The organism is Psychrobacter sp. PG1 (assembly GCF_014897815.1).
Taxonomy (GTDB): Bacteria; Pseudomonadota; Gammaproteobacteria; order Pseudomonadales; family Moraxellaceae; genus Psychrobacter.
The window spans coordinates 315,487-417,171 of sequence record NZ_JABUZG010000084.1; the positions used below are offsets into that span (position 1 = coordinate 315,487).

Annotated in this window: 73 protein-coding genes and 1 tRNA gene (1 of these 74 only partly in view); 18 read left to right on the forward strand and 56 right to left on the reverse strand. The window is 43.4% G+C overall.

What is annotated here, in order from left to right; all coding sequences use genetic code 11:
• From mfd to INT03_RS14485, 3 genes are all read right to left on the reverse strand, one after another.
• A protein-coding gene (gene mfd, locus INT03_RS14475; RefSeq protein ID WP_193009475.1) for a transcription-repair coupling factor crosses the window boundary here: on the reverse strand, positions 1–193 show its start. It extends 3,563 nt beyond the left edge of the window; 193 of the gene's 3,756 nt are visible here — the first part of the coding sequence; its start codon is at positions 191–193; its stop codon lies off the left edge, out of view.
• Between the two features lie 220 nt (positions 194–413).
• Entirely contained in the window at positions 414–947 is a 534-nt protein-coding gene (rraA, locus tag INT03_RS14480) for a ribonuclease E activity regulator RraA (protein ID WP_193009534.1), read from the reverse strand.
• A gap of 103 nt (positions 948–1,050) precedes the next feature.
• Positions 1,051–1,752: an NAD-dependent epimerase/dehydratase family protein gene (locus INT03_RS14485; RefSeq protein WP_193009476.1), complete on the reverse strand. Its 702-nt coding sequence runs from the start codon at positions 1,750–1,752 to the stop codon at positions 1,051–1,053.
• A gap of 740 nt (positions 1,753–2,492) precedes the next feature.
• On the opposite strand from INT03_RS14485, the gene rpsT reads away from it, so the two are divergent.
• The gene (gene rpsT / locus INT03_RS14490) at positions 2,493–2,759 is read left to right on the forward strand and encodes a 30S ribosomal protein S20 (RefSeq protein ID WP_010200097.1); all 267 of its coding nucleotides are present in this window, start codon (positions 2,493–2,495) and stop codon (positions 2,757–2,759) included.
• Positions 2,760–2,888: 129 nt separating this feature from the next.
• Here rpsT and INT03_RS14495 read toward each other — a convergent pair whose 3' ends face one another.
• From INT03_RS14495 to INT03_RS14585, 19 genes are all read right to left on the reverse strand, one after another.
• Positions 2,889–3,725 (reverse strand): histidine phosphatase family protein, encoded by an 837-nt coding sequence (locus INT03_RS14495; RefSeq protein WP_193009477.1) that lies wholly within the window; start codon positions 3,723–3,725, stop codon positions 2,889–2,891.
• Positions 3,726–3,908: 183 nt separating this feature from the next.
• Positions 3,909–4,706, reverse strand: a complete 798-nt coding sequence (locus INT03_RS14500) for a metallophosphoesterase (RefSeq protein WP_226950208.1) — start codon at positions 4,704–4,706, stop codon at positions 3,909–3,911.
• Positions 4,707–4,861: 155 nt separating this feature from the next.
• Positions 4,862–5,560 (reverse strand): orotidine-5'-phosphate decarboxylase, encoded by a 699-nt coding sequence (gene pyrF, locus INT03_RS14505; protein WP_060490714.1) that lies wholly within the window; start codon positions 5,558–5,560, stop codon positions 4,862–4,864.
• Between the two features lie 74 nt (positions 5,561–5,634).
• Complete coding sequence (locus INT03_RS14510; RefSeq protein WP_045451852.1) at positions 5,635–6,048, reverse strand: lipopolysaccharide assembly protein LapA domain-containing protein; 414 nt, start codon at positions 6,046–6,048, stop codon at positions 5,635–5,637.
• Between the two features lie 172 nt (positions 6,049–6,220).
• Positions 6,221–6,526 (reverse strand): integration host factor subunit beta, encoded by a 306-nt coding sequence (locus tag INT03_RS14515; protein ID WP_045445047.1) that lies wholly within the window; start codon positions 6,524–6,526, stop codon positions 6,221–6,223.
• 327 nt (positions 6,527–6,853) lie between these two features.
• Complete coding sequence (gene rpsA / locus INT03_RS14520; protein WP_055124414.1) at positions 6,854–8,545, reverse strand: 30S ribosomal protein S1; 1,692 nt, start codon at positions 8,543–8,545, stop codon at positions 6,854–6,856.
• 310 nt (positions 8,546–8,855) lie between these two features.
• On the reverse strand, positions 8,856–9,638 hold the full coding sequence (gene cmk, locus INT03_RS14525) for a (d)CMP kinase (protein WP_193009478.1): 783 nt from the start codon (positions 9,636–9,638) through the stop codon (positions 8,856–8,858).
• Between the two features lie 179 nt (positions 9,639–9,817).
• A complete protein-coding gene (gene tadA / locus INT03_RS14530; RefSeq protein WP_193009479.1) occupies positions 9,818–10,387 on the reverse strand; it encodes a tRNA adenosine(34) deaminase TadA in 570 nt (189 codons plus the stop codon).
• A 12-nt stretch (positions 10,388–10,399) separates the two neighbouring features.
• Positions 10,400–11,137 carry a uracil-DNA glycosylase gene (locus tag INT03_RS14535; protein ID WP_193009480.1) on the reverse strand — a complete coding sequence of 246 codons (738 nt, stop codon included), beginning with the start codon at positions 11,135–11,137 and terminating at the stop codon, positions 10,400–10,402.
• A gap of 180 nt (positions 11,138–11,317) precedes the next feature.
• Entirely contained in the window at positions 11,318–13,891 is a 2,574-nt protein-coding gene (locus tag INT03_RS14540; protein WP_193009481.1) for an AAA family ATPase, read from the reverse strand.
• A gap of 722 nt (positions 13,892–14,613) precedes the next feature.
• Positions 14,614–15,021 (reverse strand): ATP-dependent Clp protease adaptor ClpS, encoded by a 408-nt coding sequence (locus INT03_RS14545; RefSeq protein ID WP_087814601.1) that lies wholly within the window; start codon positions 15,019–15,021, stop codon positions 14,614–14,616.
• A gap of 102 nt (positions 15,022–15,123) precedes the next feature.
• Complete coding sequence (locus tag INT03_RS14550) at positions 15,124–15,990, reverse strand: hypothetical protein (protein ID WP_045445038.1); 867 nt, start codon at positions 15,988–15,990, stop codon at positions 15,124–15,126.
• Positions 15,991–16,091: 101 nt separating this feature from the next.
• A complete protein-coding gene (gene argC, locus INT03_RS14555; protein WP_055124420.1) occupies positions 16,092–17,159 on the reverse strand; it encodes an N-acetyl-gamma-glutamyl-phosphate reductase in 1,068 nt (355 codons plus the stop codon).
• 110 nt (positions 17,160–17,269) lie between these two features.
• A complete protein-coding gene (hemE, locus tag INT03_RS14560) occupies positions 17,270–18,406 on the reverse strand; it encodes a uroporphyrinogen decarboxylase (protein ID WP_193009482.1) in 1,137 nt (378 codons plus the stop codon).
• A 293-nt stretch (positions 18,407–18,699) separates the two neighbouring features.
• A complete protein-coding gene (gene proB, locus INT03_RS14565; protein ID WP_045445028.1) occupies positions 18,700–19,872 on the reverse strand; it encodes a glutamate 5-kinase in 1,173 nt (390 codons plus the stop codon).
• Between the two features lie 79 nt (positions 19,873–19,951).
• Positions 19,952–21,169 carry an Obg family GTPase CgtA gene (gene cgtA, locus INT03_RS14570; protein WP_193009483.1) on the reverse strand — a complete coding sequence of 406 codons (1,218 nt, stop codon included), beginning with the start codon at positions 21,167–21,169 and terminating at the stop codon, positions 19,952–19,954.
• A gap of 293 nt (positions 21,170–21,462) precedes the next feature.
• Positions 21,463–22,908, reverse strand: a complete 1,446-nt coding sequence (locus tag INT03_RS14575; RefSeq protein WP_193009484.1) for a glyceraldehyde-3-phosphate dehydrogenase — start codon at positions 22,906–22,908, stop codon at positions 21,463–21,465.
• 339 nt (positions 22,909–23,247) lie between these two features.
• Complete coding sequence (locus INT03_RS14580) at positions 23,248–24,492, reverse strand: lipocalin family protein (RefSeq protein WP_193009485.1); 1,245 nt, start codon at positions 24,490–24,492, stop codon at positions 23,248–23,250.
• Positions 24,493–24,930: 438 nt separating this feature from the next.
• Positions 24,931–26,034 carry an NUDIX domain-containing protein gene (locus INT03_RS14585; RefSeq protein ID WP_193009486.1) on the reverse strand — a complete coding sequence of 368 codons (1,104 nt, stop codon included), beginning with the start codon at positions 26,032–26,034 and terminating at the stop codon, positions 24,931–24,933.
• Positions 26,035–26,330: 296 nt separating this feature from the next.
• Here INT03_RS14585 and hemP point away from each other — a divergent pair, with 296 nt between their 5' ends.
• Positions 26,331–26,489: a hemin uptake protein HemP gene (gene hemP, locus INT03_RS14590; RefSeq protein ID WP_227672156.1), complete on the forward strand. Its 159-nt coding sequence runs from the start codon at positions 26,331–26,333 to the stop codon at positions 26,487–26,489.
• Positions 26,490–26,748: 259 nt separating this feature from the next.
• Here the strand turns inward: hemP and INT03_RS14595 are convergent, their stop codons facing one another.
• Both INT03_RS14595 and INT03_RS14600 read right to left on the reverse strand, forming a co-directional pair.
• Positions 26,749–31,743 carry a translocation/assembly module TamB domain-containing protein gene (locus tag INT03_RS14595; RefSeq protein WP_193009487.1) on the reverse strand — a complete coding sequence of 1,665 codons (4,995 nt, stop codon included), beginning with the start codon at positions 31,741–31,743 and terminating at the stop codon, positions 26,749–26,751.
• Between the two features lie 165 nt (positions 31,744–31,908).
• On the reverse strand, positions 31,909–35,445 hold the full coding sequence (locus INT03_RS14600) for an autotransporter assembly complex protein TamA (RefSeq protein WP_193009488.1): 3,537 nt from the start codon (positions 35,443–35,445) through the stop codon (positions 31,909–31,911).
• Positions 35,446–35,909: 464 nt separating this feature from the next.
• Here INT03_RS14600 and INT03_RS14605 point away from each other — a divergent pair, with 464 nt between their 5' ends.
• The 7 genes from INT03_RS14605 (at position 35,910) to INT03_RS15150 (ending at position 45,567) form a co-directional block, all read left to right on the forward strand.
• The gene (locus tag INT03_RS14605; protein WP_193009489.1) at positions 35,910–37,241 is read left to right on the forward strand and encodes an MFS transporter; all 1,332 of its coding nucleotides are present in this window, start codon (positions 35,910–35,912) and stop codon (positions 37,239–37,241) included.
• 219 nt (positions 37,242–37,460) lie between these two features.
• The gene (coq7, locus tag INT03_RS14610; RefSeq protein ID WP_226950213.1) at positions 37,461–38,099 is read left to right on the forward strand and encodes a 2-polyprenyl-3-methyl-6-methoxy-1,4-benzoquinone monooxygenase; all 639 of its coding nucleotides are present in this window, start codon (positions 37,461–37,463) and stop codon (positions 38,097–38,099) included.
• 279 nt (positions 38,100–38,378) lie between these two features.
• The gene (locus INT03_RS14615; RefSeq protein ID WP_193009491.1) at positions 38,379–39,548 is read left to right on the forward strand and encodes a tetratricopeptide repeat protein; all 1,170 of its coding nucleotides are present in this window, start codon (positions 38,379–38,381) and stop codon (positions 39,546–39,548) included.
• A 320-nt stretch (positions 39,549–39,868) separates the two neighbouring features.
• Positions 39,869–42,340: an esterase/lipase family protein gene (locus INT03_RS14620; protein ID WP_193009492.1), complete on the forward strand. Its 2,472-nt coding sequence runs from the start codon at positions 39,869–39,871 to the stop codon at positions 42,338–42,340.
• Between the two features lie 504 nt (positions 42,341–42,844).
• Entirely contained in the window at positions 42,845–44,341 is a 1,497-nt protein-coding gene (locus INT03_RS14625) for a cytochrome ubiquinol oxidase subunit I (protein WP_193009493.1), read from the forward strand.
• Positions 44,341–45,357: a cytochrome d ubiquinol oxidase subunit II gene (cydB, locus tag INT03_RS14630; RefSeq protein ID WP_193009494.1), complete on the forward strand. Its 1,017-nt coding sequence runs from the start codon at positions 44,341–44,343 to the stop codon at positions 45,355–45,357. Before INT03_RS14625 ends, cydB begins: the two co-directional genes overlap by 1 nt.
• A gap of 93 nt (positions 45,358–45,450) precedes the next feature.
• The gene (locus INT03_RS15150) at positions 45,451–45,567 is read left to right on the forward strand and encodes a DUF2474 domain-containing protein (protein WP_373299586.1); all 117 of its coding nucleotides are present in this window, start codon (positions 45,451–45,453) and stop codon (positions 45,565–45,567) included.
• Between the two features lie 120 nt (positions 45,568–45,687).
• Here INT03_RS15150 and murU read toward each other — a convergent pair whose 3' ends face one another.
• Together murU and INT03_RS14640 are read right to left on the reverse strand one after the other, a co-directional pair.
• Positions 45,688–46,431, reverse strand: coding sequence for an N-acetylmuramate alpha-1-phosphate uridylyltransferase MurU (murU, locus tag INT03_RS14635; RefSeq protein WP_226950296.1), 744 nt, complete (start codon positions 46,429–46,431; stop codon positions 45,688–45,690).
• Positions 46,432–46,546: 115 nt separating this feature from the next.
• The gene (locus INT03_RS14640) at positions 46,547–47,659 is read right to left on the reverse strand and encodes an aminoglycoside phosphotransferase family protein (protein ID WP_226951698.1); all 1,113 of its coding nucleotides are present in this window, start codon (positions 47,657–47,659) and stop codon (positions 46,547–46,549) included.
• Between the two features lie 387 nt (positions 47,660–48,046).
• Here INT03_RS14640 and lptD point away from each other — a divergent pair, with 387 nt between their 5' ends.
• Both lptD and INT03_RS14650 read left to right on the forward strand, forming a co-directional pair.
• Positions 48,047–51,196, forward strand: coding sequence for an LPS assembly protein LptD (gene lptD / locus INT03_RS14645; RefSeq protein WP_193009496.1), 3,150 nt, complete (start codon positions 48,047–48,049; stop codon positions 51,194–51,196).
• 150 nt (positions 51,197–51,346) lie between these two features.
• Positions 51,347–52,750: a peptidylprolyl isomerase gene (locus INT03_RS14650; RefSeq protein ID WP_193009497.1), complete on the forward strand. Its 1,404-nt coding sequence runs from the start codon at positions 51,347–51,349 to the stop codon at positions 52,748–52,750.
• 495 nt (positions 52,751–53,245) lie between these two features.
• On the opposite strand, the gene INT03_RS14655 is transcribed toward INT03_RS14650, so the two are convergent.
• Positions 53,246–54,370 (reverse strand): endonuclease/exonuclease/phosphatase family protein, encoded by a 1,125-nt coding sequence (locus tag INT03_RS14655; RefSeq protein WP_193009498.1) that lies wholly within the window; start codon positions 54,368–54,370, stop codon positions 53,246–53,248.
• 383 nt (positions 54,371–54,753) lie between these two features.
• Here INT03_RS14655 and asd point away from each other — a divergent pair, with 383 nt between their 5' ends.
• Positions 54,754–55,887, forward strand: a complete 1,134-nt coding sequence (asd, locus tag INT03_RS14660) for an aspartate-semialdehyde dehydrogenase (protein WP_109590430.1) — start codon at positions 54,754–54,756, stop codon at positions 55,885–55,887.
• Between the two features lie 164 nt (positions 55,888–56,051).
• Here the strand turns inward: asd and INT03_RS14665 are convergent, their stop codons facing one another.
• Complete coding sequence (locus INT03_RS14665; RefSeq protein WP_193009499.1) at positions 56,052–56,702, reverse strand: SOUL family heme-binding protein; 651 nt, start codon at positions 56,700–56,702, stop codon at positions 56,052–56,054.
• Positions 56,703–56,937: 235 nt separating this feature from the next.
• On the opposite strand from INT03_RS14665, the gene tgt reads away from it, so the two are divergent.
• Positions 56,938–58,089, forward strand: a complete 1,152-nt coding sequence (gene tgt / locus INT03_RS14670; RefSeq protein ID WP_193009500.1) for a tRNA guanosine(34) transglycosylase Tgt — start codon at positions 56,938–56,940, stop codon at positions 58,087–58,089.
• Positions 58,090–58,185: 96 nt separating this feature from the next.
• On the opposite strand, the gene INT03_RS14675 is transcribed toward tgt, so the two are convergent.
• The 12 genes from INT03_RS14675 to rimO form a co-directional block, all read right to left on the reverse strand.
• Entirely contained in the window at positions 58,186–59,538 is a 1,353-nt protein-coding gene (locus INT03_RS14675) for a sodium-dependent transporter (protein ID WP_087814621.1), read from the reverse strand.
• Positions 59,539–59,848: 310 nt separating this feature from the next.
• A complete protein-coding gene (gene lpxA / locus INT03_RS14680; RefSeq protein WP_060490688.1) occupies positions 59,849–60,628 on the reverse strand; it encodes an acyl-ACP--UDP-N-acetylglucosamine O-acyltransferase in 780 nt (259 codons plus the stop codon).
• Positions 60,629–60,830: 202 nt separating this feature from the next.
• Positions 60,831–61,340: a 3-hydroxyacyl-ACP dehydratase FabZ gene (gene fabZ, locus INT03_RS14685; protein ID WP_045444990.1), complete on the reverse strand. Its 510-nt coding sequence runs from the start codon at positions 61,338–61,340 to the stop codon at positions 60,831–60,833.
• Positions 61,341–61,412: 72 nt separating this feature from the next.
• Complete coding sequence (gene lpxD, locus INT03_RS14690; protein ID WP_193009501.1) at positions 61,413–62,429, reverse strand: UDP-3-O-(3-hydroxymyristoyl)glucosamine N-acyltransferase; 1,017 nt, start codon at positions 62,427–62,429, stop codon at positions 61,413–61,415.
• Between the two features lie 146 nt (positions 62,430–62,575).
• Entirely contained in the window at positions 62,576–64,999 is a 2,424-nt protein-coding gene (gene bamA, locus INT03_RS14695) for an outer membrane protein assembly factor BamA (protein ID WP_193009502.1), read from the reverse strand.
• A gap of 262 nt (positions 65,000–65,261) precedes the next feature.
• A complete protein-coding gene (gene rseP, locus INT03_RS14700; protein ID WP_193009503.1) occupies positions 65,262–66,638 on the reverse strand; it encodes an RIP metalloprotease RseP in 1,377 nt (458 codons plus the stop codon).
• A 72-nt stretch (positions 66,639–66,710) separates the two neighbouring features.
• Positions 66,711–67,919 carry a 1-deoxy-D-xylulose-5-phosphate reductoisomerase gene (gene ispC, locus INT03_RS14705; protein ID WP_193009504.1) on the reverse strand — a complete coding sequence of 403 codons (1,209 nt, stop codon included), beginning with the start codon at positions 67,917–67,919 and terminating at the stop codon, positions 66,711–66,713.
• Positions 67,920–68,072: 153 nt separating this feature from the next.
• On the reverse strand, positions 68,073–68,882 hold the full coding sequence (locus INT03_RS14710; RefSeq protein WP_193009505.1) for a phosphatidate cytidylyltransferase: 810 nt from the start codon (positions 68,880–68,882) through the stop codon (positions 68,073–68,075).
• 201 nt (positions 68,883–69,083) lie between these two features.
• Positions 69,084–69,842, reverse strand: a complete 759-nt coding sequence (uppS, locus tag INT03_RS14715) for a polyprenyl diphosphate synthase (RefSeq protein WP_087814627.1) — start codon at positions 69,840–69,842, stop codon at positions 69,084–69,086.
• A gap of 288 nt (positions 69,843–70,130) precedes the next feature.
• Positions 70,131–70,685: a ribosome recycling factor gene (gene frr, locus INT03_RS14720; RefSeq protein WP_045444983.1), complete on the reverse strand. Its 555-nt coding sequence runs from the start codon at positions 70,683–70,685 to the stop codon at positions 70,131–70,133.
• Between the two features lie 171 nt (positions 70,686–70,856).
• Positions 70,857–71,582: a UMP kinase gene (pyrH, locus tag INT03_RS14725; RefSeq protein ID WP_045444979.1), complete on the reverse strand. Its 726-nt coding sequence runs from the start codon at positions 71,580–71,582 to the stop codon at positions 70,857–70,859.
• A gap of 228 nt (positions 71,583–71,810) precedes the next feature.
• Positions 71,811–73,415 (reverse strand): 30S ribosomal protein S12 methylthiotransferase RimO, encoded by a 1,605-nt coding sequence (rimO, locus tag INT03_RS14730; protein WP_193009506.1) that lies wholly within the window; start codon positions 73,413–73,415, stop codon positions 71,811–71,813.
• 135 nt (positions 73,416–73,550) lie between these two features.
• Here rimO and INT03_RS14735 point away from each other — a divergent pair, with 135 nt between their 5' ends.
• The 3 genes from INT03_RS14735 (at position 73,551) to INT03_RS14745 (ending at position 77,182) form a co-directional block, all read left to right on the forward strand.
• Positions 73,551–74,966 carry a two-component system sensor histidine kinase NtrB gene (locus INT03_RS14735; RefSeq protein ID WP_193009507.1) on the forward strand — a complete coding sequence of 472 codons (1,416 nt, stop codon included), beginning with the start codon at positions 73,551–73,553 and terminating at the stop codon, positions 74,964–74,966.
• Between the two features lie 83 nt (positions 74,967–75,049).
• Positions 75,050–76,882 (forward strand): sigma 54-interacting transcriptional regulator, encoded by a 1,833-nt coding sequence (locus INT03_RS14740; protein ID WP_193009508.1) that lies wholly within the window; start codon positions 75,050–75,052, stop codon positions 76,880–76,882.
• A gap of 215 nt (positions 76,883–77,097) precedes the next feature.
• Positions 77,098–77,182: transfer RNA gene (locus INT03_RS14745), tRNA-Leu, on the forward strand.
• Positions 77,183–77,306: 124 nt separating this feature from the next.
• Here the strand turns inward: INT03_RS14745 and INT03_RS14750 are convergent.
• Positions 77,307–78,320 (reverse strand): serine/threonine-protein kinase, encoded by a 1,014-nt coding sequence (locus INT03_RS14750; RefSeq protein ID WP_193009509.1) that lies wholly within the window; start codon positions 78,318–78,320, stop codon positions 77,307–77,309.
• 69 nt (positions 78,321–78,389) lie between these two features.
• On the opposite strand from INT03_RS14750, the gene INT03_RS14755 reads away from it, so the two are divergent.
• Positions 78,390–79,352: an ATP-binding protein gene (locus INT03_RS14755; protein ID WP_193009510.1), complete on the forward strand. Its 963-nt coding sequence runs from the start codon at positions 78,390–78,392 to the stop codon at positions 79,350–79,352.
• Between the two features lie 38 nt (positions 79,353–79,390).
• On the opposite strand, the gene INT03_RS14760 is transcribed toward INT03_RS14755, so the two are convergent.
• The 8 genes from INT03_RS14760 to INT03_RS14795 form a co-directional block, all read right to left on the reverse strand.
• Entirely contained in the window at positions 79,391–80,518 is a 1,128-nt protein-coding gene (locus INT03_RS14760; protein ID WP_193009511.1) for a ribonuclease Z, read from the reverse strand.
• 32 nt (positions 80,519–80,550) lie between these two features.
• Complete coding sequence (locus INT03_RS14765; RefSeq protein ID WP_060490674.1) at positions 80,551–80,820, reverse strand: hypothetical protein; 270 nt, start codon at positions 80,818–80,820, stop codon at positions 80,551–80,553.
• Positions 80,821–80,913: 93 nt separating this feature from the next.
• Positions 80,914–81,582, reverse strand: a complete 669-nt coding sequence (locus INT03_RS14770) for a glutathione S-transferase (protein ID WP_193009512.1) — start codon at positions 81,580–81,582, stop codon at positions 80,914–80,916.
• 215 nt (positions 81,583–81,797) lie between these two features.
• Complete coding sequence (rarD, locus tag INT03_RS14775; protein WP_193009513.1) at positions 81,798–82,868, reverse strand: EamA family transporter RarD; 1,071 nt, start codon at positions 82,866–82,868, stop codon at positions 81,798–81,800.
• A 241-nt stretch (positions 82,869–83,109) separates the two neighbouring features.
• Positions 83,110–84,180 (reverse strand): EamA family transporter RarD, encoded by a 1,071-nt coding sequence (rarD, locus tag INT03_RS14780; RefSeq protein WP_193009514.1) that lies wholly within the window; start codon positions 84,178–84,180, stop codon positions 83,110–83,112.
• 187 nt (positions 84,181–84,367) lie between these two features.
• A complete protein-coding gene (gyrA, locus tag INT03_RS14785; protein WP_193009515.1) occupies positions 84,368–87,187 on the reverse strand; it encodes a DNA gyrase subunit A in 2,820 nt (939 codons plus the stop codon).
• Between the two features lie 305 nt (positions 87,188–87,492).
• The gene (locus INT03_RS14790; RefSeq protein ID WP_193009516.1) at positions 87,493–87,672 is read right to left on the reverse strand and encodes a hypothetical protein; all 180 of its coding nucleotides are present in this window, start codon (positions 87,670–87,672) and stop codon (positions 87,493–87,495) included.
• Between the two features lie 105 nt (positions 87,673–87,777).
• Positions 87,778–89,469, reverse strand: a complete 1,692-nt coding sequence (locus tag INT03_RS14795; protein ID WP_193009517.1) for an alpha/beta hydrolase family protein — start codon at positions 89,467–89,469, stop codon at positions 87,778–87,780.
• A gap of 322 nt (positions 89,470–89,791) precedes the next feature.
• Here INT03_RS14795 and INT03_RS14800 point away from each other — a divergent pair, with 322 nt between their 5' ends.
• Positions 89,792–90,664: a methyltransferase domain-containing protein gene (locus INT03_RS14800; RefSeq protein ID WP_193009518.1), complete on the forward strand. Its 873-nt coding sequence runs from the start codon at positions 89,792–89,794 to the stop codon at positions 90,662–90,664.
• Positions 90,665–90,830: 166 nt separating this feature from the next.
• On the opposite strand, the gene INT03_RS14805 is transcribed toward INT03_RS14800, so the two are convergent.
• The 7 genes from INT03_RS14805 to INT03_RS14835 all read right to left on the reverse strand — a co-directional run bounded on the left by INT03_RS14805 (position 90,831) and on the right by INT03_RS14835 (position 101,352).
• On the reverse strand, positions 90,831–92,183 hold the full coding sequence (locus tag INT03_RS14805) for an ABC transporter ATP-binding protein (RefSeq protein WP_193009519.1): 1,353 nt from the start codon (positions 92,181–92,183) through the stop codon (positions 90,831–90,833).
• A 106-nt stretch (positions 92,184–92,289) separates the two neighbouring features.
• Positions 92,290–93,996, reverse strand: a complete 1,707-nt coding sequence (locus INT03_RS14810) for an ABC transporter permease (RefSeq protein WP_193009520.1) — start codon at positions 93,994–93,996, stop codon at positions 92,290–92,292.
• Between the two features lie 173 nt (positions 93,997–94,169).
• Positions 94,170–95,294, reverse strand: coding sequence for an extracellular solute-binding protein (locus INT03_RS14815; RefSeq protein ID WP_055124594.1), 1,125 nt, complete (start codon positions 95,292–95,294; stop codon positions 94,170–94,172).
• 291 nt (positions 95,295–95,585) lie between these two features.
• Positions 95,586–96,311, reverse strand: coding sequence for a 16S rRNA (uracil(1498)-N(3))-methyltransferase (locus tag INT03_RS14820; protein ID WP_193009521.1), 726 nt, complete (start codon positions 96,309–96,311; stop codon positions 95,586–95,588).
• Positions 96,308–97,930, reverse strand: coding sequence for a 3-deoxy-D-manno-octulosonic acid transferase (locus tag INT03_RS14825; protein ID WP_193009522.1), 1,623 nt, complete (start codon positions 97,928–97,930; stop codon positions 96,308–96,310). Before INT03_RS14825 ends, INT03_RS14820 begins: the two co-directional genes overlap by 4 nt.
• A 222-nt stretch (positions 97,931–98,152) precedes the next feature.
• Positions 98,153–99,610: a tetratricopeptide repeat protein gene (locus tag INT03_RS14830; protein ID WP_193009523.1), complete on the reverse strand. Its 1,458-nt coding sequence runs from the start codon at positions 99,608–99,610 to the stop codon at positions 98,153–98,155.
• Positions 99,611–99,714: 104 nt separating this feature from the next.
• A complete protein-coding gene (locus tag INT03_RS14835) occupies positions 99,715–101,352 on the reverse strand; it encodes a cardiolipin synthase (RefSeq protein WP_193009524.1) in 1,638 nt (545 codons plus the stop codon).
• Positions 101,353–101,685 lie beyond the last annotated feature (333 nt).

Here is a 101,685-nt window from a genome sequence, read left to right on the forward strand (position 1 = left end):
GGTTTTGGTCACGCGTCACCACAACTTTTAATCGGTCGGCAACATTCCATAGCGGTGTTTGCACCAGACTTGCTAGCCACAAACTGCTGACAGCACCATGCACAGGTGCCAGCCATCGCCGCTCGGCATTCTGGATAGGAAACAACTGCTGGTTAATTGGTTCAAACGCGTCAGTCAAAGCAGTGATAGGCATAAAAAGTAGGATCAACGTTAAGAGTCAGAGAGCTATTATACGAATATTTCAGCAATTACCAAAATTTATGCCGTAACGGTTTGTCACTTAGTATTTTTATTAAAAAATCAATAGCCAAATAGTTGATAAAACTTATATTCGTATATAAAGACAGGATGAGTAAATGTAAAAACCTCAACGGTTAAGCTGAGGTTTTTGAGTTATATGCATTAAGCTGTTTTTAGATTAATGGCTTATCGCTAGCGATAATGCCGTTATTGTCTGCATAAACAAACATACCAGAATTTAGTGTTAAATCACCAAAGCTGATTTCAAGATCGATTTGACCTTCATCGCGGCGATTTGATTTACGCGGGATACAGCCGAGTGCCATAACACCGATGTCCATTGCTGCCATATCATCAACATCACGCACGCAGCCATAAACCACAACCCCCGCCCAGCCATTATCAATCGCTGATTGCGCAATCATATCGCCGAGCAACGCGCAACGCATCGAACCACCGCCGTCAACGACCAATACTTTGCCATTACCGTCTTTATCTTTGCCATCGCTGTTTAATAACGATTTTACGCGGCTATTGTCTTCAAAGCATTTCACCGTCACGATTTCACCGCAGAATTTCTTTTTGCCGCCAAAACTATGAAAAGACTTACCTTCGATATTAGGCAAACACACCTGCGACTCAGGATTGGCATCCAATAAATCACAGGTCACAAAGCTCTCTTTATCCATCGTTATTGATTCTGGCATGTCTGACATAGTGACGCTCCTTGTTATGTATGATTGGTTATTTATGACTGATTATTTATGATTGGGGCTTAATGTTAATTGTTCCTTTAACTTAATACTTAGGCTATTTTTTAACTTTAGTCATCGCTAGCATTTGCTTATTTTCGATGATATCAGTGGTTTGGATAGCTGGTTCATTACGGTATTTATTACGCTGATAAACATCATGCGCACTCATCGCCATGGCAATGGCAACGCGTTTGGCGGAAATGGGATGCAGTGACAATGATTCTGAAACTAAGGGCGATATCAGCTGAAAGGCTTTTTGACCAATACTTTCAAGCGGACGACCTTTATGCTTGCCAAGTAACAAGGACGGACGGAAAATAACTAGCTGCGTAAAACCTAGCGCCATAATAGATTGCTCAGTTTCCGCTTTTACGCGATTGTATAAAAACCGACTATGAATATCAGCATTCATGGATGATAACAAAAAGAAATTTTCAACACCTTTGTCTTGGCACAGTTTGGCAAAATTGACATTATAATCATGATCAACCTTTCGAAAGGCCTCATCGCTACCAGCCTGCTTCTTAGTCGTACCAAGACAGCTAAAAGCGTCCGTCTTTCTATCAACACCAACGCTGGCAAATATTTCAGCCAAATTATCAAAATCATTAACCTGATAAAAACGCATGCTGGTATTGATATAGCGTGGCGGACGCCTTGCGATCACAATTAACGTGTCATAAAGCTCACTAAGCTGTTTGACAAGATGCTGTCCGACCAATCCTGTCGCGCCAATTACAATTGCTTTTCGCTGCATAGCCTATCCATTTATAGTGTGTTGGAAAATAGATGATAATGAAAAATCTGATTTTAAAGCCTATCACCAAAGCTTTTCATCTTAGGGCGTATCTTCATTTTAGAAATGGTGATAAAAATGAGATAAATCATAGTCAAATGAGTACAATAGCGCAGATACTATCGGAATAGTAAACAGTATCGGGATATTAACCAGCTATTTGACATTTTTTTTAACATTGTTTGGCAAGATTTAGCCATTTTTAGCCCATTTAGATGTCCATCGATTGAATTGAGGACATGCCCTAGTATCATACCTAAATTAACGCATAACTGAGGGTATTCTATAGAATTTATTGTAAGAGATTTTATCGGCTAAGCGATTTATTCACTCATAAGCGGTTTTTAGTGCAACAATATTGATAAATATTTCAAAAAACAGCTGAGCAGAGACACAAAAACTGTCATATATATGATCACACAACTTCTTTAAGCATTAATCATCAAATATATTGTTCTAAGGGCGATAATTTGCTAAGATAACCGGCTTTACACGTTAACGCTGTTTAATTATTCCAAACAGTTTTGGCGCTTGCGATGCTCTATTGCTAATTTAGGTGCCTTTAATAACAGATAGGTACTTTAATATTAGACATCGACATCATGTTTGGCGAGACGGCTGCTCGTTACCGATGATGGTTAAACCCTTTTTTATTGTAATCCACATTCATATTTTTATCTGTCTTTATCAAGGAGATTCGCGTGGCTAATACTGCACAAGCTCGTAAACGCGCCCGTCAAAACACCAAACGTCGTCAGAACTCTGCGTCACAACGCTCTATGGTTCGTACTTACTTAAAACGTGTTGATGCGGCTATCGCAGCTAAAGATTATGACGCGGCTACCGAAGCTTACAAAAAAGCGGTACCAGTTCTTGATCGTATGGCTGACAAAGGTATTATTCATAAGAATAAAGCTGCTCGTCGTAAGAGCCGCCTGAACAAAACCATCAAAGGCCTACAAGCTTAAGATTGGTAACGTTTAGACCACATCTCGCCTTTATAGCGTGATGACTAAAACCTTGTTACTGGTTCTAATACTGGGGCAAGGTTTTTTTATGTCTGCTTGAAAAGTGAGTAGTAATCTTTTAAATAGTATTTAGATCCATTTCACCTCTGGTGGTAAGAGCAATGTATTAGGATGAAAGCCGGCAGCACGGTAGTCTTCTAATAAAGTATGAATCGGGCGCACATATACTTCACCCCGCCAAACGAAGTGTGCACTGGCTTGTTCAAACGGCTTATCATCAAACCACAAAAACACGCCTTCCATCATCTTTGGCCAATCATTCCAATCAATCTCGACCACATCAAACATCACTGCTAAAAAAGCAGACAATAAAGTATCATGACTAACAGCAAGCATGAGATGCCCTTGCTGCGGCTGATGTTGATAAAACAGCGATAAAATATCGAGACCGCCTTGGTAAGCGTTTTTGGTACCTTCAAGATTGCCTTGCAAAAATCGATTAATAAAGTTGAGCACGCCAATTTCTTTAAATACTGGATTTGCTATTTCAGGCTCAGTCACTAGGCTACCAGGCTCTACCAACAATGACTGATGCGTAATATCACGTTGTAGTCCCGCCCCTGCTTGCATCAGCTGCGCCGTGTCAATACAGCGTCCAATCGGACTTGAGATACTGTCTACATCAAGCGAGTACGGTAAATGCCCTGCCAACCAACGCCCCCAAGACTTCGCTAGTACTCGACCTTTAGGTGTTAGGGGTAATTGATAACTGGCAAAACCATTGCCATCAGAGCGCTCACGTAAGGAATGTCTGGTAAATAAAATCAGCCGTTTATCTTCAGGCAATAAGCTGACTGAGGAAATCATACTATCAGGCAAGTGCGAAGGCGCCGGAGCACTTGGAGTATGACTCGCAAGCTTTTCAGCAGACAGTTTTGAGGGATTGTTATTGAGATATTTGCTCATGGTAGCAAGCGTAGCAGATTTTTTGATATGAATGAACAAAATATCAGTTCAATTGTAATATTGCTTACGAGTCTAGGCGGTTAGACTTTAAAATAAGCGTTATTTTATATTCGCTATTTTAAAAAGACAGATCAAAGTGACAAATAACTAAAAAGATATTTACTTTTGAATGATTAAAATTACTTAGCCGATATCAATGACTTTGTCCCACGCGAACGCTAATGCAGTGCTGCTGACCTCATTTGGATACGCACGTGGATTGACAATGACTCGTGTATTACCAATACGGTAATCAAATGCTTCGTGTGTATGTCCATGTACCCATAGTATTGGCGCCCAATCTTCATGCATCCAGCCAGATAGATCACTGACAAAAGCTGCGTTACTTGGTAGATTCGCATACTTCTCAGACACCGATAATGGACTGATACTATGATGACTCATCACAACAGTTTTTTTGCCAAGTGTTTTGGCGGTGATCAATGCTTGCTTTAACCATTGACGCTGCTTAGCATGGATTTGCATCGATACTTCAGGTGAAAAAAGCTCGCCTCCAGCATAGATTTGTTTATAGTCACGCATAAAGCGCATAGCAGCAGCTATAGTATCTTCATTGGCCTGATATTGGTAATCTGTCCATAAAGTACAACCTAGGATACGTATGTCACCAATATCAATATGTTGACACTGTAGAAAACGGACGCCTTGCTGCGACTGGGCATTATAATTATCCCAAGTCGCCAGCTTTTTATCAAAATGTAGCACATCTTCATTAAAGTATTCATGATTGCCAGCTATCGTAATTACAGGCACTTGCAAACGTGCTGCCTGCTCTTGTAGCCATGGCATACCACTATCGCTGTTGGCAGTATCGCCCGCGACTAATACCACGTCTGCATCAGTTTTGGGAATATGCCCTAGCGGATGTGACTGACGCGCATAACTGTCAATATGTAAGTCACTTAAAATCTGTAATTTCATAAGCTCTAAGATCATTAAATAAACGTAAATAGTTTAGCACTTTTTGATATACCCGCAAAAATTAAAAAAAGACAGCGGATTAGGCTGTCTTTTTTATCATGCTGACACTATAAAATGCTAAACGCTTTTTAAATATCTAAATATTTTATAAGTATCTAAATACCTTGGAGTATCTTTTGTAATTTAGCCGCAGGATCTGCTGCCTGAGTAATTGAACGACCAATCACCAAATAATCAGAACCATCGTCTAACGCCTGTTTTGGCGTACAAATACGTTTTTGATCATCTGCATTGTCGTCTAGCAAGCGAATACCAGGGGTAATCAATTTAAAATCCTGACCACATAGTGTCTTAAGCGTTTTAGCTTCTTGCGCTGAACAGACCACACCATCAAGACCCGCTTGCTTGGTTAACTGTGCCAATCGACTCACTTGCGCATCTAGACCATCGGTAATACCTGTTTGCATCAATGCTTGATTATCCATAGAGGTCAGCACGGTGACGGCTATCAGCAAGGTATCAAAATTACCGTCTAACAAGCGCTGTTTAGCCAATGACATCGCCTCTAAGCCCGCGCTGGCATGCACATTCACCATCCATACGCCAAGCTCAGCTGCCGCTAGTACCGCTTGAGCGGTAGTATTAGGAATATCATGGAATTTCAAGTCTAGAAATACGTCAAAATTACGCTGATGTAGCACCTTAATTATCTCAGGACCACAGCGAGTAAATAGCTCTTTACCCACTTTTAAGCGGCATGATGTTGGATCTAACTGATCAGCTAATGCTATCGATGCCTCCATCGTCATATTATCTAAGGCAACGATGACTGGGGAGTTCATTGTATTATTCATGGTTTTACCATATCTATATCAGAATTATCAAAACACTATATATGGACTGCTCATAGATCAGTACAAAATATAATTTATTCTCGCTTTTGTTTGGTAAGTGTCGCGCCTTCATCTACAGTAAGTACTTCTGCGTCTTGCACTTGCACATTGGTTGCTGTCGAACCATAAACAGCTTCTTCCACCGTTGGCGCACTTGCTTGGCGATCAATGACAGCATTGGCTTGTGTCAGTTGCGCTTGCAAGTTCACATTCGCTTTTTGCAAACGCGAGATTTCCCACTTATTCTGTAAGACACGGAAGATAAGCAGTGCCAACAAGATGCCAATAACAATACCAAGCATAAGGCATAAAATCAGCAGCAATCCTAGATTCATCGTCGGTGCTTGAGAAAATAATAAATTTACGCCAACTTCGGTATTGTTTGCCAACACCAAACCAAGTGCATAAGCAAAGCTCAAAAACAGCAATACAAATAGTAAAAAGCGCATGAGACGTCTACCTCGATTTGGAATGTCGTTAGTGTTTTAAAAATAGCACTCTAAAACCTTCATCAACCCACACATTTATATGCTTATAAACTCACTAGTGATAAGTTCTAGCAAAAATGGCTGGCAAGCACTCTTGTTGGCAATTTTACCCAATAAATACTTTATAACACACTTAGCTATTTGCTACTGTATCATTGACTGCTTCACGTAATGCTTTACCTGGTTTAAAGTGCGGTATCGCTTTGGCAGGTACAGGTACGCTTTCTCCTGTTTTAGGATTTCGACCCATACGGGCACGACGATGGTGCAGACAAAAACTGCCAAAACCACGAACTTCTACGCGTCCATCATTGGCTAACGTATCGGTCATCAAGTTTAATATTTCACGTACTGCATCATCGACTACAGTATCAGTCATATTGTCACAGTTCGCACTTAAATTACTAATAAATTCGGACTTGTTAATCGCTTGCTGCATTATTACGCTTGCCTTGTTGATTAATGGATAAGATGACTGTGAATTGGACCATCATTTTCGATAGCTGGTTACTTTTAAGACAAGCCATACATCAAGATCATAAGGATAAATAGCCATTCACTAAAATAATCTCAGTGTCTTAAATAAGTAATAATTCACATCTCGTTACTCAATGTTGCAAATGATAGCGGATATTACGGTAAATGGAAATAAGAGTTTGCCTGTTTGAGCAAAAACCTCATTGATTAATAGTACACTTAAAATTTAAGCAAAAAAAAAAGCGACCATAGTCGCTTCTTTTATAATCTTATATCAATAACGTGCAGCTTACTGCATTTGCTCTTTGATCAAGTCACCAATTGTTTTTGGCTGTGCATCAGAACTGGCAGTAGTACTAGTCGTGCTAGTGCTGCTTAGCTCTTTAATCGCTTGACGCTCTTCAGCTTCGTCTTTCGCTTTGATAGACAAGTTGATGTTGCGAGTTTTACGATCAACACTGATGATTTTAGCTTCAACGTCATCACCAACGCTCAAATGCTTAGTCGCATCTTCAACGCGATCACGTTGAATTTCAGAGGCACGTAGATACGCTTCAACTTCGTCAGCAAGCTCGATAGTAGCGCCTTTAGCATCTACTTCTTTTACTTTACCATTAACGATAGCACCGCGGTCATTGTTGACTAGGTATTCGTTGAATGGATCAGAGCTTAACTGCTTCACGCCTAGGCTGATACGGTTTGCTTCTGCATCTACTGACAATACCATTGCTTCAACGGTGTCGCCTTTATTGTAGTTACGGATAGCGTCTTCGCCAGTTTCGTTCCAAGAGATATCAGATAGATGAACAAGACCATCAATACCACCGTCTAGACCGATAAAGATACCGAAGTCAGTGATTGATTTGATCGTACCAGTGATTTTATCACCGCGCTCATGTTTCTTATCAAACTCATCCCATGGGTTAGCAAGAGTTTGTTTGATACCTAAGCTGATACGACGACGTTCTTCATCGATATCAAGAATCATTACTTCAACTTCATCGCCCACTTGAACAACTTTTGATGGGTGGATGTTTTTGTTGGTATGATCCATTTCTGACACGTGTACTAGACCTTCAATACCTTCAGAAATCTCAGCGAAACAACCATAATCAGTTAAGTTGGTGACGCGTGCTTTAACCACACTACCTACTGGGTAAGTGCCGCCAACGTTATCCCAAGGATCAGTACCAAGTTGTTTTAGACCTAGGCTAACGCGATTGCGCTCACGGTCAAACTTCAATACTTTAACTTTTAGGTCTTGACCAACTTCAACAACTTCAGATGGATGCTTGATACGGCGCCATGCCATGTCAGTGATGTGCAATAGACCATCGATACCACCTAGATCAACGAATGCGCCGTAATCAGTAAGGTTCTTAACGATACCTTCGATCTCGATGCCTTCTTCAAGCTTGTTCAATAGCTCTTCGCGCTCAGCTGAATTTTCAGCTTCCATAACTGCACGACGGCTAACAACAACGTTGTTGCGTTTTTGATCAAGTTTGATAACTTTGAATTCTAGCTCTTTGCCTTCAAGATGCGTGGTGTCACGGATAGGACGAACATCTACCAATGAACCTGGTAGGAACGCACGTACTGAACCGATATCTACAGTGAAACCGCCTTTAACTTTGCTTGAAATGATACCTTTTACGATTTCATCATTATCAGCGATTTTTTCAAGGAAGTTCCAAGTTTCAACACGTTTGGCTTTTTCACGTGAAAGCAAGGTTTGACCCATGCCGTTATCAACCGCTTCAACCACGACATCAACGCTATCGCCAACTTCAACTTCAAGTTCGCCTTCTTCGCTTAAAAACTCTTCACGAGCGACGATACCTTCAGACTTCAGACCAGTATCAACAGTGATCCAGTCATTATCAATGGCCACAACAGTACCAGTGATAACCGAGCCACGCTCGATATCCAGACCTGTTTCTTCGATGCTCGCTTCAAATAGTTCAGCAAATGATTCCATTATGTCTACCTTTGTATAGCCGTATCCTGTCCAGCACAGTACGGATCAAATTTATGATTGCATAAAACGAGAATACTGGTTTTATATCCCATACAATCATATATAAAAACGTTTGTTGTTAGTAAGCACATAACTTATTAAACTTACTAGCAACAACTGTCTTATATTGCAATGCCTTATACTTTTAAATCTCTATGATTTAGAAAGAATATTTTTATCACTCTCTAGAGATTATTAGCGTCTACTACTGTGATTTTATACTAAAATCAAGCGTATAGGAAACTTTTTCATACTTACTAACTTGTTTTTATTAACTATTAAAGAAAATACCTTTATCCTGACAATGTCTTTTCACTTGTGCATAAACTGCATCAGCATCTAAGTTAGAGCTATCTAGTAGTAGAGCATCTTCTGCAGGCTTTGATGGTGCAGTCGCTCGATTCTCATCACGATCATCACGAGCTTTAATCGTCCCTAAAATCGCGTCAAAATCTGCCGTTTGACCAGCATTTATTAACTGTGTTACGCGGCGCTCGGCACGCGCTTCAGCACTGGCAGTCAAATATACTTTTACATCCGCATCTGGGAACACCACCGTTCCCATATCGCGACCATCAGCGACCAATCCAGAACGAGTTGCCATATCTTGTTGCAACTTTAGTAATGCTTGACGAACTTTTGGAAATACTGCTATTTGTGATGCATAGCCGCCTACGGTTTCATTACGAACTTGCTCACCAACCGCTTCATCATTCACTAAGATATCAACACGTCCTGACACATTGTTAGGTACAAAAGCAATCTCTAGGCGCTGCGTTAATACTAATACAGCCATCTCGTCAATGGCTTGGCTTCCGTCTGCCCCAACTAATCCCGCTTCAAATGCTTTGAGTCCAACGATACGATACAGAGCACCTGAATCTAGCAGTTGATAATTCAATGCTTGGGCCAAACGCCACGTCACCGTACCTTTACCTGCCCCACTTGGTCCATCAATGCAGATAACTGGATAGCGCAACACTGGCGCTTGGTTATCATTACTGCCAGAACTAAAGTTATCAAGTATAGCGTTATCAGCTGTAGAGACGGTCATAATACTCACTTAATAGTAGACGATACTGATACGACTTAGTGCATGCTAGCTGCAGAACAATATTTACTTATTTATCAAACGCTTGACAATTAATTCATCATTTCGTCATCAAATAGGGCGATATTATAGCAAAGAAACCTACCCATCACTAGCAGCAAGACCGATATCTTGTTAATTGCTTATGAATTGTCTTTCCTTTTTGCCGCTTTTCGTCGTTCACGGAAAAAGGTCTTAAGCATCTGGCTGCTATGCTCACGACATAAGCCATTATGTACTTCGATAGCATGATTATAAAAAGGCTGTATCGGTAAATTTATCTGACTACCAACCATACCCGCTCGTGGCTCGCTTGCTGCATAAACCAATCTATCTACCCGCGCATGAATGAGCGCTCCGATACACATCGTACAAGGCTCTAAGGTAACGTATAACGTTGTCTGTAATGGTAAACGATAGTTTTTTAAGCGCGCACACGCCTCTCTTAATGCAACAATCTCGGCATGAGCGGTCGCATCGTGACGCCCAATCGGTTCATTGAATCCTTGACCAATAATCTGCTGATCGTGTACCAGTATCGCTCCTACCGGCACTTCTCCACGCTCAGCACCTTGTCTAGCAAGTTTAAGAGCTAGGTTCATCCAGCTCATATCTTGAAGTGACCAAAATGCGCTGGCTTGCATATCTTCAATAACTAACTGACTATTTGCGGTTGGATATGGCTTCAAGCTTATATTTTGTTTATGTTTCATTTATTTTGACAACTATTGCGGTAATTGCCAATCGATAGGCGTTTGCCCATACTGTACTAGATAATCATTGGTCTTAGAAAACGGCTTGGAACCAAAGAATCCACCACGATTGGCAGCAAGTGGTGATGGATGTACAGCGGTCAGAATAAGATGCTTATCAGTATTGATATATTTGCCTTTTTTCTGGGCTTTACTGCCCCACAATATGAATACGGTATGTTCTGTTTGTTCATTAACCACATCAATCACCGCATCGGTAAACTGCTCCCAGCCTTTATTTTGATGACTATTTGGCTCACTTTCTCGCACGGTCAGAGAGCTATTTAATAGCAAAACTCCTTGCTGTGCCCAGTAAGTCAGGTCGCCATGTTTTGAGGGTGCGATACCAATATCACTCGCCATCTCTTTTAACAAATTATTGAGTGAGGGTGGCTTTGGAATGGCTTTGGGCACTGAAAACGATAAGCCCATTGCCTGCCCTGGTCCATGATATGGATCTTGACCTAGTATCACGACTTTAACTTGTGATAAAGGGGTCAGGTTTAACGCGTTAAATATTAAGGGTGCTGGCGGATAGATACTACTTTCTGATTGATAGGCTTCTTTTAAAAACGCACGCAAGTTGTCCATATTGTTAGAAGTTAACTCGTCTGCTAATGCCGTTTTCCAATCTTCTGGCAAGCGCACATTGTCTAAAATTGCTTGTTTTTGCGCTGGCGTTTTTGGCGTTTGTTCATCGAATAATTCCATAGTATGTCCTGTTATATTTGTTATCGATTAGATAAATATCGGGTAATGATGCGTAAACCAATCTCGCACATGAATGGGAGCTCGCGATTTCATACGTTGGTTTTGTTATGAATTATAGCAATAAAAAAACGGCTACCACAGTAACATGGTAACCGTTGTTATTACATTAGTAGCAAAAACTTAGCTGGCGAGTGACTCAGAGTCTGGATGTGGCTCATGAGTCTCAACGACCGTCAAGATAATACGACTATCTGCTGATCCTTTATATGTAGAGTTATAATCCGTCTTACCACTGTACTTATCAAGCTTAACAGAATCACCATCTTGTTCATCATTAGCTTCAGGCTCTAAGGTGAGATGTACTACCCCACCATTGACCAAATCACCAAACAAAATCATACTTGCCAATGACTTTTTGATCTCATCTTGAATCAGACGCTGCATTGGGCGTGCACCCATTAGGCGATCATAGCCTTTGTGAGCCAAATAATCGCGTACTTCGTCATCAATCTCTAAGGTGACTTGTTTATCATCAAGCTGGACTTGTAGCTCAACCAAGAATTTATCAACCACAGATACCACCACGGAGGTATCTAATGGGTTAAATTGGATGATGGCATCTAGACGGTTACGGAACTCTGGCGTAAAGACACGTTTGAGCGACTCCGTATTATCACGGCTATGGTCTTGCTGAGTAAAGCCCATTGAAGAGCGGCTAATACTATCAGCACCGACATTGGTCGTCATAATCACAATGACTTGCTTAAAGATAGCCACACGACCATTGTTATCAGTCAACGTACCATGATCCATCACTTGCAGTAACAAGTTGAAGACATCAGGGTGCGCTTTTTCAATCTCATCAAGCAATAAAACACAATGTGGATGTTGATTGATTTTTTCAGTCAACAAACCACCTTGATCATAACCGACATAGCCAGGAGGCGCACCAATCAAACGCGATGCAGTATGGGCTTCCATATACTCTGACATATCAAAACGAACCAGCTCTACGCCTAACAAATTTGCCAATTGACGTGAAACTTCGGTTTTACCCACCCCAGTAGGACCGGCAAACATAAATGAACCAATTGGTTTATCTGGTGCTTTGAGACCAGCACGCGATAGCTTAATAGCATCCGCTAATGTTTCAATGGCCTCATCTTGACCAAACACTAAGTGTTTAAGATCACGATCTAAGTGCTGAAGAATACTCTTATCATCACTCGATACTGACTTGGGAGGAATACGTGCAAGCTTGGCAACAATCGCTTCAATATCTGCCACATCGATTTTCATCGGTGGTTTTTTCTTAGCCTTGGCACTTTTTGACTCACTGAACGATTTGGCACGATCATTAGCTTTTGCAGTTTCCGCTTCATCCTGCATTTCGCTATCGCTATACGTGTCACCACCGAGACCCTCAACATCGGCATCAATCTGAGCATCAAAATCTTGCTCTATATCCGCAATGAAGCTTTCTTCTGCATCAATATCATCAGCATCAGGAATCACGCCTAAGCGCTTATAGGCACCTGCTTCGTCAATCACATCAATCGCTTTATCTGGCAAAAAACGCTCGTGAATATGCTTAGCAGATAATTGAACGGCGGTGACCAACGCTTCATCGGTATATTCAACGTTATGAAATTCCTCATAACGAGGCTTCAGACCACGTAAAATATCAATTGTATCGTCGACACTGGGCTCTTTGACATCAATTTTCTGGAAACGACGTGACAGTGCATGGTCTTTTTCAAACACTTGACGGTATTCGGTAAAGGTGGTTGAGCCGATACAGCGCAGCTCACCATTAGCAAGTGCTGGCTTAATCAAGTTTGATACGTCCATATTGCTACTCATTGACGACCCTGCACCAATAATCATATGAATCTCATCAATAAATAAGATTGCATTGGGCTTTTTCTTTAGCGCATCAAGCAGTGACTTCATGCGTTTTTCAAAATCACCACGATACTTAGTACCAGCGATTAATGAGCCGATATCAAGGCTATAAATCACACAGCCATTCAATGGTTTAGGTGCTTTATCATTAATAATCAACCACGCCAAGCCTTCAGCGATAGAGGTCTTACCAACACCAGGCTCACCAACCAATAACGGGTTATTTTTACGGCGACGACATAATACTTGCGCGGCTCGCTCAATTTCAGGGCCACGTCCAATTAGTGGATCAGTCTTACCTTCAGCCGCACGCTGGTTTAGGTTGGTCGCAAACTCAACCAAGGGATCTTTACTGGTTTTTTCTGAGGCACTACGGCGTTCGCCCGTCATAGAAGCACGTGGCTCGGATGGCTCGTCTTTATCTTGACCATGCGATAAGTATTGGGTCAACTCAAGACGACTAATACCCTGCTTTTTGAGCAAATAAACGGCATAAGTATCGTGCTCTGAAAACATAGACACTAAAATATCTGAGCCTTCAACAAGGCGACCACCACCAATAGATTGTACATGGAAAATAGCACGCTGTAGAATACGATCAAAGCTTTGGGTCGGCTGCGGTGACTGCTCGGTGTCTGCGTCTACCGTTGGTGTATGCTTATTGATATAAGCTTCTAACTCGGTACGCAACGTTGAAACATTGGCATTACAGGCAGTTAATGTATTGGCAGCGTGAGTATTCTCTAATAACGCCAATAATAGATGCTCAACAGTGAGGTACTCATGCGATTTTTGGCGCGCAAGTGTCATTGCTAAACGCAAAGAAACTTCAAGATGACGACTTAACATAACGACTTCCTACGGTTATACCTATCTTTATAATTGATAGCTTTATGAATGAGTTAGTAAGTAAATCAGGGCGACAGATGGATTGTTCAAGGGCTAAATCTGTATTATCAAAAGACAGCGCTAAATGATATTGACCATGTATTACTCAAGTAGCAGTGCTATCTACTTGTCACCAATTAAGCGTTTTGATCACTCATACTTGCTTTTCTTTATCTCAACACGATACTTAAGAAGAGTCAATCTATTAACACAGACTAAAATGTATCAAGGCGTACTGCGCATCAATATTTATAGTAACGAAATAGTATGAAAGCTTCAAAAACTGAGCAAATAAAGGAGAAATCGGTAATAGAATAATAAATGAGAGAATGAAAGATACAACTGACTTTTTTAAGCCATCAGCTGATTAAATTATAGAAAAATTCAAGTTAATAGGATGACTAGAAAATGATACGAGTGCAGCAATCATTTCTATAAAATTTAGACAGCTGTTTGATGTGATGACTTAATATAGATAAGGGTATATTAAAGAAAAATCAAGGTTAGGACATTTTTATAATAAGGAATTTATGAGTGACTGCTTGGATACAGAGTGCCTATCAAGCTCACAATGAGCGGTTTTTAGAGCTTGAAAGGGTTTCTAAACGATAAAACCATTGGAAATAATAAGATAGAAACACGAGAAGAAGATAGAACTTTAAATTCATATTTACGCTATTTTCTTATTCGCCTTGATGTGGCTCAATCTGGGTCAATAATGGATAGCCTTCACGATGTGCCAGACTATTTACCTTTTTGGCTTTGGTCTCAGCGATATCTTTAGGATAGATACCAGCAATGCCTTTGCTACTGTTATGAATCGTCAGCATAACTTCGACTGCCGAATCCATACTATGACGAAATTCGGACTGCAAAATATAAACGACGAACTCCATCGGCGTATAATTATCATTATACATAACGACGGCATACATAGGCGGCTTAGCCACTTCTGGCTCTGCTACCAGTACATCTGCTTGTGGCGAGGTCTCGCCATCCGTATCACCATCTTGTGCACGGTGAGCAGGTATGGTTGGAAAGTGCCAATCAGCAACAGTTGGCAACGCTTGCAATAGGGTTTGTTTTATCATAATTGGCATACAAATTAATGGTTATATTTATAACAGAATAAAGGGCGCTAGCAGAGGTTGGCAAACGCAATGCTTATTATAGCGCTCTTAAATATGAATAGATTAAGGCTCAATCGGACTTTCGTCGACTTCAGGTAAATCTAAAAGTGATAGCGGCATATTATCAACTCGGTCGCCAAGCTTCCAATCATAGAGCTGCTCTACTTGTTGTCCGCCAGCTTGTAAGCTAAGTTTGACTTGTAACGGTTTAAAGCCTGATGGCATCATGAAACGACCACGAATACGAACGATACCTTCAATAGTATAAACTGGAGGATCTAGCGGCACCTCTACAAAATCATCGTCATTGAGCAACGTCAACGTTGGCTTTAGGCGTTTGGCTTTGCCATCGCTAGCAAGCATGCCTATATCGAAACCATATTCGAAGGCATTTTCAGGTAACGGCTCAATCTTTGCTGCTATTACTTGTAAAGGCATGCCGCCTTTGTCACGAAGGACATCAGCATATAATTCATTCAGTTGAGAGACTTGTCTATTCTCAACCGTTAGTTCTTGCTGGTTTTCACGCAACTCTTTGATGTTCGCCAAGCTAATCGCCAGCTCCTGCTTAGCAGTAGCGGCTTGATTGGCCGCTATTTTATGACTAAGACGCAAATCTTCCAGCGCTTCTGTTGCCTCAGTGCTATTGATCATCGCTTGCTTGGTTTCAGTTTGCATAGAATGAAAGCCACGCTGATATCCTAATTTATGACCGAATATCAATCCAACAATGGCAGTCACCAATATGACAACGACAAAGAGAGCCAACACCAATGTGGATGCCCCTTGTTGGGTACCACCTACCTTAGTTACTGAACTAGCATTGGTTTTAAGAGAATGCGGACTACGCTCTAAATGATACAAATCAGAGTCTTTGCACGATGAAAGTGCGGGCTGTGAGCAAAAGCGTCGTACAAGCTTGACACGCATTTAGACAATATCTCTTAACAGTAATGGCAATATTATAGCGGAATTTATAATCAATACCTAGCACCATAAATGTGAATGATTTGACCACAGCTAAACATCTGCTACGGAACAATAGGTGCAAAGTTTAGACCCATTGTTTCATCGAATCCGAACATGACATTCATATTTTGTACCGCTTGTCCTGCTGCGCCTTTTACCAAATTGTCTTGTACGACAATCACTGTCAATTCCGCACGTTCATTGTCTTGATGCACAGCAATGCGTAAACGATTGCTGGCGCGGACACTACGGGTATCTGGATAAATACCTTTTGGCATGACATCAATAAACGCTTCTGATTCATAGCATGTTTCAAATATCTGCTGCCAATCAATAGCAGCACCCGCATCCGTCAGCTCAAGATGAATAGAGCTCAGCATGCCACGTATCATCGGCACAAGATGCGGTAAAAAACGAATGCGATGGGTGAACTGGCTGTCTAATAGCTGCGCCACGCCTTGCTCAATCTCAGGCAGGTGACGATGTCCTTCAACGCTATAAGCTTTAAAGTTATCAGTAGTTTCAGCATAATTAAGCGCAAGTGAAGCTTGGCGACCAGCGCCAGAAACACCAGACTTTGCATCGATAACGATGCGTGATTCCACCAGTCTCTCTGCTTGCTTATTTTGCATATCGATTATTGGTTTCAAACCCAAAATAGCAGTGGTCGGATAACAACCCGGATTACCGACGACTAAAGCAGTGGCAAGTTTATCGCGATTGACTTCAGGTAAACCATAGACAGCTGTCTTTAATAGCTCAGGACAGGCATGCGACTGCTGATACCAGTGTTCAAAATCGGACAGTGACTGCAAACGAAAATCAGCAGCCAAATCAATGACTTTCACACCGGCTTGCGTTAGCGCCTCTGCTTGCTTCATCGCTACGCCATGTGGAGTGGCAAAAAAGACCACATCACACTTTTGCAGCGTTGCAAGCGTCTCATCGCCCAAGTCGCTAAAGACAATATCTGATATACCGCGTAAGCTTGGAAATATCTCATCAGCGCGTGTACCAGCTTCGCTACGCGAGGTTAGCAAATCAATAGATACTTCAGGATGCGCAGATAACAAGCGAATCAGCTCAATACCCGTATAACCTGTACCACCAACAATCGCTGCTGAAATCATAAGATATTCCTTTTTATTTTACTTAGTAAATATCAGTGTTTGTTAAACAAATCTTAGATAGAAAGCTCGCTTATATGCCTGAACTTTGTCATTTTTGGATTCAAGCGGCTTTAGATTTTATAATCGTGCACCGCATCGATGAATACTTTGGCATTGTCAGGATTGACCCACTGCGTAATACCATGACCTAAGTTTGCTATATAACCGGTTTTTTCGCCGCTCGCATAAGCACTATCAAGCATTGCATTTACTTCAGCACGAATCGTCGCAGGTGAACCATACAATGTTGCTGGATCCAAATTACCTTGAATGGCTTTACTACTCTGTAGTTTTTTATGCTGTTTGGTCAATTGACGCTGACTTTCAGCCAATACTTGGCGTGCACGATCAATGGGCATCGTCCAATCTAATCCTAAAACATCGGCTTGACTATCTGCTTGCACATCCAACCATAACCCACCACCTTTGGTAAATAATACCACTGGTATTTGCGGATGGCGTACTTTTAATTCAGCGACGATACGCTTATTATAAGCATGAGAAAAATCAATAAACTGACGATGACCAAGCGCCCCGCCCCAACTATCAAAAATCTGTAGAATTTGAGCACCAGCGACCACTTGTGCATCTAGATAATCAATGACAGAAGTGGCTAATTTATCTAATAATTGATGCAGAAAATCAGGGTTACTATACAAAAAGCCTTTAGTATAACGATAGTCTTTTGAACTGCCGCCTTCGATCATGTAAGTGGCCAATGTCCACGGACTACCAGAGAAACCAAATAACGGCACTTGACCATTTAACGCTTTGCGAATGCTCGTCACTGCACGCATGACATAATCAAGAGAATCATTGGGTTCAAGTACTGGCAATCTATCTAAGTCTACTTGCGTACGAATAGGATGTTTAAACTTAGGGCCTTCGCCCGCCTCGAAGTATAAGCCTAGACCCATAGCATCAGGTATGGTCAAAATATCACTAAATAAGATAGCAGCATCTAAATCATAGCGGCGTAGTGGCTGTAAAGTGACTTCAGTGGCGCGGTCCGTATCTTTGCACAGACTCATAAAGTCGCCCGCTTCTGCACGAGTTGCTTTATATTCTGGTAAATAACGACCAGCTTGACGCATCATCCAGACTGGCGTGGTGTCTATTGATTCAAAGCGTAATGCCCGTAACAATCTGTCGTTCTTTAAAGGCGCAAACTCTTGCTGGATCGAGTTACTATTGTCTGAAGCACTCATGTACAAATCTCCAAAACAACACCGCATTCATGATCATCAATGAATACGGTGCTGGATAAAATAAGTTGAATAAAAGAATATTAAAACGTTTAGATAGCGACAATCTATTCTAAAAAACCACAAATAATGAGATATTCGCTAATAACAATTTATTGGTTAATATCTCTCGTGTTAACAATCATAAGAATAATAATCATTAAAAGTATTTGTGCTTTTTAGAGCGTCATTTGCCGTTGGTCTTTAATCAATAATATCGTGCTCATATTTGAAATTAGATGAATACCATGAATGGTCTACATGGTCAGCGCTAAATTATCACGGTGTACCATGACCACACGCTCTTCATTATTACCAAGAATTCTATCAAACTGTTCAGTACGCTCGCGAGCCACTCGGCAAGCATCACGAGATGAGAAGTTCACTTGTCCAACCGCTAAACGCTCGCCCGTATCTTGATGCACCACCTCAACCACGTCACCTTCATCGAAATCACCGCGTACTTCCACAACGCCGACCGGTAGCAAGCTCTTGTGATGCTCAACTACTGCTTTTGCTGCGCCTGCATCGACTATTAGAGTGCCTGACATACGTAAATGTGCGGCAAGCCATTGTTTACGTGCAATGATTTTGTCTTGATCATTGGTGGTCAATAAAGTACCAACCGCCTCGCCTGATACCACACGAGTAATAACATCATCGATAGCACCGCTCACGATAACGGTTGGACAACCACCCATCGCTGCAAGACGACCAGCACGAATTTTGGTCAGCATACCGCCGCGACCAAGCTTGCCACCATCCCCTGCAATATCAAATAAGTAATCCGCCATCGCACGCTCTTGGCGAATCATTTTTGCATTAGGATTGTCACGTGGGTTGTCCGTAAACACCCCATCTTGATCAGTTAAAATGATATATAAATCGGCATTGACCATCGCCGCTGCCATCGCGCCCAAAGTATCATTATCACCAAATTTAATTTCATCAATGGTAATGGTATCATTTTCATTGATGACTGGTAGCACGCGCCACTCTAGTAATTGTGTCAGTGCACCTGTCGTATTGAGATAACGGCTACGATTAGACAAATCATCATGCGTCAGTAGCAACTGCGAGCTTTGGATACCATGCTGAATTAATGCTGACCACCACGTTTCAATCAAACCCATTTGACCAATAGAAGCACAGGCCTGTAGTGCGGCTAGTTTCTTCGGGCGCTCCTCAAGGTTCATTCGTACCACACCTTCAGCAACGGCACCTGACGATACTAGCAGTACTTCGACGCCTTGCTTGTGCAATTTAGCGATCTGCTTTGCCCACTCATATATGGCAGTTCGATCCAGCCCTCGACCGTTATTGGTTAACAACGATGAGCCAATCTTGACAATAACGCGCTGAATATCAAAGTTGCGAGTTTGTTTAATAAACCTTGCTTCTTCGGTCGTGTTTTCTATGTCACCTGCCATATAAACTCCTGTCTCTCATGTGAATTGATTACGGGGATTGATCTAAAAAATTCAAGTATATCAGCTCAAGCCTGTTAGCTTAAGGAACATAAATGACCTCAACACCATCTTCGTCGTCATCGTCAAAATCAGCATCGTCGTCGCTTAAATCTACACCTTCGCGAGCCGCTTTGCGGGCCGCACGATATGCTTCACGCTGCGCCTCAGTGTTTAGACGTACTTCTACTTCTAAGCGCTCAAAACGGGTTCTTTGTGCTTCAGCGAAGATAGGATCTTCTAGTTCACGCTCACGCTCTAGCTCAATCTCATTCATTAAATGATATTTAACTGCATCAGTCCCTTCACCCATTAAGGTTGACGTGCGAAATACATCGCCTGTCCAATCAAGCTCGGCGACAATATGAGTACAAAGCTCATCTAACTCTTCGTCAGGCACCTGATCAATTTTGTTTAATATCAAAATCTGGGGCAAGTTGGATAACTCAGGCGAAAAACGCTCAAGTTCATTCAAAATAACACGAGCGTTGGCTACCGGATTGCTGCCATCAATTGGCTTTACATCAACCACATGTAACAGACGACGAGTACGAGCCACATGTTTTAAGAAACGAATGCCAAGTCCAGCACCTTCTGAAGCACCTTCGATCAAACCTGGAATATCTGCCATCACAAATGAGCGATGACGACCGATATCAACCACACCTAGATTCGGAACGAGGGTGGTAAACGGATAGTCAGCAACTTTTGGTCTAGCAGCAGAGACTTGACGAATAAAGGTAGATTTACCAGCATTAGGCAAACCAATCAAGCCAACATCAGCCACAACTTTTAGCTCAAATTTAAGAACTTTTAACTCACCTTCAAAACCAGACGTCGATTTACGCGGTGCTTGGTTGGTAGAGCTCTTAAAATGGGTATTGCCCAAACCACCATCACCACCTTTGGCAATCAGTAACGTCTGACCAAGTTCAATCAAGTCACCCAACACTTCGTCAGTTTCGGTATCAACTACCGTGGTACCGATAGGTACTGGTAAAAACAAATCATCAGAGCCCTTGCCTGAACAGTTTCTACTGTGGCCATTCTCTGCTCGCATAGCATCGTGACGACGGGTATAACGATAGTCCACTAGGGTGTTGGTGTTATCCTCTGCAATGACGTAAATATCTCCGCCCTTGCCACCATCTCCACCATCAGGTCCACCACGTGGGACATACTTTTCTCGGCGAAAACTGGCGATTCCGTTACCACCGTCACCTGCTTTTACCGTTACGACGGCTTCATCAATAAATCGCATCTTACGTTCCTTTATTTACACTCTAGTTTATAGACTCAATAGCAGTCATATACTGCTTCTTTTGCCTATAGGTATCTTTTAAAAAATAGGAGACTTGCGTCTATGTTGCTATATATCATTATATCATTGCTTTATTTATGACAATAACACCCGATAACCAATTGGACTATCGGGTGCGGTATATATTAACTCAAAAAATCACATCTATTTGTCCATGCTAAAAGTGACTATCAAAGTACTTTCTTATAAAGAGTACCTCAATATTAAAAACTCACTACTGCTGTACAAATGTATTAAGCTGGAATCTGTGTATAACTGATGCCTGCCATTTGTGTGGCTAAACGTAATACTTGCGTACTATAGCCAACTTCATTGTCATACCAGATATAAACAATGGCATGATTGTCGGTCAAAATAGTCGCTTGGGCATCAACGATACCTACATGGGTATCACCAACAAAATCTGTCGATACCGCTTCGGTAGAATCTGTATAAGCAATCTGTGTTTGCCACTGACTGCTATTAGATACTTTACGCATAAACTCGTTTAATGCATCAGCATTTTCTGGTGCTGTTTTAAGATTCAAGTTTAAAATCGCTAAGCTGACGTTTGGCGTTGGTACACGGATGGCATTACCCGTTAGTTTACCACTAAGCTCTGGCAGTGCTTTACCAACCGCTTTAGCAGCACCCGTACTGGTAATAACCATATTCAATACAGCACTACGACCACGGCGATCCGCTTTATGATAATTATCAATCAAGTTCTGATCGTTAGTGAATGAGTGAATCGTTTCAACGTGACCGTTTTCGATACCGTATTCATCGTTCAATACTTTTAACGTTGGGGTGATTGCGTTGGTGGTACAGCTCGCCGCACTGACGATGGTATCTTCACCGACTGTATCGTTGTTTACACCATAAACAACGTTTTTAATCTCACCGCCAGCTGGGGCTGTTAATAGGACTTTTTTCACACCAGTCGATTGCAAATGCTTGCCAAGACCCGCTTCATCTTTCCAAATGCCCGTATTGTCAATCACTAACGCATCATTAATACCGTAAGTCGTATAATCAATCTCGCTTGGATCTTTAGCGTAGATGACCTGAACAAAGCGACCATTGATAATCAAGCCGTTGTTTTCATCATCAACCACCACGCCACCAGCAAAGCTACCATGAATCGAATCACGCTCTAGCAATGAGGCGCGCTTGGCCAAATCGCCAGATGCCGCAGGACGTACAACAATGGCTTTTAACTGCATACCTTTAGCACTTGACGCTTGTGATAATAGCAGGCGAGTTAAAATACGACCGATACGACCAAAACCGTATAACACGACATCAGTCGCCGGATTAACAATAGTGCCATCAACATTAACTGCTTGAAGTGCTGCTTGTAAATCACTGTCATTAGCGATTAACTGACCAACATCAACCTGTGCAGACTGAAGCTTATCATTGGCCGCTAGCGCTTTAACCATGGCTAAAGTGTCAGCGATATCAATAGATTTAGCGTCTTGGTTACGCAAAGCTACTTTTTGATGCAATGCCAATATTTGACCAACTGACGTCGTATTTAATGTGTCACCGAACAAGGTCACTTGTACGTCTTGCTCATTATAGAGCTTATTCAATAGCCCCATCAGCTCAATCGCTTGTTGCTCTTGATTGTTGTAGTTGCTTAAGTGGTCTTGATGTAATTGGCGTAAGGTATCAGCGTTGCTCACGAGAAACATCCTTATGGTCAGTAATGTGTGATCAGTAAATGATAGAGAATACAGATTAGATAGATTATGTGTGGTCTACGCAATCACTCTAGTATGGCAACCGCACGATATCGGTGTCAGTTATTGATGTAGAGTATTGAGATCGCCTAGATTTTAGCCTAAAACGGCCTATTTTGCCAGTGATAACCGATCTGCTAGCGCTTATAAAGCATTTTATTGAGTTGTGGAGGTTATTATGAAAATAAAGGCAGCCAATTATGCTGCCTTTTTGTTTATTATTGCCAGTATCAAATAGTGGATGATAAAGCGACATTACGATTTAACACAGTATCTAGTAAGTGATGCTCGTTATGGAACGAGGCTAACTGTTTGATTGGTCTGCGAGGTTAACTTAAATTCTTTTAAGTCATAGCCTTGCTGTTGAGCGATTTGACGATATTTGGCATAGGTTTCTTGAGTGACGTTTGGCGAACGCGCCAATAACCATAAATATTTTTTATCAGGTGTTCCTACTAAAGCAGTCTTGTAATCAGCATCACGTGCTAGTACCCAATAGTCGGCACGACCAACTGGCAACCAACGAATCCACGATGGTAAAAATGTGACCTTTAACTTGCTGCCTGACTCATCAACAGGCTTAGCGATACCCTCAGAAGTAATACCAGAACCGTCTTTCTGTACGCATTTATTAGTGACTATGATACCTGAACCGTCGGTTTTTTCCGTATAATTGGCAGTGACATCACTGGCACAATTGCGCTGAAAATACATGGGCAAACGACCTATCTCATACCATGTTCCTGCATACTTTTTTAGATCAACGCTATCCACTGTGGTCGGTGTACTTGCAGACTTATGAATGATGGCATTTGGCTTAATTGACAACGTCTCTGTGGTGGTTCTATCCGTAGTGGCGTTAGCAGTTATATCAGCTGTAGCATTGACCGGTGGCGTCGCAGCATACGCTGAAAATGCGGCTAATGGTATGATAATAGCTAGGGCTATACCCGTATGCTTGATAAGTCCATTCATAAATATACGCTCCGGTATTTCTTTGTATGATGAGTAAGTAGAGGTTGATGATGAATCAGTATTTTGCTTTGAATGGCGGTTCTGTCCAGATTCTTTTTGCACAGGAGAATTTATTGAACCATTTATCTTATCCCCTAAAAAATCTGATATTAACGGTTCTTTTTCGCTCAACTCTTGTGACCATTTATAATCGTTAGTGCAGTGACCCCTATCCTTGGTACAGTAATCACTAACGAAATTACTGCTTTCGCTATGTTTTGAATCGCCGTCTTTGTTATTATTGCTGTTAGTCATAGTAGACTCTTTTGCCCGTAGTGGGCTCTTATCGGCGCTTTTATATCCAAAATAGTGATCTTGCGAAGACGTTTTTTTTGCCAAATGGGTAGAATATTGGTCATTTAGATTATCATGGTTGTAGCTAGCATCGTTGCTGGCGTTACCTGTCTGCCGTGTACTATCCTCATTCAGATGATAGTGGCGCGACTGGGTAGTCTGCTTAGATTGAGAACCAGCTTCCTTTGTATCAGACCATGCTGATTGAGGTAACTTATTGGTTTTCATAGAGGTACCATTATTGATAGTGACTGTTAACTATTCTTCTTATATGCCCTATATGTACTCTCATCTTCTGTGCGTCTTCAACTTTTAAAAATATATTGAATGTAAAAGCTGGCGCTGCAAAAACCAAATATCATGAGAGGACTTAAGAGGTATATTGATAAGCAATTCGCTTATAAGAATATAGAGTAAGTACTCTTTGTTTAGGTGATATATTAATGGCAGCTCGACTATTAAAACAGTGTCGCAATGTAGGAAAAAGCAACGGTTTGTAAGTAACTATGCGTTTATGCAGCAGAATAAATACCGAGTAAACACATAGTTACTGATTGGATAAATATATTAAAAATCAATTATTTGCCCTGATAGATGCCAATTAATGGCAATTCTGGTTCAGGACTGGTCAGCATTGGTGCCAACACTCCCTCTATTAGTTTTTTACTATTCAAAGAACTGTCGAATACCAGCAACACTGATACCACCATGCTCTAATACTTGATGAATCATCACAGGTGATAAACCACCCAAACCGATAATCGGCATGTCAGCCAATTGTGCCAATGCTGACCATGATTCCCAACCAAGTGGCACAGTATCAGGATGTGTATGGGTAACTAGTACAGGAGACAAAAAGGCGCCAATGACGGGCGGTAATTGCTGCTGTAACCGATTATGAGCCAGTTTATTGGCAGCATCAATACTGGCGGCATCATGACAACTGACTATTAACGGGTAATTTTTAGACAGCACTCTATCTTGTGTATCTTCCGACCATTGCAACAATGCGGTATGAGACAGCTGATTGGCAACGATTGAATTGGTAGTGGTTGTATCTTTCATTGCTAGCGGCGCTTCAATGGTTAGGGTCTGTCCATTGACATCACAAGGGACAATCGCCTTAATATCTGGACGCATATGCATCAACTGCGCTGCCATACTTTCTGAGCCAGCTGCCTTTATTCGAATATATACCCAAGCATTGGCTGTTAGCTTGTTTTGATGAAAAGTCAGCCATGCGGCCATTGGATCAGGTGAGGCATCAAAATGCGTCAATGGATAGGTAATTGCTATCGTTGTTGGCACACTGAGCCATTCGAGAATCGTCTGGTTAGCAGCGGGTAAATGATACTTTCCTGCTAATAAATCTGCCTTATTTACCCACGTTAGCGCCTGACCTTCTAGCCCATATTGGCGATGCTTATGCTGCTCATACTGCTGCGCGGTCAGCTCAACCTTATAAATCTGTAAACTGACCTGCTTATCACCATAATCATGATGCAGACGTCCAAGCTTGACCATCGTATTGTCACAAATTTCAATGCCTGTCTCTTCAGCGACTTCCCGAATCAATGCCTGCTCGGCGTTTTCATTGGCTTCTATTTTGCCACCTACAAATTCATAGCGATTGCCTTGATGCTGGGCGGCGTTTCTAAATCCAAGTAAATATTGGGCTTTATGATGAATGACCGCAACTGCCACGTTTACGATGAGTACTTTTTCGCTGTTAAATGAGCCATCAATGTGGTTGTCTGCTTCATTTGGCATCGGCGTCTCCTTTATTACTGTTTTTTTAAAGTGCGATTTGATAGGTTTATACCTTCAAAAAACCAAGTCAATTTAAAACCAACTTATTGATTTATAATAACAATTAGATAATTTTTATTTATTTAAACCTCATTTACAAAAGTTGCTTTAGATAAATTTACACAATGACTGCATTTTATTTTATCAATTACCTTGCAAAATTCTTCAATGTAAATGATAATTATTATCGTTAAAGATAGTTACTGTATCGCCATTACTATTCAGCCATTTTTTATCAAAAGGAATTTACTATGAGCATGGTTATCTCTCGTTACTTGAATTGCCGTGAAAACCGTTTACCAACTTTGCAATCACAACACTTATTTGCACTCACTAAAGAAGTGCGTATTGAGCATGAGGGTGAAGAGTATCGACTACGTTTGACACGTAATAATCGCTTAATCCTGACCAAATAGATTAATATCATTCATCATCAATATTAGGGTGTGTCCTCATTTTAAAAATGGTGATAAAAATGAGATAAATTGCCGTCAAACAAGGAAAATAGCGCCGATAATATCGAGATATTAGTCAGCTATTTGACGCCGTTTGGCAAGATTTGGCCATTTTTAACCCATTTAGATGACTATCAATTGAATTGAGGACACCTCCTAACCTACCTATAAAAAAACGCCTTCATTCAAAGGCGTTTTTTATTGGATAAAACGATGCGATTTAGAACTGCCAACTGTAAACCACATCCACCGCGTTTTCTGCCGCTGAGGTTGCCTCTACATAAATACGTCGAGTTAACTGATAACGAATAGATAAGCTATTTTGAGCATTAAACACCCCTACCCCGTAGCGTATATACAAGTCAGGCGTCACGTAACCGGTGACGTTGACGTTGGTGTCTTCACTACTGCCTGAGGCATCAACGGTCAAGCTCTGAAAACCAAAAATCTGACCGATTTGATTGGTTAGATTACGCGTGCCACTCAGTCCAAAGCTTAAGCCCGCGGCGGCTAGGTTATTCGTCACTTGCGATTTAAAGCCTTGCTCACTGATTTGGGTGGCGCCCTTGTTATTAATTCGACCTGTCACCAAAGCATTCATCGCCTGCTGTTGGGTCAAACCTGCATTATTAAAGACAATAATATTGGGGCTTTCTGTATTGCCTTTGACACGGACACCTACGGTTTTGCCACTGATCGTTTTAACCGCCTCAATACTGAGGTTAGGTTTCATCACATCACCGTTAAAGCGCACTTGTCCGTAGTTAAGCTCTAGGTTCTGACCAAAAGCGTTGATATTGGTACGACGTGATACTTGCACCACCCCTTTTGCACGCATGACACCCGTGCCATTTTGAGTGATATTAATCGCACCAGCTAAAGGAATAACGGCACCAAAACCACGGAAGTTGATATCATCACCCAAGTCGACACCGATATCCGCATTGATTGACCAAGGTTTCGATATTGCCAATACCTCGTCAATATTGCCAATGAGACGACGATCAAGAACTACTGCATCCTCGGTTTGAGTAATGATATCTTCGCTGGCTTCTGGCGGACGAATGGTCGCTGACGGTACGCTGACCGCCCCTTTAATATCAACATAGCGATCGCCTGGACGCACGATGATATCAATATCAGGATTGATTTCTGCCACTAACAATGGTGGCTGGGTAATCACCAAACGCTCGCCGCTGACGCTAAGCTTGGCTTGGAGTTTTTGTTGCCAATTAACGGTACCAGCCAAAACCCCTTTACCCGTACCACTGCTGAAGGTTCCATCAATAGTCGCTTGCGTGCCACGAATTTTGGCGTCAGTATTTACATTGGTTAAATTAATGGGCAAATCAAGCATCGCAATACGGCCATTAGCAAGTTTTACATCGCCATAGAATTGCGGCTTATCTAATGTACCGCCCAATCCTCCTGCCATCGTGACATTGCCCTCTAGCACTCGCATACCTGGGAAGAAAGGCTTGAATATCGCAAGGTTAAGCTCATTCAATACCAAAGCGCCCGAAATTGGCTTAGGCGTTTTATAAGGATCAACGACCACTTCAGCATAGCCACGCGCACCGCCACCAGTGTTAATATCGGTACGTAGTTTGATGCCCTCAGGGACGGACAGTGCAATCAATGAGACCCGCTTATAAGGCAGAGTGACGGGTAAACTATCACCATCTTGAATCAAACCGATTTTGCCGTTGTCTGAATACAGTGTGGTATTAATCGTCGGTGGACGACCACGTTGCCAGCCAACAATCGCCTTACCATTAATTTTGCCATGCCAGTCGATATCTTTGGGTAAAAAGACAGATAGTAATGACGTATCTAGATTTTGTAAGGCAATATTCACCTCACCTTTATCAGGTGACGCGATTAAGTTTTCACGTAAGCAGACCTTGCCCGTTTGATCAGTGGCTTGCCAGCAGTGCGCTGCCAACTGTACTTTTAAATCGTTATTATTGCCATTTTGATTGTTGGGTAAATTAACAATTAACTGCGCTGGCTGTAACTGATTTAAGGTCGCATATTTGGATTGAACACGGCCCTTACCGATGACGCCAGACCAGCTCAGTTTATCCCGATTGAAGCCGCCTTTAAGCCTTGCGCCAATCGTGAGCTGCTCATTGGCAACGTCAAGATTGACCACATGCGCCTGCTCAGTACCATTAAATGTTGCTTTAACGCTTTTAAAACTCTGTCCAGCTGCATCTAAGCCTTCAGCGGTGATAATAAGCTGACTTGGGCTGTTTGCTAAATTGACCAGCTTACCGCGCACGCGACCTTGGCGCAAAATAAAGCCCGGCAGTGCAATCCGCTCACCAACCAAATCGATATAAATAGTTGGCAGCGCTTGTCCTACTGGCTGTGATAAGGTCGCACCGCCAGTGACTTTGCCAGCCAATTTATCTGACAACTGATCCAGACTGGTGATATTAATTTTGGTTTGTAATTGCTTAGCATTGCCATTAGCAGTGACATAATTATCACCCCAACGTAGCACTAAATTATCCGCGTTTAAGCTGTCTATCAAGGCATTTACTTGCTTATATTGCGCCTGTGCATCTTGCGTTTGTAGGCGCTTGAAATAGCTTGCTAAATCTTTTGGCAGACGCATCTTCGCCGCTAAGCTACCCTTAGCACTAAGCGGTTGACCTTTTAGCATACCTCTTAAATCAATTTTTTTGATATTAATGATTTGCTGCGAGTCACTCCAGCGCCCATCCGTATCGATAGTGCCGGTGATAAGGCTTGGAGTATCTTTGAGGAAATAACCAATATTAAAACGATCCATCACTGCGTCAATATCCCACGCAATGCCTTGACGTACATCAACTGTCCCTTTGGCATCAATACTGCCTGCCGCGCCCACATGACGGAAACGCTTAATACGAATCAGCTGATCATCACCACTGGCATCAATGGTCAGCTTGCCCGCTGGTAATTGCTCAGCATCTAGCACTCCATCGAAATTCACCGCAAAACGTTGCAGTTTGCCTGCGGCATTTTTACTATTCTTAGGCGCAGTTTGCCACTCGCCCCTGGTTTTTAGATCACCAGTGATAATCGCTGGATTGTTGGGTAAAAAATAACCCAAATTAAATTTATCAAAGCGACCATCTATCGTCCAGCCGATATTTTTACGCAAATCGATGACGCCCTTGGCATTCACTGCGCCCGCTTCACCGTTGTAATTGAGCTTACGAATACTGATAAACTTTGGCGTGCCAGCCGCATCAATAGATAGGCGTCCTTTTGGTACATCTGCAGTATCGACTTGACCATTGAAGCGCGCATCGAACATAGACAGCTCGCCACCAACGATATCGATTTTGGCATCACCTGCACCCGTTATGCCAATAGCACGGCCGTCTTGAGTCGCATCAAGTTGAGCCTGCAAGTCGGTCTTGTTTAAGGTGATAATATGACGCTGACCACTAACGCCACCTTTAGTAATAGTCAATAAACGACCACGCGCGCTGACACTACCGGTTAGGCGCTCAAGCGGCAAATCACTGCGATACTGTTTGGGTAATAATCCATTGGTACGCGCATCTATCTGCCATGTGAGCGGACGCTTTTTATTTGCCAATTGAATCTGCCCAATACCTGATAAGTCGCCCACAACCCCTTTATAATTCAGGCGATTGATGTCGATGACATCCCCAGCTTTGCGCACGCGCACATCATAGTTGCCTTTAGGAGCGGCATTCAATTCATTAATGACCGCATTGGCATCTACTGATAACCGTGAGCCACGAATGATGACATCCGCCTGTCCACGCGGACTATCAATATTACCGATATTAGGCACATCGCGGCGGATTAGGTTTTGCCATTTAGCATCGATATACCAAGGCGCTACCTGTGTCGACTTCGCTGACATTTTGCCTTGGACGATATTGGCATTCACATGCTCGCCATCACGTTGACGCAAATCTGCATCAAGCTCTACGTTACCAGTGCTGTTTTTCTGCTGATAATGTAATGACAGTCGACCATTCAGCTTTTGCGGTGCATATGCTTTGAAATCAGCATAGTCATCAGGAATAACACGGCGAATATCAAAATTGCTACCTGTCGCTCGTATTTTTGCATCAAAGCTGTCTTGCCAATCTAAAATACCTTGCAGAATTAAATTTCCAGCTGGCACCTGAGCATCTAAGCGATCAATACGTAACTGACTGTTTGCAATGACGGCGCGACCTTGATAGTGACCAGACGGAATGTCTTTAGCCGTCAGCTCAGTATTGATACGCAGACGTATTTCAGAGATCACCCCTGTCGCGGTAGCAGTACCACTTTTTAAACGAATTTTTTGGCTTTCAGCATAAGGGATCAAAATATCATCCCATTGCAATTTTGCCTGGAACGGCGAATCCTGATCTAAACCTTGTACAACAAAATCACCGCTCACATCGCTGTCATTGTAGCGACTACGAACTTTACCGACCGTACGTTTTAGCGTCCCTGTTGCTGTGATATTCAATGGGTCAACATAGGCTTTTTCTAGCGCACTGACTTCTGCAATCGCGCTTAAATCTAGCGGATAGTCGCCTTGTAAATCAATTTCACCTTGTAAGGCACTGATTTTGACGATATCAGCATATTGTAAATCACCGCGACCAACCGTTACCATGCTACCGACCCATGTCAAATCACGAGCAACAATATCCTGCACAACGATGGGCTCTTTGGTCACTTGTTTATAAGTAATATTTTTTATTTTAGCGTGATCAAAGCGTAAGTTCACTGGTAGCTGTAACGTTTTATAATCGAACGGCTCACCCGTTGGTGGCTTGTTATTGATAATCTCAATGGTTTGTATGTCTGCATCACGCAGATGCACTTCTTTGGCAAATATGGCACGCCAGCCTATCTTGACATAAGCTTTATCAACCAATACTTCAAGGTCTTCAGTTGCCTTGATATCGATATCAGTGACCCAGATACCATCACGTAAATTACCGCGACCATATTTAAAATCAATGCCCGTCTCAGCACTGACTTTTTCTAATATAAACTTCGTACCCGACTCTGTGCCCATTGCGTAAAAAAACACGGCAAACATGATGGCCAGCACAATTAAAATAAGTACCAGTAATTTGAGCAAAAATGACAGCGGATACCAACGTCTGACGGCACGAGCGTCGCGCTGTGCTGGATCTTCATCTGGGGCGTTATTAGGCGGGGTATTTTTTGTCAGCATGACACTCAACTACGTTAAAGAATGGTCACCGGCAATCGGCACGATAAATAAGGAATACAACGGATATTGCTAATAGCGCGTATTGAACCTGTCTCAATTTCACTAACGGAGACGACTTAATAATGATCAATACGCGCTAAATGATGTCACCACTGGATTGCATGGCTATAAAGGCGAGCCAATAAAGAAATGCAGTCTAACGGGTATGCTTTCTTCTGTCACCCCAGCAGCCACATCAACTCGTACCACACCGACTGGCGATGCCCAGCGGATACCAACACCGACGCCGACCTTTGTCTCAGTCTCGAAGTTTTTGTCGTAAGCATTACCCACATCAGTGAAGAATGCCCCGCGGAATCCTGGTTTAAATTCATAATTATACTCTGCACTACCAACCGCAAGCACTTGCCCACCAGTCAAATAGCCCTTGTCGAGCGGTGACAAGCTCTCATAGTCATAGCCACGAATACTTTGGTCACCACCCGCAAAGAAGCGTAATTTATAAGGCACATCATAAAAATCATCTGCCCAGATGTAGCCTGTATTCAGACTGCCCAGCACTTGATGCTTTTGCTCATCGCCAAAACTATAAATGCCGCTGACACCCGCGCGAATGATTGCCATATTAGTGTCGCTAAGGGCTTTATCAGCCCCTGCTTCAAGCGAGTAATACTGACGCATACCGCGAGTCGGATTGGTCACACTGTCTACATCGGTTTTGTTCATACCATAACCAAATAGCAGCGCTTGCTGCTTAGGCTTAGAAGAAGTAAAGCGGATAGGTAGGTCGTCCAACTCTGTCTCATCGACCCCAGTCTCTAGCTCATCTAAACGGTAATTCACAGAGTAGCTGCGATTCCAGCCACTGTCACGGCGAATATTACGCGCCAATGCCGCTTTTAGCGTCGTAGTAGATAGGTCGAAGTTGCCTTCACCTTGGTCGATGACCTCTTCTTCATAGGTAAGACGCGCATCTAATTTATCGTTAAGTGGATGTTTCCAAGGTCGACTGGCATAAACAGCGACGTTTTTGGTAATTCTGGAAACTTCGGTCTCTGCACCGGCTTGATAGCCTTTACGATTGAGCAAATTATAGTCTATTTTTGCCGTCGCTCGCACGCCCGTATCTGTGCCGTAACCAAGACCTACTTGGGCATCGCGCGGCTTACTTGAAGAGACAAAAACATACAACGGTACTTTTTTACTTTCTGCCACTTGTCGCGGTGTTTTTCGACCAGCCAGCGTTGGTGGTACAAAGTTTTCATCAGTGATTAAGCTTTCTTCATCAGGGAATATTTTTTGCGCAATATTACTGATGCCGTCGCTTATTTTACCCAAAAGATTGTCCGCCTCTTGGTCTTTTTCATCCAATACACGGTCATTTGGTAAGCGGCTCAAACGCTCTGCTTTTTGTTTGATAGCTTGTAGTTTATCAAGTGTTGCTGCATCAGCTTCAAAATCGATCGCCGCGATGTCGGCGGGATTGACTGTTTCACCGCTATTGGCAGTCGTATTACCCTCACTCTCTGCGTTATTTTCATCACCATCATCAGCGTTATTGTCTTGATTAACACGGCTACTATTAGAAGCAGCTGAGCTTTCAGCACCATTATTACCCGCAATGTCTAAGGCGCCATCACTATTAATATCGTCGTCGAGTGTGCTGCTATCATTGGTAGGCGTGTTATCAAAAGCCAAAGTACTGGCTTCACTGCGTTCATCTGGCGGCAATATCGACTCAACGTTGACTGTATTAAAATAACGAGTCGCTGATAAGTCATTGCTAAACTCGGTCACCGCTGGACGATAAAAAGGGTCACCGGGCTTAAAGTCGAACAACTGTTGTAATAGTGACAACTCAACAGGTAGCTTGTCAGGATCTTGGGTTAAGGTGTTGGTTTCTTCATCGTATGTAAAAAACACAACGTCATCAAACTCATAACGATCACCAGTGTTGTAGACCAGCGACACATCTGCTGTATTATCTGGCAAGATAATATCAACGGATTTGTTGAGCCAATATTGATCAAAATAGCCATAAGTATTACTCAGCGACTCAAGGGCCGCCTTGCTATCTTTATAAACACGGTGATTGAAGATATCACCCACTTGTGGCGGCAAGTCTTTTTCAAGTGCTATATATTCTGGTTGTTCACTGCCTTCACCGCGAATCTCAACAATACGGCTATCCACACGTACCGGCTCGCCCAGCTCTTCGATAATGACATCGATCGTGTCAGCATTGCGCTGACGTAGGCGTAACGTAATATCATAGTAACCCACTGCTTGGGCTGCTTCTAATGCTGTTTGGCGTAGGCGTGGCAAGGCGGCCGTAAAGTCGGTAACTGACTGAACTGTCGTATCATCAAGGGCGGCCTTGATGTTTTTCATGGGCTGAACGTCATTATCCGCTTTGGTGAGCTTTGGCTTACCATCGACAGCACCTTCAGCGGTCGCCTGCCGTAGATAAATTGTGGTATCTACATGTGGTAATGCCATCACACCTGCATTGAATAAACGGTTATAAAGGCGTTTCACGATATTGCCTTTATTACGAGCCATTGGCTTAGGCTTACTCGCTTGTTCGATACTCTGGTTTATTCCCTGAGAGTCCGCTTGATAGTCTGGCAAGTAGTCATCAGGATTGATGATATCTGACGTTGTACCATCTTCATTGGTCTCATCACTGGCATTGGCGACAATCTCATTATCGAAAGTACCGGTTCCATCCACGCGTCCACTACTGACAGAGTCGCTAACATCGATCGGACGCGACATAACTTCAGCCGTCTGTGCACTTTCAGCGGCGCTCTCATTCCTACCTAATGTCTCAAGATTGTTAGGAGTTGGCAGATTGGTCGCATCCAAATCCACATCTAAACCAATAGGCGGGGTTGTATCATCTAATGTAGCAATTGGCGCGTCAAAATCTCGATCGTTATTGCTGATATCATTATTATTGTTACTGTAATTGTTATTAACGTTGGTACTATTAATGTCCGTACTATTAGTGATGTCATCAATATCTTGGGCATTCTGCATATCCATCGCAGCCAGCTCACGATCAATCTCCTCGGGCGTCATCATCTGATAACCCTGCTGCTGTATGGCTGCGGCTTGTTGCAACAAGTCATCATTGGCGCCAGCCATATTATCCATGGCATTTACCTGAGAATTAGCCATACCCTGAGACTGAGGAGCTGGTTTTTTAGCGCTTTTATCTTGAGCATCAGACTTCTTAATGCCTAGGCTTTGTTCGCTGTACTCATCCAATACTGACTGATCGATAATGCCCTGCTCTACTGCCTTTTTTAGGCGCAATGCATCCAAAGCGATATCGAGCTGAGTATCATCATCTGACAGTGTGGTTGATTGAGTACTGGTTGGTTGACTGTTTGATTGATCGACAGCTATTTGATTGCTCGTAGGTTGTTTAGGAGAACTGATATTATTTGTGGTATCAGCCAATGCAGCAGGTGCCATACCGAAACCCACTAGGCTGGTCGCTAGCGCAGTGAAAAGTGCTGAACGCGTAAAATAAATGCGCGGCGTATTGCCATGAGTTGTCACAGCTGCTGTACGACGTGTTTTTTGAAGACCGTTACTCTGAAAATCTTGAATTTTAATATCCTCTCGAACATTATCCGTATCACACTGCATCATCGATACATTGCGCGCGAGCGTTGAAGGCTGGTGTTTCATGTGTATTTCCTATCACCTCACGCGGCACAATATTATGAACGATAACAATCGCCTAGTCTTACCGGTGAATAAACTTATAGCAGTTGGCTGAATTATGGTTTACTGTCTTGCTTTGGATAATGACCGTTTATAATGCAAACCTTGGTGTCAGATTAGCACCCTGTTTTTATCAAAAAATAGACATGCGTGAGTGGTAGCAAGCCTTTGAGATCACTCACGCCTCGCGACGTAACCATGCAAAATTTACAAATCATAACTTAGATAATTATGAAATCATAGTGTCGAGCGCATGTATTTTTACCAAAGCCTTGCTATTATACGGCTTAATATTGATAAAACCTATGCTATATTTCGATAAGTTTTTGATACTGTTAATAATTATATCGATAATTACTTTCACTTTAAAAGCGGTATTCAGCGCTTTTCTTTGATCTAGCAACCGCGACCCGTCTGTAGGAATTTTCATGGCCAATCAGTTTCAATTATTTAAGCACCGCCGTTTTAGCGCCATGTTTTTTACCCAGTTTTTGGGCGCGTTTAATGACAATATTTTTAAGCAAGCGCTCATACTGGTTTTGACTTACACCGCTGCGAGTCAGTTGGGCATGGAAGTCAGTATTTTGAATAACTTGGCCGCGATGTTGTTTATTTTGCCCTACTTTTTGTTTTCTGCACTGGCAGGACAAATCGCGGATAAATTCGAAAAATCAAAACTCACACGATTGATTAAGCTGCTTGAGTTCGTAATTATGGTAATTGCGGCAGTAGGGTTCGTGTTTGAGTGGTACGCATTGTTATTTGTTGCGTTGTTTCTCATGGGCACTCAATCTACTTTTTTCGGGCCTATTAAATACGCCTATTTACCACAAGCGATGAAAGAAGATGAATTGGTTGGTGCTAACGGTTTGTTTCAAATGGGAACGTCGTTAGCGATCTTGCTCGGTATGATTATCGCGGGTGTTTTAACTCAGATAGCGCAGCCGCTCTATTGGATAAGTGTGACAGTATTGGTCATCGCCGTATTGGGTTATTTTGTCGCACGATTGATACCCCACATGCCAGCGATGCAGCCAAACCTAAAAATCAACTGGAACATTGTGACCACTAGTGTGGCGACGGTGCGCTACTTATATTCATTGCCTTTTTTGTTCTTTGTCATCCTTGGTAATAGCTGGTTTTGGTTTTATGGCGCGACGTTTTTGACCCAAACGCCAGAATTCAGCAAGGTCATCTTACATGGTGATGAATCAGTGGTTATTTTCCTATTAACCTTATTTTCTGTTGGTGTGTCGATTGGCTCATTATTATGCAAATCACTAACCAAAAACCAAGTCAGCTTACGTCTTTTGCCCTTTGGTATCGCCGGCTTAAGTATTTTTGCGATTGATTTGTATTTTTCACTGTCAGGATTGAATATTAACGTTACTAGTGAGGCGTTACTTGGTATTAACGATTTATTTGGGATGAGTGGCAGCTGGCGCGTGTTTGCTGATTTATTCTTTTTGGGCTTTAGCGGCGGTTTATACATCGTACCGTTATATGCCTCTATGCAGGCCTATGCACCCAAGAGCCACCGCGCGCGCGTCGTTGGTGCCAACAATATCTTTAACGCGATATTTATGGTCACCTCAGCGATTTTCTCTATTGTGATCTTGAACGCTTTGGGATTCAATTTACCTCAGTTATTTTTGGTGACAGGACTCATAAACATTGCCTTCGGTGCCTTTTTATACAGTAAACTCAATAAGCATATTAAAAATGCAGTCATCCAAACGCACGATGAAGTGGCTCCATAAGTAAGATTGACATGCTGCTATAGCAATCGGTGTGTTATCAAATGGATAATATTGGTGCTGATAATTTAGATTGTTTGCTATAGTAATACCTATGCGTTAATCACTATCATTATTTTAGAAAAACAGATGCTGTTTTTAGAAGAACAGATGCTGTTTTTAGAAGAACAGATAAGTTTAATTTTTTGATCGTATTTAAGCCATCAGGAGTGAATCATGGCCCTGCGTCCCTTATCCAAAGTCGACCAATTGTTACTTGGGGTCGATAAGGCATTACGAGCTGTCGTACCACATTCAAACCCTAGCACTCGTCCACTACCAGTCAGCAGTGACGAGATTCCTGAGCTCACTATCACCGAGGCGCGACATGTCGCAGGATTGATGCGTATCAATCATACTGGTGAAGTATGCGCGCAAGGTCTGTATCATGGTCAAGCATTTGCCGCCAAAGACAGTGGCGTCAAGCAAGCCATGCAGCAATCAGCCGAAGAAGAGGTCGATCATCTGGTCTGGTGCGAGACGCGATTAGACGAGCTTGGCAGTCATGCCAGTATCTTTACGCCATTATGGTATGGCATGTCTTTCGGTCTTGGCGCAGTCGCGGGTGCCATCTCTAATGAATTTAGCTTGGGATTCGTCGCAGAGACAGAAGCTCAAGTCAGCGAACATTTACAAGAGCATATCACCCAATTACCAGAGCACGATAAACGCTCAAGAGAGATACTGGCACAAATGGATATTGAAGAGTTGCATCATCGTGAGTTGGCATTAGCAAGTGGCGGCGCAGCGTTATCACCGCCTGTACGCCATACTATGCGCTGGATGGCCAATCGCATGAAAGCCACGGCATATCACTTGTAATTGCCATCTGTGATAGCAGATTTTGAGCGATAGGTTGTGATGATAAGTGCGTTGTGATGGTAATTACAGTGCGCTTTATTATTGATATTGCTCTCATTTACCCTGCTGTCGCTGGCATGACGTACACGCTATCGCGTTACTATTAACAATCCTACTACTGATAGCGCTCAGTTGAATTTGTTAGGGTATTAAAAATTTGTATGATTTTGCCGCAAAGACATGAGCTAATAACCATTCAATTGCTAAATAACAACTAAATAAATTAAGGTAACGATTTTTATGAAAGCCATCAACCAATCGACTCTCTCTGCCCGTGCGTCTAGCAAGTCGCCTAAACTGGCAACTCTGACAGCACTGGCCACAGCTTGTGCCATGCTATTATCAGCGCCTGTCAATGCGGCAGAAACCAATGCAACAACAGATGCTGCAAAGACCGATACTACTGCCACATCGGTGCCTAGTGCCATGGATTCTAGCAAACGTGTGATTCGCCTTGCTCGACCGACTGCGGCTAGTACAGCACAAGAGGGTACTCCATCCACTTTACCGACTGCAGCGGTGACAGCCAATACTCAACCAACTGACCTTCAAAGCAGTAGTGTTCCACAAAGCGCTCCTTTGCCAAATAATGCTCAGCCGTATCGTGCGCCAATGAGTACATTGCAACCACAAGATGTTGTACCAGCACCAAAAATACCTGAGTTCACTGGCACCACTCGAGTTTATGAGCCTGGTCCATTGACCGCTACTGGTGTCGACCTGCGTAGTGGTCAGCTTGCCAATATACCAACGCCGCAAGTGCAATTGTCGGACGTAAGCTTTGTACCGACTGTGTTGATTCCTCAGCAAAACGGTAATAACAACGATCAGCTAGATGTGAGCTTGCTTGATGACTTTATCGAAGACGTCTCACCTAATGCCCGTCATTACCCACCAAACTTCCCTAATCGCTCACAGCGCCATTATACGCGTGAAAAAATCAAAGTATTGGCTGAATGGATACAGCCTGATGCTGAATCACCAAATGCCTCTTATGATGTATTGATTCGTGCTGCTAAACTCAATGGCATGGGACGTAACTTAGATTTGGGATCAGACTATACGATACGTGGTGGAAAATATGTTGACCGTGCCATTAAACTGCAACCTGATAGCGGCGAAGCCAACTTCTTATATGGCATGATGTTGTCAGAAGGCGGCGGCTTCAAAGAAGGTCAAAAATACCTAGACCGCGCAGTGTCTCTTGGCTATACCGAAGCAGAGCAAAGCTTGGCACAGTCAGACTTATTAAGTGATCGCCGCGATAATGCATTAGAGCGCTTACGTCGTCTTGAACAGAAAAATCCTAACAATGACATCATTCGTCAGCAAATCAAACTTATTGAAGAGGGTAAATTCTACATTTGGGATATACCTGCGCCTGACATCAATGTTAAGCCTGGTGCTTAACATTGATTAGGTATTTGAATGTCATTAAGTGAATTTAACAAATACCATGATTGCTCCATAAGCTAGATTGACTCGACTAAGCCCCTGACTTTATATCGAAATTACTTCAATATAGAGTCAGGGGCTTTTTTATGTCTAGCAAAACTCCATTGAACCCAACTTGTTGTCTACCTTATTTAAATGCGTATTCGATTCGATTATCGAAGTTTAAATCGTGTTTTTGAAATTTAAATAAAATAGTTTAATGCGAAAAGTTACGCTACACTTCTTCTTATAAATTACTGACTCAATCATGCTTTTACGACTAACTGGACTCACCTATGACTTTTGCTAGCCCTATCAAAAATATGGTGACGCATGCTAAGAAAACCCCATTTTCGATCACATCAGTCGCCTTGATAGCCGCGGTAGCATTACTACCTGCGTGCAGTACGGTATCAGTGAATAAGCAAGCGTCAGCGAAGACGATTACTGCGCAGCGCGGTAACATCGTCACCACCAAGAAACTAAGCAGTGATACGGCATCAGCGCTCTTATCGGCAGGGCTCAATGAGCAAGCCTGTATGCAGCAGTTTGATTTATGCCTCACTCAGCTTACTGACAGTATTTTGAATGAACACTACCGTCCTGCTTTGGCAGTTTTTGCAGAGTTACACTACGCAAAAGCGCGACAGCTTTCTGCCTCTCAAGACTGCCGCAATGCGCTGGCTCGCCCGCCACTTGATCCTTATTATGCCAACGCACCTTTAGAAGATACAGAAGCTAAAGTCCAGCAAGAAAACACCAATCGCTGTCTAACAGGTTATCAAGAGCGATTATTCGATGCTATCAAATCCAGTTATACCTATTTATTTTATGACAGTTTGACGCATGATTTTAAGGGCGCAGATCAAGACAAAAGCCCCTCTCAGGCACAGAACCGTATTCCAAATGACACCGATATTCAGACCCAAGACATCTATAATGCCGCCAGTAATGATGTGATAACCCAGCTGTATAGATCAACCAACGGCTCAAATAAGTTGATGGGCGGCACCAAAGTAGATTATTTGCCCACATCCGCTAGCCATCTTAATGACAGTAACCAAGCCGCGATTGCCAATTACTCACCGCTCAAGGGCAAACCTACTGATCAAGTCAACGTCATGAAAATACAAATTAATGATTATGATCTTGGTGTTTATTTGCCTAATGAAAATAACTATTTGCAAAATGCACATAAGCAAACCTCTGCACTAGCAGACTTGGTTTCCACTTACGAATTACGCCTCTCTGGGCTTAACTCAATTAGCAAACGTCCAGGCTTAGGTATCAGCTTGGTGGCCTCACTGGATGACCGCTATACCACCACGATTCGCCAATTATTAGTGTCATCATTGTCAGGTCGATTGACCAATGAGAAAGATGGAGACACAGATGAGAGCAAGCCAAGTTCGCGTATCTACCCTACTGGACATTTGCTATTAACAGGATTGATTGAACCAAGCGGCGATAGTGTACTGGATGTACTAAGCAGTCGCAAGCTCGATATTCATTTACACAACCCATACCAAAGCGAAATCGTTAACATCCTTAATAGTGACTATCCACTGGCGGCTAACTTTTCTGCAGGTTATGGCTTGTGGCTGTCTGAGAACCAGTTAGATGGCGTAGGTTATCTCAATTTAATCACTCGCCAGCCAGAGGCCAGACTGCCCAAATTATTCATGCTTGAGCCTTATGATCCCAATAAGCGCGTCCTGATTATGCTGCATGGTTTGGCTTCTAGCCCTGCCACTTGGGTCAATTTAACCAACGATATTCTCAACGACGATAAGTTGCGTGATAACTATCAAGTGTGGCAGATATTCTATCCAACCAATTTGCCCATTTTAGAAAACCGTTATCAAATACAACAGTTAATCAACAGCACCTACGAGCAAACTGATCCTAAAGGACAAAATCGCGCCAGCAAAAACAGCGTGATTATCAGTCATAGTATGGGTGCCATTATCGCTCGCATGATGCTATCTGATGAAAACTTGGTCGATGACCTAGATAGACTAGACGATCAAAATGTGCTGTCTGACAGTGAAAAACGTAAGATTCGTGACGCACTTAAAGCATCATTTGGCGAAGATCAGCTAAAAGAACGCTTTGAGCTAAAAGCCTTACCACAAGTAGATACGGCTGTCTTTTTATCAGCGCCTTTTCGTGGAACTGACTATGCAGATCGTTGGTTCACTCGAGCACTGCGCCGTATTGTCTATTTGCCAGTCGGTTTGGTAAAGACTGTCACGGACAACTTAGCAACCATTGCCACGCAAGGTGATTTGGCACAAAACCCTTTGGGTGCTTTATATTTACAAAATGGCGCAAGTCAGCTAAGCGATAAATCTTCTTTTATACAGTTGACTAAAGACATCGCTATCAATGATCGCATTACCTATCACTCTATCATTGCCAATAATGATGCCGATATCACTAAAGGACTGGCGCAAATGCAGCCAGCTGGTGCAAAGATTGACTTGTCGCAAGCAGTAGAAGATACCGAAGATGAAATAGTCAGTACAAGTAGTTCTTCTGATAATTCGACGTTACCTGCCCAACCGCTGGTTGCAGCCGTCACTGTCGATGAAGATATCAGCCAAGCGCTGACTGAGCGCCTATCAGATGGCATCGTGCCTTATACCAGTGCTCATCTTGATGGCGCTGCCTCTGAGACGATTATCAGCGGTGGTCATAGCATTCAAACTAACCCGCAAACTATTTTGACATTACGCCAGATTTTACATGAACAATTGCAGGAATAATGATTGCTTGTGTCATATAGCGCTGCACTGGTCTTTGCACTTTAAAATTAAGAGTAAAGCAGATGGCTTTGCGACTTTGTACTGTGTTGGATATTTGTGCCTATACTAGTACACAAATAAAACATTACTGTTATTAAGGTAAACTTGATAACAGTAATGTTTTCCCAAGCGATTAGTCTGATATATCTGGGTTTATCTCAGCAGTTTTTAATGACTCTCAGGTATGCGACCAATCTGTTGCGCAGCTTGCGTGTGCATCGAGGGAAGCGTATAATATATTGACAGCACCTGACAGTAATGTATTAATTTATAGGGATATAAATTACTTAATTCAGCTAAACAGTCGTTAGCTTAGCCGCACTCTATCCCTAAGATTGCTCGCTAATCAACACTGAGCCATTGCCCGTACTACTTTTTACCTTAATCTATAGACGATTGCGGGCAGTTACTTGAGCGTTTTATGGAAGCCAGCGCTATTCAGCTAACAGATAAGGGTAACCGTTTATGTTCGCTACGTTTATGATTGACCAGCTCGATGCGCTGATGCTCGCGCGTATCCAATTCGCTTTTGTTATCTCGTTTCATATTGTTTTTCCCGCGTTTTCTATCGGACTTGCCAGCTGGTTGACGGTGCTTGAATTCCGTTGGCTCAAAACAGGCGAGCCAATTTATGCTGAAGTGTATAAGCATTGGGTCAAAATATTCGCCGTGGTATTCGGTATGGGCGTGGTATCCGGTGTAGTAATGTCCTACCAGTTCGGTACTAACTGGGCGGTCTTTTCTGACAAAGCCGGTAACGTCTTGGGCCCACTACTCGCCTACGAAGTATTGACCGCGTTTTTCTTAGAAGCATCCTTTTTAGGTATTATGCTATTTGGTTGGGGGCGTGTGAGCAAGCGTATGCATTTCGCTTCCACTGCCATTGTCGCCATTGGTACACTGATTTCAGGCTTTTGGATTTTAGCCGCCAACAGCTTTATGCAGACGCCGCAAGGCTTTATGATGGGCGCAGATGGTCTTTTATATCCTACCAACTGGCTTGAGATCATCTTTAGCCCTTCATTCCCTTACCGCTATGCTCATATGATGACAGCGGCATTCTTGACGACTGCCTTTGTCATTGGCGGGGTTGGTGCTTATTATATTCAGTCCAAAAAACACACCGAACACCGTCAACATGGTCGTGTCATGCTAGGTATGGCCATGATTATGGCGATATTTGTCGCACCCGCTCAAGTATTGATTGGCGATGAGCATGGTCTAAATACTTTAGAGCATCAGCCAGCCAAAGTCGCAGCGATGGAAGGTATTTGGGAGGATGAGCGCGGTGCAGCGTTACGCCTATTTGCTATTCCTGACCAAGAAAACCAGACCAATAAATATGAAGTGAGCATTCCCTATGTCTCAGGTTTGATTCTTACCCATTCGTTAGATGGCGAAGTAAAAGGTCTAAAAAACTGGGCACCTGAAGACCAACCACCGGTGATGATTGTATTCTGGGCATTTCGCATCATGGTTGGTATTGGCATGTTAATGGTGCTGGTCGGCTTATTTAGTATCTATAAATACTTTAAAAAGCAGCAGTATAATCCCGAAAGTGTCTGGTTCCACCGTGCTTGGATGATGATGACGCCACTTGGCTTTATCGCATTACTGGCGGGCTGGTTTGTGACCGAGACAGGACGTCAACCGTGGACTGTATATGGTGTGATACGCACCGCAGAAAGCATGTCACCGCTCGCAGCACAGCAAGTAGCAACCACGTTGATTGGTTTTATTGTCCTCTATATATTTGTCTTCGGTGCAGGCAGTTTTTATATTCTACGCTTGATCGCTCAAGGGCCAAAACCGTACGAAGATCCTGCCGATGATAATTTCTATGAGCACTCAGTGACCGAAAGCCAAGGTCGTGCGCTCAGTGGCGATAGCAATCCTGCTAAGAGCACTGAAGAAGATATAGATACTCCTGCAAACGACGTCGATGATGGAGGGTTACGCTAATGTTTAACTACGGTGATGTATTAGACTTACCTTTAATTTGGGGCGGACTGATCGCTCTATCCGTCTTTATCTATGTATTGCTTGATGGCTTTGATTTGGGCTGCGGCATCTTGTTTCCCTTTGCTGGCTCAGATAAAAACCGTAGCCGCATCATGAACTCTATTGCCCCGTTTTGGGATGGTAACGAGACTTGGCTAGTATTGGGCGGTGGCGGCTTGTTCGCTGCTTTCCCAGTGGCTTATGGCATCATTATGACGGGGCTTTATCTGCCTGTTACTTTTATGCTATTCGGTCTAATAATGCGCGGTGTGGCATTTGAATTTCGCTTCAAAGCATCTTCACGTCGTCACGTATGGGACACTTTCTTTTTTGTTGGTTCAGTCGTTGCTACATTCTCTCAAGGTATTATGCTTGGGGCGCTTGTACAAGGTCTTGAGGCAAGCAACCGCCTATATACTGGTGGGCCGTTTGACTGGCTCACACCTTTCTCGATTGTCTGCGGCTTTGCCATGATTATTGGTTACGCCTTACTTGGCTCTACATGGCTCATTATCAAAACTGAACATACCCTACAAGTCTGGGCACGCAAAGTTTCTGGCTGGATGCTTTCTGCTTTGATAGTGGCAATGATCGTTGTCACAGCGTTTATGTATTTTTCAGACATCAATGCCCTCGAAGGCTGGTTTGGCTTCCCAGGTCTACTATATCTAGCGCCTATGCCAATCATTGTTGTACTATTATTTTTCTTGATGCGTAAAGACTTAAGTGGTGAGCGCGAATATCGTCCTTTCTTGTTAACTGTGGCGCTGTTTTTGATGGGTTATATCGGGGTTTGCTTTGCCATATTCCCATACATCGTACCCTATCAGATGACAATTTATGAAGCAGCCGCAGCTGACACCTCACTATCCTTTATGTTAGTTGGTGCCGTCATAATGCTACCGATTATCCTGAGTTATACCGCTTTTGCCTATTATACCTTTAAGGGTAAAACGGGTCATGAGCATATGTACTAAGGGTAAATAAAGGATATAAAAGTGTGGTACTGCAAATATTAGCAGTGGCCATACTTTTTAGCTAAGCGCACTAACACGCATTGGGAGGCGAGCATGAAGAAGCTCAGTAAGAAACAGTCACAATGGGCATGGTTCATTGGGCTATATATAGCAGGGTTTGCCGTTATTTTTACGATTGCTCAATTAATTAAGCTGGCTATGGGTGTTTAGCAGCTATTTATTACACACTTATCCATTGCTATATAACGTAAAAAAGCAGCGCCGATTAATCGGCGCTGCTTTTTTTATAAGAGTGCTTATAGAAGGTTAATGAGAACTAAGCATATTAATCTAAGCGCCTTGATGGTTATCGACACCATTGCTTTCGATAAACTCGTTTACCTGTGCTAAGCGTTCAGGCGTGCCCACATCTATCCAATTATCACAAATGACTTCAGCCGTAATTTGAAACTTTATCATCGCTTGCTTGAGCAATGGCGCCAACGCTGCTGGCTGACCTGAAACCAACCCATCGACCAATCGTGGTGACATCACACTAATGCCAGCAAAGGTATATTTGTCTGCACCATCAATCGGCTGTTCACTGGCTAAACCATTATTGATGGCAAAATCACCGCCGTTATTATGCTCTGGATTATCAATCAATAATAGATGTGCGCGCTGATCAGTACTCAGCTCATAATCTTGCAACTGCGCAAAATCATAGGTCGTCCATACATCTGAGTTCACTAAGATAAATGGCTCATCGCGTAGCTTGCCAGTTTGTAACGCCTGAAAAATACCGCCTGCGGTCTCTAGAGGCTCATCACCCTCTACTGACCAATGCAATTTGACGCCATATTGCCTGCCATCACCCAGTATATCCATCAGCTTATCAGCCAGCCATGACGCATTAATCGTGATATCATTGATACCAGCCGCTTGTAGCGCTTTAATGTGCCAGACGATAAGCGGTTGCCCACCCACCTCCACCAGAGGCTTGGGCGTATCAAGTGTTAACGGACGCAGACGCGTGCCCTTACCAGCAGCCAAAATCATTGCTTGGGTAATCATTGCTCGGTTAATCTCAGCCATGTGCGCTCCTTTTTTTATTTTATTGGATTCTACATTCAGATTAAAAATTGCTGATATTTTAACGCAATTTATCAGATGAGAATTCGCGTCAAATGAAACTTGCAAGTGGTTCGTTCTAAATATATTGCTGTACGAACTTACTTTGATAAGCTGGCAGTATATTATCTCTGAGACTCTCATTAAACGGCGCTACTGCTTGTTGCATATGCTGGCTACCATGCGCCTCCAACCATTCTAACTCGAACATTAAATCACGCATCACCTTAGGAATATCCGCCAAATAGCGGTCTTTGCCATCTCGCTCAGACAAGCGAATAAAAATTCCCAACACTTTTAAATGTCGCTGTACACCCATGACATTCATATCGTTTTCGAGCTGCTCTATGCTATCTGCCGTAGTCAAGCCTGCCTGCTTTTGCAACTGCCAAAAATCATTAATCCATGCAGAGACTTGGCTCTCTGGCCATTCTACATAAGCGTCTCGCAGCAATGATACTAAATCATAGGTATAAGAGCCGATGACGGCATCTTGAAAGTCAATCACGCCTAAGCGCGAGCGATCCGCTTGGTCTTGCATTAGGTTGCGACTGTGATAATCACGATGGACGATGACTTGTGGTTGCTGCAAAATCTCTTTTATTAAGGCTTCTTTTAAAGTATTCCATAATGCTTTATCAAACTCGACACCGATATAAGGTATAAACCAATCGCTAAATAAATCCATCTCACGATCTAATAACTCGGTATCATAATCTGGCAATTGATGTTGCGACTTGGCTGTTTCAACTGGCACGGTCTGTAGCGCGACCAACGTCTGCATTGCCAACTGATAATGCTCATCTATCTGCGCAGGCGTCGCATCAACGAGCAGATGAGCGAACTCTATCGCACCAAAGTCCTGTAACACCAAAAAGCCTTTCGTCACGTCTTGCGCGATGAGCGTCGGCACATTGATCGCCGGTGCCATCAGCTTAGTCACATTGATAAACTGGCGCATGGCGTCTTGTTCGTCCGCTGAATCCATAACAATATAATGTGCGACTGTCGTGTCATTACTGTCTGACAGCTGGATTCTATGGTATTGGCGAGCACTTGCGTCACCGGGTAGACTATCGAGTTGGAACGCTTGACCAGCAAATACTTGCTGCAACCAGCTCTCTAATTGTTGTAGACGGCTATTGAGTTTGGTATCGATCATATTAGGCTCTAAAAGTATTTTATCAGTCATAATGGGCATCGCAGGTTAAATATAAGTCATAAACAATTAAAGTAGTGATAAGTCAGGCAAAACCTTGTTAAAATAGCAACGTCTTGAGCCAAAAAAACTGCGATAGCAGGCGTATTGGGATATCATTCGACATCTAGCGCTGAGCATAACCTCAGCAACCATTCAAAAAACAGCTTGGCTATATTATAAATTTTGGTAAATAGTGTAGCTGATTTGGTTTTTTTTGACTATGATTAGTCGTCATTATATGTAAAACAGCCAAATTCTTAAGATAGCATTATCAATCAGTGATTTTTTAGGCGTTTATTAACCGCCATACATGATTAATAATATGGTTACTAAATTCAGTATCGCAATCCAATAGGCTCTGCAATCATAGGTGTGCCCTTGTTATATTCTCCGCTTTACCAAAGCATCCGTTTGATCTTATTTGGTGCCTTAGGCTTGTCCAGCCTAACCGTTAGTGCTGCGCCCAGCAATGCTGACACACAGCAAACTGAGTCGCTAATCACTGACAGTAGCACCCGTTATATCTCTGATGTTACACCTGATGCCAATCGCAGTAGTGTCCAAAAAGACAGTGACTATAATGATATCCGCTATCAAAATAGCAATAATCAAAAAACTGACTTTCAGCGTAATCCGTCTCAAAAGGCTGCTACTGATAACAATGCGTCAGATAGTAGTTTTGACAATACTTTTAATGAAAGCACCTTTAGTGAAAGCACCTTTAACGACAGCATCTCTAATGAGCGTGCTATTAATGAAAGCGCCTTAGACAACCGCCCTCTAGAAATTACCGCCATCAACGAGAGTGATGATCAAGGTTTTGTACCAGCAGCAGATACGATTTCGACCACTCAAAACAATAGCACTGCTCAGCTTACTGAAACCACTGCACCTAAAGCCGCACAGAAGACTGGTAAAGTTGATGTGAGTGATGAAAGTATTCAAGATAGTCTGCTGCGTTTAGCAGAGTTTTATGAGCTGACACCTGATACAGATGCCTCAACGTTAAACAATAGTGATAATGCTAACCAAGATATCATTCAAAACGAGCTAACACCTACCCCGCAAACCATTCCAAAAGTGGGTAAAAACTTACAGTTATTACCGAATGCCGTAGATAGCGCCCAACGCTGCGAAGGTCAATGGGTTTACCCAAAGAGCAACCCCAACTATCAACGCGCGGTCAATGAGGCGGGAGCAACCAATGGGCAGCCTGCGCCGAACTTAAATGATCTTCCGAATAATCAAGCGCCGCTGTTTTCAGAATCAGATTATGGTTATTACGACAATGTCGACTATGCAGAGCTGTCAGGCAATGTCATCATCAATCAGGGTACCCAGCAGATAGAAGCAGAAAAAGTCTTGTTAGATTTGAGCAATGGCGTAGCCGCCGCTCAAGGTAAAGTCATGTTTACTGACCAAGCGACAGGTCAGCAAGTATCACCTAGCAACGCACTAGATAGCAATGCGCCAAATCGCTCATCGAATAACCCCCAAGCCAATTTCACTGAAAAAGCATCAAAAGGCGGGCTTATTGGGGTCGCCGATAGTTTAAATTATAATACTGAAACTGGACAGTCAACAGCCAATGATGTGGCTTTTGCTAGTGTAGAACTGCAAGCTCATGGTTATGCCAAGCGCTTGAACAGACCGAATGACAGTCAATATGAGCTAGATGATGTCATGTTTAGTACCTGTCCACCAACCAATCGTAAATGGCAGTTTGATGCCAAAAGCATTGATTTAGATACCGATACAGGTCGCGGCGAAGCTTATAATACTACTTTCCGTATCGCTGACGTGCCTGTGTTCTATTTGCCTTACTTCAACTTCCCGATTGATAATCGTCGCACCAGTGGTTTTTTATTGCCGAATGCCAGTATCAGTAGTGAAAGCGGTCTTGAGGTTGATATACCCTACTATTTCAATTTGGCACCCAATTATGATGCCACGCTCAATACCCATATTTATACCGATCGCAATCCTATGGTGTCAGGCGAGTTTCGCTATCTGACCGAAAGTTATGGCGAAGGTATTTTTAATGGTTCATATTTACCTAATGACAAAGAGTACAATGACGAAGACCGCTCTAGCTTCTTTTATGATCATTATTGGTCATCTAAGAGCATTCCACGCTTAAGCGGTGATGCAAAATACAGCTATGTGTCAGATTCAGACTACCTCAATGATTTTGACACGCTGGGTCTATCAGACAGCACCATAAACTTACCACGCCGTGCACGTGTCAATTATTATAATGACTATGTTGATGGTGAATTGAAGGTAGAAACCTTTCAAACTCTAGACGCTTTTACCAGTAATGGCAAACCCTTAGAAGACAAAGATAAGCCTTACTCAAGATTGCCGCAGCTCAAACTCGATTATCGACTGCCTTGGGCGAAGAGCTTCGATATCACTGGTGTACACGATTCCGCTTATTTCAAAAAATCCATCGACGATGGCTCTGAGAATGAAAAAAGTGGCGGGCGAATTTATAATAAACTCAGCGCCGTTTATCCAATGGAAAAATCTTGGGGTTATATCAAGCCCAAACTGAGCTTGCAACATCTCTATACCTCTTATGATGAGGATAGCTTAGCCGACAACCAGTTGAGTGATAAAGACGGTAGCCAGTCGGTATTTGTACCGCAAGCCAGTATTGATGCAGGTCTAAATTTCTATCAAGCAGGCTCGCCTTTTGGCGCATTCGACGATACCATGGGTGGCTATCGCTTGCTGAGCCCGCGATTGAAATACACCTACTCGCCATATGAAGACCAAAACGATATTCCGAACTTTAATACGCGTATTGCCTCTATTAACTATGAACAGCTGTTCTCTGACAGTTGGTTTTTAGGACATGATCGCTTGCAAGATTTGCATTCGATTACTCCTGGTATCAATTATCGTTACATCGACGCAACGGGTGTGACACGTTTTGATGGTAGCATTGCAGAGCAGTTTTATATCGATAATGGACGTGTTACGCTTGATGATCAGCAACCTGTCTTCACCTCTTCATCTTCAGGGATGGTTTGGGATACCAGCACGCAACCTTACAACAACTTTTGGGTTGATGTTAGTGGCGCACTGACCAATGATTATGATTTAAATTATATTACGACTGAGCTGCGTTATCAGCCGTCTGACAACAGCTTGTTTAATGTTGGATTTGTCAAACGTCAACGTGATGAAAACACCGATCAGCTGCCACTCTCTGCTTTTACCGCATCGGCTGTCTTTCCAATCAATAACAGCTGGCGAATCTTGGCTCAAGGTCAATACGATTACAATCGTGATAAAGTTCTTGATTCGTTGGTCGGCGTTGATTACGAAGATTGCTGCTTTGGTTTTGCAGTTTATGGTCGTCGTTACTACAATGACTTAAATGTCAAAGACAAACCAACGCAAGCCATTATGGCAGAGATTAGATTGAATGGTTTGGGTAGTGGTAGCAGCCGCCTGACTCGCTTACTCTCTGATAAAATCTTGGGCTTTGAACCTGTCCAGACTGCTTGGAAAGATTAAGACCGTGCTTGTATAAATATTTTTACTATATATTTCATAACCCAGTTTGTAACCCTATTATGGTCAACCCTGTCTAATATTTGACTGTTAAAAGTATTAAATAGTGTTGACCAACTACCATCCGATGCGATGACATTGATGAGGAGCATCATGAGATTTTTTTCTTTACGTCAAACCAGCCGTGCTGTATTGCTATCTATGAGTGCTAGCCTTGCGCTTACATTGAGCGCCCAAGCTGCCACCGTTAAACCTGCAAAAGCACAAGCGCCTCAAGCAAATGCCGTGACCACGCAGAATAACGTCAATCGTTTGACGCCAGCCAATAGCACCGACGGTATTATTGCTTTAGTCAATGAAAATGCTATCTTAAAGAGCGATTTGATCGATGCTATCACCCAAGCACAAGCACGTGCACAAGCGGCTGGTGAACCAATAGCAAACTCAGCACAGCTACAGTCTGAGGTGTTAAATGCGCTCATATTGCGTGAGTTACAACTGTCCATGGTCAAGCGCGTCGGTTTAAACCCTGATGAAGCGGCTATCAATCAACGCCTTAGTCAAATCGCTCAAGCAGAAGGGCTGACGAGCATCTCAGCTTTGCAACAGCGTTTGGACGCAGCAAAACCTGGTAGCTATGCGGCGCTACGTGCGCAATTAATCGAAGACGCAGCCATTCAAGCCTTGCAACAGCGCCAAATCGGTAACCGCGTGCGCATTAGCGAACAGGATATTGATGCATTTTTGGCCTCGCCTGAAGCCAAGCGTTTAAACCAGAGTGAGTATCAAACGATTCATGTACGAGTGCCCTACATGGATGACTACAGCCGACTCTCAGAAGCCCAACGCAATGAGGCGTTAAAGGTAGCAGAAGCTCTGCGTACTCGCCTGCTTGCACCAAACGTTGATGTCGCTGAAGCGGTCGCTGCTAGCCAAGGCAACTATCCTATTCCGCTACAAGGTGGCGATATGGGCTTTCATAAAGCCGCGTCTCTACCTACAGAGCTATCAAGTGAAATTACCAAACTTGAGGTTGGTGCGGTCAGCGCACCATTAATAACACCTGAAGGTATCGATATCATCAAACTTGCTGACAAAAAAGCCAGCGACACTATGCTGATACCGCAGTGGCGTACTCGTCACATATTGGTAAAAGTTGATGAGCTACAGACAGATGCGCTTGCTGAGCAAAAGATTAATGATTTGTATGAACAGCTACGCAGCGGCGCTGATTTTGCTGGTTTAGCATCGACCTATTCAGATGATCCCGGTTCCGCTGGGCGCGGTGGCGATCTTGATTGGGTGAGCGAAGAAGACATGATTGGTCCATTCGAAGCCATGATGAAAAACACAGCGGTTGGCGACTATTCTGCTCCTTTCAAAACCCAGTTTGGCTGGCATATATTGAAAATAGAAGGCAAACGCCAACAAGATGTTAGCGATCAATATCGTCGCAACATGGCACGTCAAGCGCTTTATCAGCGCTTAGCACCGCAAGCCAAAGAAGACTGGCTACAAGAGCTACGCGCAGGTGCTTACATCCAAGTACTTGGCTAACTGATATAGGCATCGATAAGTCAAATCTAATAATGCTTTGTCAAAAAGGGTATGTGCTAATGCATGTATCCTTTTTTTATTGACGTTCATTTATGCGCTAAAAATAAGCAGAAGGTCATCTCAAATATATTGCAGCATGTCCAAACACAAGAATATCGAATAAAATTATTATAAGCATTACACACACAAAGAAAAGCCCCGAACCTAGGGCGATTGGTTCGGGGCTATGGCGCTTCATATTGTTGTTATTATTTCTTCCATGCTGACTCATCCTAAGTCATAAACAGTATACTATAAGACAGCGGGCTGACCTGTGCTTTTATTGATACTGTCTCAACACTGCATCCATGCGTATCCTTGTGTTGATGCAGGTATTGTAGGGTAATCAGTTTAATGCGACTAGAGGCTAAAGACCTTATTTAACGTAAGCATATGCTTACAGCCTTTTTTAACATTGCATCATACGATGGCTATAGTGTTGGCAGGCTATCAACCCTAACTTCTCTGCTCTTCTGCATGTTCCTTTGAGACTTTTTCACCTTCTTTTTTACCTTCTACTATTTTATTATCAGTCTCTTTTATATCTTCCGCTTCTGCAGTAGGGGCATTTTGCGCTTGATTGCTCTCCTCTTCTGGTTCGTATTGTAAAGTCGTCATAACAGGAAAGTGATCCGAACCTATCGACGGCATACGCCGAATATCTACCACCGTAAAGCAAGCACTATGGAAAATATGATCCAGCGCCCAACGTAAAAATGGATAGCTGACATGAAACGTATTGATAAAATGTCGACCAATACGCGGATCCAACAATCCTGAGATACGTTGAAAGCGTCGCGTGGTCTTTGACCATGCTACATCATTGAGGTCGCCTGCCAATATCGCCGTTTGCTTGTTTTCTTTGATGTGCTTGCCAACCATCAATAGCTCAGCATCGCGGGTAGTAGACTTATCCGCTTCCGTCGGACTCGGCGGCATGGGATGCAAGCAATACAACCAAATCACGCGACCACTTTGCAGGCGCAGTTGGGCATGAATAGAAGGTATGTCATCAATCATCAAGTACTTAACTTCAGGATCAATCAACTCAAGCTTAGAATAAAGATGCATCCCATACAGATTGTCTAGTGGCACTTTTACGGTGTAAGGATAATCAGCCTCGATTTGATGCAGCGCTTTTTCCCATTTTTCATCACTCTCTAGCGTAATTAAAATATCAGGCTGTCTTTGCTTCACCAAATCCACCAATTTTTGGGTGTCATCATTGGGCGTTAATACATTTGATACCATTATTTTTAGTTGATGCGCCTGCCCTTCTGGCTTGTCTTTTGCCTTTTGAACTTCTTTTTTCCATAGCTTGGTATAAGGCAATACCATCCTAAGCTGAAAGGCTAACGTAATGCTTAAGACGGTAAATAACAGCCACTGTCCCAGCTGCCACTCTGACCAAAAAATCAGCATACCAATCCAAGCGATGACACCCAACACCATGATCTGAATACGCGGAAATTCAACACCGCGCACCCACCAATTATCCAGTGGTATCCAGCCCCAAATCGTCACAAATGCGATGAACCCTGCTAGCCACTGTATGCTGTAATATAATAGTGAGAGATCCATAGTATGTATTAGCCGTCTATTGAATGATGAATATCGCCATGGTTTTAACTGAACTGACGTTAGCTGTTTACTTTAGCATTTCAGAAGGTTATCGCCTACTAATGAGCATGGATTATTCGTTAACCGCTATAAAACATTACACTTTTAATCCGCCCACCATAACCAATACTACGGGCAAATTTTATTTTTAGGGCTATCTACTTGTGTCGAGTGAGGCATCGCCACTATCGCCGTTAGGTTAATAACTTAAAGTTATACTGAACATCATTAATAGTGTATGAAAAACCACTAAAAACGGCCAAAACGCCTTGCTTTTTATGGCTATTCACGGCATTGTTATCGGCTGGCAATGCAACAATTTATGGTAAAAAGGATTGAGTTTCATGAGTAATTTAACAGTAGGCTTGGTAGGCTGGCGCGGCATGGTCGGTTCAGTATTAATACAACGTATGACTGAGGAAAAAGATTTTGACGGTATTACACCCGTGTTTTTCTCAACCAGCAACGCAGGTGGTGATGCCCCAAGCCTTGATGGTATTCATACCGGCCAATTAAAAGATGCTCATGATATTGACGCGCTAGCAGCTTGTGATGTCATCATTACTTGCCAAGGCGGCGACTATACTTCGCAAGTCCATCAACCGCTACGTGATAGTGGCTGGAATGGCTACTGGATTGATGCGGCAAGCACCTTGCGAATGGAAGATGACAGCATCATCATTCTCGATCCAGTCAATCGCGCCGTTATTGACAGCGCCCTAGCCAATGGCAAAAAAGACTTTATCGGTGGTAACTGTACCGTGTCACTAATGCTCATGGCGATTGGTGAGCTGTTTAATAAAGGCTGGGTAGAATGGGTCAGCGCCATGACTTATCAGGCTGCTAGTGGTTCTGGTGCTAACAACATGCGCGAATTAATCGCTGGCATGGGCGTGCTACACGATGCGGTCAAAGACGAATTGGCTGATCCTGCCAGCGCCATCCTTGAGATTGATAAAAAAATCGCTCAGACTCAGCGCTCAGATGATTTTCCTAAACAGTACTTTGGTGTGCCACTAGCAGGTAGCTTGATTCCTTATATCGATGTTCAGTTAGAAAACAAGCAATCCAAGGAAGAATGGAAAGGTGGCGTCGAAACCAATAAAATCCTTGGTAACGCAGAAGCCGATAAGATTGCTATCGACGGTATGTGTGTGCGCGTTGGCGCGATGCGCTGTCATGCGCAAGGCCTTACCATCAAGCTCAAAAAAGACATTCCGCTAGAAGAAATCGAAGCAGCACTTAAAAACAGCGGCAATGAGTGGTTGGACTTGGTCGAAGACGACAAAGAAGCGACTATGAACCGCTTAACGCCAGTAGCAGTGACTGGTACATTGACAGTTGCACTAGGTCGCTTGCGTAAGCTCAATATGGGCCCTGAGTATCTAGGCGCGTTTACCGTTGGTGATCAACTGTTATGGGGCGCAGCCGAGCCGCTACGTCGTATGCTTAATATCATCCGTGAGCAAAAAGACTAAGTTTATTTTCTTAAAAAGTCAGTACAAAAAAGACAGCATTTGCTGTCTTTTTTTATGGGCGTACCATTTCCAAAAATTTGAATAGCACGGCAAACAGATGCAAACACTACTTATAATAAGCTTAACAAATGTGACAACGCTCATCTTATACTTTAAGGCTAGTATTACTTTAGCTTGTAAGCAATCATCACTTCATTACGGCGCAAAAAAGGCAGCGTCCAAGGCGGATTATAACGTGCCAGTTCAGGCTCGCCCGTTATAGTCAAATTTTGGGTTTGCATCCAAGATTGTAGCTCTTCCGTTTTAGTCGCTACTTTTTTACTGCCTGCCAACCCTGAGAACTTAATCACACCGTACGCCTGTGCTGGCACCTCGGTAATCGTGATGTTTGGATTATTTGGCTTTGGCAGTGTTTGCATCGTATATTGACTGGGCATAGTAAATTGTACACGCCACTTACCATCGTCTTGCTGCATGCTTACTGGTGCTGTCATCGCAATTTTTTGTGATTCGCTATCACTCTTTTTGTTATTAGGCTGCATCGTAACAGGCGCAGTCATGCTAATTTTACTACTGCCGCCAGTTGGCGCTGTATTATTGCCAAATATATAGTCGGCTAACACTTTAAACCCTTCGCGACTGGCGGAGTCTTGGTCACCACTTACCAACGTTTGTGCCACTAGCTGCTTATCGTAACGACGCAGCTCAAAGTCATCCATTTGCGACAACACTGTATAATCCGGCTCTTCGGTCGCCATAGCTGCTCCTGAGGTTAATAATGAACCACTTAATAATAAGTAGGTTGCCTTTTTCATAGTATGTCTCCAGCAGTTAAAACATCGCTTAGCAATGGTTACTGTCTCGCCATTATGATTTCTACTTTACCAACTACTCATAAGTACTGTCTGTGTCTTTTGGTTATGACAAAATACTATTAACTAAAAGACCCATTTATCAGATATATCAATACCTCATAAACATCCATGTCCAAAAAATCGCTAACAATGCTATAATTATCGCCATTTTCATAGCTTACATAGCGGTTATCATATGCAATTTGTTTTACATAAAACGGCCAGCGGTGACACGCGTGCGCGCCGTGGTACGGTTCATCTCAATCATGGCGACGTGCAAACACCAGCGTTTATGCCTGTCGGCACTTATGGTACAGTCAAGGGCATGCTGCCACGTGATATTGAAGCCATTGGTGCGGATATTATTTTGGGCAATACCTTTCATCTATGGTTACGTCCAGGTACCGAGGTGATTGATAAGTTTGGCGGCTTACATAAATTTATGCATTGGGATAAGCCTATCTTGACTGATTCAGGTGGTTTCCAAGTATTCAGTCTGGGCGCCATGCGTAAAATCACCGAAGAAGGGGTCGACTTTAAATCTCCTATCGATGGTGCAAAAGTTTTTCTGTCGCCAGAAAAATCCATGCAGATTCAGTACAGCTTGAACTCAGACATCGTCATGCAATTTGATGAGTGTACGCCCTATCCTGCGACTCATGACGAAGCTAAAAAGTCATTAGAGCTGTCATTACGTTGGGGACAGCGCTGTGTTGATGAGCACAACAGACTGGGCAGCACCAACGCATTATTTGGCATTATTCAAGGCAGTATGTATCCTGATTTGCGTCAGCAATCACTTGAAGGCCTGCTCGATATCGGCTTTGATGGTTATGCCATCGGTGGTCTGTCGGTTGGTGAACCAAAAGATGAAATGATAGATGTCCTAGACTACCTCCCTGATGATATGCCAGCAGATAAGCCACGCTATCTGATGGGCGTTGGTAAGCCTGAGGATTTAGTTGAAGGCGTACGTCGCGGTGTCGATATGTTCGACTGTGTGATGCCGACGCGTAACGCGCGTAATGGTCACTACTTCGTCACAGGCGATGCAGACAATGCTGGTGTGGTACGTATCCGTAACAGCCAGTATCGCAATGACGAAGGTCCATTAGATCCTGAATGCGACTGCTATACTTGCCAAAATTTTAGCCGTGCTTATCTCTACCATCTTAATAAGTGTAAAGAGATGCTGGGTGCTCAATTAGCGACTATCCATAACTTGCGCTATTATCAGCGTTTGATGCAAGGTATCCGTGATGCCATTGAACAAGACAAATTTGATGAGTTTGTCAGCGAATTTTATAACAAACGTGGACAAACAGTACCTGAGTTAAATCTACGCTAATCATATTTTTGCAATTGTCATATCTATAAAAAGGGCTTAAGAATTATCTTAAGCCCTTTTTAGTGTGTTGCTTTTATTATTTCTAGTTAATCAGTACTAGCCCATTAACGAGGTTACAAATACCACGAGCACGGCAATTGGTGCTACAAACTTAGCAACGATTTGCCATAATTGCCATGCACCATTAGACAGACCAAGCTCTTGCTGAATACTGCGTTGATCCATTTGCCAACCAACGAAAATAATTGCAGCAAGACCAGTTAGCGGGAGAAGAAATTTACTGGTAATTTTATCCAATGCATCAAAGATACCGTTACCCATGATAGTAAAGTCAGACCATAGGTTAAATGATAGTAGTGCCGCAACACCTAATAGCCAAATCACTGTACTGGCAACAATGGTTGATACCGTACGACTCATCGGTGTACGCTCTTCTAAAAACTCAACGGTTGGCTCAAGCAATGAAATTGATGAGGTAATAGCAGCAAAAGTAATGAGTAAGAAGAACAATGTACCAATGATCGTCCCTGCACCCATGCTACCAAAAGCGATCGGTAAGCTGACAAAGATAAGACCAGGACCCGAAGCAGGGTCTAGACCATTGCTAAAGATGATTGGGAAGATTGCTAGACCAGCAGCCAACGCAATAACCGTATCTAAAATCACAACAGTACGGGCGGTTTTTAGTAAGTTCACTTCACGACCCAAATATGAGCCATAAGCAATCATAATACCCATACCAATAGATAGGGTGAAGAATGCATGACCCAATGCTGCAAGCATCACATCGCCAGTCAACTTGCTAAGATCCGGTGTAAATAGATAAGCCACTGCTTCACCAAAACCACCGTTTATTACGTTATAACCAACGATGACGAACAAAATCACGCCGAGTAGTGGCATTAAGACTTTAGCCGTGGTTTCGATACCTTTGGTCACACCAATACCGACAATCAAAGCAGTAATAGCCATAAACACGGTATGCCAAATCGTCAACGTCCCTGCTGAAGCCAACATAGCATCAAAGGTCGCAGCGATAGAATCACTGTCTTGACCAATAAAACTGCCTGTACCTGCTTTAGTAATATAGTTGAGTGCCCAACCACCAATCACACTATAAAACGATAGAATTAAGAAACCACCTAAAATACCTGACGCGCCAATGATGCCCCAACTGCGCGACTTACCTTCACTTGCTGCAACATCCGCAAAAGTGTTGACTGGGTTCTTTTGCCCACGGCGACCAATCAGCCATTCAGCGACTAGAATCGGAAAACCTACCAGCGCGATACAGAATAAATAAGCGATAACGAAAGCTGAACCACCGCTTTCACCGACCATATAAGGAAACTTCCATATGTTTCCCAAACCAACTGCTGAACCAACCGCTGCCAATACGAAGCCAAAACTTGAGCTCCACTGTGCATGTTCTTGTTTATTAATAGCCATTTTTTCCGTCCTCGTGCTTCAATTAACATCACTGATAATCTTCCTTGATTATCATAAATAGCCATGAGAAATATCAGGCTATTCAATAAACACCTCAATGTGAGGCGTCCAGCAACATTAAGAAAGAATTGTTTACAATATCGTAAAGGCTCAGTTTCTGCTAAGCCACCAAAAAAGTCAAGCGCTCATAAACATAAAAAGCCATAACAATTGGTTATGGCTTCTGGTAATTTCATCTATAACTGACAAGAGTTTGGCTAATTAAAAAAGGCATACTATATATGATTTTCAGCAAAAGCCAATCGCCGTTCTAGCGCACCACACCACGACGGCTTTTTTGTAGTGAATCAATGAGCAACTGGATTTTCGGCTCTTTTGGTAGCAGCTCATTATTCAAAACTTCAAGCGCTTGCACGGTCGTCAGACCAGATCTAAAAATCATACGATAAGCTTGACGCAATACCTCAATTGTCTCTTTTGACCATCCTTTACGACGCATGCCTTCCACATTGAGACCATGAGTCGTTGCTGGATTGCCAGATACCATGGTAAAGGCTGCTACATCTTTTAGGATCAGACTTGCGCCTCCAATCAAGCTATAGTCATCAACCGTACAAAACTGATGAATACCTGAATTACCGCCAATGATCGTGTGATTACCAATAGTCACATGCCCTGCAACGCCAACATTGTTGGCCAATACATTATGATCGCCAATCACACAATCATGAGCCACATGAGTGTTCACCATCAGTAGATTATGGCTGCCTATTTTAGTGAGCTCACTATCTTGTGCAGTACCACGGTGTAAACTACAGGCTTCTCGAATGGTATTATGATCGCCAATCTCAAGCCAAGTACGCTCACCAGCATACTTTAAATCCTGAGGATCTTCGCCAATGCTCGCAAATTGATAAAACTCATTGTGTTGACCAATACGAGTCAATTTGGTAACAACTACATGGCGATGCAGAACCGTGTGAGCGCCAATAGTGACCTCATCACCGACGATACAATACGGACCAATGATAGCAGTCTCATCAATTTGGGCGGACGGTGAGATGAGTGCTGTTGGATGGATCTGACTCATAATGTGGGCCTTTGTATGATCTGATGCGAGTAAATGGTAAAACAAATACAGCCAATTTAGTTTTATGAGAAAACCTAAGCATGGCTCTGCTGTTAAATGCGAGTGTCAATTATAATGCTTATGACCCGCTTTGACCTAATTCTTTAGACGCTTTGTTTAAAGAATTAGGTCAGCTACGAGGCACAATGGCTATTAGTAAACGTTATTGTTCTTGGCGAGCAATCATTATTTGCGCACTGGCAGCTAACTCATCGTCAACATGTACAGTACAGTCAAATTTATAAATACCGCGCTTCTGCATCACTGTTTTAGCACGAATAGTCAGCTGATCACCAGGAATCACTCGACGTTTAAAACGGACTTTATCAACACCTGCAAACAGATATAAATAACCATCTTCTGCGGTCAGACCGGCACTGATAAATCCGAGCACGCCTGAGACCTGAGCCATGCACTCAACCATAAGTACCCCTGGCATAATCGGCTCATCAGGAAAATGACCATTGAAAAACTCTTCATTGATAGTCACATTCTTAATACCCGTAATGCACTCACCAGGTGTGCAATCAATAATCTTATCTACTAAAAGAAAAGGATAACGGTGTGGCAAATAATGCTTTAACGTATGATAAGTTAATGGCAGCGTAAGACCTTGCTCAGCTAAGCTTTTCATTTCTTTATCATTCAAAATATCGATATCGGTGCTGCTCATAATGGTGCTTCCTTGCTATGTTTCAAATCGCTATGATTTTACTGTGTTTGTATATATGCATTGATATTTTCGCTAATCACGCCCAAGCTGACGGAAGCGTACAGCTGCCCGTCGCCAGTTAGCGGTCGGCATAGCAGCCGTTCCAGAGGAGTATGAACCAGCGGTTTTGATAGATTTGGTTACCATGGTCATCCCAGATAAAGTGACATCATCTGTAATCTCAATATGACCTGTGATACCGACCGCACCGCCAATAATACAGCGCTTGCCGATACTAGTGCTGCCTGCAATACCCGTTTGAGCCGCGATGGCTGTGCCATCACCGATACGCACGTTATGAGCAACTTGTACCAAATTATCAATAATAACGTGATTGCCAATGATAGTATCATCAATGGCACCTCGGTCAATGCAAGTTTGACTACCAATTCGCACATGGTTGCCAATTACGACCCGTCCTAACTGAGCAATACGCTCCCAGCCACTGGTACTAGGATCTTTGGTTGGTGCAAAACCAAAGCCTTCTGCACCCACACTGACACCCGCGTGTAACCTCACATGATCACCAATGACACAATCATGCCCGATCACCACTTGTGATTTAATAACGCCGTCAGTACCAATAGTCGTATTTTCTTCGATCACCACATGCGCCGCAAGTGAGCTACGCGCACCAATTTGCACATAATCGGCTATCACACAAAAAGGTCCGATATTCACCTGCTCACCAATGACAGCACTATCAGCAATCACAGCGCTAGGATGAATACCACCAGACAGTGACTCACGAGCAAACAACTGGCTAGCACCAGCATAAGCTAAGTATGGGCTTGCGACGACTAACGCTATCGCTGTGGCGGGCACTTGGTCGCGATATTCTGCAGTAACCAATACAGCCCCTGCCTCGCTGATAGCCAGACTAGAAATATAATGAGAATCGGCCAAAAAGCTTAACTGATTATGACCAGCCGTGGTCAAACTACCAATACTGCTGAATTTTTGACGTAACTGTTCAGCGCTGATTTCAGCCTTATTGGTGATGGGCTGACGCTGCTCAATCCGAGTGATAAGTTGCTCAATCGTTATCATAGTTACTATTAATATAAATATTATTATGAATAAGACAATCGCCAAGCTGAACAATCACCTTGGCGATCTACTAATATCTAACAGATGCTGCGTTCATTCAAGTAACTGCTATGGTTAACGGCATGAACGCAAACAATCATGCTACGTTAGAACGTATTACCAATCTGGAACTGAACTTTTTCAGTTTCATCGCCTTCTTTATCACCAATAGGTACAGCATAACTTAATGAAATTGGACCAATTGGCGTATACCAGGTTATACCTGCACCCGCACTAAAGCGCATACTATTGTCTTGCGTCAACAGTGGTACGCCCGTATCAGTACCGTCATTAGGATTGATAAAAGTACGATCTTCCTTATCAGTCGTATCAAATACTTGACCGCCTTCAGCAAACAATACTGGACGCACTTGATCTGCCCAATCGCCCTTAAACGGCATTGGCAAAATTAGCTCACTACCGAAGCTGACTAGCGCATTACCACCGATGTCTTCGTCTTTGTAACGCACATCATCATTTATAGCATCATAATACGTTTGTGATTTTGGCCCAAGGGTTGAGGCCTCATAACCACGTACAGAGCCATAGCCCCCAGCATAAAAGTTTTCATAAAATGGCAAATCATTACCATAGCCAAGCTTAGTATAACCGCGTGCTACCCAGTCTTTGTAGAAGGGATAATAGATGTTGCCGCTATAAACAAGTTTTTGATAGTTGGTATCACCCAAGCCAATGGTAGCATCGACCGTATGGCTCATACCTTTGGTCGGGAACACTGGACGATCTAAGGTGCTATAGTCCCAGCCAAATAGTAGGTTATAAGTATTGTAATCATTTTTGAAGCCTGTGCGTCCAGAAGCCTCATTTTCATCATTGACAAAGTTCTCAAACGTACCGCCATCATCAATAATTTGCTGAACGTTTGATACACCCAAGAAACGACCACCACGTACTGACGTATTATCAACGTTCAAGCCCGCACTAACGCGTTTGGTTTCATCAACAGGATAACTGTAGTTCAGCGTCGCACCATAAGAATCGGTGACATAGTTACTGACGTTTCTATCATCGTATTTCGTTTCACGATAATAGGCACTAAGACCTTGTGAGACGCCGTTTTCGGTAAAGTACGGATCGGTATAACCCAAACTATAAGAATCACGGGTTTCTGAGCGTGATAGTGCCGCTTTCACACGGTTACCTGTACCCATAAAGTTGTTTTGTGTTAGATCTAACTGGAAAGTCACACCGCCGCTTTGTGAGTAACCCGCGGCAATCGTTGAGCTACCAGAAGGCTGCTCTTCAACCGTATAATTGATGTCTACTTGGTCTGGTTGATTCGGTACGGGCTTGACATCAACGTTGACAGCTTTAAAGAAGCCTGTACGCATCAGGCGTGTCCGTGACAACTGGATTTTGTCACTAGTTGCCAATGCGCCTTCTAATTGACGCATTTCTCGGCGCAGTACTTCGTCTTGAGTTTTGATGTTACCAGTAAAATTAATACGACGAACGTAAATAGGACGTGCAGGGTCGATGAAATAATCGATATCCACTACTTTGGTCTCGTCATTGATACGTGGTACTGGTCTCACCTGCGCCAAATAATAGCCTTCATTACCGTAACGACTCTTAAGTGCCGCGGTGGTTTCATCGAGCTTGGCTTGCGAGTACTTTTCATTGGGTGCAAAAGTTACCAACTCTGTTAGTTCATTGTTCTCAAAAGTCGGCTTACCTAAGAAATTCACTTCGCCAAACTGATATTGTTCGCCTTCGCTTAGACTCACTTCGATAAACACGCTGCTCTTATCTTCACTGATGTTGAGCACCGCATTATCTACTGCAAAACGCACATAACCATCGTTTTGGTAAAGCGCTTTTAGATTCTCTAAACTGGCAGCCAGTTTTTCTTTGGCATAACGATCAGACTTTGACAGCAGACGTGTCCACGAAGACTCTTTTACTGCAAAAACGTCTTTGATTTCTTCATCACTAAAGTGTTTATTGCCAATGATATTAATATCGACCACTTTGGCAGGTTTGCCTTCAACAAAACGCACATCGAGCTTGACGCGATTGCCATCAAGTAACGTTTGATCAACCTCGATATTGCTGTTGTAATAGCCTTGGCTGATATATTGCTGCTGTAGTTCATTGGCGACGCCTTGTAGCGTGGCTTGTTTCAGCACATTACCGACAGACAGACCAGCATTGTCTAGCCCTTGCTCTAGCCCTTCTTTTGGAATGAGCTTATTGCCCTCAAAATTGACTTCAGCAATCGTTGGGCGCTCAACGACATCAAACCGTAGCTGTCCACCTTCGACACGGCTTTGAATATCAGCAAAATTTTCGGTCGCATAGAGCGCCTTAATACTGGCTGCCAAACTACTGTCATTCACCGTATCCCCTACCGAAATAGGCAGAACCGGATAGAGGCTATCGGGGGTTAGACGTTGCAAACCATTGAAACCGATGTCAGTGACTACAAATTCTGCAGCCTGCACTGGCATACTCATCATCGCTACAACTAACGGCAACCCTGCCGCGCTCATAAATAAAGGCGTACGCATAAACACTATCCGTCAATAAAAAACTTGCTTAAGTTAAGTTAAAAAGCCCATATTGTCTAGCCCATTTCGCATGAAATTTAAGCTCACACGCGGGAGACTCAGAACACTTTATATAAAATGCATCACAAAATAAACTAAAAATTACGATTAGTACAGAGGCCAAGATACAAAGCCTGCTACCTATTATGGCAATAATCAGTCCATGATAGGCGTAAAACCATTAGTATCTCGTGCCTTATCGATCATATTAGCGATTCAATAGTCAAAACAGCCGACTGATATCATTACCAATTGCTAACACCATGAAACCTGCCAGCAAGAGTAAACCGATATTTAGTCCAATCATTTGCACCACTTCTGAGAGTGGCTTACCACGAATCAATTCAATAAGATAATATACAATATGACCGCCATCCAATACAGGAATGGGCAAAAGATTTAGTACAGCAAGACTCAAACTAATCAAAGCTGCCGTCGATAATACCATCTGCCAACTAATATCAAAACTCTGTTTGGCCACTTTGGCGATTGTAATCGGCCCTGACAAATTGTCTAAACCAATCATGCCAGACAGCATCTTGCCCATCGAGCTTACCGTCATGACGGCTAACTGTTCTGTCTTTTCAAATGACTTTACCAGTGACTCACCAGGGCCATAAACCACGGTAGTCTTATAAGCGTCAGGAATAACTATTTCGGACTGTGCCACCATAGCACCAATTTGCCCATAATCGTTACCCAAATTGTCTTTTTTGCCTTGCGGCATAATCTGAATTTGTACAGGATTACCATCACGCAATACTGTGAAATTAAGCAGGGTTTCAGGACTATCGCGGATGATACGAGTGGCACTGATCCAATCTTTAATTTGTTGATCATTGATAGCAATAATACGATCGCCTACTTTTAGACCTTGGCGACTGGCGGCACCATCAGGGGTCAAATCACCTACTATCGGTGCAATATCTGGTTGCCATGGCAGCATACCAAAGCTGGTCAATGCATCTTTACCTTGCGCGCTGCCTTGCATAAACTGAGTTACGGGCGCTTGATAAGTTTTGATCGCATTATCAGCTTGTGTCTCTGATTGCAAAGTAATACTAACATTATCTGTCTCACCCATCCGTCCAGCAAGGCGATAGTTGATGCCTTCCCACGTTTGTACCTCATGACCGTCAATCGCAACGATTTTGTCGCCAACTGGCAGCTGTGCCATGGCAGCAGGCGTATCAGGTAATACCTGCCCAATCTTGGTCGCCAGCTGCTCCGATGACGTCATAAACAACACCCAAAACAGCGCAATAGCAATGACAAAATTCATGATAGGGCCAGCCGCAACAATCGCAATCTTTTTGAGCGGATGCTGACGATTAAATGCCAGATGTTGCTCAGCTTTTGCTACCTCGCCTTCACGCTCATCGAGCATTTTGACATAACCACCAAGTGGCAGGGCCGAAATACGATAATCAATACCACTTTTTTTGCTCGTCCAGCCAAAGATTTTGGGACCAAAACCAATAGAATAGGTCAATACTTTAACGCCGCAAAGACGAGCGACGATATAGTGCCCCCACTCATGTAAGGCAATGAGCGGACCTAAGACAAATATTGCCGCAAGGAGCGTTAATAAAAACGTCATGATCTTTTCTCAGTATAGTTTCTTAGCATCTTTTATTAACATCATTTTTTAACGACGCAGCTGTTGATACATTTACATCAACTTTGCCACAAGTTTGTCCGTAAGGTGACGTGCTATATTATCAATTGCCAGAATATCTTCTATGTCAGCCATTTCGTTTACCGGTGGCAGCTGTATGTCATTCAAAGCCTGTTCGTTGATATCAGCAATGTCAGTCAGGCGAATTTTCCCAGCCAAAAACGCCGCCACGGCAATTTCGTTGGCCGCATTTAAAACAATCGTCGCTTGCGTGCCTGCTTGCATCGCCTGTCTTGCCAAACGCAAACACGCAAATTTTTGCAAATCAGGCTCAATAAACTCCAAGCCGCTGAGCGCATATAAATCCAGTGGCTGCGAGCCGCTATCGATACGGTCAGGGTAACTGAGCGCATGGGCAATGGGCGTTTTCATATCTGGACTGCCAAGCTGCGCCAAAAAGCTACCATCGCTATATTCTACCATTGAGTGAATGATACTTTGTGGATGAATCACCACATTTATCTTATTTTCAGGCAAATCAAACAAATGACAAGCTTCAATCAGCTCAAGCCCTTTATTCATCATCGTTGCTGAATCGACGGATATCTTTTGACCCATTGACCAATTTGGATGTTTGACCGCTTCAGCGACGTTCGCGTGCTGCATCTGCGCAAACGATTTTTGCAAAAACGGCCCACCAGAGGCCGTTAACCATAGCTTACGCACGCCGTGGTTTGGCTGATGAATTTGGGTATTGTCCTGCTGAATAGCCAGTGGTAAACACTGAAAAATAGCATTGTGCTCAGAGTCAAGCGGCAGCAAAGTAGCGTTATGCGTTTTGACGGCAGTAATCATCACTTGCCCTGCCATCACCAGCGCTTCTTTATTCGCTAGTAAAATACGCTTACCTGCACGAGCAGCGGCTAAAGTAGAAGGCAGACCAGCTGCGCCTACGATCGCAGCGACAACGGTATCCGTCTGCGAATCAGTGGCAATATCGACCAGCCCTGCTTCGCCGCCTACCACATCGATGTCAAGACCTGCCGCACGGAGTCGCTGGGAAAAATCATCGACTGCGGCGGTCGGTACGCTAACGCGCTTTGGCAAAAACTGCTGGCAAAGTGCAAACAGTTTGTCTAAAAGGTGATAGCCTGACAGAGCGTAGACCGTGTAAAGCTGTGGTTGCGCCGCTAATATTGCTAACGTGCTATCGCCAATCGAACCTGTCGCGCCTAGTACGGCGATGCGTTGCGTCATAACCATCGGTGCCTGTAAATGATACTCTAAAAAACTAAATAAGAAATCGACAAAACGTCTGATAAATAAGAGATGGACGATATCCAGTGTATTGATTAGTCACTCATCTCAACTACTATAATTAGGGCGTATCATCGTCTATGAATTATTTTTTCAGTCCTAAACCACTATCAAACCTAACTGCTGTATCGCCCAAAAACCAAGCGCAAATATCGGTGTGGCAGAGAGCAGTGAGTCGATACGGTCAAGCACGCCGCCATGCCCCGGTAAAATCGTTCCTGAATCTTTGACATCAGCGCGGCGCTTAAGCATCGACTCAAATAAATCACCAAGTACCGAGGCTAAAATAGTCAAGGCTGATAATGCTACAAATGCAACTAACGGCACACCTGTCAATTGCAACTTAAATACACTGATGGCAATAACCACGAGCAGACCAGTGACCAAACCACCAGCCAGCCCTTCCATACTTTTATTGGGTGAGACGTTCGGTGCCATCTTTCGGCGACCAAGCTTACGCCCCACAAAATAAGCGCCACTATCTGCACACCAGACTAAGAGGAACACATAGAGCAACCACCATGCTGACAATTGCCACAAATAAAACATCGCCGTAATCGATGCGGTCAATATCACCGCACCCATCAATGCCAGTTTTTTGCCATACCAATTGGTATGAGTCGGGAACACTCGCACCCAAGACAGCGCCATTAGCCATATAGCCAGTGAAGCCACCCACCAAAATAACCATGTCACTTTAAACATGAGTGATACTAGGGTCAACACCAAAACCAATAGCACAAACAGCGCAGGATGACGCCACTTAGGCATCAGCTTAGTCCATTCGTGAGCGGCGATAATAACGCCAATCGCTAATAGCGGTGCAAATAAAACAGGGGTTTGGCTCGCAAACATTGCAATACCAACGATAATAACGAGAACAACTGCCGTCTTAATTCGTTGCCACATACTTATTGAGCCTTATAATAATGAAAAACGCATGGTCAAAACGTGCATTATAGCAGCTAATCTACAATAGCCCACTAATAGCAGTTGACGCTTATTGACGCGGTTTATTATTTCACAAACAAGCAATATTAACTACTTATACGATAGCGGCTTTGTAAGAGCGTTTTCCTTTACAAAATAACAGGCAAATGCTTAACACCATTAACGACTTGCTTGCTCTATCACTATCTGCTCACTGGTTTTGCCAAAACGGCGCTGCCGCTGAGCGAACTCTTTTACCATTGCTGCCAACTCATCAGCTGCAAAATTCGGCCATAATGTCTGGGTAAAGAATAGTTCAGCATAGGCTGACTGCCACAATAAAAAGTTAGAAATTCGGTATTCACCGCCCGTGCGTATCAGCATATCTACTGCTGGTGCATCTGCTAATTGCACATAGTTACCGAGCAATTCTTTATTAATATCATCAGCACGTAACTGACCAGCCTCTACTTGCTGCGCCAGCTGTTTTGCCGCATGGGCAATATCCCATTGCCCACCATAACTGATAGCGATAACTAGAGTCATGGCTTCAAAGTCTGCTGTTTTCGCTTCAGCGTCCGCCATTAATGCTTGCAAATCATCACTCAGCTGACTGCGGTCACCAATAAAACGCAGACGAATACGATACTCATTCATGCGTGGTATTTGCTCGTGAATAGTCGAAGCTAACAGTTGCATAAGTAGTGCCACCTCACTGGGCGGGCGTTGCCAATTCTCACTAGAAAATGCAAATACCGTTAATACCTCGATACCCGTATTGACGCAATACTCGACGATAGGATCGAGTGCATCTTTGCCAGCCACATGCCCTTGGCCTTTGCCCAAATCATTGGCTTTACCATAACGATTATTGCCATCCATGATGATAGCGATATGGCGTGGAAGAAGATCAGGAGCCAAAACGGCTGAAGTGGACATAGGCGAAAGTGCTTATTGTTAAGGTAAAATAATAATAACGGCTGCGATAACGATTAGAAAGCGTCATAACCATAATTCACAAACTTATCATAAACCTATCTATGGGCGTGATTTAGTTTGCAAGATAACGCTTATAAAATACAGACTGTATCCGATTGATATAACATTGACGCTATTATCGGTACCATCTACACAATAATAAGCAGCCAATAGTACTGACAAATTGGCTGCTTATTATAAGGATATGACATAACGGATTTTTTCTAAAATGATCGAAAAACCAGTGCTTTACACGTCCATCAAGTCAGTTTCTTTTTTGCTCAAACGTTTATCGATGGTTTCGATATACTTGTCAGTGATTTTTTGAATATCATCACTCGCGCGGCGCTCGTCGTCTTCTGAGATCTCTTTTTCTTTGGCCAATTCTTTGATGTCATTCATCATGTCACGGCGAATATTACGGATAGAAACACGGCTACTTTCTGCTTCTCCACGCGCAAGCTTTTGCATATCGCGGCGTGTCTCTTCTGTCAATGCAGGCATTGGCACACGAATCACATCGGCGGTCACTGGGTTGAGACCCAAATCTGCTTCGCGAATGGCCTTGTCAATTGCTTGTACCATGGTACGCTCGAATGGCTGAACCATGAGCGTACGTGAGTCTTCAACGTTGACACTCGCCACTTGATTCAAAGGTGTAGGCGACCCATAGTAGCTAACCATCACGCCTGACAACATACCCGGATGTGCGCGCCCTGTACGGACTTTGCTAAAAGTGCTCTCAAGCGCTTCCAGTGTTTTTTGCATGCGCGCTTCGCCGTCTTGCTTAATCTCTTTGATCATTAGATATCCTTATTTATCGCTATCGATAAATCATTCATTTGTTAGTAAATATACGGGTGTTCACTATTAATTATTAGCGACTGTAGTTATTAACGACCAATCTAAGTTTAATGACTGGTATTCTCGTATTAATATTTAGGGCGTTCAGAGCGTTTAAAGTATTCAGGCAAATCAGTGATAAACGCGTGTGCCTTCATTTTCGCCCATAATGACGTTTAATAATGCATTAGGCTTGGTCATATCAAACACTTGTAGCGGCACGTTGTGCTCACGGCATAAGGCAATGGCAGTTAAATCCATCACGCCAAGTTTTTGCTCTAATACTTCATCAAAAGTTAAACCATCATATTTAACTGCATCGTCATGTAAGCTTGGGTCTTTGTCATAAACGCCATCAACTTTGGTGGCTTTTAAAATCAAGCCAGCTTCGATCTCGATACCGCGTAAGCAAGCAGCCGTATCAGTGGTAAAGAAAGGGTTGCCCGTACCAGCAACAAAGATACATACTTCGCCATTTTTGAGATAGCGAATGGCATTGCGACTGCTATAGCTTTCGGTCACTTCACCAATTGGCAAGGCTGACATCAGGCGGGTTTTAATATTGCGGCGCTCAAGCGCATCACGCATCGCCAGACCGTTCATAACGGTTGCTAACATACCCATTTGATCACCAGTCACACGACCGACTAAGCCTTCTTGTTGCAACTGCGCGCCGCGATATAAGTTACCGCCGCCGACCACGATACCGACTTGAACACCAAGACCACGCAAATGGGCGATAGACAAGCTCATCTTATCGAGCACTTCGCTATCAATTCCCATCTCTTTGCCACCAGCTAAGGCTTCACCAGAGAGTTTCAGCAAGATACGAGAGTAACGCGGGTTTTTGTCAGACATGAGGTCACCTTGTTAGCATTAAATTATAATTAAAATGAGCGGTAAAACACAAATAGAGTTTGCCTTCGAATTTACTCGAAGTGTCATCACCGAGGTACTATGTAGCAAGCACCGCAACTGATGACAAACGTGTAAAAAGGCTAAATTGCGCTAATTGTAGCAAAAACTGCCCGCGATTGGGCAATTTTCACTCGTATATTGTAGTGACTAATCAGCTACAGTGACTGCTTAGCATTTGTAACTGGCAAACAAATCATATTCGCTAGCGTCATCAATCGTGACCGTTAGGAATTGTCCGACTTTAACTTGAGCGGTAATCTCATCGACATAGACATGACCGTCAATCTCTGGTGCGTCAGCATAGCTACGACAAATCGCAACGCCCTCTTCACTATCAATTTCGTCGACCAATACCATCAAGGTTTTACCGACTTTCTCTTGTAGCTTTTGCGCTGAGATGTCTTGTTGCAGCGTCATCAAACGCTCATAGCGCTCTTGCTTAATCTCTTCTGGCACATGATTTGGCAGGTCATTAGCCACTGCGCCTTCGACTTCTGAATAGGTAAACGCGCCAACACGATCAAGGCGAGCTTCTACTAACCAATCGAGCAAGCATTGGAAATCTTCTTCTGTCTCGCCAGGGAAGCCCACAACGAAGGTTGAGCGAATGACGATATCAGGGCAAATCTCACGCCATGCATGGATACGCGCCAAGGTGTTTTCGCTATGCGCTGGGCGTTTCATCGCTTTTAGGATGCGATGGCTAGCATGTTGGAACGGAATATCGAGATAAGGCAGTAGCTTCTTCTCGCCCATTAGCTCAACCACTTTATCGACATGCGGATATGGATAGACATAATGCAAGCGCACCCAAATGCCTAAATCATTTAAGGCTTGGCACAAGTCATAAAACTTCGACTTCAGCGGCATACCGTTCCAAAAACTGGTCTTATATTTCAAATCCAGTCCATAAGCAGAGGTATCTTGCGAAATAATAAGCAATTCTTTCACGCCAGCATTTTTCAGCGCCAGCGCTTCATTCATCACACTGTCAATCGGACGTGAAACCAAGTCTCCACGTAAGCTTGGAATGATGCAGAAAGTACAACGATGGTTGCAACCTTCTGATATTTTTAGATAAGCATAATGGCTTGGCGTCAATTTGATACCCGCTTCATTAATCAAATCTATCTTTGGATCATAACCAGCGTCCTGACTGCGGTCAGGCTTGGGCACATGCAGCGAAACGGCTCTAATGACTTCATCATAAGCATGAGCGCCAGTTACAGCTAGCACGGCTGGGTGCATTTCACGGATTTTGTCCGCTTCTTTACCCAAGCAACCAGTAACGATTACTTTACCGTTTTTGCTAATCGCTTCGCCGATGGCATCAAGCGACTCTTGTACCGCAGACTCGATAAAGCCACAGGTATTGACCACCACTAAATCAGCGCCTTCATAATCGCTCGCCACTTGATAACCATCACGGCTAAGCTCAGTGATAATGCGCTCACTATCGACCAAGGCTTTTGGGCAACCTAGTGACACAAATCCAATCTTTGGCGCTGCACTAACTGGCATCGTAGCAGTCGCATTGGCAGTCATTACATCACTACTTTGGGCTACACTACGGTTTTGATTGTGGTTGGCTTTATGATGGTAAGGTTGGTTAGTGTTTGCTTGACTAACATCTGCCTGATTGTCTTGTGCTATATTTGGTTTGGCAGGATTAAAAACGGTGACAGTGTCTTTTAACATAGGATCTGTTGGTGTAGAAGTTGACGGTGAAGTAGTAACAGTCGTATTAACCGACTCGGTAGAAGTGTTGGGCATGGCTGACCTTGCTAGAGATAAATTGGCTGTGCGCATTGTACGTTTTTTTTGCAAAAATCGCCAGTTTTGCCGCTCTATAGTGTTGATTTATGGTTAAATATTATATCGCGTCTTCTTTTATTCTAGGCAATAGCCATGACAACCCATTTGACAACTGTAAAACCGACACCTGACTTAGCATTTATGTCACAGCATTTGTTCACCGCTATTTTATGGATCAATGATGATTTATCGATCACTTGGCTAAATGCCCAAGCCGAACAACTACTCGCTATTAGTAGTGGACGCTTACTGGGTCAGTCTATATTGACCCTGCTTGCATCCGAAGCATCCAAAGCGTTGAAATCAGCCGATAGCAACCATGACATTGACAACCATGTAACTGTCGATAAAAGTAGTGGTGAAGATACTCATGAACAAACTTGCTCTTTAAAAGAACGATTTCAGCAAGCAAAGCAGTATCAACAACCCTTTATCGATCATGATCACCTTATCAGCACACCGCTAAATGGTAATTTATCATTCTCAGTTGATTATAGCGTGACCCCTGTCATTTATGAGCAGCAACCTTATTTTATTATTGAGATGTGGGGCAAGGATCGCCAAAGTCGTATATCAGAGGAGCAACGCCAACAGCAGCAATATAATGTTGCCCGTCATATGCTGCGCTCGGTCGCTCATGAAATCAAAAATCCGCTTGCTGGTATTCGCGGGGCGGCGCAATTATTACAGCGGCAATTCATCAAATTCAGTGACACCTCGCCTCTTAATAGTGCTCCTCCTGCTATTATTGGTACAAACCCTATGGTAAACCCAAATAGCCATCTGCAAAAAACGGCTGAAAAACTGCGTAATTATACTGATATTATTATTTCAGAAACGGATCGTCTAACCCACCTTATTGGGAAATTCCTTGGCTCCAATCAATTACCAAATTGGCAAACGCTAAATATCCATGAGCCACTGGAGCATGTTTTATCTTTGGTCGTCAATCAATATCCGCAAGTGACGCTACAGCGCGATTATGATTTGTCACTGCCTGAGTTATGCGCTGATAAAGATCAGCTAATACAGGTGTTTTTAAATCTGATTAATAATGCCTGTGAATCGATGACTGAGTTTGAGCAAACGCTGCAGCAAAGAGAGTTGTCCGAGCCTAAGGCGCAACAACCTGTCACTTCACAAATGAGCAATAACGACAGCGCCAGTTATAAGCCAACGCTGCACATTCAAACCCGCATTGCCTTTCAACATACCATTGCTGGGCAACAGCACAAGCGAGTGCTACAAATCAATATTGCCGATAACGGTTCAGGCATTGATCCAGCATTGATCGGACAGATATTTTTCCCAATGGTGACCAGCCGTGCCGCAGGGACGGGGCTAGGATTGTCTATCGTGCAAGATATCATCAGTCATCACCATGGTATGATTGACGTAAGCTCCCAGCAATCAAAAAACCTTAACGACAGTGTCAAAAATAATCATAACCATCAACACACCAGTTTTACGCTGTACTTGCCTTTCAATCAGCCAGCGCACCATGCTTAAAACAGCCAGCACCCAAGGCTTAGAAACCATGACCTAACCTATGAAACAATCACCCTGAATCACTTGCTTATTAGGCCTGATAAATGACTGCATATAATGACCACGCCACATCTAACAGCGACAATCAAGGCTCTGCCCAAACATCAGACAATCAAGAGTCTGATAAACGAGAACCTGATAATCAAGCTACAAAAGTAACGGTCAATAATGCGCCCGATGCTAACCCTGCAACGTTATGGCTTATCGATGACGATGCAGCCCTGCGTTTGGTATTGGCAGATACTTTTGAAGATGCAGGCTTAAACGTTATTAGCTTTACCCAAGCGCAAGCGGCGTGGACACGCCTCAACGATATTTTGCAACAGCAGGAATCAGCCGCTCAGTTGCCCGATGTGATATTGACTGATATTCGTATGCCCATGATGGACGGGTTGTCTTTTAGTGATTGGGTACATGAGCATTTCCCTAAGCTTCCCATTGTCATTATGACGGCGCATTCCGACCTCACCTCTGCTATTAATAGCTATCAAACAGGTGCTTTTGAATATCTGCCAAAACCTTTTGACTTAGATGATGCAGTCGTCACGATTTATAAAGCCATTAATTATCAACCCAATATGTTGGCAGCGGCGGTAGCAAACTCAACAGCTGAACCTGCTCCGAAGACCATTACCAAAAATCCATCAAATACTTTACCCAATATGCAGGTAAAACCTGATACCAGACCCAAGCTTGCTAACAAGGCTACTCTGGTCAGCAAAACCAATAAAACATCCAGCCCTAAAATCAAAGTTAAACCGGTCATCAGCGTTAATGACAATCCAAGTGGCATCATTGGGCAATCACAAGCGATGCAGACGGTGTTTCGTGCCATTGGCAGACTGGCACACTCACCCATTACTGTCTTGATTACTGGTGAATCAGGTACGGGTAAAGAATTGGTCGCCAGTGCGTTGCACCAGCATTCACCGCGTCACCAGCAACCTTTTATTGCCCTCAATATGGCCGCCATTCCACATGATTTGATTGAATCTGAATTATTTGGTCACGAAAAAGGAGCGTTTACTGGTGCGACGACGACGCGACAAGGGCGTTTTGAGCAAGCGGATGGTGGAACATTATTTCTAGATGAAATTGGCGATATGCCTTATAGTACCCAAACTCGGCTGCTACGAGTACTGGCCAATGGTGAGTTTTTTCGCGTCGGTGGACAGCAGCCGGTCAAAGTGAATGTACGCATCATTGCCGCTACTCATCAAAACTTAGAAGAACTGGTCAAACAAGGCAAATTCCGTGAAGATCTGTTTTATCGCCTCAATGTAATTCGCTTGCCCCTGCCGCCATTACGGACACGACCTGAAGACATTCCAGCATTAGCCCATTACTTTATGCAGCGCGCTGCTGAACAGATGAATAGTGCAGAGAAACAGTTACATCCGACAGCGCTACACATCATGCAGGCTTTTGAGTGGCGTGGCAATGTCCGCCAACTTGAGAATGTCTGCCTTTGGTTGACCGTAATGGCCACAGGCGACACCGTGATGGTGGATGATTTGCCACCAGAGCTGCTAGAAAACATCCCATCTAACCTAGAGCCACATCTAGAACAAGACTTGTATAGTGAGGATACAAATAACCAAAACCATATTACACAAAGTCAGCTGACCTCTAACATTACCAGTTGGCAGCAAGCGCTGGCTGTTTGGGCTAAGCAATCTCTACAAACAGGAGAAACCGATATCTTGCAGACGGCAACCCCTGAGTTTGAACGCGTTTTATTGACGGCAGCGCTCAACCATAGTGGTGGCAAAAAGATCGCTGCTGCTAATTTACTCGGTTGGGGGCGCAATACCCTGACACGTAAATTACAGCAATTAGATATTTCTTCAGAAGAAGGACAAAATAATCGTTATTAAAGGCGCAAATTCATAAGACTAAATATCATTAATATCAATAACTTATAAATATAAGTGAAAATAAATGATAAATATTCAAAAATAATTGCAAATAGGGGTTGCCAAACGTTTCAAACTCTATATAATAGCCAACCACTGAGACGCACTACCGAATCAGTTAACTGTCTATATTGTGTTTGAGTTTAAACGCTAATAATGATAGAGTAACGGAAAATGGGGCTGTGGCGGAATTGGTAGACGCACCAGATTTAGGTTCTGGCGCCGCAAGGTGTGAGAGTTCGAGTCTCTCCAGCCCCACCATTTTCGGATAGTACATCTTTGACCAAATATCAAAGCCTGCTTTTTAGCAGGTTTTTTTGTGTCTGTTCTTTTTGTATTTAGAGTGTGGTGGATTTATATTTTCCGATTTATTTTCGTAGAGCCATTACCTGGCAATATTTTCTAAATCTAAAAGTATCTGCTCCATACTCCGATACCTTCTCTCCACCCGCTTTGCCAATGCTTTATTAATGATACCTTGATAGTGACTATATTTTAACGGCAAGGTTGGAATAGGCTGTTGGTAATGCTGAATCGCCCATGCTTTTAATTTGTCATTACTGTTAGCACTTATCTGAAACGGTCGCTTGCCTGTTAGTATTTCAACCATCATGATACCGAACGCATAGATATCACTTTGTACTGTTGCACTCTGTCCCTGCCAGCGTTCAGGGGCAAGATACGCAGGTGTACCAGCAGGACTTGCCAAAATTGGGGCGTTAAGACATTCTGCTAAGGCAAAATCGGTTAACAATAAATCAGCCTTGATACAGCTATCATCCACATGATTTGGCAAAAAATCATCTAGCAAAATATTGCTAGGCTTAATATCATTGTGTAGCCAGCCAGCGCTATGTAGAGTGGCGATAAGGTGCGCAGATTGCACCATAAAATGATGCTTTCGTTGAGAATTTAATAACGAATGATTTCGAACATTAAGCTGAGTTGCTAAGCTACCACTGGGATAATATGGCATGGTGAGTATCGTCAGCTGCGAAAACTGATCTAGTACCTGTACCCTTAGAGTTTCATAAGCGAGCATTGGCGGAGCAATAGCAAAAAGACTGTCTTGAAATCTATTTTGATTGGCTGATAAATTATTGATAGATTTTAGAACACCGATTTCATGGGTTAAGCCAGCCAAATTTTGATTGCTAGCAGCCGTTAACTGCCATTTAATCATCACTCGACCAAATTGTGGATGCTGGGCACGCGTCAAGCCTTGAAAGTCATTCTCGTTATTCTGAGCTTGCTGGCTGATGCGCTGATGCGAAATCTCGCTATAATTCAAGCTTGAGAATAACGTAGTCAATGTTGGCAACATTTGCTGCGCTTGCATTTGTAATGCTTGTTTTGCACACGCTTTTGCATTAGAGGAATTACTGGCACTATTTTTCATGGTAAAGTGATACCTCTATATAGCTAGTATGCCGAACGTCATTTTAATTTTTATGAGCGACTGAGTATTATGCCCCAATCCACTAAGCCTGTTACGAATTACGCCCTACCCGACCATTTATTGGATTTACTCGGACAGTATCTACAAGAGCAAGTCACGCCAACTATCGAGATTGACCCTGCACAGCTCGCCTATCGCTGGGTCGGTGGTCATAATGGACATTTGGAGCCATTGGCAGTGAACTTATTTTTAAGTTTAGATGATTTGCACGGTATCGATACCCAAAAGGCAAAACTGGTACAAAACACACGGCAATTTCTAAAGGGCTATCCTGCCAATCATGTCTTAATGACAGGGACACGTGGTGCTGGCAAATCATCGCTGATTCGGGCATTGCTACAAGCCTATCATAGTGAGGGACTGCGCATTATTGAAATTGCCCGTGATGACCTGCGCGTGCTTGATAAGATACGCGCCGCCATTAATGCACTGCCGACCAAGTGTGGTTGTCACTATGTGGTGTACTGTGATGACTTGGCGTTTAACGGTCAAGATGAAAGTTATCGGACATTGAAAAGCGTATTGGACGGCTCGCTAGATTCGGAGCAAGACAAGTTATTGGTTTATGCGACCAGTAATCGCCGTCATCTATTGCCCCAGCTAATGAAAGACAATGTCAATATTTATAATGGTCAAACCGATGAGGTTAATCCTTATGAAACCATTGATGAGACGGTATCGCTGTCTGATCGCTTTGGGCTTTGGTTGTCCTTTCATCCAATGGATCAAAATACCTATTTACACATCGTGCGCCATTATTTATCACTTTCGCCAAACCGCCATCTAGATAATGCAAATGACGTTAAAGAAAGTAATAATAAAGAAAATAATAAGACGCTACCTGATAACGTTAGAGCAGCAGCGCTACGTTGGGCATCAGAGCGCGGTGGACGTTCAGGACGAGTGGCTTATCAGTTTAGCCGCTACTGGATAGGACAGACACGATTAGCAGCTGAAGACAGTCCATCGTAAGCTTCATTAAAAGTTATTTTTATGATGACACTCAGTGCTTAACGACCGCGTGCAGAGCCTAGATACTGCACGTGGTTATTATCAGGTTTATCTACCAATTCAGCTGCACCATTGACTATATATTGGTCAAAATCTGCGGCTAACCATAGATTACCTTTGTAAACGCTCTCAGCATCCAAGCGAATGTATGCCATATTTGGTGTCTTGCTATTAGGATTATCAAAGCTTTGATAACGAGCGCTGAAGTGAGTCAAAATTAGATTATTTACGCCACTTTTTTCTACAAAACCCGCCACCGATTGCGCACTACTATGCATTGGATCAAACTCTGGATTTTTGCCTTGAATTTTAGTCAACACCTCATGCGTATATGTTGCTTCATGCACCAATAAATCCGTATCAACCAACGCCGCAGTGAGACACGCTGGCGTATCGTTATCACCAGCCACCACTACTCGCGTTCGTGACAGGTCATCATTGACATAATCACCTGCACATAATTGCTGCCCCTCTTCAGTGATGACATCGTGACCTTGCTGCAATTTACCCCATAGTGCGCTTGCAGGAATACCTTGCGCCAGCAGTTTATCCGTATCAAGCGTGCGATGATGGATAGTCTGCGTGATACCAAATGCATGAGAAGCAACCCGATGTGATAGCAGCGTGATATCAATATCAAGCTGATGCTGGTCGCTTAATAGGATATTCACCTTGTTTGTATCACTTTGCTCAGATAGCACCTCTTCAATCGCTATAAAATTAAGAGCAAAGGGTAAATACAATTCCGTGGTTAAGGTAATGGCTTCAAGCAATGTCGCGATTGCTTTTGGAGCAATGAGGGTCAGCGGCTCACGGCGTCCTGACATGGCGGCACTCGCCAACAACCCTGGTAACCCATAGCAATGATCGCCATGCACATGGGTAATACAAATCGCTTGGAGCTGATGCAAAGAAAGCTTGGTATGCAATAGCTGCTGCTGCGTGCCTTCACCGCAATCTATCAGTAGCCATGGACGCGATTTTTTATTTTGATTGGCATTCTGTGGTTGATTGCCTTGCTGTGCGCCAGATAAATAAGGATTCAAGCATTCAATCGCCAGTGCGGTCACATTACGCTGTTTGGTTGGCACACCAGCAGAGGTACCCAAAAAAGTCAGCTTCAACATAGATTACCTCTCTTACACATGATACTTATCTGCTATGACAATTGGCACATCATGGTTTTTTGCGCTGCAACCATCTGCCCACCATTGGCCGTACATTCACTGACCATATTGGACTCATAAGATTTCCAGCCGCCATAAAAGCTGGCCACACACAATATAACCACGAGCAATTTTTGTGACCATGCTTTAATAGATACCTGCTGATGGTTCACATTGTCAGCAGTAGTATCAAGCGCTGGCTTAGCAGCAATGCCAGTATCAACATCAGTATGCTTGTTATGCGATTTATTTAAGTCTGTCATTTCTTATCCTAAAAAAGGTTTTGTCTATGAATAAACAAAACCCTTCATTTTAATATTAAATTAGTCATTTATGAACGATTAAATCCGCCGCTTTTAGAACTTCAAACGACCACCCTTTTCTTCTGCACGCTTAAAGGCATCGCGCTCCTCACAGCGTTTTAGCCAAATTAAGATATTGGCATATTTACTGCTATCTAATCCTGTACCAGCATTAGCACCCACAACCGCAAGATGCATTTGTATATCAGCGGCACTAAATTCAGCCCCTGCAAACCAATGGTTGTCTTGCAAATGCTGCTCCATCATCGCCAATATAGCATCCAGACTTTTGCTTATCATATTTTTTTCGACTTGGTTACGAATGCTTTTGCTCACAGGCTTGATGAGCATGGGCGACTGCTCAACCACTTTGGTAAATACCAAACGCATGACCAATGGCGGCATCACTGATGCTTCAGCGAAATGCAACCAAAACGTGTAAGCCTCCCACGCCGCTTCATTATCATCCGCAGGCTTGAACTGTTTCTCGCTATCATAATGCTTCAACAAGTATTCGATTATAAACCCTGATTCGATGAGCACACGGTCATTTACTTCTAACATGGGTGCATGACCGAGCGGATGTATTTTTTTTAAACTGTCAGGCGCACGGTATGCTTTATTGCGCTCATAGCAAGTCAATTGATAATCGACGCCAAGCTCTTCTAACAGCCAAATAATACGAAATGATCGCGAATTTGCTAAATGATGAAGGTGTAACATAAACCATCCTAGTTATAATGTGAATAAGTTATCGTGTGAATAAGTCGTAATATGTATAGTTGGTGCCACGCATTCTATTAATAAACGTTGTTAAGCGTGGCAGCAATGCTATCGATAATAGCGTAATTAATGCCTCTTTAACACAGAAACTGTGTAGAGTAATGACGAAAAACATTGCCCGCTCAGTCAAGTCTATATCGACTTGCTGGCAGGCGCTACTTTGAATGCAGCTCTTCAATTTTGCGTGTCATCTTATGTATTTTTTGCTGATACTTTCTAATTTTACGGAAACGATGCGCGGTTAATACACCTTTAATACGGCGGTTTTTCAGACGGCGACGTGGCGGGAAGCTACCCACTTGTGGCTCATTATAACCATGCAAACGGTCATCACGCTTACGTGCCAAGTAACCAAGCGCACTATCCACAATCATCATCAACAGCGCGACAAAAATCATGCCGTACATAAATAAAGAGCCTCCCTCATCGATACTTTGATGCAAAATCGTGATGGAAAATATGAATAAAAATATCGGCTCAAGGTAGCATAAGGTGCCAAATAATGAGACGGGCAGCTTTTGGCTGGCAACCATGGTCAACGACATCGCAGCCGTACTGATAATGCCTAACAGTGGCAACAGATACCAAAACTTATCGGTAGATATCGCCAGCGCAAACCCGCCATTGAGATATAAAGCAATCAATACCACTGGCGTCAATAAAACAAGGTCAGAGATAAGCCCTGTGATCGGCGGCACTGCCAATTTACGACGCAGTAGATAATAGGGCGGATAACCCAAGCAAACAAATAAAGTCGCCCAAGAAATACTGCCGTACTGAAAGACATCATAAGCAATACCTGCGCCTGCACAAATGGTGGCAATCCATTGTAACAAGCTCATGTCTTCGTTATAAAAAAACCGACCAACCATAATCATAATCATTGGATATAAAAAGTAACCCAATGTCACCTCAAGCCCCAAATCATTGACAGGTGCCCACATAAATATCCAGATTTGCGCGCCCAATATTGGTGTCGGTATGATAAATAAAAACCATTCTTTGGGCGACTTTAGGGTTTTGAGATAATCAAAAATATGCTGCCACTGCTTAAGCACACTAATCAGCAGCATCAGACTCAATAGCATCATCAGTACGCGCCAAGAAGCGACTTGCGTCCCTGACAACGGCTGCATCAATAGACCAAATAAGAATAGCAATGAATATAAAAAATTTGCTGCCACTGCAGCGATGGTACCTTGCGACGTTTGATTCGTGGTGAGCATAACGACAACCTTGAAAAATGAGCGCACGTCCTTGGCAATTTTAGAAAAAAACAAAAGCCTCCGACGCGGACGTCGAAGGCTTTTTGATCTATAAACTCTGTTATCTACAACATAATCATATAATATTGAGATAAATACTTGGAATATATCGTGTTTATCTTGTGGTCGGTATTATGTCAAAGTCAGAATAGATAAGCAATACACCTGCTTTACTAAAGCGTTCACCTACCCATTCAGCATCTTACTTTGCACTCAACTGCTCGATTTTTTGCTGTATTCTATCCATCTTTTTTTGATAGCGCCGAATCTTACGAAAACGATGCGCGGTTAAAACCCCATCAATACGCTGATCTATGAAACGACGACGCGGCGGAAACCCGCCCACTTGTGGCTCTCGATAGCCATGCAAATGATTGTCACGGCGGCGCTTAAGATAACCTCTTATACTATCAGCGATCATCACCAGTAACGCCAAACTTACCATACCATACATGAACAAAGAGCCGCCCTCATCGAGGCTTTGACTTAGAACAGTGATGGATAAAACAAACAGCAGCATAGGTTCGACATAGCTTAGCGCCCCAAATAATGATACAGGTAATTTGCTACTGGCAATCATGGTTAAGGACATCGCCAGTGCACTAAAGGCTCCTAGCAGTGGTAATAAATACCAGAACTTGATGTCCTGTGCTGCCGTACTAAAGCCGCCGCTAAAATACAACATAATGAGCACCACTGGCGTTAACAAAGCCAAGTCAGACAACAGCCCTGTGATAGGCGGCACAGCCAGTTTACGCCGCAATAGATAATAAGGTGGATAGCCCAAGCACACAAACAACGTTACCCAAGATACTGAGCCATATTGAAAGATATCATAGCCAATACCTAAGGCTGCACATAGCGCGGCCACCCACTGCAACGCACTCATATGCTCGTGATAAAAAAATCGACCAAGTACAATCATCACCAGCGGTAATAAAAAATAGCCCAAGGTGACATCCAGACCAAAGCCATTGACTGGTGCCCACATAAATAGCCAAATTTGACCACCCAAAATCGGTGTGGGCAAAATAAATATCAGCCACTCTTTCGGAGTTTTTAAGGTTTTGAGATAATCAAAAACGTGTTGCCATTGCTTGGTAAAACTGACCAACAATAGCAAACTTAGCAGCATCATGAGCACGCGCCATGAGGCTACCTGCGTACCTGTCAAAGGCAGCATAAATAGCCCAAACACAAACATCATCGAAAATAAAAAGCTCGATGATATCGAAGCAAGGGTTCCTTGAAAAGTTTGATTGGTCGAGAGCATAACAACAGCCTTAAAAAATAGAACTTTATGGGCATTATTTATAAAAAATTAGAGCAGCGGAAACTTAGAGGCAGACTCTAACAATAGATGACGTACAGAAAAAAATAAAAGCCTCCGACGATAACGTCAGAGGCTTTTTATAGAACAATCATATAAGACTAGATCAAAAAGCTAACTACTGAGACATTTATTCGTCGTCTGTGTTTTCACCGTCTGTACTATCAACATCTAATTCATTGTCAGTAGCAATATCCATAACGTCATTCGTTGCTGTGTTGCCAGTAGCTGCATCGATATCTATCTGCTCTTGACCTGCCACATCAAATGTACCGTCTTCTCTCATGGCATCAACCAGCTCATCGTCACCTTCTTCATGCTCAACACGCGCCATAGCGACCAGCTTCTCGTCTTTTGATAGACGAATCAGCGTCACACCTTGCGTATTACGACCAGAGCTAGCGACATGCTCAACGGGCGTACGAACCAATGTACCTTTATCAGAGATTAAAATAATATCGTCTGTAGAGTCAACCTTAGTGGCTCTTACTAGCGCACCATTACGCTCACTGGTTTTGATAGCAATTACACCGCCGCCACCACGATTCTGGGTATTGAACTCATCGATATAGGTACGTTTACCAAAGCCGTTTTCACAAGCAATAAGGATTTCGCGTACATCATCTTCGATCACCACCAATGATTTTATCGACTCATTAGCCGCCAAACGCATACCACGGACACCTTTAGCCGTACGACCCATCACACGCGCATCATTTTCATCAAAACGAATGGCTTTACCACTGGATGCAAACAACATCACTTCTTGGCTACCATTAGTGATACGAGCACTGACTAGCTTATCGCCCTCTTCTAGTCCAACCGCAATCAAGCCGTTCGAGCGAATATTGGCAAACTGCTTAAGCTCTACCCGCTTCACCGTACCATTGGCAGTTGCAAAGAACACAAAAGGTGGCTCTGCTTGCGTGCTGTCGTCTAATAGTTCATCATCCCCATCTATTAGAGCATCTGTTGACGCCTCACCTTTTACCGATAACTCTTCCACTATTTTCGGAATTGGCAGTATCGTAGTGACGGTTTCATCAGGATTTAAGCCAATTAAATTCACTAATGGACGACCACGAGCACCGCGACTGGCAATCGGCACTTCAAAACCACGTAAGCTAAAGACACGACCGCTATCCGTGAAGCACAATACGGTAGCATGCGTTGAGGTCACCACCAAATGATCAATCACATCATCTTCTTTCATTGCGGTTGCAGACTTACCTTTACCGCCACGTTTTTGCGCGACATAATCGTCAATCGGCTGAGTTTTTGCATAACCAGTACGCGAGACCGTCATGACAACCGTCTGTTCAGGAATCAAATCTTCACGGTTAAAGTCAGTACGTGAGTCAATAATATCGGTACGGCGCTCATCACCAAAGTTATCACGAATCTCAATCATCTCATTGGAGATAATGGTCATTAGCTTATCAAAATCACCAAGAATAGACTCTAAATGAGCGATTTCACGTAGCAAATCCTGATATTCTTCGGTCAATTTGTCTTGCTCAAGACCCGTTAGACGATGCAACTGCATATCTAAAATCGCGTTGACCTGCTCAAGTGATAAGCGATAACGTTCTTCGCCCTCAATCAAGCCAAATGGTGCTTTAGGATCTTCGCCTTCGATATAGTCAGGACGCACAGATTGACTACCAGCAGCAGTAAGCATCGCCACCACGCTACCTGAACCCCACGTATTATTTAATAAGCTTTCACGTGCCAAACCACGGTTTGCAGAGGCTTTAATTGTTGCAATAATCTCGTCGATATTTGCCAATGCAACGGTCAAACCTTCGAGCAAATGACCACGTACGCGGGCTTTGTTTAACTCATAAATCGTACGGCGTGTCACCACTTCTTGGCGATGACGTACAAAGGCGGCAATCAGCTGACGCAAAGTTAATAATTTTGGCTGACCATTATCGAGCGCTACCATATTGATACTAAAGCTTGATTCGAGCGGCGTTTGCAAGAACAAGTTATTAACGATAACTTCAGCTGTCTCACCACGGCGCAAATCAATGGCGATACGCATACCATCTTTGTCAGACTCGTCACGAATCTCGCTAATACCTTCAATCTTTTTATCACGTACGAGTTCTGCGATACGCTCAATCATTTTGGCTTTATTAGATTGATAAGGTACTTCGGTAAAGACAATACGCTCACGATCGCGGTTGACACCCGTATCACTCATGGCTTCAATATGATAGCGACCACGGATGTGCAAACGACCTTTACCCGTGCGATAAGCATCTAAAATACCAGCGCGACCATAAATGATACCGCCTGTAGGAAAGTCAGGACCTGAGATGTGTGACATCAACTCTTCAGCTGATACTTGCGGGTTTTCGGCATAAGCCAAACAAGCATTAATCACTTCTGTCAGGTTGTGCGGCGCCATATTAGTCGCCATACCAACAGCAATACCAGTCGCACCATTGATTAGTAAGTTTGGAACACGCGCTGGCATGACGCTAGGCATACGCTCAGAACCATCGTAGTTGTCTTCCCAATCAACCGTATCTTTGTCTAAATCAGCAAGCATCTGATGCGTCAGCTTGGTCATACGTACTTCGGTATAACGCATGGCAGCCGGAGGATCATCATCGATCGAACCAAAGTTACCTTGACCGTCAACCATCGGATAACGCAAACTAAAATCCTGCGCCATACGCACAATGGCATCATAGACCGCACTATCGCCATGTGGGTGATATTTACCAATGACATCGCCGACGACACGTGCAGACTTCTTATATGGCTTATTATAGTCGTTAGATAGCACGTGCATGGCGTACATCACACGGCGGTGTACAGGTTTGAACCCATCACGCACATCAGGCAGCGCACGCGAGACAATCACGCTCATCGCATAATCCAGATAGGATTGCTTTAGTTCCTCTACGATGCCAATAGGACTGACCGATTCGCTCATATACACTCCTTCACTCACATTGTTTTTCTAATGTTGACACGTTTGTTCAAGATACTCATGGGTTATACAAAAATATAGCTGCATCAATGCGCAGCTACTATCAGAATATAGACCCTAAAAAAGCACTGTCAAAGGTGCAAAACAATAGGAAAATAGTGATACGGTTTTTGTTAAAAATAATGTTCAATTAAAGAAGCTATTTTAGCACAAATTTGCTGATTTAGGGGCGTCTGGCTGTTATTAAAATTAAGCAAAACAGCTGATTAGCGGTTTTTTTCACTTTAATAACAAGGGTAAAAACAACTTTAACGACATACTTGTTTTGATTGACTGATTTTGCCGTTTTTACAAACAAATTTACCATCTTTTGAGCAGTGAGATACGCCGCCCATTTTGCCCGAACAAGGTGTATTCTTAGCCTGTGCTTGACTGATCGGAGCTGTGATAAAGACACAGGCAATTAGTGATAATATTATCGATTTCATATTTTTCTCTTATTGATGATTAAATGATATTCATGAAAAAACTGCATCCAGTGGATACAGTTTTTTCGATAGTCAGGCTATTTTTTATGGTTAAAATGACCTCTATTAAGCAGGTTTAAATTCCTGATTAAAGAACTCACGTGTGGCTTGCGTACAAGCCGTACTGACCAGACCGCCGTGATAGTTGCCCAATACAGCAACGCTTGCAGGTATGCCTTGCTCTGCTCCTGCAGCTACTACGCGTTGAAGATTTTGAACAAAGTTACTTTGAACACTTGCTACTACAGAATTAATATTCCATTGGTTCATGGACGCCTGTCCAATAAGTTGAACATTAGAATTATCAGGACGATCATTAGCTGTCGTCGCATCAACATCTAATACTGTCACGTTAACGGTAAGGGCTGGATTTTGTGCGACACTCCCTTGAATAATAGCAGCCATTGAACTGGTATTTAGGTCATAAAAAACCGTTGGATCTTGATTGCCACCACATAGCAGAGTTGGCATTTTTGGTACATACCCACGTAGATCATTGGCTTTTAAGGCTTTTCGCAAGTTGTTTTGTGGATTGGCTGCTGGTAATGCTCCTGTCATCGCGATTAGGCTATCAGGGTTCTGTAATGCATCTGCGACATAAGCGGTACGGAAGTCTGTTTTGATCAGATAGTTATCATCCGCGAAGCCAATAGAGGCAAAGGGAACGGTAGGCGCTGGTAGAAGATCAAGCGTAGGATTGTTTTCAGGATCTTTTTCAAACAGCGCATTATCAGGCAGTTTATTAGCAGCGACCAACTCACCAAAGCTCAATAAGCTTGGTAATTGTGTGTTTGCATAGTTGGCAGTGAATATATCAGCAGTACTATTATAGACATTGCCATACGCATTTTGGAGACCAGATGCTAGTAGCGGTGCAAAACGCGATGCGCCGATATTGACGTTACCCGAAAATATTGCATCACCGAACGCTGCCAGTGCATAAGGCCCTGATAAAGGTGCAATGGCAGTGACAGGCTCATCATTTTGCTCGAACATTCTTGCAGTTGCCATCGCCACATGCCCGCCCTGTGAGTAACCACTGATAAATAACTTACCAGAGTCATCAAGGTTGGTGTAGTCAGGATCATTAGCGCGCTGTTGTCTTGCAATGATGGTACGGGCACTGTCTAATGCATCAGCCATGTCAGTGGCTTGTTGTTCAGCCACAAGGTATGGATGGTAATCAAGATCAGACTCATCATAACCAGCATAGTTTGGTGCAACGACGATGTAGCCTTGAGCGGCAAAGTTGGCAGCGATTAATGTCGCCTCACCAGCTGCTGGATTTTGAGGATTGGCGACTTGACTAAAATCGTAGCCTTTGTCCGTAGTTGTGCCATGGGCATACAGCAAGATAGGTCGATCGCCTTGACAGTCAGCACTGTCGCCACTTGGTAGCATCAAAGCTGCTGTCGCGTTGGTACGCTCACCCGCTGCCCCTACTGTCGGATAGCTAACTTTTTCGATTTTGATATCGCATTTGGCATCAGGGGTTGCCGTACCATCAAGACCGAACTGGGTATTTATTTGCGCGGTGTTAAATGAGCTGATTGATTTAACTGACGTCGCAGAGTCAGAGCCTATGACAGCATCAAAGTCATTGTCATCGCCACAACCGACGAGCAGCAAGCTACTGGCAATAGCGACGGATAATAGGCAGCGCAGCATCACAGGCTTGCCCGTCATAATGGATACTGATTGATGGGTACTGCTAGATGATTTGTTATTTATAGCGGTAGTAGATTTAGATACGATCATGGTTGCTGTCCTTAGCGGTGGTAGATCAGACGTTTGCTGAGAGTCCTTGACAATAAAAAATTTCAGTATGGCAGACTCTTTTTATTGAACGGTTTTTATTGAATACAGTGAAGTATCAGATATTTCCAATAAAACTTACTCAATAATTGTTTCTTAAACCTTACTACTTATACCGTAAAATATTGTGAAAAGCTACTGGAAAACAGGTATTTAATGGCATCTTTGACGCTATGGTAAAGCTAGTATTGGCGTCAAGCCTAGCTTAGATTTTGTCTTTGTTGTACGATGTTCCAAAATACCATCCTAATACAGATAGCGCTTTATGCAAACCAATAATGAAAGTATCAAAGAACATGACAACCAATCGGCTGATCTGACACAACCAATCGACGCATCAGGCGATATACGTGCCGATCGTAGCTTCGATGCGATTGCGGATCATTTTGAAAAAAAGGTCTACGGTGGCTTAAAAGGCGATATTCGATTGGCGGTGCTACGCCGTGATATCTTTGAATATAGCGCGCAAATGAGTGAAAGCCTTGGGCGACCTTTACGTATTTTGGATGTGGGTGCAGGGCTAGCACAGATTGCAATAGAGCTGGCAGCTCAAGGTCATACATTGGTCATCAATGATATCTCAGCCAACATGCTAGAAAAAGCGAAAGCGAGTGCCGCGCAGATAGACGAAGACCTGAATATCACATGGTACGTTTGCCCCTATCAGGAGCTGCCAGAAAAGTTGGGTACAGAAAATAGTGAAAAGTTTGATTTAATCATGTGTCATGCGCTGCTTGAATGGTTGGCAGAGCCCGCTGCGGTGATGGACTTTTTTGATCAGCAATTAGCGGATAATGGTGCGCTATCTTTATGCTTTTATAACCCAGCAAGCTTTGATTATCGCAACCTAATCATGGGTAATTTTAACTTACTTGATAATACAGAATATAAGGCTGATAACAAAAAAAGCCTCACGCCCAACCATCCTGTCGCCAAAGAAGAAGTTGAATCTTGGTTGACTGCGCATCATTATCAGACCATACGCACCAGCGGTCTGCGCGTATTCCATGATTATGCCCCGCTTAAGCGTGGTGGACACAATGACCCAGATGCCGTGATACGCATGGAGCTGCGCTACTCGCAATTAGAGCCGTATAAATGGTTGGGACGTTATTTGCACATATTGGCAACGCGATAAGCGTAAGTGCAAGCACCTGTTTTTTGGAGGGAGTTTTAATCAATATAGTCACCGCAGTTTAAAACAGGTATAAAGTAGATACAAGGCAGCCAAGCGTAAATAGCATGCTGTGTGCATGTCGCGAGGTTAATTTCCTAATCATTTATAAATGCTTTGATTATAACAACTATTCTGTCTCATCAACTCTCTCTGACCTATCATACTCTGACCAAGTCGTCGCATTGATGTCTTTTTCATCAAATACCACGACGTGCTCTAAGATAGGTAAAATACCAATCTGTGACCCAATCTCGTGATTATGGTGACTGGCGACTAAAGACAATACCGTTTGCCCGTCGTCAAGTTGCAAGCGATATAAATAGTTGGCACCGCGAAATACGCGTCCAACGACTAAAGCGGTTTGGTTGCTCTCATCGTCATGAATGATATCATCAGGGCGCACCAACACCTTAATCGGTGTGCCATTAGGATAATCGTACTCGCAATACTGTGGATACCCTGATTCATCATACACTTCCATACGTCGATAAATATCGCCTAATGCCGTCTCAACATGGCCTTCTTTGATGATGCCATCTATCATCGCACCTTCGCCGACAAACTCAGCGACAAAAGGACTGATTGGTTCATGATATAGCTCACTTGGGGTTGCCCACTGTACCAGTTTACCTTTATGCATCACCCCCACTTTATCAGCCAGTGCAAAGGCTTCGTTTTGATCATGAGTGACCAATATTGCCGTGGTATTGGTGCGTTTAAGAATATCACGAACATTCATTGCCAATGATTCACGTAGCACCACATCTAGATTAGAAAACGGCTCATCGAGTAGTAATAGTTTTGGCTTTGGCGCTAATGCGCGGGCTAGTGCCACCCGCTGCTGCTGACCACCTGACAGCTCATTTGGACGTTTGTCAGCATGCTCAGACAATTCAACCAGCTCTAGCATCTCAGCGACACGGGCTTTTTTGTCAGCGGCAGACCATTTATTCAGACCAAAAGCGATGTTTTTTGCCACGCTCAAATGCCCAAATAACGCATAGTCCTGAAACACCATGCCCATACCGCGTTTGGCGGGTGCTACTGCATACGAGTTGCGGTCAGTTTTATCAGTAAGACATTGATTGTTTAAGAGAACCGTACCATCACGGCTTTGTTCCAGCCCTGCAATCGCTCTTAGTGCCGTGGTCTTGCCGCAGCCGCTATAACCCAAAAAGCAACCAATCTCGCCTTGCTTCAATTCCAAAGACAAACCATTGACGATAATCGTATCGTCATAACCGACGATTAAATCTTGCACACTAAAATAAGGACTAGTAGCCGTATCTGCCTCAGTATTTGTCTCAACATCTTGGCTAAAGGCACTACTTTTTTCTAAAGACTTACTAGGCTGGGCGGGCGGCGTCTTAACTTGAGCAACTGGTAATTTTTTTATATGCTCCAGTCTTGCCTTGGCCTTTATTGACTTGGCATTGATTGATTTAGAGTCTGCTGAGCCTTTCATTGAATCAGTGTACATAGACGGTACCAGTTAGCTATTAGTAAATAAAACCCATAGATAAAACAGTGAAAACAATCATAAAATGGAGCGTTATCGGATAATGCAGATTGACTCTAAAAATACATTAACCTTGCTTATCGCTTTGACGCAATAATATCCAAACAGGCAGCAGCCCAACCAGCACAATCAATAAACTGGGCAATGCAGCTCGTCCCCACATGCCTTCGCTGGTCATCTCAAACACCCGCACCGCCAGCGTATCCCAGCCTTGGCGACGCGTCATTAAGGTAATCGGCATCTCTTTCATGACTTCAACAAACCCCATCAATAGTCCAGTCAATATTCCTGGACTAATAACGGGCAACATCACTTGACGCCAGCGCTGATAAGGACTGTCACTCAGTAATTTGGCAGCCGCTTCTTGATTGACCGTTAGTCGCTGTAGCTGTCGATCAACTGGCTGAAAACTCACCGTCATAAAACGCGTCGATAATGCCAATAGCATCACAATCACACTGCCTGATAATACTTGCTGCGTGGTAATCCCAAAGACAATCATTTGGTTGTCTAGCCAAGCAATTGGGATAAAGATGCCCACTGCCAATACTGTACCCGGCACCACATAACCCAAATTTGCCAAAGTAGTCATGAGCTTGGTCAATTTATCAGGATACTGCCGCTTAATCCACGCAATGATAATCGCCAAAAAGGCAATAAAAATCGTGGTCATGCTAGCAATCATGAGGCTGTTGGTCACAAAATCAATATAGCGCGCATCAAAATCTTGGCGAAAATTCAATGCCGTCCAGTAGATGAGCTGCAAAAATGGGATTAAAAAAGCGCCAGCAAATACCAAGGTACACAGCAATGTCATGCCCAATTTCGCAGGCGTGCTGGCATCAAAACGCTGACTGCTGCCTTGAGTCACATTATTGCCGCGCTTGGTTTGCCAATACTGCTCAAACAATACCACAATAAAGATCACACCGATGAGCAAAGCTGCCAATTGTGCCGCAGTGGTCAAACTAAAGAAACCAAACCATGCTTTGTAAATAGCCGTGGTAAAGGTATCAACATTAAAGACCGACACGGCACCAAAATCTGCCAAGGTCTCCATACTGGCAAGCAATAGTCCGCCAATAATCCACGGCAAGGCTTGTGGTAATGCCAACCGGAAAAACACGCGGCTACGGCTTAAGCCCAGCATTTGTCCCGCTTCAATCGCTCGCCTTCCTTGCGATAAGAACGCTTGACGCGCCAGCAAATAGACATAGGGATAAAACGCTAGGGACAATACCAAACCTGCTCCCCAGACATTACGGATCGAAGGAATCGCTGCATCAAAGCCTAGGTCGCGCAAACCTGTCTGTAATGGTCCACTAAAATCAACAATACCAATGGTGACAAACGCCAATACATAGGCAGGTATCGCCAGCGGTAACATCAGCGCCCACGAAAAAAACCGCTGTCCAGGGAAGCGGTACATACTGGTTACCCAAGCAAGCGCGGTGCCAATAGTGCCAGACACGACTGTTACCATCAGCAATAAAATCGCGGTATTTTTAAGCACTTGCGGCAGCACATAATCTGCCATGTGCGTCCAGATATCGGCAATTGGCTGCGTCCAAGATAGCAACACAATCAAAATTGGCAAAAGCATAAACGACGAAATCAGTCCTAAGACTGATTTTGAGATAATACGTTTACGGACGGCGTGGTCTTGGCTGACAGTCTGCTTTCCATCAATATTATGATTATCCATATTGTTGGCATTAGCACTATCATTAACTGTATCGTTTTGACGTGCAGACGCGTCTGGCGTTTTGATCATATCATTATTACCGTGTCATACGCATAAAGACCTTACAACATTATACCAAACTCAAAAATACGGCTAAAAACACTGTCCGCTTTGAACATAAAGACTATCATTTAGCCTATCAATCTTGATACTCGGGGTTGATAGGCATTGTCATTTTTGAGAATGATATGACTGTCAATACCTTATTTATAGCCTGCTTTGTCCATCAACTGAATGGCTTGGGTTTGTAGCTCACCAAACTTTTGCACATTGATATCGTCTTTTTTGAATTCACCCCATGATCTGAGCATTTCTGACTCATCAACCCCTACTTTTACTGGGAATTCTTTGTCTGAGCTGGCATAAAGACCTTGCGCCTCATCAGAAGACAACCATTCTATCAGTTTAAGCGTACCCTCTGGATTGTCTGAACCTGCGACCACACCAGCACCTGAAATATTTACGTGTGTACCAGTCGTGCCTTGGTTTGCCCAAAATATTTTCACAGGGAAGTTAGGTTTTTCATCGAGCAGACGACCGTAGTAGTAACTGTTGGCAATGCCCACTTCACACTGACCAGCAGCGATGGCTTCTAGCATACTGGTATCATCGCTGAACACGTCAGTAGCTAAGTTAGCGACCCAACCACGGACGATTTCTTCGGTTTTCTCTTCGCCCAAATGCTCCATCATACTGGCCACAAGTGACTGGTTATAGACTTTTTTAGAGGTACGTAGGCATAACTTGCCTTTCCATTTTGGATCGGCTAAATCTGCATAAGTAGACAATTGGTCGGCACTGACTTTACTTGGGTCATAAAAGATCGTACGAGCACGCAATGATAGCCCTGTCCACTGACCTTTTGGATCACGATATTTGGCAGGGACATTTTCTTCTAACACAGTAGAGGATACTGGTTGCAACAAGCCTTGCTGAGCGGCTTGCCATAAGTTACCCGCATCAACCGTGAGCAGCATGTCGGCTGGCGTGTTCTGACCTTCAGCTTGCAAACGCGCCATGAGCGGACCTGTACTATCTGTGACCAGCTCAATCTTCACACCCGTCTGTTCGGTATAACGGTCTAGCAATGGCTTAATCAACTGCTCATTTCGCGAAGAATAAATAGTAATCGTTTGACCACCTTCACTCGTAGCACCATCATTAGCAGCTGGTTGCTCAGTAGCCGCCGCTGATGTCTCCGCCTCCACGCTCTCTTCTGTTGTAGATGAATTGCTACAACCAGCCAGTCCCAACATCATGCCAAATACGGCAACAGGCAAGATAAGCTTAGTAGAAGTTAGGTTAGCGCTAATGGCATTCAATGACATGGTTTTCCCCATAATGATGCTACGAAAAGGTGAGATAAATAGATGAGATGACAATAAGATAAGACGGCGCTAAAGACCTCTAACAATAAGGTTCAATCACGCGATAATCTCTGAAACAACATACTAATAGAAATGAGATTAATTATCAATACATTTGTTTAACTCAGAAATGCACCGATAATTTGGCTCAACTGTCACTTTCTAAGTGATAAATTTATAGATCTTCATGGAGTAATGTATAGATTTTCTAAGTGATGGCATGTCTTAATTATCTTTCAATGATCTGCTGATTCACGACAGCAACCATTGACCTAAAATCACATTGACGGCGGCTTCTGTACGCAGGATACGCGAGCCTATAGTGACTGCCGCGCAACCTTGAGTGGCGAGCAGTGCTATTTCATAATCAATCCAGCCGCCCTCGCTACCGATACAAACCAGACTTGGTAATCCTAACGATGGCGGCTGTTGTAGATACTGTGTAAAGGATAGCTCACTATACGGGTGCGCCACGATGGCTCGATTGGTTACCAAACCTGCCAGCTCATCTTCCACGAATGGCTTAAAGCGTTTTTGTAAAGTGATACGAGGCGCTATGGTGTCAACCCCTTGTTGCAGCCCTTCTAATACAAACTCATCAAGGCGCTCAAGCATCGGACTTTGCCAATAGCTTTTTTGCGTGCGATAGCTATTAATTAGGATAATATCGCGCACCCCAAGCGCGGTCATATCCATGATTAAGCGGCGTAGCACTTTAGGACGCGGTAGTGCCAACACAACGGTCAAATCTAGCTTTGGTGGCGGCGCAGTGGTGAGCTGAATATCACGCAACTCAATAGCATCAGAGCGGATGCTCTCAATCACAGCAGTGCCCAAATGACCGCCCATTTGACCGATTTTCAGCGTATCACCAACTTTTGCTGTTAGCACTTTATTGACGTGATTTATTTGTGATAATTCATCAATATATGCCGCATCCGAAGAGAAGTTTTCAATGGGTAATAATAAACAATTCATAGCAGCTCTTGGCTTGGTTGTTGAATAGCATGCTGCTCGACAACCTCTTTAATCATGGTAAATTGGCGGGTCAGTACGGCTTGCTGTTGTCTCGTCATTCGCGCGCCAGCTTGCCCTGCTTGTTCCGCTACCTCAAGATCACTGAGCCAAGACACTAGCTGCTGATAAATGAGCGCTACATCCTCTTTAGCGGCAGGCTTCTTACGAGAGGATTGTTGACTCGTATCATCATTAGTAGTAGCCGTATTAACAGTAACGGGACGATAGAAAACATTGTTTGGCTGATATAACGCGCCGACCTCCGCCAATTTATCTACCACGCTTTGGCAAGACTGCGTATAGCGCCCCATGAGTACAGGCGTTGCCACACTCGCTGGCTCAACGGGATTGTGCCCACCGACATCTACTAATGAGCCGCCGACCAGTGCCACATCTGCCAACTTATACCACGCCATCAGCTCACCCATGCTATCAGCCAGATAGACTTGTGTGTCTACATGAATGCTATCTTCTGCACTACGCCGTGCCATTGTTAATTCGGACGCTTGAATGAGCGCTGCTACTTCATCAAAACGTTCAGGATGTCTAGGTACAATGATAAGCAGCGCATCAGCGAGCGCGGGATGAGACAATAGCTGTTGATGCAGTGACAATGCCGTCTCTTCTTCGCCACTATGGGTACTTGCGGCAATCCAAATCGGTCGACCAGCGATATTCATCTCTTTTGCTAATGTAGACTCTTGGACCGATTCAGAATATTGGTTTGGTACGCTAGAATTTTCTGTATAGTTATCTTCTATATCAGCTTCTATATCAGCTTCTATATCAGCTTCTATATCAGCCGCTTTATCTTCAATTTGAGGCGTATTAATTACCCATTTGAGTGAACCTGCGACACGAATTTGCGCGCTATTCGCACCCAATTGTCGAAAGCGTTTCGCTGAGTCGCTGTCTTGGGCGATAATCAAAGTCAGATTTTTCATCATACTGGCACTGACCGCAGCAATTTTTTGATAACTTTTAAAAGAAGACGCTGACAGCCGACCGTTGACCAAGATACTGGGAATATGGTGTTCGGATAATTTGGTTAGGATATTTGCCCACAGTTCCGTTTCTACAAACAGAGCAGCGATAGGCTTGACATGCGCCAAAAAAGCCTCAATCACAGTTGGGCTGTCGACAGGTACGTAGCTATGGCTCATCCGACCTTGAGCAATATCATCGGCGAAACGGCTAGCACCGCGAGCAAAACCTGTCTGCGTGGTATTGGTTAACCATATTTGATAGCCATCTGCCAATAATGTATCTAATAATGGCGCGACGGTATTGGTCTCGCCCAATGACACCGCATGACACCAAATAACACCTTTATCGGTTTGCGCATTAGTCACTTTAGCCACTGGTCGCGGCGGATATTGTTTGCCAAAACGCTGCGCCACTTCTTGTTGATAGTTGTCGCGGTTGTGTGAGCGTTGCCAAACTTGCAGTCGATATAGCGGCTTAAGTAAGCCAATGGCGCACTGATAATACAAAGGCGCAGTATAAACAGTGCGGCTGGGCAACGATACTGGGTCAGTCGCTTCTAAAGCACAATCAGAGGATATAGGAGAAGATGGCATAAAGTTGCCCAGATTAGTAATGGCTTAAATAATATAGTCAATTCACTATAAAAGAGTGATGGCATTAACCTCGTTTGCAGTATCACCTATACATCTGCACTCGGTTGCCTTTTACCTCTTTAAATTAAATCGACTATAGTAAGGTGACGGTAAAAAATGCGCCAATTCTACCTGAATTTAGCGATTAACAATACGCTTTACAGCGTGTTGCCATAAAATATTTTAGACAATAATTAGAATCAATATTGCCACTACGAGTATGGCGGCGAATAACAACTGATAGCGCTTCATGCTATGTTGCTCTTGTTTTTGTGTCGTTATCAGCGCTTGTGCCTGTTGCCATTGCCCTACTACGCTCGCCGCTTCCGCGTGTCCATTCTTTGCTGCTTGCTCTAGCCAATATTTGCCAGTGTCTATATCTTGCGCCACGCCGACCCCTTGGTAATACATCTTGCTTAGTAGGCGCTGCGCACGACTGTCATTTTTGCTGGCTGCCTGCTTAACCCACTCAACCCCTGACGCTGTAGCAGCACCCTTATCAACCGTTAATCCTTCACCAAGTAACTCATACATTGCCAAATGTAGCATGGCAGCGCTATTACCCGCATGCGCCGCCTCTTGTAGTGTTAATAGCGCTTGCTTTTTTGTCGCTAAATGACTCTCTGAAAAGCGCATTTGCGTGCGCGGCTGACTTTGCTTGGCAATATGCTGTTCTAACTGCTCTAGCACTTTATGGGCTTGCTGATATTCGCTATTGCCAGCCGTTTGAACGAATTCTATGCTATCCAGCTCTACGAGCAATTGCGTAAAAATCGCGGGCGTTGGCAATTCTTGAAGAGAAGGCACTAACGATGGTAGTGGCTGCTCTAATACCCTATTTTCTGAGGTTGTATGAGGTTGCACTGTTTCTGATTTAGACAGCACAGGCTTAGTTTGGTTCTCTTGCTGAGACAGGTTCTGAGATTCTGGCACAGCATGTGGCGTATGACTCAACCCTTCTTTTTCTAACGGTTTCTGACTATCAACCGTTTTAATGTGCTCTACACTAGCGCTTGTATTTGGTGTGCTGATATTAATGACTGGCGTGATCGAATTAGCAACGTGATTGTCGTGCGCATGTGGCAACCTTGCGCTAACCGCTTGATACAGACCACTCGCCACTTGACCGCCTTGTACCGCCTCAAACGGCCGATCAATATGACCAAATAGACGCATCCCTATCGGCTCTAGTGCAAAAAACAATGACGTAACGCTATTAGCATCAGCCGACTGACAATAGACAACCGCCAGATGTTGATAAAAATCATCGGTTGTCAGAGCCAGTTCAGGATAGCGCTTATGTAACTCAAACTGTCCATACCAATGCGGCGTACTTTGCCATTGCTGTGCCAATACTCGCCCTGCATAAAATGCCAAAAATACCATAAAGTTACGATAGCGTTCATCGAGCAATAATGTCTCTTCATGCCATCGACCAGTTTTAACCATCTCACGACGTATGTGCGACAGCAGCGTATCGACTCGCTGTAAGCTGGCCAATGACTCATCTAAGATACAATCATGAAGCTCGCTCTCGTAAGCAATGCCACCAGCGATAGGACGATCCGCTAGAAAGTCTTGCCAATAGCCTGCTGCAATATAATCAAAGGGCGTTAGAGGTGATGCAGACGATGCATACATAGACAAGCGCATCCTTTATCGGGATAAATTAATAGTAATAAAAATAAGGTCATCATGGCACTAAACTGATATCAGTCGTTTACCTTATCCTAAAATTGAAAATGCTACAATAAAGGACTAAATAAGCGTACCACATTATCAAACAAACGCTCTGCACCATGGCGCTGTTGCCACTGCTCTAAACTCAAAAAACGGCAACTTTGTAAGTAGACTTCTTGACAATCAGCCACTTGAGCGACCATCTCTGGTGTATAAATGGCCAAGCTCACTTCCATATTTAGATAAAAACTGCGCATATCGATGTTTACAGTACCAAATAAACAATAATCATCATCGATAACCACTGTTTTGGTATGCAATAAACCACCCTTAAACAAGGCAATCGTCACGCCTGCCTCGAGCAGCTCTTGATAATAGGCTTGTGACGCATGCTGTACAAGAAATGAATCCACCTTTTCAGGGACAATCAGTGTCACCTCAACCCCACGTTTGGCAGCGATCGTTAATGCTCCCGAGAGCGCCTCGTCAGGTACAAAATACGGTGTGGTAATACGAATGCGTTTATTGGCGCGATGAATAACGGTCACCAATGTATTGTAAATCACATGGGCAGTCACTTGCGGTGCGGAGGGTATCAGCTGCGCCAGCACCCCTTCTACCATCGGCATCTTCGGTATCACAATCGATGTCGAGCCAATATTTGGCTGCTTATGATAGTCGATCTCACCAGCCAATACCTTTACCCGACTGTTTAAATCATTAATGGTTGGGTTCATCACATATAGTTTACGAGTATAGCCATTTACTCGCTGATTGAGCGCGTCTAGATTGTCGTTATTTTCCGCACCAATATCCGTGGCCACCACGATCGCCATGGCGGTCGTAATACTAATAGAGTGTTGACTGGTCGTGCGTATCGCCACATCGATCCACTGTCCAACGTTTTTATTTTGTTTAAAAAATCTTGGATCGACCAAGTTAAAGCTACCGATATAGCCAATGTGCTCATCAATCACCACAATTTTACGATGATTGCGCAAGTCAGAGCGCTTAAATAGCGTTTTAAATAAACCCACTGGTAGTGACTGATGGACAAAGACACCTGCTTTTTCTAAAGTACGATGCGCGCTACTATTAAAGAAACTAAAGCTGCCCACGCTATCGGCCAATATATGACACTCAATACCACGCTGCGCTGCCGCTGACAGCGCCTCTATCACCTCTAGTACTTGTCCTTTAGGATAAACAATATAAAACTCCATCAAGATAATACTCTGAGCGGCATTGATATCTTCGATTAATCGCTGAAAGATAGTATGAGGATCCGTCAATAGCTGCATATTGTGATTAGGAAACACGCCCAGCCCCGTCCAACGCGTGCCTATTTGACTGACACCGCGGTAGTTGGCTGACAGCAGCTCTTGTCCTTGATCAAAAACCAAATTCTCACGCCGTGCCATATCATCCATCAATAAGCTTGCTTGGTCTACCCGTTGACGATAGCGCCGCCCTATCATCGGCTCACCCAATAGTATATAAGCGATGAAACCAAAAAGAGGCAAGGTATAGAGCACAGCAATCCAAGCAATAGATACACCGATATTGCGCTGCACTGACACAACACGTAGCGTCATTACTATCATGAGAACAATATGCAATACCAGACCCAAGCCTGCAAAGTCTCCCCAAGACCAGGTCGTAAAAGTTTGTTCAATAGTGGAATTTTCTATGCCCGCCTCCAACAATCAACATAAAATAAAGCATGAGTCGTAAAACACCCTCAATAGTATAGTAGTTTTTGACCATCAAACAATGACTAACCATAATAAGTTTTTATGCAGCAACCTTAGTAAACACGTGCCTTAGACTACTATTAATAATAACTTTCAGACAGTATTTTCAATTATTTTTCAAAATAGTTAAAAAACTGTTTGACAGCCATGTGTAAATCTATATAATACACACCCACAGCAGCAGAGCTTAGTGACAAACTTAGAGCTCAGTTGATGTTGAATAAATTGCTTAGCAATTGTTCGAAGGGTGATTAGCTCAGTTGGTAGAGCGTCTGCCTTACA

Bases quoted from the DNA above. Each gene is read 5' to 3' on its own strand.
- INT03_RS14595 (WP_193009487.1), bottom strand. From the start codon at position 31,743: ATGCTGACAAAAAATACCCCGCCTAATAACGCCCCAGATGAAGATCCA.
- lpxD (WP_193009501.1), bottom strand. From the start codon at position 62,429: ATGATAACGATTGAGCAACTTATCACTCGGATTGAGCAGCGTCAGCCC.
- INT03_RS14640 (WP_226951698.1), bottom strand. From the start codon at position 47,659: ATGACTGATAAAATACTTTTAGAGCCTAATATGATCGATACCAAACTC.
- tadA (WP_193009479.1), bottom strand. From the start codon at position 10,387: ATGAAACATAAACAAAATATAAGCTTGAAGCCATATCCAACCGCAAAT.
- hemP (WP_227672156.1), top strand. From the start codon at position 26,331: ATGGTTATCTCTCGTTACTTGAATTGCCGTGAAAACCGTTTACCAACT.
- INT03_RS14815 (WP_055124594.1), bottom strand. From the start codon at position 95,294: ATGTCATTGAATGCCATTAGCGCTAACCTAACTTCTACTAAGCTTATC.
- INT03_RS14760 (WP_193009511.1), bottom strand. From the start codon at position 80,518: ATGTTGAAGCTGACTTTTTTGGGTACCTCTGCTGGTGTGCCAACCAAA.
- frr (WP_045444983.1), bottom strand. From the start codon at position 70,685: ATGATCAAAGAGATTAAGCAAGACGGCGAAGCGCGCATGCAAAAAACA.
- INT03_RS14805 (WP_193009519.1), bottom strand. From the start codon at position 92,183: ATGTACACTGATTCAATGAAAGGCTCAGCAGACTCTAAATCAATCAAT.
- INT03_RS14810 (WP_193009520.1), bottom strand. From the start codon at position 93,996: ATGATCAAAACGCCAGACGCGTCTGCACGTCAAAACGATACAGTTAAT.
- INT03_RS14740 (WP_193009508.1), top strand. From the start codon at position 75,050: ATGACTGCATATAATGACCACGCCACATCTAACAGCGACAATCAAGGC.
- INT03_RS14710 (WP_193009505.1), bottom strand. From the start codon at position 68,882: ATGTGGCAACGAATTAAGACGGCAGTTGTTCTCGTTATTATCGTTGGT.
- rarD (WP_193009514.1), bottom strand. From the start codon at position 84,180: ATGCTCTCGACCAATCAAACTTTTCAAGGAACCCTTGCTTCGATATCA.
- INT03_RS14750 (WP_193009509.1), bottom strand. From the start codon at position 78,320: ATGAAAAATAGTGCCAGTAATTCCTCTAATGCAAAAGCGTGTGCAAAA.
- INT03_RS14585 (WP_193009486.1), bottom strand. From the start codon at position 26,034: ATGCCAAATGAAGCAGACAACCACATTGATGGCTCATTTAACAGCGAA.
- pyrH (WP_045444979.1), bottom strand. From the start codon at position 71,582: ATGTCTGACAAAAACCCGCGTTACTCTCGTATCTTGCTGAAACTCTCT.
- rimO (WP_193009506.1), bottom strand. From the start codon at position 73,415: ATGCCCAACACTTCTACCGAGTCGGTTAATACGACTGTTACTACTTCA.
- INT03_RS14675 (WP_087814621.1), bottom strand. From the start codon at position 59,538: ATGGCTATTAATAAACAAGAACATGCACAGTGGAGCTCAAGTTTTGGC.
- INT03_RS14550 (WP_045445038.1), bottom strand. From the start codon at position 15,990: ATGCGTGTCAAGCTTGTACGACGCTTTTGCTCACAGCCCGCACTTTCA.
- INT03_RS14790 (WP_193009516.1), bottom strand. From the start codon at position 87,672: ATGAAATCGATAATATTATCACTAATTGCCTGTGTCTTTATCACAGCT.
- INT03_RS14770 (WP_193009512.1), bottom strand. From the start codon at position 81,582: ATGTTACACCTTCATCATTTAGCAAATTCGCGATCATTTCGTATTATT.
- INT03_RS14545 (WP_087814601.1), bottom strand. From the start codon at position 15,021: ATGATAAAACAAACCCTATTGCAAGCGTTGCCAACTGTTGCTGATTGG.
- hemE (WP_193009482.1), bottom strand. From the start codon at position 18,406: ATGAGTGCTTCAGACAATAGTAACTCGATCCAGCAAGAGTTTGCGCCT.
- INT03_RS14540 (WP_193009481.1), bottom strand. From the start codon at position 13,891: ATGTTAAGTCGTCATCTTGAAGTTTCTTTGCGTTTAGCAATGACACTT.
- ispC (WP_193009504.1), bottom strand. From the start codon at position 67,919: ATGGTTATGACGCAACGCATCGCCGTACTAGGCGCGACAGGTTCGATT.
- proB (WP_045445028.1), bottom strand. From the start codon at position 19,872: ATGGCAGGTGACATAGAAAACACGACCGAAGAAGCAAGGTTTATTAAA.
- INT03_RS14615 (WP_193009491.1), top strand. From the start codon at position 38,379: ATGAAAGCCATCAACCAATCGACTCTCTCTGCCCGTGCGTCTAGCAAG.
- cydB (WP_193009494.1), top strand. From the start codon at position 44,341: ATGTTTAACTACGGTGATGTATTAGACTTACCTTTAATTTGGGGCGGA.
- INT03_RS14620 (WP_193009492.1), top strand. From the start codon at position 39,869: ATGACTTTTGCTAGCCCTATCAAAAATATGGTGACGCATGCTAAGAAA.
- bamA (WP_193009502.1), bottom strand. From the start codon at position 64,999: ATGCGTACGCCTTTATTTATGAGCGCGGCAGGGTTGCCGTTAGTTGTA.
- INT03_RS14800 (WP_193009518.1), top strand. From the start codon at position 89,792: ATGCAAACCAATAATGAAAGTATCAAAGAACATGACAACCAATCGGCT.
- INT03_RS14495 (WP_193009477.1), bottom strand. From the start codon at position 3,725: ATGAGCAAATATCTCAATAACAATCCCTCAAAACTGTCTGCTGAAAAG.
- gyrA (WP_193009515.1), bottom strand. From the start codon at position 87,187: ATGAGCGAATCGGTCAGTCCTATTGGCATCGTAGAGGAACTAAAGCAA.
- rpsA (WP_055124414.1), bottom strand. From the start codon at position 8,545: ATGGAATCATTTGCTGAACTATTTGAAGCGAGCATCGAAGAAACAGGT.
- INT03_RS14765 (WP_060490674.1), bottom strand. From the start codon at position 80,820: ATGACAGACTTAAATAAATCGCATAACAAGCATACTGATGTTGATACT.
- asd (WP_109590430.1), top strand. From the start codon at position 54,754: ATGAGTAATTTAACAGTAGGCTTGGTAGGCTGGCGCGGCATGGTCGGT.
- INT03_RS14755 (WP_193009510.1), top strand. From the start codon at position 78,390: ATGCCCCAATCCACTAAGCCTGTTACGAATTACGCCCTACCCGACCAT.
- rraA (WP_193009534.1), bottom strand. From the start codon at position 947: ATGCCAGAATCAATAACGATGGATAAAGAGAGCTTTGTGACCTGTGAT.
- INT03_RS14535 (WP_193009480.1), bottom strand. From the start codon at position 11,137: ATGGAATTATTCGATGAACAAACGCCAAAAACGCCAGCGCAAAAACAA.
- tgt (WP_193009500.1), top strand. From the start codon at position 56,938: ATGCAATTTGTTTTACATAAAACGGCCAGCGGTGACACGCGTGCGCGC.
- cgtA (WP_193009483.1), bottom strand. From the start codon at position 21,169: ATGCGATTTATTGATGAAGCCGTCGTAACGGTAAAAGCAGGTGACGGT.
- INT03_RS15150 (WP_373299586.1), top strand. From the start codon at position 45,451: ATGAAGAAGCTCAGTAAGAAACAGTCACAATGGGCATGGTTCATTGGG.
- INT03_RS14735 (WP_193009507.1), top strand. From the start codon at position 73,551: ATGACAACCCATTTGACAACTGTAAAACCGACACCTGACTTAGCATTT.
- INT03_RS14485 (WP_193009476.1), bottom strand. From the start codon at position 1,752: ATGCAGCGAAAAGCAATTGTAATTGGCGCGACAGGATTGGTCGGACAG.
- INT03_RS14830 (WP_193009523.1), bottom strand. From the start codon at position 99,610: ATGTATGCATCGTCTGCATCACCTCTAACGCCCTTTGATTATATTGCA.
- lpxA (WP_060490688.1), bottom strand. From the start codon at position 60,628: ATGAGTCAGATCCATCCAACAGCACTCATCTCACCGTCCGCCCAAATT.
- rarD (WP_193009513.1), bottom strand. From the start codon at position 82,868: ATGCTCACCACGAATCAAACGTCGCAAGGTACCATCGCTGCAGTGGCA.
- INT03_RS14605 (WP_193009489.1), top strand. From the start codon at position 35,910: ATGGCCAATCAGTTTCAATTATTTAAGCACCGCCGTTTTAGCGCCATG.
- argC (WP_055124420.1), bottom strand. From the start codon at position 17,159: ATGATTTCAGCAGCGATTGTTGGTGGTACAGGTTATACGGGTATTGAG.
- INT03_RS14820 (WP_193009521.1), bottom strand. From the start codon at position 96,311: ATGAATTGTTTATTATTACCCATTGAAAACTTCTCTTCGGATGCGGCA.
- INT03_RS14795 (WP_193009517.1), bottom strand. From the start codon at position 89,469: ATGATCGTATCTAAATCTACTACCGCTATAAATAACAAATCATCTAGC.
- INT03_RS14575 (WP_193009484.1), bottom strand. From the start codon at position 22,908: ATGTTTCTCGTGAGCAACGCTGATACCTTACGCCAATTACATCAAGAC.
- INT03_RS14625 (WP_193009493.1), top strand. From the start codon at position 42,845: ATGTTCGCTACGTTTATGATTGACCAGCTCGATGCGCTGATGCTCGCG.
- INT03_RS14650 (WP_193009497.1), top strand. From the start codon at position 51,347: ATGAGATTTTTTTCTTTACGTCAAACCAGCCGTGCTGTATTGCTATCT.
- rseP (WP_193009503.1), bottom strand. From the start codon at position 66,638: ATGACGTTTTTATTAACGCTCCTTGCGGCAATATTTGTCTTAGGTCCG.
- uppS (WP_087814627.1), bottom strand. From the start codon at position 69,842: ATGTCCACTTCAGCCGTTTTGGCTCCTGATCTTCTTCCACGCCATATC.
- INT03_RS14510 (WP_045451852.1), bottom strand. From the start codon at position 6,048: ATGCGCTTTTTACTATTTGTATTGCTGTTTTTGAGCTTTGCTTATGCA.
- INT03_RS14600 (WP_193009488.1), bottom strand. From the start codon at position 35,445: ATGAAACACCAGCCTTCAACGCTCGCGCGCAATGTATCGATGATGCAG.
- INT03_RS14665 (WP_193009499.1), bottom strand. From the start codon at position 56,702: ATGAAAAAGGCAACCTACTTATTATTAAGTGGTTCATTATTAACCTCA.
- INT03_RS14500 (WP_226950208.1), bottom strand. From the start codon at position 4,706: ATGAAATTACAGATTTTAAGTGACTTACATATTGACAGTTATGCGCGT.
- INT03_RS14580 (WP_193009485.1), bottom strand. From the start codon at position 24,492: ATGAAAACCAATAAGTTACCTCAATCAGCATGGTCTGATACAAAGGAA.
- fabZ (WP_045444990.1), bottom strand. From the start codon at position 61,340: ATGAGCAGCACCGATATCGATATTTTGAATGATAAAGAAATGAAAAGC.
- pyrF (WP_060490714.1), bottom strand. From the start codon at position 5,560: ATGAATAATACAATGAACTCCCCAGTCATCGTTGCCTTAGATAATATG.
- INT03_RS14655 (WP_193009498.1), bottom strand. From the start codon at position 54,370: ATGGATCTCTCACTATTATATTACAGCATACAGTGGCTAGCAGGGTTC.
- murU (WP_226950296.1), bottom strand. From the start codon at position 46,431: ATGGCTGAGATTAACCGAGCAATGATTACCCAAGCAATGATTTTGGCT.
- cmk (WP_193009478.1), bottom strand. From the start codon at position 9,638: ATGACCGTCTCTACAGCTGATAACGCTATACTTGATAACTTTAGTTCT.
- INT03_RS14825 (WP_193009522.1), bottom strand. From the start codon at position 97,930: ATGCCATCTTCTCCTATATCCTCTGATTGTGCTTTAGAAGCGACTGAC.
- INT03_RS14515 (WP_045445047.1), bottom strand. From the start codon at position 6,526: ATGCAGCAAGCGATTAACAAGTCCGAATTTATTAGTAATTTAAGTGCG.